Here is a 112,777-nt window from a genome sequence, read left to right as displayed (position 1 = left end):
TTCGCGCAGGTACGACAGGCGCGCTTCGAGTTCGCGCAGCTGGATGTCGTCCAGCCCGCCGGTCACTTCCTTGCGGTAGCGCGCGATGAACGGCACCGTGGCGCCGCCATCGAGCAGCTCCACCGCTGCGCGCACCTGGGATTCACTGACTTTGATTTCTGCGGCCAACTGCCGGACGATCTGCTGCATGGGTGGGCGAACTCTCTGAGACTCAATCAAACAAAACGCGAAGCGCGCGAGTTTGCCACAGGGACTATGGGTGACAGGCGCCAGCAAACTTCTCCGGGCTACCAGGCGCCCCGCGCGTTACCGGAGGGCCCACGTCCCCCACCCCACAGCGCATGGAAACGTGAAAACAATGCACCGAGAATTCTGTGAGCACACTCGACCCGCGCCCCTGCTCCCGAAGGGGATGAAGGCTGCATTTGCTCCTGCCGCCATGTGGCTGGCATACCGTCTGACCGGGAGGCGGTGCCGTCCTACAGGGAAGATTTGAGAAAGTTCCGTTAAATCCTGTTCGCCAGCGAAAAATTAGGCAACAATTGTCAATTGGTAACAAACAGCAACCACGCCGAAGGCGTTTTCGGAGGCACTATGGGATTTCAATACCTGGTACGGGCATTTCTGGATCTCCTGCACCGACGCTTCAGCGCGGTTGCATTCATCTTGCTGTGCGTGGCTGCCCCGCAGGCCTCCGCGCTGATCATCGGAGAGTTCCGGGTCCGCGGCCCCAACGGTGCCAACGATGAATTCATCAAGCTCTACAACGAAACCGCCTCGCCGCTGACCGTGGCGGGCGGCGGCACGGGCTTTGCCGTCGCGGCCTCGGATGGCGTGGCACGCTGCGTTGTTCCCAACGGCACGGTGATTCCTGGCTTTGGCTACTACCTGTGCGTGAATAGTGTCGGCTACTCGCTGGCTGCCTATCCAGCGGGCAATGGCACCACGGCCACCGGCGACGCCACATACACCACCGACATTCCCGACAATGCAGGTATCGCGCTGTTCAACACCAGCGTCGCTGTGGACTTCACCCTGCCAAACCGCCTTGACGCCGTGGGCTCCACGTCGGAAGCCAATACGCTGTACAAGGAAGGCGCAGGCTACCCGGCCCTCACGCCGTTCTCCATCGACTACGCCTGGACCCGCGATATCTGCGGAAAACAAGGCTCCATCACGTCCTTCAACGGGTGCCTGACCGCCGGGGTGGCGCTGGATACGAACAACAATGCCACCGATTTCTATTTTGTAGACACCAATGGGACCTCAGCTGGTGGTGGCCAGCGGCTGGGCGCGCCGTCGCCAGCCAATCTGTCCAGCCCCGTGATTGGCAGCATCGCAAGCCCAGCCCTGCTGGATCCTTGCGTGGCGCCCTCTTCACCCCCCAATACGGTGAGAGACTTCACCAGCGACCCTGCCAACAACTCCACCTTCGGAACCCTGGACATCCGACGTACCCTCACAAACACCAGCGGCAGCAACTTGACACGGTTGCGTTACAAGATCATTGACCTGACGACCTTCCCCGCGCCCTCCGGCATCGCAGACCTGCGCCCCCGCACATCCACGGCGGTCGTGGTCACTGTGGACCGCGCACCGTGCGGATCCGGCACCAGCAACGTCACGGTCCAAGGCACGACGCTGGAGCAGCCTCCTTCCCAGCCGAACGGCGGTGGCTTCAATTCGACGCTGTCGTCTGGCACCGTGACCCTTGGCACACCCTTGGCCGCGGGTGCGACCCTTGATCTGCGCTTCCTGATGGGCATTCAGCAGACGGGTGCCTACAAGCTGGGTGTCATCATCGAAGGCCTGCCAGAAGGCGGCACCATGTTTGAAATAGCAGGCTGCACGGACTCCAACTGTGCGGTAAACGTGCAATCCATTGCGCGGGCTGATCCCGATCCCACCACGGCGGCATCCGTCAACTACACCGTCACTTTCAACCAGTCGGTCACCGGGGTGGATGCTTCGGATTTCGTGTTGACGTCGACTGGAACCATTGCAGGCGCTTCAGTGACGGGCGTCAGCGGCTCAGGAGCCGTTTACACCGTCACTGTCAATACAGGAACCGGCAGTGGCACCTTGAGACTGGATGTCGCGGACAACGATTCCATCGTCGGTCCGGCACCCGCAAGCTTGCTCCTCGGTGGCGCGGGTGCTGGCAATGGAAACTTCACTACCGGCGAGTCTTACACCCTCACCCGTGGCGGCGCGGTGGTCAGCAACATCCCCACCCTGAGCGAGTACGGAATGATGCTGCTGGGCCTGGCCCTGATGGGCGGGGTGTGGCTACAGCGCAAGCGGGGCAACCTTCGCTGACCCGGGTCTCTCTCACGAGAGGCTGATGCATCGACATTGAACAGACCGGCGCGCCCTCGAGGCGCGCCGGTCGTTTCTGGCAACGGTGCGCAAGCGCTGGAGCGGTAGCGTCCCCCGGGCGCGCAGGCGCGGCAGGGCACGGCCATCACCGAAAGCGGACACCGGCAAAGGGCGAGGCTCCACCCGGTGCGGGCACAGCAACGGCCCGAAGAAGTACCACGCCGCGAACGCCCGCACCGCCGCTCTTAGAATGTGCCGGGCCACCAAGCCACCCCAAGCACACGCATGGACGCCGCCCCTCTTGCCTTCCCCATCCGCACCGAATGCCCTCCCGGCACCTGCGTGTGCGGCCGGGATGCACTGCTGGAGGCGCCGGGCGGGGATGTCCGCATCCTGCGCCTCACGCGCAATGAGGAAAAAAAACTGCTTGAGCGGCTGGAAAACCTCACCAGCCTGAGCGACCTGCGCCGCCTGCTGGGCCGCATGGAAGACCAGCTGGGCGTGCGCCTTTCCATCACCCCCAGCCCCCATGAGGTGCGCAGCCTGCGGGGCATTGCGATCCTGGTGCTGGAGCAGCCCGGCCTGTGCCGCAAGACCCGCCAGGCGATTCCCGCCGCGATCCGCAAGAGCATGGACCAGCACCCGGAAATCACCTACGAACTGCTGAACGAAGGTGGACTGTTCGCGGGCCTGTGACCTCCTCTGCGGCACCCCATTCCGGCTCGCGCCCGCCACACCATCCGCGTCCCTCACATGCAAGACGACCTTTTCGGCGGCCCGCCGGTGCCGCCCCCTCCCACCGACAAGGCCGCCGCCGCTGGCTTCGCGGCCGATGCAGATGAGCCCGCGGCGGCCAGGCCGCGCCGCACCGGGGTGCATCCGGCCCCCGGGCACGATGGTCTGCGCGCCCTGGCCGCCGCCCTCCCCCGCCAGCTGCGGCTGGGCACGTCGTCATGGACGTACCCCGGATGGAAGGGACTGGTGTGGGAAGGCGAGCATTCCGAGTCCATGCTCTCCAAGCAGGGGCTGGCGGTCTACGCCCAGCACCCGCTGCTGCGCACGGTGAGCATCGACCGCAGCTTCTACCGGCCGCTCACGGTGAGCCAGTACGAGCGCTATGCCGCGCAGGTGCCCGATGACTTCCGCTTCGTGGTGAAGGCGCCCAGCCTGGTGACCGACGCCCTCGTGCGCAGCGAGGACGGGCGGGGGCGCCAGCCCAATCCGGCTTTCCTCAGCCCCGAACTCGCCCTCAGTGAATTCGTGGAACCCGCGCTGCAGGGCCTGGGGCACAAGCTGGGGGCGCTGGTGTTCCAGATCAGCCCCCTGCCCCTGGCGCAGCTGGACCGCATGCACGAGCTGCTGGAGCGCCTGCGCGCCATGCTGTGTGCGCAGCCTGCGTTGCACCCCACCGCGCCGGACGGCGTGATGGCCGTGGAGGTGCGCGATCCCCAATGGCTCACCCCGCGCTTCGCGGCGGTGCTGCGCGAGGCCGGGGCCACCTACTGCCTGGGCCTGCACGCAAAGATGCCGCCGCTGCAGGAACAGCTGCCCATGCTGCGCGCGCTCTGGCCCGGTCCGCTGGTGTGCCGCTGGAATCTCCACCCCATCCACGGCCCCTATGGCTATGAAGACGCGGAAAAGAACTATGCGCCCTATGACCGGCTCCACCACCCCGACCCTGGCACGCGGGCCGCGCTGGCAAGCCTGATCGCGGGCGTCACCGGGCGGGGGCACAACGCCTTCGTGGCCATCAGCAACCATGCGGAAGGCTGCGCGCCGCGCACCGTGCAGGCGCTGGCCGAATGCGTGGCGGCCCAGCTTGGCGGCCCGGCGCCCGCCGCAGCGCCCAGCCCCGTGGTGTAGGACGCGGAGCACCCGCGCCAAAACCGTGCGCTGACACCGGGCGGCCTTACCCTGCGCGACGATGGCGGCATGCTGTCAACGTCAGGGCCCGTCACATGAACCTTCTTCAAAAACTCCGCGGCGTGCGCCAATGGGACGCCGAACGTGCCGGTTTTCCAGGCGAGCACTGGCTGGTGCTGGGTGCGGGCCTGCTGGTGCTGCGCGGCGCCAGCCGCAGCCGTGGCCTGGTGCGCCGCGCAGCGGGCCGGGCCCTGGGCAGCGCCCTCATCGCGCGCGCCGCATCGGGGCGCGACGGGGTGGCCGGCAAGCTGGCACGGGCGGCGGAAAAGGCCCCGGCGGCTGGCGCCGTGGGCAGGGCCCGCCTTCGCGCCCCTCGGTAGCCCGAGGCCATGGAAACACGCTGGCCCGCGCGGCTGTGGGTTGTGCGGCATGGACAAAGCGCCGGCAATGTCGCGCGCGACGCGGCCGAGGCGGCGGGGCTTCAGACCATCGACCTCGCATGGCGGGACATCGATGTGCCGCTGTCGGACCTGGGAACCGCGCAATCGGTGGCGCTGGGGGAATGGTTTGGACGCCAGCCCGTGGATGGGCAGCCGCAGGTCATCCTGTGCTCGCCCTACGTGCGCGCGCTGCAGACCGCCCGCCTGGTGGCGCGGCACAGCCGTCTGGAGCATGTCACCCTGCGGCTGGACGAGCGGCTGCGGGAAAAGGAGTTCGGCATCCTGGACCGGCTTACCAAGTTCGGCATCCAGCAGCAGCACGCCCAGCTGCATGAGCAACGCACCCACGTAGGCAAGTTCTACTTCAGGCCGCCCGGCGGTGAAAGCTGGTGCGACGTGATCCTGCGGCTGCGCAGCCTGCAGGAGATGGTCACGCGCGAATACGCGGGGCAGCGGGTGCTGGTGGTCGCGCACCAGGTCATCGTCAACTGCATGCGCTACCTCATCGAGCAGATGGACGAGCAGCAGATCCTGGAGATCGACCGCCAGGGCGACGTGCCCAACTGCGCGGTGACGATCTACCGCGCCCATGGGGCGCACGAGGGGCGCACCGACGAGGCCATGCAGCTGGTCCAGGCCAACTTCCTTGCCCCGCTGCGCGACGCGCGGACCCCTGTGACGCGGGAGCCCGACGCCGCCACCGCCCCCAAGCCCTGACAGCACGCCATGCCCCACAACCCTACCTGGCCCCGGCCCAGAGCCCTGACCGAGGCACTGCTTCGGCGCTGGCCTCTGCCCCATCCTGGCGACGATGCGGACAAGGAAGCGCGCGGGCACGTGCTGGTGGTCGCGGGCAGCCATGAAATGCCCGGCGCGGCGCTCCTGGCGGCCATCGCCGCGCTGCGTGCGGGGGCCGGCAAACTCACCGTGGCCGCACCGGAGCGCGTGGCGCAGGGCCTGGCACTGGCCATCCCCGAGGCGCGCGTGATGGGGCTTGCCGAGACCCGGGCCGGGGGTTTTGCCGCGCGCGACTGCGACCGGCTCGGGCCCCTGTCCGACCAGGTGAGCGCCGTGGTGCTGGGCCCCGGCATGCTAGACGAAGCCCGCAGCGTGGCCTTCGTGCGCACGATGCTGCCGCTGTTTCGCCGCAGCACGGTGGTGCTGGACGCCTACGCCATGTCGGCCGCAGTCGGCGCAGCGTTCGACCAGCCCGTCGTCATGACGCCCCACGCCGGCGAGATGGCCCACCTGACCGGTGCGTCCAAGGACGCCGTGCTGGCCGACCCGCTGGCCGCCGCCCGGGCGGGCGCGCAACGCTGGGGCGCCTGCGTGGCGCTCAAGGGCAGCACCACCTGCATCGCGCAGCCCGACGGCTGTTCGTTGCGGTTTGCGGGCGGTACCCCGGGGCTGGCCACGTCGGGCTCGGGCGATACGCTGGCGGGCCTCATCGGCGGCCTGGCCGCGCGCGGCGCGCCGCCGCTGCATGCCACGGCCTGGGGCGTGCTCCTGCATGCACGCGCGGGCAGCGCGCTGGCGCGGGACCAGGGCACGCTGGGCTACCTGGCGCGCGAACTGTCGGCGCAGGTACCTGCGCTGATCCATGCCCTGGGCCCGCGCGCCACTCCACGGCGCCATGCCGGACCGAAGTGATCCACAGGGCTCGCCCGCATCACGCGGTTTGAACGAAAAAGGCCGCCTGCGCTGGATGCACAAGCGCAGAAAGCTATCAATTCAATAGCAATCGAGCTACGGCGCGTTGCCCTTGGCCAGCGGCCGTGCCGCGCGCTCGCCGCCCAGCGTGACCCAGGTCAGCACCAGGCCCAGGAGCGCGCCGCTGGCCATGCCCACCACCATGGGCAGCGGCTTGCCATTGGCGAACACACCGACCACGCCCATGGCGGCAGCGCCGATCAGCATCTGCAGCGTGCCCAGCAGCGCCGAGGCGGTGCCCGCGATGGCGCCGTGCTCCTCCAGGGCGAGCACCGAGGTGGTGGGAATCACCAGGCCCATCAGGCCGCTGGCGACGAAATACAGGCCCAGCAGCACTTCCAGCCGGTCGCCGCCAGCCAGGTAGTAAGCCAGCATGGCCACCATCACGGCGCCCGCACCGGTGACCGCCACCTTGACAGTGGGCACCAGTCCAAAGCGGCGCCCCAGCCGAGCGGTGAACTGCGCGGCGGCAAAGAATGCGGCGGCATTCACCGAGAACGCCAGGCTGTACTGCACGGGCGTGAGGCCGTAGTGGTTGATCAGCACGAAGGGCGAGCCCGCAAGGTAGACAAAGAACCCCGCCATCGAGCAGCCCCCGATGAACACGAGGCCGAGGTAGTGCCCGTCGCGCAGGAGGAGCCAGTAGCCCGAGAGCGCGCCCGCCAGGCTGCTTTCGAGGCGCTCGGCTGCCGGCCGCGTTTCGCGCAGCCCCCGGGATACCAGCAGGAGGCCGGCGACCGCCGCCACCGCCACGGCCCAGAACACCCCGCGCCACCCCGTCAGCGCAATGACGCCACTGCCCGCCAACGGCGCCAGCAGCGGGGAAATGCTGAACACCAGCATCAGCAGCGACATGAGGCGCGCGGCCTCGGTGCCGGTGTGCAGGTCGCGCACCACGGCGCGGGGAATCGCCATGCCGGCAGCGGCGCCCAGCCCCTGCACGAAACGCAGGACCACCAGGGTCTGGATGTCTGTGGCGAGCGCACAGCCCACGCTCGCCAGCGTGAAAAGCAGCAGACCCACGTACAGCGGTGGCTTGCGGCCCACCATGTCCGACACCGGACCATAGAACAGCTGGCCAACGCCCAGCGAAATGAAGAACGCCGTCAGGCTCCACTGCACGGCGCCCACCTCCGCGCCCAGGCTCGCGCCGATCTCGGGCAGCGCCGGCAGGTACATGTCGATGGCAAAGGGGCCGATGGCCGACAGCAGGCCCAGGATCAGGGCCATCTTGAAGAAACGGGAAGCATGCATAGCAGGCCATTGTCACCAGTTTGGTGCAAGCCTGCGGGTTAACCCTGCAAAAACCCGCAACAGCGCGGCCGCCCCCCGGTTGCGACGCAAGGCGCCGGGCCCGCGCGCGCTGCCTGTCAGCCCGCCCCGTCGGCCAGTTCGATCCGGTTGCGCCCGCCCTGCTTGGCGCGGTACATGGCGCGGTCGGCCAGGCGCACCAGCATCTCGGGCAACTCGTCGCGCTGCGGCTGCACGCTGGCCACCCCGAAGCTCACGGTGACGATGCCCAGCGGCGCCCCTTCGTGCGGCAGCGCCAGCTGGTGGATCGCCTCCTGGATGTGGCGCGCCACGTCGGCCGCGGCCTGCAGGTCGGAGCCGGGCAGCAGCACCACGAACTCCTCGCCGCCAAAACGCGCGGCCAGCTCGCCCTCGCGCCGCGCGCCCGTCTGCGCGAGCGTGAGGGCCAGCGCCTGCAGGCAGGCATCGCCCGCGAGGTGGCCATAGTGGTCGTTGAAGTGCTTGAACACATCCACGTCCAGCATGATGAGCGCCAGCGGCGTGCGGGCCCGCTGCGCGCGCGCCCATTCACGCGCCAGGGCATCGTCGAAGTGCCGGCGGTTGGCGATGCCCGTGAGACCGTCGGTATTGCTCAGCAGCTCCAGGCGCTGATTGGCCTGCGCCAGGGCCTGGGTGCGCTCCTGCACCAGCGCCTCGAGTTCGCGGTTGCGCTGGCGCAGCTCCTCGATGGGGTACACCTCGCTGCCACGGGCCTTGCCGAACGGGATGGAGACGCTCACGTGCGCGATCTTCCAGTCGCCTCCCGCCTCCTGGCCGCCCTCGCGCCGGAACAGCACCACCTTGCGCGCGGTCTCGCGGGCAAACAGCGCGTCGGGAATGGGCAGGTGGATGTGGAAGAAGGCGGTGGCGGCAAGCAGGTCGGCCCCCAGGTCCTGCACGAAAAGCTCGACCATCTCGATGCCGATGCGCGCTGGAACCTGCGCGAAATCCTGCTGCGTCACCTCGATCCATCCGGCACGGGTCTTGATCAGCTGGTCGCTGCTGCCCGCGAAGCCGCTGAAATTCTCGCTGAAACGCGCCAGCAGCCGGGCATCGCGCGCGGCATACATCTCGATGTACTCATCGAAGAGCATGCGGGTCAGTCGCTCGCGTTCCGGTGACATGCGGTGGGTCCTTGTCGGGTGCTGGGGGGATGCGCCGCCGCGCGCGGCCCGCGCCAGCAGGCATGTTTTGAATGTAACACCCGCCCTGTCCCCGCGAAAACACGGAACTACCCTGCATCCTCCACGCCCCGCTTCAGCCGTGGAACCACTTCGCGGGCCAGGTCACCAGCCAGGGAAAGACCACCATGAGGAACATGATGGCGAACTCCGCGACCATGAACGGGACGACCCCCTTGGTCACATCGTCCATCGACATCCTGCCCACCCCCGCCACCACGTTGAGCACCGTGCCCACGGGCGGGGTGACGAGGCCGATGGAGTTGTTGATGATGAACATCACGCCGAAGTAGACCGGGTCGATCCCTGCCGCGTTGACCACCGGCATCAGCACGGGCGTGAGGATCAGGATGGTGGGCGTCATGTCCATGGCGGTACCCACCGCCATCACCAGCACCATGATGGCCGCCATGAGCAGGATCTTGTTGTCCATGAAGGGCTGCAGCAACCCCACCACCTTGGACGGCAGGTCCGCCACGGTGATGAGCCAGGCGCTGACCATGGCGGCGGCGATCAGGAACATCACGATGGCGCTGGTCTTGGCGGCGGCGCCGAAGATGCCGTAGAGGTCGCGCCAGGTGATCTCGCGGTAGATCACTGCCGAGACGAAGAGCGCGTACACCGCCGCCACGACAGCCGCCTCGGTGGGCGTAAACACCCCCATGCGCAGGCCCACGAGGATGATCACCGGCAGCATCAGCGCCCAGAGGGCCTTGCGCAGGGCCGTGAGGATCTCGCCAGCGGACTTGCGCGGCGGCGGCACGATCTTCTCGCGCCGCACCAGGAAGGCCCAGGTGAGCCACAGCGCGGCGCCGATCAGGATGCCCGGCACGATGGCCGCGAGGAACAGCTTGGAGATCGACACATTGGCCGCCACCCCGAAGATCACGAGACCGATGCTGGGCGGGATCACCGGGCCGATGACGCCGGTGGCCGCGATCAGCCCGCCGGCACGCGACTTGTCGTGCCCGGCCTTGACCATCATGGGCAGCAGCAGCGCCGTGAGCGCCGCCGCATCGGCCACGGCCGAGCCCGACAGGGCCGACAGCAGGCAGCCGGCCATGATGGTCACATAGCCCAGCCCGCCCTTCACATGGCCCACCATCGCCAGGGCGAAGTCCACGATGCGGCGCGACAGGCCGCCCACGTTCATGATCTCGCCCGCCAGCATGAAGAAGGGCACGGCCAGCAGCGGAAAGCTGTCGGCCCCGCCGATCAGGTTCTGCGCCAGGATCTGCGCGTCGAACAGGTCCAGGTGCCACATCAGCGCCACGCCGCTGGCCAGCAGCGAGAACGCGATCGGGATGCCCATGGCCATGGCCAGCAGCAGCGATCCGACAAAGACGAAGATGGTCATCGCGCGGCCTCCTTGCCGCGCGGCGCATCGGTGGTGCCTGCCGAGCCCAGGATCTGCTGCAGCTGCACCGCCTCTTCGGACTCCTGCACCATCACCAGGTCCTCCTCGGCGATCTGGCCGCTGAGCAGCTTGTACAGGTCGATGGCCAGGATCAGCGCCGCGCAGACGGCGAACACCAGGCCCGCGCCGTAGACGATGGCCATGGACGCGCCCGTGGTCGGCGCCGTCACGTCCCAGTTGATGCGCGCCTGCGCCAGGCTGCCCTGGAACAGCAGCCAGACGATGTAGAGCATCACCCCATGGCCCAGGGCCAGGCAGATCTTCTTGCCCAGCGCGGGCAGGCGCTGCACCACCATGTCCACCCCCAGGTGGCCATGCTCGCGCAGCGCGACGATGGCACCGAGGAAGGTCATCCAGATGAAGAGCCAGCGCGACACTTCTTCCGACACGGTGATGCCGGAATTGAAGCCGTAGCGCAGCACCACGTTGCCGAACACCAGCACCACCATCAGCGCCAGCAGGGCGGCGATCACCGCCTCCAGGCCGCGGCAGGCGCGGTCCATCCATCTATTCATGTTGTATGTCCTAAAAACACCCCCTGAGGCGCTTCGCGCCTTCCCCCTCTCTCGTCTCGCTGCGCGAGTCGGGAGGGGGACGCCCCCAGTGCGGCGGGGCGGCCCTTGCACGGGGGCCCTGGCTTGGGCTGCGCCAGCTTTGTGCGTTGCGCGCAACGCGCAGCGCAGTGAATCCTGGCGGAACGGCGCTCAGGCGGGCTGGGAGGCTTCGCGCAGGCTTTCCACCAGCGAGCGCAGCGCGGCCAGGTAGGAATGCGGACCGAAGCCCTGCACCGTGGCCTTGACGGCCGGCGAGATGATGGAGTGCGCGCGCCAGGCCTCGCGCGCGGCAATGTTGGACATGTGCACCTCGATCACCGGGAAGGGCATGGCCTTGATCGCGTCGTGCAGCGGCACGCCGTGCTGCGTGAGGCCGGCAGGGTTCACCAGCGCGCCCTGCGCCGCGTCGATGTGCTCGTGCAGGAAGTCGATCAGCGCGCCTTCGTGGTTGGACTGCAGGATGCCGAGTTCCACGCCGAGCTCGGCGGCGAGCTTCTGCAGGCGCTCGTTGATCTGCGCCAGCGTGGTGGTGCCGTAGATATGGGGTTCGCGGCGCCCGAACAGGTTGAGGTTGGGGCCGTGGAGGACGAGGATTTTCATGGGGTGTTCAGGGTTGGGAGCGGCTGACAAAGCTCAGCGAAGCGGTTCTGGCTAGGCGCTGCGTCGAAGGCAGTGCGAATAGCACGACAAGACACAGCAACGACGCCAGAAGAGTTTTGCCAGGCGCTCTTACTTGCGGATGCGGGCGAGTTCGCTGTTGTAGAGCTTCACGATGGCCGGGTCATAGGTGGCCGCGAACTTCTCGATCACCGGCTTGGCGATCTGCTGCATGCGCGCCAGCTCGGCCGGCGCGATCTCGTTGTAGGCCATGCCCTTGGCCTGCAGGTCGCCCACCGAGCGCTGCGCTGCGGCGCGGCTCACCTGACGCTGGTAGCCGCGCGCCTCGTTGGCGGCGTCGTTCATCATCTTCTGCTCGGCGGGCGAAAGCTGGTCCCAGAACTTCTTGCTCACGAGCACGATGTTGGCGGCATACACATGGTTGGTGGCGCTCACGTACTTCTGCACCTCGAACATCTTGTTCGACAGGATCACCGCGTACGGGTTCTCCTGGCCGTCCACCGCCTTGGCTTCCAGCGCGCCGTACAGCTCGGCGAACGGCATGGGCACGGGGTTGGCCTTGAAGGCCTTGAAAGTCTCGAGGAACACCGGGTTCGGGATCACGCGCAGCTTGAGGCCGTCGAAGTCATCGGCCTTGGTGATGGCGCGCTTGCTGTTGGTCACGTTGCGGAAACCCAGGTCCCAGTAGCCCAGGGCCACCAGGCCCTTTTCAGGCAACTTGGCGATCAGCGCCTGGCCCAGCGGGCCGTCGAGCAGGGCATCGGCCTGGGCGAAGTTGGCCACGGCGAACGGAAAGTCCACCAGCCCGAATTCCTTGACGATGCCGGCTAGCGAGGTGGTGGCCGGGGCCGACATCTGCTGCACGCCGCCTTGCAGGGCCGACTGCTGCTGCATCTCGTTGCCCAGCTGCGAGGCAGGGTACTCCTGCACCTTGAGCTTGCCGCCGCTCTTGGCCGCCAGCAGTTCGGCAAAGCGCTTGACGCCAAAGCTCACCGGATGGTCCGCATTGTTCAGATGGCCGAAGCGGATCACGCGCTCTTGCTGCGCAGCGGCAGGCAGGGCCAGCAAAAAGGACAGGCCGGCGGTGGCCAGCAGGCAGGCAGTTTTCTTCACGGGGGATCTCCATCAAAAAAGGGACCAAGGCTTGCCAGGGCGCAACCGAAGTCGCCGCCGCAGCACTTGGGACGCATCGTAGAAAAAAGTGGAAAGTGTTTCCATAGTAGAAACCCTTTAACAATTTTTGGTACATTGCTGCCGAACCGGTGCCGACGCTCCCAGCGTGCGTCCGCACAAATCTTCGAAAGCCATTGCCCATGAGCAGCATCCTCGAGCGCAGCTTCAAAGTCCTGGAACACCTCGCGCCCCACCCTGAAGGCAAGGCGCTGTCGAACCTCGCGTCCGAACTGGACATGCCGCTGAGCGCCACGCACCGGCTGCTGGCCGAGCTGGTCCGCTGCGGTTATGTGCGCCAGGAACACAACCAGGGCAACTACATGCTGACGATCAAGCTGGTGTCGCTGGGCCTCGGGTTCCTGAGCGCCAGCGGCATCGTGGACATTGCGCAGCCGCTGCTGGACCGGCTGGCCGCCGAATCGGGCGAGCTGGTGCGCCTCGCGGTGGTGGATGGCGACGAACTGACCTTCGTGGCCAAGGCGCAGGGGGCGATGCGCGGTCTGCGCTACGACCCGGACATGGGCCTGTCGGTGAACCTGTCGTGCAGCTCGGCCGGTCACGCGTGGCTGTCCACGATGACCGACGAGGAAGCCCTGGCGCTGGTCGCCAGGCGTGGATTTGGCAAGCCCGAGGACTACGGCCCCAACGCGCCCACCACCGTGAAGGCGCTGCTGGCCTACCTGCAGGCCGCGCGCGAGCGCGGCTTCAGCATGATCGTGGAAGTGTTCGCCCCCGCCATGACCGCCATGGCCGCGCCCGTCCGCAGCAGCCACAACGGCGCGGTGATCGGCGTGGTCACCATCGCGGGGCCTCTGGTGCGCCTGACCGAGGAGCGCATGCTGGCCCTGGGCCCCGCTCTGCTGGCCACCACGCAAGAACTCGCCATGGCCAGCAGCGGCTCGGCCCTGCTCAGAAAACGCGGGTAGGCCCTGAGGCCGGCATCAGTCCCGTGGCGCGAAGAGCGCCAGGGTCTCATGGGCAAACGCGCCCTCGATCTCCAGCATGCGCATCTTGGTGGCGGCCCCCCCACCGGCCGAGAAGCCGCCGGTCTTGCCGCCCGCCGCGAGGATGCGGTGGCAGGGCACCACGGGCGCGAAGGGGTTGTGGCCCAGCGCCTGCCCCACGGCGCGCGCGGCGCCGGGCTCGCCCAGGGCGGCGGCCATTTCGCCATAGGTCATGGTCTTGCCGGGCGGTATGCGCCGGGCCAGCTCGTAGACACGGGCATTGAAGGGCGGCACGCCCTCGGTGGCCAAGGGCACGTCGAGCAGGTCGTCGTGCGCGCCCGCGAGCAAGGCCACCACGCGGGCCGCCCAGGCGGCCACTTCGGGTGGCATGGGCGATTCAGGCGCACCCGGAAAGCGCCGCTGCATGCGCGCACGCGTGTGCGCCTCGCCCTCGTCCTCGGGCAACTGCACACCGACCAGCAAGGGGCCATTCCAGGCCAGGCCACAGTGCCCCACCGCCGTCGAAAACAACGCGAAGCCCTGGGCTGCTGCAGGCCCGCGTTTTTCAGTCAGCACGCAGGGCGGCCTTGAGCTGGGCGCCGATCTCGGGCTTGCCCGCGAAGGGGTCGGTGGGGTTGCGGCCCTGCAGCACGTCCTCCATGCGCGTCTGTACGGAAGCCAGCGCCTTGGGGTGGCTGTAGATGTAGAACTGGCCCTGCGAGGCCGCGTCGAACACTTTCTGCGCCACCTCGGCCGCCGTCACCTTGCCGCTGCCCACGGCCTTGTCGCTCATGGCCTGGCCGATGAGCTGGCTGCGCGTGGGCTTGCCGGCCTGCAGCTCGCCTGGGCGGTTGCGGTGGCTCTGGGCGATGCCGGTGGGCACGAAGTACGGGCACAACACGCTGGCGCAGATCTGGTCGGTGACGAGGGCCAGGTCCTGGTACAGCGTTTCGGACAGGCTCACCACCGCGTGCTTGCTGACGTTGTAGATGCCCATGTTGGGGGCATCGACCAGGCCGGCCATGCTGGCCGTGTTGACGATGTGGCCGCGCCAGGCCGGGTCTTTCTTCGCGGCGGCGAGCATCATGGGGGTGAACAGGCGCACGCCGTGGATCACGCCCCAGAGGTTCACGCCCAGCACCCACTCCCAGTCCTTGGCGGTGTTTTCCCACACCAGGCCGCCCGCGCCCACGCCGGCGTTGTTGAACACCAGGTGCGGCGCGCCAAAGCGCTGCTCCACGTCCGCCGCCAGCTGCTCCATCTGCGTTGCGTCGGACACGTCCACCTTGCGCGCCAGCACCTGGACACCGGCGGCCTGCGCCTCGGCGGCGGCCGCGTCGAGCGCGTCCTGCTGCACATCCACCAACACCAGGTTCATGTGGAGGCGCGCGCCGATGCGCGCGCATTCCAGGCCGAAGCCCGAACCCGCGCCGGTGAGAACGGCTGTCTTGCCTTTGAAATCGTCGATCATTTGGTGGCTTCGGCCTTTCGCAATGTGTAGCCAATCCGGGGAAAGTGCACGTGCACCGTGCCCGCACGCGGGTCGGTGCGGCGCAGGGTGTAGCGCGTGCGCGTGGCGGCGATCAGTTCGCCCTCCGTGGGTTCGGTGCCGAAGCTCTCGGCGGCGATCGTCACCGGGCTGCCGAGCGGGATGCCGTGCTCGTCCTGGAACACGTCGTCCGCCAGGGGCAGCGGGTCCAGCCCCGCCGCCACGGTGATGGCGTCCTCAGCGCTCAGCTTTTCCATACGGCCATGGCCCAGGGCCGCCACGCGGTCCATCCATTCGAGCAACGCGGGCGTGGCGGCAAAGATGTCGGCCATCACCGGCACGCACTGGCGCGTGAACCACAGCGGATGGTAGGCGGCAAAGTCGGCCAGGCAGGGCTCGGCGCCGAACAGGAAGTCATGCTCCTCGGCCATGTGCGCGATGCGGCGCAGGTAGGAGCGGTAGGCCGCCGTGGCATCGGCCGGGCGCAGGCGCTGCATGCCGGCGCTCATCTCGCGGCGGTCTTCGCCAAAGGCCTGGGCCGCGGCCGGCGGCAGGTTGGCGAACATGGCCGATGCGCCCTTGGGCTGCAGGTTGTAGGCCATGGCGGCCCAGAACAGCGTGGTGTCGGCCCACTGGGCGAAAACCCGCGCCACGCCCTTGAGGTGTGGCGGGTAGAGCACGGGCTCGGGCTGCACGTGCTCGAGCACGTCGCAGACCAGGGCCGAGTCGCAGTAGATGTCGGCACCGATCTGCAGGAACGGCGTCTTGCGGTAACCGCCCGTGAGGGCCACCACGTCGGGCTTGGGCGCGATGCTGGGGATGATCACCGACTTCCAGGCCAGTTGCTTGTAGCCCAGCGCCAGCCGGATCTTTTCCGAGAAAGGGGACGAGGGGTAGTGGTGCAGGATCAGGGAGGTGGTCATCGGGGGCTCTCCGGCAAGAGTGTGGTGGTGGGGGTGCCGCTCATGCAGGCAGCGCGCGGTCCAGCAGGGCGTCGAAATCCACGCCCGCGCCCAGCGTGCCGAAACTGTAGCCCCAGTCGCCACCCAGGCGCGCATCGCAGAAGGCGCCGAACACGCGGGCCGGCGCGCTCCTGTACAGCAGCGCCGCCTGCACGGCCAAGGCCACGTCCTGCGCCAGGCGCCGGGCCTCGGCCTCGGTGGTCATCGCGTCCACGCGCAGCGGCAGTGCGCTGGCCATGCGGTCGAGTGCCGGGTGGGCGCCGCGCGCCGGGGCCAGCTCGTCCGCCAGGGCCGCCGCCGTGTCGGCGCGGCGCACGGCGCGCAGCAGATCGAGCGCCATGATGTTGCCCGCGCCTTCCCAGATGGAGTTGAGCGGCATCTCGCGGTAGATGCGGGCCATGGTGCCTTCGCCGCCCTCCTCCACATAGCCGTTGCCGCCCAGGCACTCCATGGCCTCCTGGGCGAACGCGCTGCCGCGCTTGCACACCCAGAACTTGGCCACGGGCGTGAGCAGGCGGGCCATCACGGCCTCGTGCCCACTGCTGTCTTTTTGATCAAAAGCGCTGGCAAGCCTTATGGATAGTGCGGTAGCCGCTTCACTTTCAAGAGCAAGATCGGCCAGCACATTGCGCATGAGCGGCTGGTCGATGAGCTTCTTGCCAAAGGCCGAGCGCTGGCGCGTGTGGTGCAGCGCGATGCTCAGCGCCTGGCGCATGAGGCCGCTGGTGCCCAGGGCGCAGTCCAGGCGCGTCATGGTGCCCATCTCCAGGATCTGGGCCACGCCACGCCCCTCCTCGCCCACGCGCCAGGCCAGCGCATCGATGAACTCGACCTCGGAACTCGCGTTGGCGTGGTTGCCCAGCTTGTCCTTCAGGCGCTGGATGCGGATGGTGTTGACGGACCCCTCCCCTTCACCGGGCAGCACGCGCGGCAGGAAGAAGCAGGTGAGCCCGCCGGGCGCCTGCGCCAGGATCAGGAAGGCATCACACATGGGCGCCGAGAAGAACCATTTGTGCCCGGTGATGCGGTAGCGCGGGCCCCAGGCGTCCTCGCCGTCAGGCACCGCCTGCGTGGTGTTGGCGCGCACGTCCGAGCCGCCCTGCTTCTCGGTCATGCCCATGCCCATGGTGAGCGCGGTTTTTTGCGAGAACAGGGCCAGGCGCGGGTCGTACCGCGTGCTGGCCAGGCCCGCGCTCCAGTCGGCCCACACGGCGGGGTTGCCGCGCAGCGCGGGCGTGACGGCGTAGCTCATGGAGACCGGGCACAGCACCGAGGGCTCGGCCTCGGTGAACAGCATGAAGCCCGCCGCGCGCTCGATGTGGGCATGCGGCACCGGCGCGCCCGCGGCATCCTTGCGCGACCAGGGCGTGGCGTGCAGCCCGTGGCGCAGCGCCGCGCCGATGAGCGCGTGGTAGCTGGGGTGGAACTCCACCACATCGGTGCGGTGGCCGAAACGGTCGTGCGTGCGCAGCTGGGGCTGGCAGGTGTTGGCCAGGCGCGCATGGGCCTGCATCTCGGCGGAGCCCATCTCGGCGCCCAGCGCGGTCAGGCCTTCCAGCGGCAGCGCCGGGCTGTGCAGGCGCAGCGCATCCTGCAAGGGACGGTTGGTGGTGAAGAGATTGACGTCGGCCCAGGGGGTGCTCTGGTTGAACACCTCATGGGTGCTGGCGGGGCGGGCAGCGGCAGTGGTCATGATGGGCTCCACAACATTTCGATATGGGGGATATCGTCTTCGAGGTATTCGTCCGACACGGCCGCGAAGCCCAGGCTGCCGTAAAAGCGGTGCAGGTGGGCCTGCGCACTGATGCGGATGGACTGGCCGGGCCACGCACCGCTGCAACGGGCGATGCCTTCCAGCATCAGCGCCCGGCCCGTGCCGTTGCCGCGCGCCTCCCGGGCCGTGACCACGCGGCCGATGGACGGCTCGGGGTAGTTCACGCCCGGGTCCACCACGCGCAGGCAGGCCTGCAGCGCACCGGCCTCGTCATAGCCCAGCAGGTGCCACGATTGCTTGTCCGCGCCGTCCGGGTCCTGGTACGGGCCCTGCTCCAGGATGAAGACCCTGCAGCGCAGGGCCAGGGCGTCATGCAGCGCGTGCACGCCCAGGTCATCGAAGCGGGCCCAGACCCAACGGAGCGTCATCAGATCAGCTTCACCAGTTGCTTGCCGAAGTTCTTGCCCTTGAGCAGGCCCAGGAAGGCCTCGGGCGCGGCGGCAATGCCCTGCGCCACCGTCTCGCGCGGGCGCAGCTTGCCGGTGCCCACCAGGGTGCCCAGCTCCTTGAGCGCCTCGGGCCACACTTCCATGTGTTCGCTCACGATGAAGCCCTCGATCTTCATGCGATTGATGAGCATGAGCGCAGGGTTGGCCATGGGCAGGGGCTGGCCGTCATAGCCGGCGATCATGCCGCACAGCGCCACGCGGCTGAAGGCGTTCATGCGCAGCATCACGGCGTCCATGATCCAGCCACCCACGTTCTCGAAGTAGCCGTCGATGCCGTTCGGGCAGGCTTCCTTCAAGGCCTTGGACAGGGCCTTCACATCGCTGTGTTCCTTGTAGTCGATGCAGGCGTCGAAGCCCAGTTCCTCGACCGCATAGCGGCACTTGTCGGCACCGCCGGCAATGCCCACCGCGCGGCAGCCGCGCGCCTTGGCCAGCGCGGCGAAGGCGCTGCCCACGGCGCCGGTGGCGGCGCTCACCACCACGGTGTCGCCTTCCTTGGGGGCGATGATCTTCACCAGGCCGTACCACGCCGTCACGCCGGGCATGCCCACGGCGCCCAGGTAGTGCGACAGCGGCACATGGGTGGTGTCCACCTTGCGCAGCGCGCCCACGGCATTGCCGTCCACCACGCTGTACTCCTGCCAGCCGCCCATGCCCACCACCTTGTCGCCCACGGCGTACTTGGGGTGGCGGCTCTCGGCCACCTCGCCCACGGTGCCGCCGATCATGACCTCGCCCAGGCCCTGGGACGCCGCATAGCTCTTGCTCTCGTTCATGCGGCCGCGCATGTAGGGGTCCAAACTCAGGTAGTGGTGGCGCACCAGCACCTGGCCGTCCTGCAGCGCAGGCGTGTCCACCGCCACCAGCTTGAAGTTGCTGGCCACGGCCTCGCCCTGGGGGCGGTTGTCGAGAACGATCTGTTGGTTGCGTGGCATGGGAAACTCCTTGAAAATTTGCTACTATTTTGATAGCTGCCAGCGCTTATCCATCAAGCGCCAGCGGCCATTTTTACCCAAATTCCGAGCGGACTCAGTCGGTGGAAATCACCTTGAGGCCATTCGCGGTGCGGCTGTCCACCGGCAGGCGCTTCACGTACTTGAAGGTGCCGGTGGCGTGGCTGCACACCTTGCCTTGCGCGTCGTACACCGTGCCTTCGGTGAACGCCATGGTGGCGGTGCGGTGGATGAGCCGCCCCTTGGCCACCAGCGGGCCGCGGGCGGGCTGCATGAAGCTGGTCTTCATCTCGATGGTGACCACGCCCATGTCGGGCGTCTCGCTGCGCGCGGCCGTGGCCATGGTCACGTCCAGCAGCGTCATCGACGCGCCGCCGTGGGTCACGTCGAAGGAGTTCAGGTGCTCGGGCCTGGCTTCGTAGCGCAGTTCGGATTCGCCCTTTTCCATGCGGTGCAGGGTGAAGCCAAGGTGGCTGACAAAGGGAATTTCGACACCAAAACTTTTCACGGCATTTCCTCAGTACACAAACTCAAAAACTGGCGCGGCCCCAGCCAGCGACCGCCGCGCAAGGGCCGCCCCGCCGCGCTGGCGGTGTTCCCCTTCCCGGCGAAGCCGAGAGAAGGGGGAAGGCGCGAAGCGCCTCGGGGGGTTGTACTCCAACTAGCCGCCCGTGACGATGCTCACGCCGCCATCGACCGCAAGCCACTGGCCCGTGATGTGCTTGCCGGCATCGGACGCATACAGCGCACACAGGCCCTTCAAATCCTCATCGTCGCCCAGGCGGCCCAGGGGAGCATGCGCCGCCAGTGCTTCCTCGCCCATGGCCTTCAGGGTACCCACCGTCATCTTGCTCGGGAAGAAGCCTGGGCAGATGGCATTGACACGGATGTTGTAGGCGCCCCATTCTGCCGCCAGCGCACGGGTGAAGTTGATCACCGCGCCCTTGGAGGTGTTATAGGCAATGGTATTCATGCCCTTGGGGTTGCCGCCCAGGCCGGCGATGGATGCCACATTGATGATGCTGCCGCCGCGGCGGCCGATCATGCTGTGCTTGGCGATGTGCTGGGAGAGGATGAAATAGCCGCGCACGTTGAGGTTCATCACCTTGTCCCAGGCCTCCACGGGATGGTCCTCGGCCGGTGCGCCCCAGGCGGCGCCCGCGTTGTTCACGAGGATGTCCACGTGGCCCAGGCGCTCCAGCGTCTCGTCGGCCAGGCGGCGGATGTCGGCCTCGTTGGCGCAGTCGGCGGCGATCCAGCGGGCGTCGATGCCGGCGGCCTGCAGGTCGGCGGCGGCTTCTTCCAGGTCGGACGCCTTGCGCGAACTCAGCACGATCTTGGCGCCGGCCTCGCCCAGCGCATGGGCCAGCTGCAGGCCCAGGCCGCGCGAGCCGCCGGTGACGAGCGCGGTCTTGCCAGTCAGGTCAAACAATTGTTGGATGGTGCGGGTCATGGGTTGTCTCCTTGGGTTGCTCTGGATGGGTCGTCTGCCCGGAACGGAGGCGCCACGCGCCGCGCTGCTCCGGCAGGGGAAATCAGTCAATGATTGTGCGGCGCAACGCGGGGCCATTGTGTCGCCACCGCGTCGGCCGGCGGGGTCAGCCCGCCTTCAGGCGCGCGCGCACCGCGATCAGCGCCACGCCCACCACGGCCACCAGGGCGCCGCCCACCACCAGGCTCCAGCCCAGCGCACCATCGGTGCGCCCCGTGGCGATGCCCAGCACCAGCGTGAGCAGGCCGCCGTAGATGAGTGTCCAGATGAGCTTGTGCAGGCGTTGCAGCGTTCGGGGTGCCACCATCAGAACGCCTCTTCGGGAAAGGCGGCGCAGGTCGCATCGCGCGCGCTCACCACCTGCAGCCAGGCACCGATCTTGGGCAGCTCGTAGTGGAAGAAAAAGCGCATCGCGCCCATGCGGCCCACGCTGGCCGGCCGGGCCAGCTGTGCATCGGCGGCCAGCGTGACCAGCGCCACGTCCAGCCACACCCAGGCCAGCACCATGTGGCCAAAGGCCTGCATGTAGGGCACGGCATTGGCCAGCGCGTCGGCGGGCTGGCCCGTGGCCCATGCGGCCTTGGTGGCGGCGCCCACCTGCTGCAGCGCCGCGCCCAGCGCGTTGGCATGCGCGGCCAGCGCGGGCACCTGGATCGCGCGTTCGATGGTGGCATTGATGCGCCCGGCCAGCAGTTGCAGGCCACGTCCGCCCTCCATCAGCACCTTGCGGCCCAGCAGGTCCATGGCCTGGATGCCGTGCGTGCCCTCGTGGATCATGTTCAGGCGGTTGTCGCGCCAGTACTGCTCCACCGGGAAATCGCGCGTATAGCCATAGCCGCCGTGGATCTGGATGGCCAGGCTGTTGGCCTCCAGGCACCACTCGCTGGGCCAGCTCTTGGCGATGGGAGTCAGCACCTCCAGCAGCAGGCGCGCCTCGTCGGCGGCGGCCGAATCGCCCGTGGCCTGCTCGTCCACCAGGCGCGCGCAGAACAGGTTGAGCGCCAGCGCGCCCTCGCCGTACGATTTTTGCGCCAGCAGCATGCGCTTGACGTCGGCGTGCTCGATGATGCGCACCTGCGGCTGGGCCACGTCCTTCACCACGGCAGCGGCGCCATCCTTGGGTCCCTGCACCGGACGGCCCTGGGGGCGGTTCTTCGCGTAGTCGAGGCTCGCGTAGTAGCCCGCCAGGCCCAGCATGGTAGCGGCCATGCCGATGCCGATGCGCGCCTCGTTCATCATGTGGAACATGCAGTGCAGGCCCTTGCCGGGCTGGCCTACCAGGTAGCCCACGGCGCCGGCCTCGCCATCGACCGGGTACTTGCCCTCGCCGAAGTTGAGCAGCGTGTTGGTCGTGCCGCGCCAGCCGAGCTTGTGGTTCAGGCCCGCCAGCGCCACGTCGTTGCGCACGCCGGTGAGCTTGCCGTCGGTGTCCACCAGTTTCTTGGGCACGATGAAGAGCGAAATGCCCTTGGTACCGGGCACGAGCTTGCCGTCGGGCCCGGGGATCTTGGCCAGCACCAGATGGATGATGTTCTCGGTGAGCTCGTGCTCGCCGGCCGAGATCCACATCTTGTTGCCCTTCAAGCGGTAGCGCGGGCCCAGCGGGTCGCTCTCGAAGCCCTCGCCATCGGGCACGGCGCGCGTGGCCACGTCGCTGAGCGACGAACCCGCCTGCGGCTCCGACAGGCACATGGTGCCCGAGAAGCGGCCCGAGAATTCGTTGAGCGCGAACACGGTTTTCTGCGCCTCGGTGCCATGCACCATCAACAGGTTGGCATTGCCCACCGTGAGCAGGCCCGAGCCCATGCTGATCGACGCCACGGCGAAGAAGCTGTTGGCCGCGGCCTCCACCGTGTAGGGCAGCTGCATGCCGCCAATGTCGTAGTCCTGCGCGGCACTGAGCATGCCCGAGGCCGCGTAGGCCTTCTGCGCATCGTGCGTGCACTGGGGCAGCGTGACCTTCTCGCCGTCGAAATGAGGCTCCTCGATGTCCACCGTGCGGTTGAAGGGCGCGTACTTCTCGCGCGCGATGCGCTCGCAGGTGTCGAGCACCGCGTCGAAGGTGTCGCGCGAATGGTCGGAAAAACGCGTGCGGGCCGTCAGGGCCTTGGCATCAAGCCAGTCGTACAGCAGGAAGTCGAGGGTGGAACGCAGGGTCATAAGGTCTCCTTGTCACTGCGTGCAATGCCCGGTCCAGCCCCTGCGTTCAGGGGCTCAGCGTGCGGGCAGCACAATATTCTTGAAACACCAGTAGTCCATGTCCGAATCGGGCCTGGGCTGGCAACTGGCCTCGCCCAGCTGCAGGCGCGATGCACCCGCGGGGAGCGGCGGGAAGGTGATCTTGAGGATCTTGGTGCGGCCGGGCTTCACCACATCCATCTTCACATTGCAGAACGTCAGGCCGCTGATCGCCTGCTGCTGCAGCACGGCGCCGCTGCCCAGGTCCTTGAGCGTGAACGCATCGGCCGAGCCGGTGGGCTGCGCGCAGGCCTCAAACGCCTCGTCGGTGGTGTTTTTCACCAGCAGCGTCACACGCGTCTGCCGCGCGTCGAGCACGATGTCCTGCAGCACCACGTCAGGATCGGACTCCAGCGGCAGCTGGAGCTTGAAGCTCTGGGCGTGGGCGCCACATGCCATGGCCAGGGCCGACAGGGCGACAAGAAGGGGGGCGGAAGGAAGCAGGCAACGCATGGAAGGTACCGGGTTGGGGTGGAGGACGGAGGCCAGGGCCACCAGCACACCGGTGGCCGCGGGGATTCTGCCCGTGCGGCCGGCACCGGACCTCCACGTCACGCCCCGACAAAGAAACAATTTGTAGTCCGCCCCTTCATCCCGTCAGTCTTCGCCCGCCGCGGCCCCTTCGCCCGGCACGCCCTGCCCCGCCGCAGCGGGCAATGCCGCAATCGTGCCCTGCGCCACGGCGCAGAGCTTTTCCTGCCCGCCTCGGACCGCAAATACCTCGCAGCGGCATACAGCCTGGCTCTTGCCATGGTGCACCGCCTCGGCACGGGCCAGCAGGCGTTCGCCCACCGCGGGCCGCAGGTAGTTGATCTTGAACTCGGACGTGACCACCGGCACCTGCATGGCCGTTCCGCCGGCATAGGTGAGCGCGTTGTCCGCGAGATAGCTCACCACCCCGCCGTGCGCAAAACCATGCTGCTGGAGCAGCTGCGGCGTGAGCGCCAGGGACAGCTCGCACCGACCCGGCTCCAGCGCCGCCAGCTCCGCCCCCAGCAGCACGCTGAAGGGCTGGTTGGCCAGCACCTGCCGGCCCAGCGCCAGGAAGGCCTCGGGCGAGGCCATCCCGGACCGCATGTCGGTGGGGCGGTCCGAGGCCATGCCTCAGAACACCTCGAACACGCCTGCGGCACCCATGCCGCCGCCAATGCACATCGTCACGCACACGCGCTTGGCGGCGCGGCGCTTGCCTTCGATGAGCGCATGGCCCGTGAGGCGCTGGCCCGACACGCCGTAGGGATGGCCCACGGCAATGGCCCCCCCGTTCACGTTCAGGCGGTCCGCCGGAATGCCCAGCTTGTCGCGGCAATAGATCACCTGCACCGCGAAGGCTTCGTTGAGCTCCCACAGGTCGATGTCGTTGACCGTGAGACCCAGCTTCTTGAGCACCTTGGGCACGGCGAAGACCGGGCCGATGCCCATCTCGTCGGGTTCGCAGCCCGCCACCGCGAAGCCCAGGAAGCGGCCCAGGGGTTTCAGGCCCTTCTTGCTGGCGTACTCCTCGCTGGTCACCACGCAGGCGCCCGCGCCGTCGGAAAACTGGCTGGCATTGCCGGCCGAGATCAGGCCGCCGGGCAGCGCCGAGCGCAGGCCCTGGATCGCCTCGACCGTGGTGCCTTCACGCGTGCCTTCGTCCTTGCTCACCGTGACCTGCCTGGTGATCAGGCCCAGTGTCTTGTCGGCCACGCCGGCAGTGACGGTGATGGGGGCGATCTCGGCGTCGAAGAGGCCGGCGGCCTGCGCCGCGCAGGCCTTTTGCTGGCTGGCGGCACCGTATTCGTCCATGGCTTCACGGCCGATGTTGTAGCGCTTGGCCACCTGCTCGGCGGTCTGCAGCATGCTCCAGTAGATCTCGGGCTTCTGCTTGGCCAGGGCCAGGTCCTGGATCATGTGCAGGTTCATCTCCTGCTGCACGCAGGAGATGCTCTCCACGCCGCCGGCCACGAACACGTCGGCTTCGCCCGCGATGATGCGCTGGGCGGCCAGGGCGATGGTCTGCAGCCCGGAGGAGCAGAAACGGTTCACCGTCACGCCCGAGCTCGTGATGGGCAGGCCGGCCTTGAGCGCGATCTGGCGGGCGATGTTGCTGCCGGTGGCGCCTTCGGGCGTGGCGCAGCCCATGATGACGTCATCGACATCGGCGCCATCGATGCCGGCGCGCGCCACGGCGTGCTGCACGGCATGGCCGCCCAGCGTGGCGCCGTGGGTCATGTTGAAGGAACCCTTCCAGCTCTTGGCGAGCGGGGTGCGGGCGGTGGAAACAATCACTGCGGAGGTCATGGGGAAATCCTTTCAGGGGGTGGAACGCACCCGTGGCGGCCTGCGGCCTGCGCACGCGGTGCGGCTTCGCATCGATGTCAGTTGAACGCCTTGCCTTCTGCGGCGAGTTTGGCCAGCAGCGGGGCGGGCTTCCAGAACGCCGCATCGTCGTTGGGGTTCTTGGCAAAGCGGTCCATAGCCTGCACCACGTTGAACAGGCCCACTTCGCTGGCGTAGTGCATGGGGCCGCCGCGGTGAATGGGGAAGCCGTAGCCCGTGAGGTACACCATGTCGATGTCGCCCGACTTGCTGGCGATGCCGTCTTCCAGGATGTGCGCGCCTTCGTTGACCAGGGCGAACACCAGGCGCTGGACGATCTCTTCGTCCGAAATCTTGCGCGGCGTGATGCCCAGTTCCTTGCGGTGGTCTTCGATCATCTTGTTGACCAGGTCGCTCGGGATCGCATCGCGCTTGCCGGCCTGGTAGTCGTACCAGCCCGCGCCTGTCTTCTGGCCGAAGCGGCCCAGCTCGCACAGTTTGTCGGCGGTCCGGCTGTACTTCATGTCGGCGCGCTCCACGGCGCGGCGCTTGCGGATGGCCCAGCCGATGTCGTTGCCGGCCAGGTCGCCCATGCGGAACGGACCCATGGCAAAGCCGAACTTCTCGACCGCCTTGTCCACCTGCTGGGGAGTGCAGCCTTCGTCCAGCAGAAATCCTGCCTGGCGGCTGTACTGCTCGATCATGCGGTTGCCGATGAAACCATCGCACACGCCCGAGACCACGGAAGTCTTCTTGATCTTCTTGCCGATGGCCATCACGGTGGCCAGCACGTCCTTGGCGGTGTGCTTGCCGCGCACCACTTCCAGCAGCTTCATCACGTTGGCGGGGCTGAAGAAGTGCATGCCCACCACGTCCTGCGGACGCTGGGTGAAGGCGGCGATCTTGTCCACGTCGAGCGTGGAGGTGTTGGAGGCCAGGATGGCACCGGGCTTGGCCACGGCGTCGAGCTGCTTGAACACGGCTTCCTTGACGCCCATCTCCTCGAACACGGCTTCGATGATGAGGTCGCAGTCCTTGAGATCGTCGTAGCTCAGCGTGGTGCTAAGCAGGGCCATGCGCTGCTCGTACTTGTCCTGCTTGAGCTTGCCCTTCTTGACCTGGGCTTCGTAGTTCTTCTTGATCGTGGCCACGCCACGGTCCAGGGCTTCCTGCTTCATCTCCAGGATCTTGACGGGGACGCCCGCGTTCAGGAAATTCATGGAGATGCCGCCGCCCATGGTGCCGGCGCCGATCACGCCCACCAGCTTGATGTCGCGCTTGGGGGTGTCGGACGGCACGTCGGGAATCTTGCTGGCCGCACGCTCGGCCATGAACAGGTGGCGCAGCGCGCGCGACTCGGCCGTCCACATCAGGTTGATGAAGATCTCGCGCTCGACCAGCATGCCTTCGGCAAACTTCTTCTTCGTGGCGGCTTCGACCGCGTCCACGCACTTGGCGGGCGCCGGGAAGTTCTTGGCCATGCCCTTGACCATGTTGCGCGCGAACTGGAAGTACGCGTCGCCTTCGGGATGCTTGCAGGGGAAATTGCGCACCAGGGGCAGCGGACGGGCGTCAGCCACGCTCTGGGCGAAGGCCAGGGCTTCCTGCGCCAGGGACTCGGCGGACGCGGCCATCTTGTCAAACAGCTTCTGGCCTGGCACGCCACCAATCATTTCGCTCTTGACGGGCTCGCCGCTCACGATCATGTTGAGCGCCGCCTCCACGCCGATCACGCGCGGCAGGCGCTGCGTGCCACCCGCGCCGGGGATCAGGCCCAGCTTGACTTCCGGCAGCGCGATGGCGCAGCCAGGCGCGGCAATGCGGTAGTGGCAACCCAGAGCCAGCTCCAGGCCACCGCCCATGGCGACCGTGTGCATGGCGGCGACGACGGGCTTGGCCGAGTTCTCGATGGCGGCGATCACCGACAGCAGGTTGGGCTCCTGCAGGGACTTGTCGGTGCCGAACTCCTTGATGTCGGCCCCCCCGGAGAAGGCCCCGCCAGCGCCGGTGATGACGATGGAAGTGACCGCTGCATCGGCATTGGCACGGCCGAGGCCGTCCACGATGCCCTGGCGGGTCGCCAGACCGAGTCCGTTGACGGGGGGATTGGCCATGGTGATCACGGCAACGGAGCCGTGGACTTTGTATTCAGCGGTCATGGTGCTGTTGTTCCTTGGAGAGTGAAAAAGAACGATCGTGCGTTTTTATTGTAGAGACTTCGCGCGGCGCTGGCGTGTCAATTTGTCCCGGTGGGGACATGGCTCCTGGCCGCCAACCCGTCTCTTCGGGCAAAAAAAGAGGCGCCAGGTCAGTCCAGGCGCCTCTCTGGGCCAATCACAGGCTGTAGCAGGGCTCATGGCCTTTGAATCGGACGCGGCCAAGGCCAGCGCTCCCGCGCAAGGGCCGCCCCGCCGCGCTGGGAGCGCCCCCCCCGTGGGGGGATGGCGCGAAGCGACTCAGGAGGGCCTTCATACCTCCAGCCATTCCTTGCGGATGTAGTTGTCGGCCCGCAGGCTGTCCGGCGTGCCCTGGAAGACGATGGAGCCATGCCCCATCACCAGCGCGCGGTCCGAGATCTTCATGGCGATGGTCAGCTTCTGCTCGATCAGCAGCACCGAGATGCCGCGCGCCTTGATGGTCTGCAGGTACTGGCCCACCAGTTCGACGATCTTGGGCGCCAGGCCCTCGGTCGGCTCGTCGATGATGATCAGGTCCGGGTCGCCCATGAGCGTGCGGCACAGCGTGAGCATCTGCTGCTCGCCGCCGGACATCACCCCCGCCTCGGTGTGCTGGCGCTCCTTGAGGCGCGGGAACATCTCGTACATGTCGTCGAACGACCAGCGGCTGCCCTTGCCGTTGCCCTTCTGGCCGAGCAGCAGGTTCTGGTGCACGGTGAGGTTGGGGAACACGTCCCGGCTCTCGGGCACGTAGCCCAGGCCCAGGTGGGCGATCTCATAGGCCTTCTTGCCATTGAGGTCCTGGCCCTTGAACTGCAGCGTGCCCTCCCAGTCCACCAGGCCCATGATGGCCTTGGCGGTGGTGGAGCGGCCCGAGCCGTTGCGCCCGAGCAGCGCCACGATCTCGCCGGGCTGCACGTCGAAGCTCACGCCATGCAGCACATGGCTCTTGCCGTAGTAGGCGTGGAGATTGTCTATTTTCAGCATAAGTCAGTGTCCCGCGCCCTGCTCGTCGGCCACGGCCGATCCCAGGTAGGCCTCCTGCACGCGCGCATTCGCGCGCACCTTCTCGGGTGTATCGAAAGCGATCACCTCGCCATACACCACCACGGCGATCTTGTCGGCCAGGCCGAAGACCACGCCCATGTCGTGCTCCACCGTGAGCAGGGTGCGGCCCTCGGTCACCTCCTTGATCAGGTGGATGAAGCGCGTGGTCTCGCTCTTGCTCATGCCGGCCGTGGGTTCGTCCAGCAGGATCACGTTGGCGCCGCCCGCGATGGTGATGCCGATCTCGAGAGCGCGCTGCTCGGCATACGTGAGGTTCATGGCCAGCGTGTCGCGTTTCTTGTCGAGCTTGATCATCTCCATGAGCTGCTTGGCGCGCTCGTTGGCGTCGTGCAGGTTCGACAGGAAACGCAGGAAGGTGTAGCGGTAGCCCATGCTCCACAGCACGCCGCAGCGCAGGTTCTCGAACACCGAGAGCTTGGGAAAGATGTTCGTGATCTGGAAGCTGCGCGACAGCCCCTTGCGGTTGATCTCGTACGGTGCCAGGCCGTTGATGCGCTGGCCGTTGAGGATCACGTCCCCACTGGTGGGTGCGAAGCGCCCGCTGATGAGGTTGAACAGCGTGGACTTGCCCGCGCCGTTGGGGCCGATGATGGCCACGCGTTCGCCCGGAGCGACCGCCAGGTTCGCGCCACGGATGATTTCCGTCTTGCCAAAGCTCTTGCGCAGGTCGCGCAGTTCGAGCGCATAGGTATTGGTTGCGTTGTCAGCCGCCATGTTTACAGCGCCTCCCCACGCTTGATTTCATGTTCGATCTCTTCCTGGATCGTGCTCCACTGGCGCACGAACTGGCGACGGCAGAGTTCAAAGAGTCCAAAGCCCGTGACCATCACGAAAATGGCGCCGAACCAGCTCGTGAAGCCCTTGGCATTGAGTGTCGCGCCCAGGAACGTCAGCTCAGGCCCCAGCGCTGCGTTGAGCTGCAGGTGGTAGGTCATCTCGATCATGCAGGCCGCACCCATCACGCCCACCAGCGCCGTGCCGGCCAGGGCCAGGTAGGAGCTCCAGAGCGGGCGCAGCTTGCCGTACTTGGCCAGCCGCAGGTTCATCATGATCAGGCTGGCGATGCCGCCGGGCGCATACATCACCATGAACAGGAACACGAGGCCCAGGTACAGCAGCCAGGCCTTGGACAGCTCGGACAGCAGCACCGACGCCAGCACCAGCAGCACCGCGCCGATGATGGGCCCGAAGAAGAAGGTGGCACCGCCCAGGAACGTGAACAGCAGGTAGCCGCCGGATCGGATCACGCTCAGGCTGTCGGCGCCCGTGATGATCTCGAAGTTGATGGTGGCCAGCCCCCCGCCAATGCCCGCGAAGAAGCCCGCGATGATGAACGCGAAGTAGCGCACGCGCTGCGTGTTGTAGCCGATGAACTCCACGCGCTCGGGGTTGTCGCGCACGGCGTTCAGGATGCGGCCCAGCGGCGTGCCGGTGAACGCGAACATGGCGGCGGTGCAGACGAAGCAATAGGCTGCGATCAGGTAGTACACCTGCATGCCCGAGCCGAAGTTCAGGCCGAAGAAGGCCTTGCCATACACGCGGTCGGTGGTAATGCCGCCCTCCCCGCCAAAGAACTCAGGGAACATCAGCGCCATGGAGGCGACCAGTTCGCCAATGCCCAGCGTGATCATGGCGAAGGTGGTGCCCGACTTCTTGGTCGTCACGAAACCGAGCAGGATGGCGAAGAACGCTCCGGCCAGGCCGCCGACCAGCGGGATGAACACCAGGGGAATGTTGACCGAGCCCTTGGTCGCCATGTTCATCGCGTGGATGGCGATGAACGAACCCAGCCCGGTGTACACCGCGTGGCCGAAACTCAGCATCCCCCCCTGCCCCAGCAGGATGTTGTAGGACAGGCAGATGATGATCAGGTAGCCGATCTGCGAGAGCATGGTCAGCGCCAGGCTGCTGCGAAACAGCATGGGCGCGACGATGAGCATGACCGCGAACAGGGTCCAGATCATGAACCGGCCCACGTTCCACGGCTTGAACCGGTAGTAGGAGGTGGCGCTGGAAACAGCGGGGGTGGTTGTCGTAGTGGAATTCATGGCATCAGTCCTCCCGCGTGCCCAGAAGGCCCTTGGGGCGGAAGATCAGGATCAGCACGAGGAACAGATAGGGCAGGATGGGCGCCACCTGGGAAATCGTGAGCTTGAGCAAGGGATAGCCGAAGGTCTGGTCGGTCACCGCCACGCCCACGGCCTGGAAGACATGGATCAGCGAATAGTCGAGCGCCACGGCGAAGGTCTGCACCAGGCCGATGAGCAGCGACGCGAGGAAGGCCCCCGCCAGCGAGCCCATGCCGCCGACCACCACCACCACGAAGATGATGGAGCCCACCGATGCCGCCATCGCGGGCTCGGTCACGTAGGTGTTGCCGCCGATCACGCCGGCCAGGCCGGCCAGCGCGGCGCCGCCGCCGAACACCAGCATGAAGACGCGCGGCACGTTGTGGCCCAGCGCTTCCACCATCTCGGGGTACTTGAGTGCCGCCTGGATCACCAGGCCGATGCGTGTGCGCGTGAGCAGCAGCCACACCGACACCAGCATCAGCAACGCCACCAGCATCACGAAAGAGCGCGACTTGGGAAACTGCGTGCCATACAGGGAGAACAGGGGTCCCTGCAGTTGCTCCGGAAGACCATAGGGCACGGTGGAGCGTCCCCACACCAGCTGCACCACTTCAAGAATCAGGTACGAAAGGCCGAAGGTGACCAGCAGTTCGGGCACGTGCCCGAATTTGTGCACCCGGCGCAGGCAGTAGCGCTCGAAGGCGGCGCCCAGCGCGAACACGACGAGCGGGGCCAGCACCAGCGCCGGCCAGAAGCCCACTACCCCGGAGATGGTGAACGCAAAATAAGCCCCCAGCATGTAGAAGCTGGTGTGCGCAAAGTTGAGCACCCCCATCATGCTGAAGATCAGCGTGAGGCCCGAGCTCAGCATGAAGAGCAGGAGCCCGTAGCTCACGCCGTTCAGCAGGGAAATCACGAAAAACTCAGGATTCATTGGAATTTTTCATTGCAAGGTAAAAAAAAGGCCCGAGTAGGTCGGGCCTCGAAGCGATGGAACCGGATTTACGGGCGCTTCATCTGGCACGACGTGGGCGTGCTGGCCACATAGGGCTCGTAGTACTTCACAGGGACGAAGGTGTAGCCGGTGTTCTCCGAGTCGATCGGGAACTTGGCGCCCGCCTTTTCCCACTTGGAGATGAACAGGCCCTGCTGCAGCTGGTGATCGGTCTTGCGCATCTCGACCTCGCCGTTGAAGCTCTTGAACTTCATGCCTTCGAACACGGCGGCCACCTTGACCGGGTCGGTGGACTTGGCCTTGGCGAAGCCTTCGGACAGCATGGTGAACGCGTGGTACACGGCACCGGTGTACATGTCGTCGTTGAACTTCTTCTTGTAGTCCACCACGATCTTGTTGAGCTCGCCCGGCAGGTTCATGTGCGCATAGGCCACCATGTACACGCGGCCCGCCGCGGCGGCGCCCATGGCCGTGGGGCTGCCGGTGACGGAACCGTAGTAGGTGTAGAAGTTGACGTTGTTCAGGCCCGCGTCGTTGGCCGCCTTGATCAGCAGCGCCAGATCAGAACCCCAGTTGCCGGTGATCACGCTGTCGGCACCCGACTGCTTGATCTTGGCGATGTAGGGCGAGAAGTCGCGCACCTGGGCCAGGGGGTGCAGGTCGTCGCCGACGAACTGCACGTCGGGGCGCTTGCGCTGCATCATTTCCTTGGCGAACTTCGCCACCTGGTGGCCGTGCGAGTAGTTCTGGTTGATCAGGTAGACCTTCTTGACTTCAGGCAAGTCCTTCATGTAGGTCGTCAGCGCTTCCATCTTCATGGAGGTGTCTGCATCGAGACGGAAGTGCCAGTAGCTGCACTTGCTGTTCGTCAGGTCGGGGTCCACGGCCGCGTAGTTCAGGAACAGCACTTCCTTGCCGGGATTGCGCGCGTTGTGCTTTTCCAGCGCGTCCATGATGGCAAGGGCCGGACCGGAGCCGTTGCCCTGCACGACGTAGCGTGCGCCCTGGTCCATGGCCGAACGCAGGGCGCTCGTGGTCTCCTGGGGGCTGAGCTTGTTGTCGATGCCGATGATCTCGAATTTGACGCCCGCCGGGTTCTTCTTGTTGAACTCTTCAGCGATGAACTGGAAGCTCTTGAGCTGGTTCGTTCCCACTGCCGCCATCAGGCCGGAGAGCGGGTCGAGCCAAGCGATCTTCACCGTCTCGCCCTTTTGAGCGAATGCCCCGCCAGCGCTTGCCAACAGTACCGAGGCTGCTACAGCCTTAATAGCAAATTTCATGGTCTTGTCTCCTTGTAAATCAACACAACGCAGCGTACCGCGTTGCAACAAAGCGATGCTCAGGGATTGCCCCTACCAGCGTCGCACACGTGACTGGAATCGGTGTCACCCCCTGTGGCGCTGCGCGCCTTCACCCTCTCTCGCTGCGCGGGAGGGGGACGCACCCGGTGGCCCGGCAAAGCCGGTTCCACGGGTGCACTGGCCTGGCCTGGTCTGGTCTGGTCTGCGCCAGATTCGACGGCCACGACGACGGCGATGCATTGAGGCCACCGCCGTCAAGCTTTCTTCAAAGGCCCGGAAGCTTGTAGTCCTTCAATTGCTCGCGCAATTTGGTCTTGAGCATCTTGCCGGTGGCGCCCAGTGGAATGGCCTCGACGAACACCACGTCGTCGGGGATCTGCCACTTGGCGGTCTTGCCTTCGTAGAAGGCCAGCAGCTCCTCGCGCGTGACCTCGGTGCCGGGGCGCTTGACCACGGCCACGATGGGGCGCTCATCCCACTTGGGATGCGGCATGCCCACGCAGGCCGCCATCGCAATCGCGGGGTGCGCCATGGCGATGTTCTCGATGTCGATGGAGCTGATCCATTCGCCGCCGGACTTGATCACGTCCTTGCTGCGGTCGGTGATCTGCATGAAGCCGTCGGCATCGATGGTGGCCACGTCGCCGGTGGGAAACCATCCCCGGCGCTGGGCATCCTGGATGAGCGGATGGCCGCCCTCGCCCTTGAAGTAGCTGTCCACGATCCACGGCCCCTTGACCAGCAGGTCGCCGTAGGTCTTGCCGTCCCAGGGCAGCTCGCTGCCGTCGCTGCCCACGATCTTCATGTCCACGCCGTAGATCGCGCGGCCCTGCTTCTGCAGGATCTTCATCTGGTCGTCCTTGGACATGGCCAGGTGCTTGTTCTTGAGCGTGCACAGCGTGCCCAGCGGGCTCATCTCGGTCATGCCCCAGGCGTGCAGGACTTCCACGCCGAAGTCTTCCTTGAACGCATGGATCATCGCGGGCGGGCAGGCCGAGCCGCCGATGACGGTGCGCCGGAGCGTGGAGAACTTCAGGCCGGCCGGCTTCATGTGGCCCAGCATCATCTGCCACACGGTGGGCACGCCGGCCGCGTAGGTGACCTTCTCGGATTCGATGAGTTCGTAGATCGACTTGCCATCCATGGCCGGGCCGGGGAACACCAGCTTGCAGCCCGTGAGCGCCGCCGAGTACGGGATGCCCCAGGCATTGACGTGGAACATGGGCACCACGGGCAGCACCGAGTCGCGTGCCGACAGGCACATCACGTCCGGCAGCGCGGCGGCATAGGCGTGCAGCGTGGTCGAGCGGTGGCTGTAGAGCGCGGCCTTGGGGTTGCCCGTGGTGCCGCTGGTGTAGCACATGCTCGATGCCGAGTTCTCGTCGAACGCGGGCCAGGCGTAGTCCGGCGACTGCGCGTCGATCCAGGCTTCGTAGCTCGTGAGGCCGGGGATGCCGGAATCCGCGGGCAGCTTGTCCGCATCGCAAAGGGCCACCCATTTCTTCACCGTGGGGCACCGGGCATGCACGGCCTGCACCAGGGGCAGGAACGTCACGTCAAAGCACAGCACCTGGTCTTCGGCATGGTTCATGATCCAGGCGATCTGGTCGGGGTGCAGGCGCGGGTTCACGGTGTGCAGCACCCTGCCAGAGCCGCTCACGCCGAAATACATCTCCATGTGGCGGTAGCCATTCCAGGCCAGGGTGGCCACGCGGTCGCTGAACGCGAGCTTGAGCTCGTCCAGCGCATTGGCCAACCGGCGTGCACGCGCGCCCAGATCGCGGTACGTGTAGCGGTGGATGTCGCCCTCGACCCGCCGCGACACGATTTCGGCATCGCCATGGTGGCGCTCTGCGAACTCGATCAACGACGAAATCAGCAACGGTTGGCTCTGCATCAGGCCCAGCATGTGTGCTCCTTGGATGTTGTGGTGAATGGAATGGTCATCGTAGCGCGGCGTGTCTCATTGCGGTGTCGCCCAGGGCAAGCGGACTGGCCGGCCGGCGCACATGCAACAGGGCCGCAGTGTGCGCGCGGCGGCCGCGCCTGCCAACACCTGTCGTCCCATTGACAAAGGCCAAGGGAATACCCTGAACGCCTGGCGTGGGCGGTGACAATCACGCCCATGCTCAGTTCCGCCCCCTCCGCCCCACGGTTCATCGCGGCCCAGCCCTGGTTTGCCAGCGTGCCCGCAGCCCTGCAGGAGCGCCTGCGCGCCGAGGTATTCGCCACGCACGGCGACAAGGGCGCAGTGATGATGCCGGCCGGCAGTGCCGTGCAAGGCTGGCACGCGGTGCTGTCCGGCCTGGTGATGCTCCAAAGCCCCACCAGCCAGGGGCGCTCCTCGGCCTTCATCGGCGTGCCCGATGGCGAATGGTTCGGCGAAGGATCGGCCATGAAGCCCGAGCCCCGCCGGTACCACGTGGTCGCCCTGCGCCCCACCACGCTGCTGTGCCTGCCGCTGCCGCTGTTCGCAACGCTGCGCGAGAGCAGCCTGGCGTTCAACCAGTTTCTGGTGCTGCACCTGAACATGCGGCTGGGCCAGGCCATGACGATCATCGAGGCCGGACGGACCCAGTCCACCGAGCACCGCGTCGCGCTGTACCTGAGCCGCCTGTTCTGGCGCAGCACGCGGCGGCTGAACCTCACGCAGGACGAGCTGGGCCAGCTGGTGGGCCTGTCGCGCCAGACGGTGAACAAGGTGCTGCGCGCGCTGGAAGGCATGGGCATCGTGTCGCTGGACTTCGGACGTGTGGCCATCGTGGACGACGAGGCGCTGAACGCGTACCTCGCCGCCACCGCGGCGCGCTGACACCCTGCAGATCGCACTGGCACCCTCACCTTATTGCACACTCAGGCGCACGGCCTTCTGGTCGGCGTCGAACAGGAGCCGGCTGGGCCACGGCTTCCAGTTCTGGTTCACCGTCGCGTTGTTCGGATCTCCCGTGTGCACGAACGCGCGCACGCTGTCCATCATGGCCTTGGAGAGCGCCAGGCGCCCTGGCTGGTTGGCCGCGCTGTTGGTGGCCCTGGCAAAGACCGAAGGCCCGAAGTTGCCAAACAGGAACGGCAGGTCGAACGCATGCGCCGCGCCGTACACGTCGTTCCAGGGCGCGGGCTGCTGCGCCCAGTTGAACTGGTAGCTCCATACCGCGGATTGCTGGCTGCGCAGGGTGTTGAGCAGGTTGTCGCGGCTCGGGTCGATGAACACGCTGCCCAGCAGGCGGGTGCGCGCGTTGTAGCCCGTGCCGGGCGCCGTCACGGGCAGATAGGAGGCATCCAGGATGTCGCCGGCCGTGAGCGTGGTGGGCGCGTCGGGGTTGAACTTCTGCATCATCGCGAAGCGGTCCGCGTCGGAAATCTTCATCCCCGGCTTGCCCCCCAGCAATGCCAGGAACGGCGCGAACAGCTTGCCCTCGTCCGCCGTGTAGCCGGACAGGACAGGCACCTTGTGATAGCGCCCGGCTCCCAGTTCGGCGATCGGATCGGCGGGCACCACCACGCCGTCGGGGATGGGGCCGGACCCGGTGAGCCCGTTCTTGAGCAGCGTCTGCAGGATCACGCTCGCATCCTTGCCGCGCAGGTAGCCGGCCACCTGGGAGGCGGGCCAGCCCGCGACCAGTGCCTGGGCGGCGGGCAACGCGGGCGCCAGGCCGTCGGCCAGCGCCAGATGCGCCAGCAGCATGCCGGACTGGGTGGCATACCGGGATGCAGGATTGAGCGTGGGAATGGAGCCGGGCGGCAAATTCGCCGCCAGCGAAATCCCCCCGCTCACCGGCAGGAGCTTGTGGAACAGCCCAGCAGCCTGGGGCGCCGTCAGCAGCGCCAGCGCATTGATGGCGCCCGCCGACTGCCCCATCAGCGTGACATTGCCCGCGTTGCCGCCAAAACCGGCGATGTTGTTCTGGATGAAGCGCAGTGCCTGCACGTTGTCGAGCAGGGCGTAGTTGCCCGTATAGGGCTGGCCGCCGCCGTGCAGCTGGGGCAGCTGCATGAACCCCAGCACGTCCAGGCGGTAGTTGGCGGTCACCACCACGGCATTGGCCGCGCGGGCCAGCGCCGCGCCGTCGTACACGGGATCGGCGGTGTAACCCGAGATGGCGCTGCCGCCATGCAGGAACAGCAGCACGGGGAGGTTGTCCTGCGACGTGGCCGGGCGCCAGATGTTGAGCGTCAGGCAATCCTCGTTCCCCACGGGCGTGTTGAGCGTCTGGCCGATGGTGTCGTCGAACCGGTTGTTGGCGCCGGGACCGTAGATGCGGCCCATCTGCAGGCAGGCATTGCCGAACTGGCTGGCATTGCGTTCGCCCGACCATGCCACGGGCTCCACCGGCGGCTGCCAGCGCAGCTCGCCCACCGGCGGCCTCGCGAAGGGAATGCCCTTCCAGGCATAGGTGCCGGTGGCGGCGCTGTCGTCCACGCCACGCACCATGCCGTAGCGGGTTTCCCGCAGCTCGGGGGGCTTGCCGTCCGAACCGCCACACGCCGTTGTCGCCAACACCGACAGCACGGCGGCACTCCACCGCAGACACCACTGAAAATCGGGCATGTTTTGTCTCCTTTGGGGTTTTCAGGAATGGGGCGGGCCTCTCCGAAGCGTCACACTTGCGGCAGGGCCCGTCCTCAGCGACGATTGTGTGAATGCTTCGCCTTCGGCCCACTATCGCAACCTCGCCAAAACAGTGACTTCAGAACACCACCCTAGCGTTAACCCTGAGGGGAAAAACCACCCATGACCCCACGCACCAGTTCGGCCGCCTGGGTGCGGGGCATCGCGGACATGTTCGCGGCCGAGGGCCTGCCGGCCGCACAGCTGTGCACCGAGGCGGGCATCGACCTGGCCGCGCTGCACCTGCCCCAGACCCGCGTCGACGTAGACCGCGTGAGCCGCCTGTGGGAGCTGGCCGCGGCGCAGTACGGCAAGCCGGGGCTGGGGCTCGACCGCAACCTGACCGGGCGCTACGGCAACGTGGATCTGGTGGGCTATGCGCTGGCGTCGGGCCCCAATCTCCTTGCTGGGTTTCAGCACCTGCAGCGGCACATGGCGGTGATCTCGGACGCCACCACCTTCGAGATGGAGCGCGGGCCGCGCGGGTACTGGCTCGTCCTGAGCCACATCGGCGCCACCCGGCCCATTCCGCGCCAGCGGGTCGAGTTCGCCGTGCTGACCCTGCTGACCCTGTGCGGCTGGCTGACGCGCCGCGAGCTCACGCCGCTGGCGGTCGAACTCATCACCCCGCCGCCCGCGGACGAGGCGCGCTACCGCTCCGCCTTCGGCCTGCTGCCGCACTTCAGCCAGCCCGCCAACCGCTTCCTGCTGGCCGAGGCCGACCTTCTGGCCCCCATTCCCACCCACAACCCCAGCCTGTGGGCCCTGCACGAAAGACTGGTCGAGACCGAACTGGACCACCTGGGCCAGACGCTGGCCAGCACGCGCGTGCGCACCGAGGTGGCCCGCATCCTGCACCTGGGCGAACCCCGCCGCGAAGACGTGGCGGCGCGCCTGCACCTGACCGACCGCACGCTGCAGCGGCGCCTGCAGGCCGAATCCGTGAGCTACCAGCAACTGCTGGACGACACGCGGCGCGAGCTGGCCGGCCAGTACCTGAGCGATGAGCGCCGCAGCCTGGCTGAGGTGGCCGATCTGCTGGGGTTCGCCGACCAGAGCAACCTGTTTCGGGCGTGCAAGCGCTGGTTCGGCATGCCGCCCGGCCAGTACCGGGCCCACGTACTGCACGCGGAGCCCGAAAGCACGGCATCCGAACAGGGCGCCTGAGAACACCCGGCGAACCCACGCGGGCCGCGCGGCGGCCTGCGCGCGGCGCAACGGGTTCCACCCTCCCCCACCCATGGCCCTGCCGGGGCCGGGGCATCACCGGTGCGAGACAATCGACCCCATGAACCTGCCCGCCGACAGCGACACCACCGCCGACATCGGCCTGGCCTGGAACCATGGTTTCGCGGCCCTGGGACCGGACTTTTTCACCGAACTGCGCCCGACCCCGCTGCCCGCGCCGCACTGGGTGGGAACCAGCGCCGCCGTGGCGCGGCTGATCGGCCTGGACCCTGCATGGCTGGAGAGCGACGAAGCCCTGCAGGCCTTCACGGGCAACGTGCTGCTCGCTGGCTCGCGGCCCCTTGCAAGCGTCTACAGCGGGCACCAGTTCGGCGTCTGGGCCGGCCAGCTGGGCGACGGCCGGGCCATCCTGCTGGGGGAAACCGCCGGCGGGTTGGAAATCCAGCTCAAGGGCGCGGGGCGCACGCCCTACTCCCGCATGGGCGACGGGCGGGCCGTGCTGCGCTCCAGCATCCGCGAATTCCTGTGCAGCGAGGCCATGCATGGCCTGGGCATTCCGACATCGCGCGCGCTGTGCATCACCGGCTCGCCCGCGCCCGTGCGCCGCGAAGAGATCGAAACAGCCTCCGTGGTCACGCGCGTGGCCCCCAGTTTCGTGCGCTTTGGCCATTTCGAGCACTTCGCCGCCAACGACCTGCAGCCACAGCTTCGGGCCCTGGCCGACTATGTCATCGACCGCTACTACCCCGAATGCCGGGGCACCACCGAGGTCGGCGGCAATGCCTACGCCGCGCTGCTGCAGGCCGTGAGCGAGCGCACGGCCAGGCTGATGGCGCAGTGGCAGGCCGTGGGGTTTTGCCACGGGGTGATGAACACCGACAACATGAGCATCCTGGGCCTGACCATCGACTACGGCCCTTTCCAGTTTCTGGATGCCTTCGTGCCCGGCCACGTGTGCAACCACAGCGATACCCAGGGCCGCTATGCCTACAACCGCCAGCCCAACGTGGCGTACTGGAACCTGTTTTGCCTGGCGCAGGCGCTGCTGCCCCTGATCGGCGACCAGGAACTGGCCAAGCAGGCCCTGGAGTCCTACAAGAGCGTGTTCCCCCAGGAATTCATGGCCCGCATGCGCGCCAAGCTGGGGCTTGCGGGCGCCAGCGAAGGCGATGGGCAACTGATCGACGGCATCCTGCTGCTGCTCGCCCGCAACGGTGTGGACTACACGATCTTCTGGCGCCGCCTGTCGCATGCAGTGGCCGGGCGCGATTTCGAGCCGGTGCGGGACCTGTTTGCCGACCGCGCCGCCCTGGACCAGTGGTTGCTATCCTATTCAGAGCTGCTGGCGCTTGATGGGCAAGCGCCAGCGGCCGATTTGATGCTAAAAACGAATCCCAAGTTCGTCTTGCGCAACCACCTGGGCGAGCAAGCCATCCGTGCGGCGAAACTTGGCGACTTCAGTGAACTCCAAACCCTTCAGCGGCTGCTGGAGCACCCCTTCGACGAGCACCCCGGGCACGACGCCTACGCAGCCTTCCCGCCCGACTGGGCGTCTTCCATCGAGATCAGCTGTTCATCATGACCTACCCCGTCCAGAAGACCGAAGCCGAGTGGCAAGCCATCCTGCAGGGCAAGGGCGCCGAACCCGCCGCCCTGCAGGTGACGCGCCATGCCGCCACCGAACGCCCCTTCACCGGCAAATACGAGGCCCACTGGGCCGATGGCAGCTACCACTGCATCTGCTGCGGCGCGAAATTGTTCGATTCGGTGACCAAGTTCGATGCCGGCTGCGGCTGGCCCAGTTTCTCCGAGGCCATCCCCGGGGCGATCACCGAGATCGTGGACCGCAGCCATGGCATGGTCCGCACCGAGACAGTGTGTGCACAATGCGGGGCCCACCTGGGCCATGTCTTCGAAGATGGCCCCACCCCCACCGGCCTGCGCTACTGCATGAACTCGGCCTCGCTGGATTTCGAATCCGGCAAGGACTGAGCCCCGAGACCCGCCCCTGACCCCATGAAAATCCTGATCGACTTCTTCCCCATCCTGCTGTTCTTCGGGGCCTACAAGCTGTACGGCATCTATGTGGGCACCGCGGTGCTCATGGGCGCCACCGTCGCGCAGATGGCCCTGATCTACGCCATCGACCGGCGCCTGCAGACCATGCACAAGGTGACCCTGGTGCTGATCCTGCTGTTCGGCACGCTCACGCTGGTGCTGCAGGACGACCGCTTCATCAAGTGGAAGCCCACCGTGCTGTACGGCGCCATGTCCGTCGCGCTCGCGGTGGCGGTGTGGATCATGAAGAAGAACTTCCTCAAGATGCTGCTGGGCAGCCAGCTGACCCTGCCAGAGGGTGTGTGGCACCGGCTGAACGTCGCCTGGATCGTGTACTGCGCGTTCATGTCGGCCATCAACGCGTATGTCGTCGTCAACTTCAGCACCGAGGCCTGGGTGGACTTCAAGCTCTGGGGGTATGCCTTCCCGCTGGTCTTCCTGGTGGGCCAGGGCATCTATGTGGCGCCCCACCTCAAGGGCGACGAAGGCGATGAGCCCGCAGCCTGAAGGACGACCTGCCATGACCACACTCGCGCAGCAGATGCACCAGGCCCTGGCGGACCGGCTCACGCCCACGGCCCTGGAAGTGCTCGACGAAAGCGCCGCCCATGCGGGACATGCGGGGGCCAACGGCACTGGTTTCGGCACCCATTTCCGGGTCCGCATTTCGTCACCTTTGTTTACAGGCAAGGCCCGGGTCGCGCAGCACCGCCTTGTGTATGATGCGCTGCAAGAATTTATTGACCAAGGGGTTCACGCCCTTGCCATTGAAGTTCTCTGAACCGGCCCCCATGTCCCCAGTTGCCGGAACTCAGCTGGCAAACAACCTCTCATTTTTTGGATTCCGCATGAAGAAACAGCTCCTGTCCGGCCTCGTGGCCGCCGCCGTGCTGGGCACGATGGCCCTGCCCGTTTCCGCCCAGAATGTCGCCATCGTCAACGGCAAGGCCGTGCCGAAAGAGCGCGTCGAGGCACTCAAGCAGCAAGTGGAGCGCTCGGGCCGCCCCGTGACACCGGACATCGAAGGCCAGATCAAGGAAGAAGTCATCACCCGCGAAATCTTCATGCAGGAAGCGCAAAAGCGCGGCCTGGAAGGCTCGGCGGACTACAAGGCGCAAATGGATCTGGCCCGCCAGACCATCCTGATCCGCGAACTGTTCGCCGACTACCAGAAGAAGAACCCGGTGACCGATGCCGAGATCCAGGCTGAGTACGACAAGTTCGTCGCGGCCAACAGCGGCAAGGAATACAAGGCCAGCCACATCCTGGTGGAAAAGGAATCGGATGCCAAGGCCATCATCGCTTCCATCAAGAAGGGCGCCAAGTTTGAAGACATCGCCAAGAAGCAATCCAAGGACCCAGGGTCCGGTGCCAAGGGCGGCGACCTGGATTGGGCCAACCCTTCCAGCTATGTGAGTGAATTCACCGAAGCCCTGGTCAAGCTCGAAAAGGGCAAGATGACCGACGCCCCCGTGAAGAGCCAGTTCGGCTGGCACGTCATCCGCCTGGATGATGTGCGCCAGGCAGAACTGCCCAAGCTGGAAGAAGTGAAGCCCCAGGTGGCACAGCAGCTGCAACAGCAAAAGCTGGCGAAGTTCCAGGAAGACCTGCGCGCGAAGGCCAAGGTCGAGTAACGGGTCCCGCCGCATCGCATTGCTGCGATGCCCCCCGAAACGAACGCGGCCCAGGCCGCGTTTTTTCATGGTGGCACAGCGGCGTTTCTGTCGATGCCGCATGCAGCGCATGCATCAGCGCCCCCCTGCTCCCCGCGCGCCAGCTAGCCCTTCGTCGTCATCCAGGCCACGGCCATCAGCAGTCCGATCATCACGGGCTGGTGCAGCATGTAGTAGCTCAGGCTCCACCGGCCCAGCAGTGCCAGGGGCTGAAAAGCCCCCGGAAGCCGCGCAAACGGCGCCCCCCCGGCCCGCGCCCCCGCCGCCATGGCCCATTGGCCAGCGGCCAGCCCCCACCAGAGCACGCCCAGCCAGGGCAGCACCGGCACGTAGTCCTCCGTGAACGGCTTGCGAGAAACCAGGCCCAGCCAGTTGAGGGCACGTCCGTTGAACCACGGCGCGGCCTCGGACCATGCGCTGGTCAGAAGCTGCTGCGCCAGCGGCGGAAGCGCCACCGCCACCAGCCCTGCCAGCCACAGCCACCGCCCCCAGCCCGCCGTGCCTCGGGCGATGAGCAGCATCACCGCCATGCCGTGGAGCACGCCAAAATAGATAAAGCTGCGCGGGAACATCACGAACGACCCCGCGGACACCAGCAGCGCGCAACCGGCGATCTGCAGCCATCGCCGCCCAAACCGTCGCCACCCCTGCCCCTGCTGCAGTGCAATGGCCTGCCCCAGGCCGGCACAGAACAGGAACAGGCTCACGATCGCCGTGCGCTGCAGGGTCCAGACCGGATCGCCCCGGAAATCCTGGGGCCAGAAACCCAGATGGCTCAGGTCAAAGCAAAAATGAAACACCGTCATCCACACCATCGCCAGGCCGCGCAGGGCATCCACGCTGTCATAGCGCGGCGACGAATGGGAAAACGAAGCAGGTAAAGGGGAAGGCACGCGGTTCATTGCATTGCAGGCGAAGGGGCGGCGAGCGGTGACGGGGGTGCGGATGGCAGCTCGCCACGGCGAGCCCCGATGGTACGGAAATCCGACGCCGCCGCGGCAGCCGCGTGGAACCGCAACCAGGAACCGGGAAAACCAGCAGGCAAGAAAAAAGGCCCTGCAGCATGTGCTGCAAGGCCTTCAAACATTGGTCGGAGCGGCGGGATTCGAACTCGCGACCCTCTGCTCCCAAAGCAGATGCGCTACCAGGCTGCGCTACGCTCCGACAGCTCGTATTCTAACCCGGGAATTTGCCTGTTTTTGGCTCGATGCCCGCTTTTTGTGATTTTTCTGAAAGCAATTCATGGGGACCGGCACCGACAGGTATCACACCCCGTGCGAAGCAGCGCGCGGTCACGGGAACAGCAAGAAAACCAGCGGACCTCAAGCCCAGGGGATCAGCGGTTGCTGGAAGGGCCAGGGCCACGGCCGGCCAGATGGCGGAAGGTGATGCGCCCCTTGGTCAGGTCATAGGGCGACATTTCCAGGGATACCTTGTCACCCGCCAGGATGCGGATGTGGTGCTTGCGCATCTTTCCGCCGGTGTATGCGATCAGTTGGTGACCGTTGTCCAGCGTGACGCGAAAGCGCGAGTCGGGCAAGACTTCCGTCACGGAGCCTTGCATTTCAATGAGTTCTTCTTTGGCCATGTTCTATCTCTTCAAAACAAATATTCTGTGATCGGCGCCTGATTCGTGCATCCGCCACGGCAGCTACCGCGTGGGACGGTGCTCGACACACGGTGCATTGCGGGCGGTGGGAGTCGCTGCACCCGGGGCGCAGATCAGGCAGAGGGCCGGGGGAGACGGCGTCAATGGACAGGCAGAGCGCTGTGCAAAGCCTGTCGATTGTACCGCGATGTGCAGCAATCTGCCTACGGCCTTGCCTGGGCGGCCGGGGCCGCCTGCGCACGAGGCGCCCGGGGCGGCGCAGACATGCCATCTTCGGCGCGCCCCTGCACGGCCACGGCGAGGGTCCGCACCAGATCGGTCTGGGTGATGACGCCCGCCAGGCGGTCTTCTTCGTCCACGATGGGGATGTGGTGATGGCCCCCCTGCGAAAACAGGGGAACGAGGTCCATGGCGTGCTGCCCGGTCCGGGCCACCTGAACCGGGTGGGACATGATCTGGTCCACCGCAGTGGGCTGGCCGCTGCGGCCCATGACCAGCGCACGCAGGCGCTGGCCCAGGCCTTCATGCAGGTCCAGGTTGGCGAGCCGCATGAAATCCGCCACGGTCACGATCCCGATGACCTGCCGCTGCATATCGACCACGGGCAGCGCCTTGATCTGCTCGCTGCGCATCAACGTCCATGCCTCCTTGAGCGAGACACCCGCCTCCACCGCGAACGGAGGCTTGGACATGATGTCCGCACAGCGCACATCTCCCAGCGTGCGCTGGAACGCGGCACGCCCCGCCAGATGGAGCAGCCCCTCCAGGTCGGCCCGGCTGACATCGAGCACCTGGTTGTAGTGGGCCAGCGCCGCGTCCACGTCAGAGGCGGTGAACGCGCCTTTGGCGACGTGGGTTCTGGGCGCCACCCGCTGTGGATGAGGATACCGGCGCCCGGTGAGACCGTTGTAGACCATGGCCGCGATCAGCAGGATCACGACATTGAACAGGATGGGAAACACGGCCAGATGCAAGCCATCGCCCGCCGTCAGCACCACATACAGGGCCATGGCACCGCCAGGCGGGTGCAGGCAGCGCAGCGGCACCATGAGCGCGATGGCCAGTCCCACGGCCAGGGCGCCGGATATCACGGGGTCAGGCACCACCGCCGAGCACAGCGCCCCCACCAGCGCCGACAGCGTGCTGCCGCCCAGCACCGGCCACGGCTGCGCCAGGGGACTCGACGGCATGCCGAACACCAGCACGGCGCTGGCCCCCAGGGACGCCACCATCCAGGGGCCCGAGGCCGCATCGCCCGCCCACCACCGGCTGAGCAATGCCGTGATGAGAACCCCGATCACGGCACCGGCGATAAAACGCAGGCGTTCACGCCCGTCGATGCCCAGCGGCGCAGGCCAGAAATTGCGAAGCCAACGCAGGGTCCGGACATACGCAGATGCGTTTGCCCCCTCCATGGCAGCAGAAGAAGACACGGAATGATCGGAGTCAGATGGGGGCATGGAGCAGCAGCAGCGGTTCGCGGCAACGCAACCGCTTCAGGGCGAAGTCCCTCGCCGTCACGAGGGGCATGAGGCGCGGGCGTTCGAAAGGAGGTTCTGGACAACCCCTATTTTGCCGCCTTCATGCCAGGCGATCCCGGACATCCCACCAAGCCCCCATCGCTGTGTCCCCGGTACGGGTAAGCCATAGGTTTCCTGCAGGGGACGTTGGGGTAAATTGCTTTAAGCCTAAACAAAGGAGCTCCATTCCATGACCACCCGCCGCCTTGTCATCAGCCGCAGCGCCGCCCTCGTTGGCGCCGCATCCACGGGCCTGTTGCTGCCCTCCATCGTGCGTGCGCAAAGCGGCAAGGTACGGGTGGGTTTCATGCTGCCCTACACGGGCACCTTCGCCCAATTGGGGGTGGCCATCGAGAACGGCGTGCGCCTGGCCATCGACCAGCAAGGCGGCAAGCTCGGCGGGCGCGAGATTGAGTGGTTCAAGGTGGATGATGAGTCCGAGCCCAGCAAGGGCGTCGAAAACGCCAGCAAGCTGGTGCAGCGCGACAAGGTGGACGTGCTGATCGGCACCGTGCACTCGGGCGTGCAGATGGGCATCCAGAAGGTGGCGCGCGACACCGGCGTGCTCAACCTCATCCCCAACGCGGGCGTGCATGCCGCCACGCGCGCCCTGTGCGCCCCCAACGTGTTCCGAACCTCCTTCAGCAATTCCCAGCCCACGCTGGCCCTGGGCAAGGCCATGGTCGAGAAGGGCCACAAGAAGGCCGTCTGGATCACCTGGAAGTACGCGGCCGGCGACGAGGCCTTCGAAGGCTTCAAGCAAAGCTACACCGCCGCGGGCGGCACCATCGTCAAGGAGCTGGGCCTGCCCTTCCCCAATGTGGAGTTCCAGGCGTTGCTGACCGAGATCGCCGCGCTCAAGCCCGATGCCGTGGCCTGTTTCTTCGCCGGCGGGGGCGCCGCCAAGTTCATCCGGGACTACGCGGCGGCAGGCCTCAAGGACAAGATTCCGCTGTACGGGTCGGGCTTCCTGACCGAAGGCGTGCTGGACGCCGCGGGCCCTGCGGCCGACGGCATCATCACCACCATGCACTACAGCGATTCGTTGGACACGCCGCGCAACAAGCAGTTCCGCCTGGAATACGCCAAGGCGTTCCGCAGCCAGCCCGACGTCTACGCGGTGCAGGGCTACGACACGGGCCTGCTGCTGGTGCAGGGCGCCAATGCCGTGAAGGGTGATCTGTCTGCCAAGCCCGCCGTCATCAAGGCCATGGAAAACGCCACCATCGACAGCCCGCGCGGCAAGTGGACGATGAGCAAGTCGCACAACCCGGTGCAGGACATCTACCTGCGCCGCGTGGAGAACAAGGAAAACAAGGTGATCGGCGTGGCCGCCAAGGCCCTGGCCGACAGCGGCGCAGGATGCCGAATGGGCTGAAGCCCCCGCGCGCCGCGGACGGCCCGCCCAAGGCGCGCCCCGCCTTCCGTGGCGGCAACCCGCGACTTTGACACAATGCACCAAGGGGCTGCCCGGAGGCAGGCCCGTCTGCCGTGCGCCCGGACTTTGCGGCCACCTTCCTCGAACCTCTTTCCATGTCGCTCAGTACCTACCTGCTTTACCTCGCCGCAGTGGCCCTGCTGGTCCTGTCCCCCGGACCGACGATGCTCATGTGCATGACCAGTTCCCTGCAGCACGGCCCGCGCAAGGCCCTGGCCGCGGCGGCAGGCAGCGTGACAGCGGTTCTGGGCACGATGCTGCTGTCCGCCCTGGGGCTGGGGGCGCTGCTGGCGGCCTCCGAAACCGCATTCTGGGTGCTCAAGGCCGCGGGCGCGGCCTACCTGATCTGGCTTGGCATCAAGACGTTCCGCAGCCAGACCACGGTGTTCGACCACATGCCCGCGAAGGGCGACCAGTCCAAGGCCACGGCCTTTGCGCGCAAGCTCTACGTCCAGGGGTTGATCGTGGGCGGCAGCAACCCCAAGGCGTTGCTGTTCTTCACCGCGTTCTTTCCCCAGTTTCTGGATCCGGCAGCGGCGTGGGCGCCACAGTTCGCCGTGCTGGCAAGCACCTTTGTGGCCTTTGAATTCACGGTGCTCACGCTGTGCGCCCTGGGCGTGGCGCGCCTGGCACCGGTGCTGCGTTCAGGCACCCGCATGCGCTGGTTCAACCGCGTCTCGGGCGGCCTGTTCACGTTGATGGGCACGCTCCTGCTGGCCACGCGCCGCGCCGCCTGACCCTTGCGCCAGCACGCCATGGACTTCGCCACTTTCCTGATCCAGCTGCTCAACAGCGTGCAGTACGGGCTGCTGCTGTTCATGCTGGCGGCGGGCCTCACCTTGATCTTCGGGATCATGGGCGTGGTGAACCTCGCGCACGGAAGCTTCTACATGCTGGGGGCCTACCTGGGCTATTCGCTGTCGGGCTACTTCGGCAGCCTCACGCTCGCCATCCTTGGCGGCACGGTGCTGGCCGTGGTCTTTGGCCTGGCCCTGGAGTGGCTGCTGTTTCGCCACTTCTACCACCGCGACCACCTGGACCAGGTGCTGCTCACCTTCGGCCTCATCTACATCTTCGAGGAACTGCGCTCCATCCTCTGGGGCGACGACGTGCATGGCGTGGCGATTCCGCCGGTGCTGGAATGGTCCATCCCGCTCACCGACACCCTTTCCTACCCTGTGTACCGGCTCTTCATTTCCGGGGTCTGCATCGCGCTGGCGCTGGCCCTGTACCTGCTGATCTCCAGGACCCGGCTGGGCATGAAGATCCGCGCCGGCGCGTTCAACCGCGACATGGCCGAATCGCTGGGCGTGAACATCAAGCTCATCCATGCCATCGTGTTCGCCCTCGGCGTGGGGCTGGCCGCTGTCGCGGGCATGGTGGCCGCGCCGGTGTCCAGCGTCTATCCCAACATGGGCTCCTCGGTGCTCATCATGTGCTTCGTGGTGGTGGTGATCGGCGGCATCGGTTCCGTGCGCGGCGCACTCATCGCGGCGCTGCTGGTGGGCTTTGTCGATACGTTCGGCAAGGTGCTCTTGCCCTCCATGGCCGGGATGCTGGTCTATATGCTGATGGCGGCCGTGCTGCTGTGGAAACCTGAAGGTCTTTTCAAGCAATGATGCCCCCCACGTTCATCACTTCGTGTATTTCGCTGCCCGCCCCGGGGCGGCCCGGCGGCAGCGCATGAGCACGCCCCGCGCCAACATCGAGGTGCTGCCGCGCAGCGTGCAATTCGCCCTGGCACTGGGGCTGGCTGCGCTGCTGCTGTTCCCGGTCGTCGGCAGCGACTTCTACGTGCAGATGGTCACGCGCATGATGATCATGGCCATCTTCGCCATGAGCCTGGACCTGCTGCAGGGCGTGACCGGCCTGGTGTCGCTGGGCCATGCCGCCTACTTTGGCGTGGCGGGCTACGCGCTAGCGTTCCTCACGCCCGCCGACATGCCGGTGAGCCTGTGGTGGTCGCTGCCGCTGGCCGTGGCCGGCGCGGGGCTGGTGGCGCTGTTCATCGGCTTTTTCGTGGTGCGCACGCACGGCATCTACTTCATCATGGTCACCATGGCGTTCGCGCAGATGGTGTTCTATCTGTTCTTCGACAACAAGGTCCTGGGCGGCTCGGATGGCCTGTACATCAACTTCCGGCCCGACGCCTCCATCTTCGGCTGGCTGCCGTTCGACCTGGAAGGCCGCAAGACCTTCTACTACTTCACCCTCGCCCTGGTGGTCATCGTCTATGTGCTGCTGCGCCGCCTGCTCTGGAGTCCGCTGGGCCGCGCGCTTTCGGGCATCCGCATCAACGAGCACCGCATGCGCGCCATGGGCTTTGGCACGCGCGGCTACAAGCTCACCGCCTTCACCGTGGCGGGTGCGCTCGCGGGGCTGGCGGGCTACCTGTGGGGCGCGCAGACGGGCTATGTGAACCCGGAGCTGATGGGCTTTCACATGAGTGCCCACGCCATCATGATGATCATCCTGGGCGGCATGGGCAACTTCGCGGGCGCTATCGTGGGCGCCTTCGCGTTCGAGTACCTGCTGCACGTGTTCAAGGACATCACCAAGCACTGGCAGCTGCTGATGGGCAGCTTCATCGTGCTGGTGGTGGTGGCCGCGCCGCGCGGGCTGCTGGGCATGCTGGGGCAGCGCCGGGCCGCCAGGGCGCAGGAGGAGGGTCCGCACCATGGCCGATGAAACCCTGCTCTCGGCCCGCCAGCTCACCAAGCGGTTCGGCGGCCTGGCCGCCGTCAACGGAGTGTCGCTGGACCTGTGGCGTGGCCGCATCCATGCCGTGATCGGCCCCAACGGCGCGGGCAAGTCCACGCTGACCAACCTGCTCTCGGGCGATCTGGCGCCCACCTCCGGGATGGTGCAGATTGGCGGCACCGAGGTGACCGGGTGGGCCCCCGAGCGCATCTCGCGCCAGGGCCTGGGCCGCAGCTACCAGAAGACCAACATCTTCTTGCCGCTCACGGTGCACGAAAATGTGCGCCTGGCCGCCCAGTCGCGCGATGCGCAGCAGCCCTGGAATCCGCTGCGCTGGTGGCAGGACACGCGCGCCAACACTATCAAAAACAGAGCTACCCACGCCCGCCTGGAAAGCGCCATCGAGCTTTCTGGCTTGAAGGACAGGCGCATGGCGATTGCAGGCGCCATGAGCCACGGCGAGCAGCGCCAGCTCGAAATCGCAATGACCCTGGCCACCGAGCCGCGGGTGCTGCTGCTCGACGAGCCCCTGGCCGGCATGGGCGTGGCCGAGGCCGAACGCATGGTCGAGCTGCTGCAGCGCCTCAAGCCCGCCCACGCCATCATGCTGGTGGAGCACGACATGGATGCCGTGTTCGCGCTGGCCGACCACCTTACCGTGATGGTCAACGGCGAAGTCATCGCCCACGGAACGCCCCCCGAGGTGCGTGCCGATGCCACGGTGCAAGCCGCATACCTGGGGGAGGATCACTGACATGGCGACTCCCTGGATTGATGCGCGCGGCATCCACACCTTCTATGGTCCCAGCCACATCCTGCACGGCGTGGACTTCGCCGTCGGCCAGGGCGAGACCATCGGCCTCATGGGCCGCAACGGCATGGGCAAGAGCACGCTGCTCAAGTCGCTGATGGGCCTGGTCAAGCCCCGCTCCGGCTCGGTGACCGTCGCGGGCCGCGACATGACCGGCCGCCCGCCCTTCGAAGTGTCGCGCCTGGGCGTGGCCTACGTGCCCGAGGGGCGCGGCATCTTCGGCAACCTCAGCGTGGTCGAGAACCTGCAGATGGCCGCGCGCGCGGGAACCCGGGGCCAGCGGGACTGGACTTACGAACGCGTGCTGGAGACCTTCCCCCGCCTGAAGGAGCGCCTGGGCCACGGCGGCCAGCAGCTCAGCGGCGGCGAGCAGCAGATGCTGACCATCGGCCGGGCGCTCATGACCAACCCCGACGTGCTCATTCTCGACGAGGCCACGGAAGGCCTGGCGCCGCTCATCGCGCGCGAGATCTGGCGCATCTGCAGCCTCATCAAGGACAGCGGCATCAGCAGCGTGATCGTGGACAAGAACTGGAAACACGTCACGCAGATCACCGACCGCAACGTCATCCTGGTCAAGGGCCAGGTGGTGTTCGAGGGCAGCTCCGACGCCCTGCATGCGCAGCCGCAGCTGCTGGAGCAGTACCTGGGGGTATGAAGCCCCGGTGGCGGCAGCCCGCGCCGATAGAATCATCCGCTTTCCTCCTGAAGGGGCCCCACCCGTGTCTGATCGCCTGGCAGTCCTGCCGCAATACCTCATGCCCAAGCAGGCCCTGACCACCCTGGCCGGCAAATTTGCGTCGGCCCGGCTGGGTGGCCTCACGACCTCGGTGATCCGCCGCTTCGTGGCCCGCTACAACGTCAACATGGCCGAGGCGGCCAACCCTGACATCGCCAGCTACGCATCGTTCAACGACTTCTTCACGCGTGCGTTGAAGCCTGGTGCCCGCCCGCTGGCGCAGGCCGATCTGGTCTGCCCCGTGGACGGCGCCATCAGCCAGTTCGGCCCCATCGCCAAGGACCAGATCTTCCAGGCCAAGGGCCACACCTACTCCACCACCGCGCTGGTGGGCGGCGATGCCGCCGCCGCGGCGCGGTTTGACAACGGCCACTTCGCCACGCTGTACCTGAGCCCGCGCGACTACCACCGCATCCACATGCCCTGCGCGGGCGAGCTCACGCGCATGGTGCATGTGCCTGGCGACCTGTTTTCGGTGAACCCCACCACGGCGCGCGGCGTGCCCGGGCTGTTTGCCCGCAACGAGCGTGTGGTGTGCTTCTTTGAATCGGCGCAGGGGCCGTTCGTGCTGGTGCTGGTGGGGGCCACCATCGTCGGCAGCATGGCCACGGTATGGCATGGGCAGGTGAATCCACCGCGTCCGGGCACGCCGCGCCAATGGGACTATGCCCAGGGACAGGTGAGCCTGCGGCAGGGCGAGGAAATGGGGCGCTTCCTGCTGGGTTCGACCGTGGTGATGCTGTTTCCCCAGGGCCCGCTGCAGTTCAACCCGCAGTGGGCGCCCGCCCGGCCCATCCAGCTGGGCGAGGCGATGGCGCAGTTCGGCGCACGCTGAGGTTCGTCAGCCCGCGGTGGCGGCGCGCCGGGCGCCGCGTCAGAACCGGTCGGGAACGCGCGTGAGGTGGAAGGCCGTGGGCTCCACCCGAAGGGCATCGGGGTGCACCGGCGCATCGTGCCCCACCAGGTAGATCATCATCGCGTTGCGGCGCACCACCACGTGGCTGACCGTCTCGCGCTGCTGTCCCCATTGCACGGAGGCTCCGGGCTTGAAAAGGGGCATGTAGTAGTAGGCCGCTGGATCCATGAGGGGGTGCGGCTCCTTCCGCATTGGCTGACCGGGCACAGGGTGGTGAAAACAGGGGGCGCCCGCCGGGCGATTCCGAACCATCGCTGCAGCCATACTAGCACCGAACCCCCGCCACCCTGGCCCATGCCGCTACAAGAATTCGAGCAGAGGGGCACACCGCCGCACCGTTGGGGCCCCTGCGGACCCGTGGATCAGCGCGGAGCCTGGCGCGCGTGCGCGAATGCCAGCGCGGCCCGCAGCATGCGTTCGAGGTGCGGCTGCACGCGCTGCGCCACGTCGGGCAGGTAGTCGAACGGCAAGGATTCCTGCATGTAGCTGCACTGCGTCATCTCCAGCTGCACGGCATGCACGCCCTGCCCCGGCTGGCCATAGTGGCGCGTGATGTGCCCCCCCTTGAAGCGGCCGTTGAGCACCGCCGTGTAGCCGCCCGCGGCCTCCGCGATGGCCAGCAGCTCCCGGGCCAGTGCGGGATCGCAGCTTTCGCCGTTGGCCGTGCCCAGGTTCAGGTCCGGCAGCTTGCCTTCGAAGAAGCGCGGGAGCACCGAGCGGATCGAATGCGCGTCCCACAGCACGGCCACGCCATGCCGGGCGTGGATGCGATCGAGCTCGGCGCGCAGTTGCGCGTGGTACGGCGCCCAGACGGCATCGCGGCGCGCGGCGACTTCGGCTTCGCCCGGCACGTCGCCCTGGGCGTAGATGGGCGTGTCGTCAAAGGTATCGACCGGGCACAGGCCGGTGACGCTCTGGCCGGGGTAGAGGCTCGCACCGTCGGGCGGACGGTTCAGGTCCACCACGTAGCGCGAGTGCGTGGCCACCAGGATGGAAGCGCCCATGTCGCGCGCAAAACCGTACAGCCGGTCCATGTGCCAGTCGGTATCGGGCACCTGGCGGGCCTCTTCGGTAAACCGCGCGGCCAGCGCGGGCGGCACGTAGGTTCCCGCGTGGGGCATGGAGATCAGCAGCGGCTGGGTGCCTTGGTGAAAGACAAACGGAGATGGTGCGGTGTCGGTCATGGTGGGTTCAGAAATAAAACAAAGACAGCCTCAATCCGGCGCGATGGTGGCCGACCGGGCTGCCACAAAGGCCCGGGCCGCCGATTCATGGAGTACATGCCGGCCTCCGGACACGCGGCGCACGCCCGCCACCCAGAGGCTGCCGATGGCCGAGGTCCGGTGGCTGCCAAACACATGGGCCGAGAGCATGCTGTGCGCAGGCAGATCGCGCAGCGCCACATGCTGCGCGTCCAGCACCACCATGTCGGCCTGCTGGCCCACCGCGATGCCGCCAACGGCCCGCCCCGCAGCCTGCGCCCCGCCAGCCACGGCCTGCAAGGTCATGGCGGTTGCGACCTCGGGCTGCGCGGCGGAGGCCAGCACATTGCGCTGCCGGCGTGACAGGCGCTGGCTGTACTCCAGCATCAACAGCTCTTCGGCCGCATTCACACAGGCATGGCTGTCCGAGCCCACGCCCCAGCGCCCACCCTGCTGCAGCCACAGCGGCATGTCGAAGATGCCGTCGCCCAGGTTCGCTTCGGTGGTGGGGCAGATGCCAGCGACGGCGCCGCTGCGCGCGGCGCCGGCGTATTCATCGGGCGTCATGTGGGTGGCGTGCACCAGGCACCAGCGTTCGTCCACCGGGGCGTGGTCGAGCAGCCACCGCACGGGGCGCTGGCCGCTCCAGGCGATGCAGTCGTCCACCTCCTGCGTCTGCTCGGCGATGTGGATGTGGATGGGTGCGTGGGGATCGAGGGCGGCGAGGCCCTGCACGGCGGCGGTCAGGCTCTCGGGCGGCACGGCACGCAGCGAGTGCGGGGCCAGGCCCAGAACGGCCCCCTGCGCCCGTGCAGCGGGCGCCAGGCGCTCCAATAAAGAGAGCATATTGCCGGTGCTGCGGATGAACCGGGCCTGGTCGGCCCGTGGTGGCTTGGCGCCAAAGCCGCTGGTCTGGTAGAGCACCGGCAGCAGCGTGATGCCCATGCCCGCGTTGCGGGCGGCGCGCAGCAGGGCCAGCGACAGCGTGGCGTCGTCGGCATAGGGTGTGCCACCCTGGTCGTGGTGCACGTAGTGGAACTCGCACACCGAGGTGTAGCCCGCCTCCAGCATCTCCACATACAGCCAGGTGGCGATGGCCTCCAGCGATTCGGGCGTGATGCGGGCGGCAAAGCGGTACATGAGGTTGCGCCAGCTCCAGAAGCTGTCCTGGCTTTCTGCCCGGTACTCGGTGAGCCCGGCAAACGCGCGCTGGAAGGCGTGCGAATGCAGGTTGGGCATGCCGGGGATCACCGGGCCAGCAGCCACCGGCGTGCCTGCTGGCACCGCAGCATCGGAGGCCACGCCGGTGATGCGCCCTGCCCCATCCCACTGCACCAGCACATTGCGCGCCCAGCCGGTGGGCAGCAGCGCATCGGCCGCAAAAAGGCTGTGTGAAGCGTCAAGCGCCATGGCGGGCCCCCTGCTGTGTTTGGATGCCCATGCCATCGGCCACCACCTGCCCCTGCCGCACGACGGTGCAAGCGGGCTTGTGGCCGTACCAATAGGCCAGCTCGGCCGCATCGCCCAGCGGCCACAGCACAAAATTGGCGGGCCTGCCTGATGCGATCAGGCCGTGGGAATCTTGCAAGCCCAGCGCGCGCGCGGCGTGTGTGGTGATGCCGGCCAGGGCCTCGGGCACCGTCAGGCGGAACAGCGTGCACGCCATGTTGGCCATGAGCAGCAGGCTGAGCGCGGGCGAGGTGCCGGGGTTGTGGTCGGTGGACACCGCCATGGGCACGCCGGCCTCGCGCAGCTGCGCAATGGGCGGCAGGTGCGTGTCGCGCAGCGTGTAGTAGGCACCCGGCAGCAGCACGGCCACGGTGCCCGCGGCCTTCATGGCGGCGATGCCGTCCTGCGACAGGTGTTCGATGTGGTCGCACGACAGCGCGCCGTAGCGCGCGGCCAGGGCCGCGCCGCCCATGTCCGAGAGCTGCTCGGCATGCAGCTTGACCGGGATGCCCAGTTTTTGCGCGGCCTGGAACACCTGCTCGGTCTCGGCCAGCGTGAAGGCGATGCGTTCGCAGAACACATCCACCGCATCCACCAGGCCTTCTGCCGCCAGCGCGGGCAGCATCTCGTTGCAGACGAGGTCGGTGTAGTCCTGGCTGCGCCCTGCGTATTCGGGCGGCAGCGCGTGCGCGCCCAGAAAGGTGGTGCGCACCGTCACGCCGAATGCCTCGCCCAGGCGGCGGGCCACGCGCAGCTGCTTGCGCTCGTGCGCGAGGGCCAGCCCATAGCCGGACTTGATCTCGATGGCGCACACGCCCTCGTCCAGCAGGGCCGAGAGGCGCGGAGCGGCCAGGGCAAAGAGCTCGTCTTCCGACGCCCCGCGCGTGGCCTTCACCGACGACACGATGCCGCCACCCGCCCTGGCCACTTCTTCGTACGTGGCACCCGCCAGCCGCATCGCGAACTCGTTGGCGCGCTGGCCGCCGTAGACCAGGTGGGTGTGGCAGTCTACGAGACCGGGCGTGGCCAGCGCGCCCTGCCCATCCCAGCGGCGCAGGGGATGGAAGGCCGGCGGCAGGTGCGCCTCGGGCCCGATCCAGGCCATGCGGCCGTCCTGCACCACCACGCAGGTGGGTTCGCCCTCGGGCACGGGCACATCGGCCGCCACGAGTCCGGCCACGGGCTTCAGATTCACCCACACGCCCTCGGCGCTCTCGCCGGCCGGGCCACCGGGCCGCGCCTGCTGCATCTGCTTGTCTGCCGGAAGGTTCATGGTATCAATTGCTATGCAAACAATAGCTTCCAGCGCTTATTCAGCAAGCGCCAGAGGCCATTTTTATCAAAATTCTGTGCTGGAACCACGCTCCAGCGCGATCCAGGCCAGCGCCGGCGCATCCGCCGCACTGCCGCCATGGGCGGGCTCCAGGCGCCCCTGCAAGGCAACACCCTCCTGCACCCACCAGAAGCCCTGCCCTGCGTGCAGCACGCGGGGCTCGCCGCCCTGCTCTCCCGGCACCCATCGCCAGCCACCCTGCAGCACCATGCACAGGCCGGCGTGCACGCCCGCAGGCGCCCGCGCCTCGCCTGCCACCTGCAGGGCACCGTGCCAGGCGCCCCGGCGCAGCATGAGATTGAAGTCCTTCGAGGTGCCGCCCAGCATGGCGCCGTCCACGGCGTCGTCCCCTGGGAAGGCGAACGGCTGCCAGCGCTGGTCCAGCCCGTGCTCCCAGCCCGGGCCGCGCAGGTGCAGGCCGTCGCCTCCCAGCAGCATGATCTGGCGGTCGATGCCCGGAAAGACCGAGAACGGGCCGGGCCGGTCGACCGTGGCCAGGCTGACCCGCCACTCGAAGGCGTTCATGTCCGCTCCCGGCGGCCAGCAGGCGAGTTCCTGCGTGCTGCCGCCGCCATTCTTCCAGGGCGTGGCGGGGGTGGCGGCAAGGTCAAAGAAGACTGGCATCCCCATCGGTGCCCCGCTCATCGCGCACCCTCCCCGGCTTGCACCGCTTCGGCCACCAGCAGCGGAAACAGCGGGTGGTCCATCTCGGCTCCGGCGGGCAGCACGTCGGTCAGGCCCGCAAACTCGGGCGAGGTCTTCCAGGGCCGGGGGGCGTGGCGGATGTCGTCGCCCAGAAAGCGCACCGAAAACACGCGCCGGCGGTTCACGCCCTCCACCCCGCCCGCGGCGTGCAGGGTGAGCATGTGAAAGCACACCACATCGCCGGGCTCGATCTCCCAGCCGACGATGGGGAAAGCCTCGCGGCGGGCCTCGACATCGGGCAGGTCCTGCAGGCTGCCTTCAGGGAACCACTTGGCCTGGTTGTCCATGAAGGTGCGCGGCATGAGCCAGGGCCCCTTGTGCGAACCGGCCACGAATTCAAGCGTGGCCGCGCGCGACACCGGATCGACCGGAATCCACATGCTGATGTTCTGCAGGCCTTCAATGTTGTAGTACGGCTGGTCCTGGTGCCACGGAGTGCGCTGGCGCGTGCCGGGCTCCTTCACCAGCACATGGTCGTGGTACAGCCGCACGGTGCGCGACTGCATGAGGCGCTGCGCGGCCAGAGCCAGCGGCGTCTCGCGCACGAAGCGGCCGAACTGCGGGATGTCCTGCCAGTTGCAGAAGTCCTCGAAGAAACGGCCCGGGTCATCGGGGCGGCTGGCCACCTTGGCGCGCGGGCTGGGCGCGGCCAGGTTGGCGTCGATGCCTTCGCGCAGCAACGCCACCTCCCCGGGCGTGAGCAGCTGCTTGATGCACAGCGCGCCGTCGCGGTCGAAGCGGGCAATGTCGTCCTGGGTCAGGCGCTCTTGCAGGCGCTGCTGCATCACGGGTGAAAGCGGGGACATCGGGGGTTTCCTCCTCTGGGGTTGACGGCAACCGTGCACAGCGCCGCGCAGCGCCTCAGGCGCGGGTGAGCACGGCCTGCAGGAAGGAGCGCGTGCGCTCCTGCGTGGGGTTGGTGAAGATGGTGGCGGGGGCGCCGGCCTCGATGATGCCACCGCCGTCCATGACGACGACCACGTCGCCCACCTCGCGCGCGAAGTCCATCTCGTGGGTGACGACCATCATGGTCATGCCTTCGCTGGCCAGCAGCTTCATGACCTGCAGCACCTCGCCCACCAGCTCCGGATCGAGCGCCGAGGTGGGTTCGTCGAACAGCATCACGCGCGGCTCCATGGCCAGTGCACGGGCAATGGCCACACGCTGCTTTTGCCCGCCGGACAGGCTGGCGGGCATGGCCGACGCCTTGTGCGCCAGCCCCACCTTGGCCAGCAGGGCCTGGGCACGCTCGTCGGCCTCCTTGCGCGAGAGGCCGCGCAGCTTGCGTGGGCCCAGCGTCACGTTGTCGAGCACCGACAGGTGCGGGAACAGGTTGAACGACTGGAACACCATGCCGACCTCCTCGCGCAGCGCGTTGAGGTCATGGTCGGGCAGCATGCGGCCTTCCTGCACCAGCGTGCGGCCGCAGATCTCGACCGTGCCGCCCTCGGGCTGCTCCAGGCCGTTGCAGCAGCGCAGGAAGGTGCTCTTGCCCGAGCCGCTGGGCCCGATGACCACCACCACCTGCGATGGGAACACGTCGAAGTCGATGCCACTGAGCACCACATGGCTGCCAAACGACTTGCGCAGGCTGCGAATGCGCACGATGGGCTCGGAAGCCGGGTTCGCGCCGGTCACTGCAGACGTTGTCTTCATTGCACCATCCCTCCGGCGCGCAGGCGCAGTTCCATGCGGCGCAGCACCAGCGTGGTGGCCCCGGTCAGAATGAAATACACCACCGCGATCGCCAGGTACACCTCCAGCGAACGGTACGACACGCTGATGATCTTCTGCCCCTCGTGCATCAGGTCGTGGATGGTGAGCAGCGACACCAGCGCCGAGTTCTTGATCAGCGCGATGAACTCATTGCCCAGTGGCGGAATCATGCGCACCACGGCCTGTGGCAGCACCACGGTGCGCATGGCCAGGCCCGACGACATGCCAATGGAACGCGCCGCCTCCATCTGCCCCTTGTCAATGGACTGGATGGCGCCGCGCACCACCTCGGACACATAGGCGCCCGAGTAGATGCCCAGGCCGATCACGCCGCACACAAAAGCGGGCAGCAGGATGCCGAACTGAGGCAGGCCAAAGAACAGGATGAACAGCTGCACCAGCAGCGGCGTGCCGCGTATCGCGGCCACGTAGGCGGTGCACAGGGCGTAGACCACGCGGCGCTTGGGGTTCAGGCGGCCAATGCCCACCAGCAGGCCCATGACGCAGCCCAGCAGCAGCGAGGCAGCCGTGATTTCCACAGTGACCAGCGCACCCGCCAGCAACTGGGGCAACCCGGCCCAGACAGGAGAAAAATCGAGTTCCATGGCTCAGTTCGGCAACGTGTGGCTGCGGTTTACTTGGCAGCGCTGTTGCTGAACCACTTCTTGACAATGGCAGCATAGGTGCCATCGGCCTTGAGCTTGGTGATGGCACCGTTGACGGCCTTCGTCAGCTCGGGCGTGTCCTTGCGCAGGGCCATACCGTACTCTTCCGTGGTGAGCTGCTCGTCGAGCACGCGCAGGCCCGGGCGGGTGCGCACATACTGGAACGCGGCGGGCTTGCCGGTCACGGCAGCATCAGCGCGGCCGATGTCCACCAGGTTGAACATCTCCTGGTTCTTCTCGACCTCAACGCGCTGCACCTTGGGGAATTTCTCGGTCAGGTACGCCACCGACTTGGTGCCCACCTGCACGCTGACCTTCTTGCCGTCCAGGTCGGCCAGCTTGTGGATGGTCTTGTTGTCGGCCTTCACCATCACCACCAGGCCGCCGGCGTAGTAGGAGTCGGTGAAGTCCACCACCTTCTTGCGCTCGTCGGTGATGTAGATGGCCGATACCGCCATGTCGAAGCGCTTGGAGATCAGGCCGGGGATCAGGCCCTTGAAGTCGATGTCCACCCATTCGACCTGCTTGCCCATGGCCTTAGCGATCGCTTCCACCAGCTCGACGTCAAAGCCCGTGCGTTTGCCGTTCTCGACGAACTCCATGGGCGGGAACGTGGCATCGGTGCCCACACGCAGGACGTTGTCCTGGGCCTGCGCACCCGTGGTGCAAAAGGCGGCGGCGGCCAGGCTGGCCAGAAGAAGGTTGCGACGAAGGTTCATGGGGAAAGCTCCTGGGGAGGGGTGAGGGAAATCAGGGAGAAGTGAGCTGGCGGGAGATGCGCGCGGCGGCGATGACGGCCATGCCGGTGAGCGCGGCCTCCTGCCCCTGGGCTCGCAAGATCGGGGCCATCAGGGTGATGGCCCCCGCGGCCTGCCGGGGAGAGCCGAACACGGGCACGCTGACGCCCCAGACACCGGCATCCACCTCGCCGGAGCTGACGGCGTAGCCCGCCTTGGCAATGCCTTCCAGCTCGGCCAGCGCCGCCTGGCGCTCGGTGGTGCCCGCGCCGTAGTGCAGGTCCAGAATGGCATTGCGCGTGGCCGGGGCCACATGGGCCAGCAGGCACTTGGCGGAGGCGCCGGCGCGCAGCGGTACGCTGCGCCCCTTTTCGAACGAGCAGCGCAGGGCCTGCGTGCTGTCCACCATGTCCAGGCATACCACGCTGTCGTTGACGGCCACCACCAGCCCCACGCTTTCGTGGGACTGCCGGGCCAGGGCCTGCATGTCCGGCCGCGCGTGGTGCACCAGGTGCGACGCCATGTCAAAGCCCAGGGCCAGTTGCAGGCTCAGCGGCCCGGGCGCGTAGTGCCCGCTGCTCTCCAGTACGAAGCCCCACAGCTTGAGCCGCGCGAGTTGCCGGTACAGCGTGCTGCGCGCCAGGCCCGTGGCCTCCATCAGCTCGGCGGCCGACATGGGCTGGCCATGCTGCGCCAGCACCGCCAGCACGTGCAGAACACGGTCGGCGGCGGCAACGGAGGTCGGTCCACGGGTGGGCATGGACTCAGTATCAAAGGATTGCAGCGGCATTCAAACCCAGCATTCCCACCGAATGGGAATGCCGTTCCCTTTTTTCACATCCCTGTCACACCTCCTTGCCGACGCTGTTTCACTTCACCATGGGCAGGTTCAGGCCCTGCTTCTTCGCCGTTTCCACGGCCAGTTCGTAGCCTGCGTCGGCATGGCGCATCACGCCGCTGCCGCAGTCATTGACCAGCACGCGCGCCAGGCGCTCGGCCGCCGCATCGGTGCCATCGGCCACGATGACCATGCCCGAGTGCTGCGAATAGCCCATGCCCACGCCGCCGCCGTGGTGCAGGCTGACCCAGGTGGCACCGCCCGAGGTGTTGAGCAGTGCGTTGAGCAGCGGCCAGTCGCTCACGGCGTCGGTGCCATCCTTCATGCCTTCGGTCTCGCGGTTGGGACTGGCCACGCTGCCGGTATCGAGGTGGTCGCGGCCGATCACGATGGGCGCCTTCAGCTCACCGCTCTTCACCATCTCGTTGAAGGCCAGGCCCGCGATGTGGCGCTCGCCCAGGCCCAGCCAGCAGATGCGCGCGGGCAGGCCCTGGAAGGCGATGCGCTCGCCCGCCATGTCGAGCCAGCGGTGCACATGCTTGTTCTCCGGGAACAGCTCTTTGATCTTGGCGTCGGTCTTGCGGATGTCTTCCGGGTCACCCGACAGCGCCACCCAGCGGAACGGGCCCTTGCCTTCGCAGAACAGGGGGCGGATATAGGCGGGCACAAAGCCGGGAAAGTCGAAGGCGTTTTTCACGCCCTCGTCGAACGCCACCTGGCGGATGTTGTTGCCGTAGTCCACCGTGGGAATGCCCATGGCCTGGAAGTCGAGCATGGCCTGCACGTGCACCGCGCAGGAGCGGGCTGCGGCCTTCTTCAGGACTTCGTGCTGCGCCACATCCTGCTGCGCCGCGCGCCATTGCTCCACCGTCCAGCCGCTGGGCAGGTAGCCGTTGACGAGGTCGTGGGCGGAGGTCTGGTCGGTGACGAGGTCGGGCTTCAACCCACCCGCCTGGGCGCGCTTCACCAGTTCAGGCAGCACGTCGGCCGCATTGCCCAGCAGAGCGATGGAGATGGCCTCCCTGGCCGCCGTGTGCTGCTGAATAAGTTCGATCGCATGGTCGATGTCGCGCGCCTGCTTGTCCACATAGCGCGTGCGCAGGCGAAAGTCGATGCTGCTTTGCTGGCATTCGATGTTGAGCGACACCGCGCCCGCGAAGGTGGCGGCCAGCGGCTGCGCGCCGCCCATGCCGCCCAGGCCCGCGGTCAGGATCCACCTGCCCTCGAGCGAGCCGCCATAGTGCTTGCGGCCGGCTTCGGCAAAGGTCTCGTACGTGCCCTGCACGATGCCTTGCGTGCCGATGTAGATCCAGCTGCCGGCGGTCATCTGGCCGTACATGAACAGGCCCTTCTGGTCCAGCTCGCTGAAGTGCTCCCAGTTGGCCCACTTGGGGACCAGGTTGGAGTTGGCCAGCAGCACGCGGGGTGCGTTGGCATGGGTCTTGAACACGCCCACCGGCTTGCCGGACTGGATGAGCAGGGTTTCGTCGTCGTTCAGGTCCTTGAGCGAGGCGAGGATCTGGTCATAGCACTCCCAGTTGCGCGCGGCGCGGCCGATGCCGCCGTACACCACCAGGTCCTGCGGGCGCTCGGCGACTTCGGCGTCCAGGTTGTTCTGGATCATGCGGTAGGCGGCTTCGGTGAGCCAGCTCTTGCAGGTGAGCTGGCTGCCGCGCGGCGCACGGATCACGCGGCTGGCGTCGTGGCGGGGATCGGTGTTGGAAGCGGCTGCAATGATGGCGTCGTTGGCGTTCATGGTGGGCTCCTGTGAATGGGTGGCGTGGCAAAGAGAGAAAGAAAGGAAAAAATCAGGAATGGCTGGGCAGGCACTGCAGCAGCGGCGCGGGCCATGGCGTCTCCGAGGCCCATTCGCGCATGGATTCGATGTCGGTGGCCAGGAAGCGGTCTTGCTCCAGGTAGGCCACGCGCTGGCGGATGGCAGCGAACTGGTCTTCGATGAGCACAGAAGATTTCAGGCTGCGGTCGAACTCCATGCCCTGCGCGGCGGCCATGGCCTCGATGCCCACCATCACCGCCGCATTGCGCACCATGTCGCCCAGGCGGCGTGCGCCGTAGGTGGCCATGGAAACGTGGTCTTCCTGGTTGGCCGACGTGGGCAGGCTGGTCACGCTGCTGGGGTTGGCCAGGCACTGGTTCTCGGCCGCCAGCGCGGCGGCGGTGACCTGGGCGATCATGAAGCCCGAGTTCACGCCGCTGTCGCGGATCAGGAAGGCCGGCAGGCCCGACAGGCCGGGGTCGAGCAGCAGCGACAGTCGGCGCTCGGAGATGGCCCCGATCTCGGCCACGGCCAGCGCGATGATGTCCGCCACGAAGGCCACGGGCTCGGCGTGGAAGTTGCCGCCCGAGATCACGTCACCGTTGTCGAATACCAGGGGGTTGTCGGACGCGGCGTTCGCCTCGATGGCCAGCACGCGCGCGGCGTGGTGCAGGTTATCGAGGCACGCGCCCATCACCTGCGGCACGCAGCGGATGGAGTACGGGTCCTGCACGCGGCCGCAGTGGGGATGCGAAGGGTCGATGGCGCTGCCATCCAGCAATGCGCGCACGGCGGCCGCCACGGCGATCTGCCCCGCCTGGCCGCGCGCCTCGTGGATGCGTGCGTCAAACGGCTTGACCGAGCCCTTGATGGCCTCGAGCGACAGGCAGCCTGCGACCAGCGCGGCGGCGAAAACGCTCTCCGCGCCGAACAGCCCCGCCAGCGCGAGCGAGGTGGATACCTGCGTGCCGTTGAGCAGCGCCAGCCCTTCCTTGGGGCCCAGCACGAACGGCGCAAGGCCGATGGAGCGCATGGCCTCGGCCCCAGACACCACCGTGCCATCGACCTTGGCCTGCCCTTCGCCGATCAACACGCAGGCCAGGTGGGCCAGCGGCGCCAGGTCGCCCGACGCGCCCACCGAACCCTTGGCCGGAATCACGGGCAGCACGTTGGCGTTGGCCATGGCCAGCAGCGCATCCACGATCTCGGGACGGATGCCCGAATGCCCACGCGCCAGGCTGATGGCCTTGGTGGCCAGGATGAGGCGCACCACGGGATCGGGCAGCGCATCGCCCGTGCCCACGCTGTGCGACAGCACCAGGTTGCGCTGCAGCTCGGCGAGGCGCTCGTGGGCGATCTTGGTGCTGGCGAGCTTGCCGAAGCCGGTGTTGATGCCGTAGACCACCTGGTCTTCATCCACGATGCGCTGCACCGTGGCCAGCGACGCCTGCATGAGGGCACGCGCGGACGGGTCCAGCGACAGCTGCACGGGCGCGGCGTGGATGCTGCGCAATTCAGCCAGCGTAACCCGGCCGGGGTGCAAGATCAGGGAGGAAGCGGTGGTTTTTGTCATGGCGTTGATCCTGTATATACAAGTAGGTACAAGCGGAAAAAATCGTGCTCTTCAGGCAAGCGTTCAACCAGCGACCGGGTTGCCGTCGGCTCTAAAGCGGCTGCCCAGGCGGTAGCGGGTAGCGGGGTGCAAACAACGCACCACGGTGATGGGAATCCCGCGCGACCAGGTGCGGCGGGTGAGCAGCAGGCAGGGCTCCTGCGGCGACATCTCCAGCAGCGTGGCCTGCTCGGCGGTGGGCATGACGGCATCGACCACGTGCTCGATCTGGTCGAACGGCACGTTGCGCACCAGGTATTCGGAGGGCTGCAGCAGCGTGAAGTCCTGCGCGGCGAACTGGGGCACCTGGCGCGGATTCACGTGGCGGTCTTCCAGCTGCACGGGCAGGCCGTCCTCGCGGTGGACGCACAGCGAGTGGAACACCGACTCCCCCGTGCGCAGGTCCAGCGCTGCCGCCACTTCGAGCGTGGCCGAGATGCGCTCCACGGCCAGCACGTCGCAGCGGTAGTCGTGCCCCCGCTGGCGGATTTCGCTCGCGAGGTTGGCGATCTGCAGCAACGTGGACTGTGGCTTGTCTTCCGCCACGAAGCTGCCCACGCCGGCCACGCGCACGATGCGGCCCTGCTCCACCAGTTCGCGCAGCGCGCGGTTCACCGTCATGCGCGAGATGCCGAACTGGGTGACCAGCTCGTTCTCGGACGGCAGTCGGTCGCCCGCGCGCCAGATGCCTTCCTGGATCTTGCGCGAGATATGGTCCTTGATCTGCTCGTACAGCGCCATCGCCTGCGCGGGCGCCGCCACGGCCGCCACCGCCCTGGCTGGAGCGGCAAGCGGCGCGCTGCGCGGGGCAGCTGCTGCGGGACGGCGGGAAGGACGGGCGCTCATGGGACCAAGGCGTTCAGTGCAGGTCGGCCGCCATGGATTCGGCGCGGATCTCTTCCGTCAGGCGCGCCTTGAGGTCCATGAACTCGGGGCTGGTCTTGATCGTGTAATGGCGCGGGTGCGGCAGGTCCACCGCCAGCTCGGTCTTGATGCGGCCGGGCCGCGCGCTGAACACGGCCACGCGGTTGGCCATGAAGATGGCCTCGTCGATGTCGTGGGTGACGAAAAGCACGGTCTTGCGCTCGGCCTCCCAGATGCTCAGCAGCAGCTCCTGCATGAGCACGCGGGTCTGGTTGTCGAGCGCGCCGAAGGGCTCGTCCATCAGCAGGATCTTGGGGTCGTTGGCCAGCGCACGCGCAATCGCGGTGCGCTGCTGCATGCCGCCCGACAGCTGCTTGGGAAAGTGCTGCTCGAAGCCGCGCAGGCCCACCTTGGCGATGAAGTACGCGGCGCGTTCCTTCTGCTGGGCTTCGGGCATGCCGCGCTCGCGCAGGCCGAAGCGGATGTTCTGCTCGATGGTGAGCCAGGGGAACAGCGTGTAGCTCTGGAACACCATGCCGCGCTCGGCGCCCGGGCCTTCCACGGGCGCGCCGTCGAGCAGCACGCGGCCGCTGGTGGCGTGGTCCAGCCCCGCCACGATGCGCAGCAGCGTGGACTTGCCGCAGCCCGAGGGGCCGAGGATGGTGACGAAATCGTTGTCCTGCACTTCGAAGTCGACCGGCTGCAGCGCCTGCGTGCGCTGGCCCTTGGCGGTCTCGAAGACGCGCGAAACGGCTTGGATGGATACGCGGCTCATCGCACAAAACTCCAGGCAAACAGACGGTGGTTGAGCGCCTTGAAGGCGAAGTCGGACACCAGTCCGATGAGGCCGATGATGATGATGCCGAAGATGATCTGGCCGGTATTGAGCAGCGACTGGCTGTCGGTGATCATGTGGCCGATACCGCTCGAAGAACCGATCAGCTCGGCCACGATCACGTAGGTCCAGGCCCAGCCCAGCACCAGGCGCAGGGTCTCGGCGATCTCGGGCGCAGCGCCCGGGATGAGCACGCGCGTCACGATGCCCTTGTGGCCGGCGCCCAGCGTGTAGGCGGCCTCCACGAGGTCGCGCCGGGCGCCCCCCACGGTCACGGCCACCATCAGCGTGATCTGGAAGACCGAGCCGATGAAGATGACCAGGATTTTCTGCGTCTCGCCAATGCCGGCCCACAGGATGAGCAGCGGAATGAAGGCCGACGCGGGCAGGTAGCGGCAGAACGAGACGAAGGGCTCGAAGAACGCCTCGATGCCCTTGTAGGCGCCCATGGCAATGCCCAGGGGCACGGCGATCACTGAGGCCAGCACAAAGCCACCGACCACGCGCCAGATGGTCATGCCGATGTCCTTGATGAAGCCGTATTCGGTGAACAGCAGCCAGCCTTCCTTGGCCATGGTGATGGGGCTGGCCAGGAAGGTGGGCGACACGAAGCCGCCCAGCGTGAAGAACGCCCACACCGCCACGAACACGACGAAGAAGGCCAGCCCCAGCATCCAGCGGGCACGGCTGCTCACGGGCTCCAGGGGAGCCAGCGAGCGCCGGCGCACGGGAGCGTGGGACTCGGTAACGGACAGGGGTTGCACTGCAGACATGGCGCGCTCTTCTTTGGCTCGGGAAAACTCAGTTGTTACTTGATGAAGCTCGCGTCGAAGGTGGCGGCCAGATCTTCAGGCGCCTTGCGGATGATGCCGGCCTCCAGCAGGATGCCGGTGGCATCCTTCATGAACGTGGTCAGCTCGCCCGCGAAGAACTTCTGGTTGGCGGCCTTGTCCTGCCAGCGCAGGAAGGACGACGACTTGGCGAACTGCTCGCCCGTCTGCTTGACGGCCGCGCCCATGATCTCGTTGGACTTGGTGGGGTCGGCCTTGATCATGTCGAGCGCCTGGAAGTACGAATTGGCCAGGGCCTGCGCGGCCTTGCCGTTGGCCTTGAGCCAGGTGGGGTCGCAGCCGACGGTGTCCATCACCATGGGGTAGTCGAGCGTGGTGGCCAGGATCTTGCCGGCGGCAGGGTTGTCGCGCACGGTGGAAAGATAGGGCTCGTACGTCATGGCGGCATCGTTCTGGCCGGCCACGAAGGCCTGCGCGGCCGCCTGGGGCGACAGCGTGGTGGTCTTCACGTCCTTGAGGCTCATGCCGTTCTTGCTGAGCATCCAGGCCAGGCCGAAGTACGGGGCGGTGCCGGGAGCATCCACGCCGATGGTCTTGCCCTTCAAGTCGGCAAAGCCCTTGATGTCGCCCCGCACCGCGATGCCGTCGGCGCCGTAGGACTTGTCCATCTGGAAGATCTGCACGATGGGCACGCCGTTGGCGTTCCAGGCCACATGCGTCTCGACGGTGGTGGCGGCGCACTGGATGGACTTGGAGGCCAGGGCCAGGTGGCGGTCCTTCTGCGGGATCATCTTGATCTCCACATCCAGGCCGTTCTTCTTGAAGATGCCCGCCTTGTCGGCCAGGGTGAGCGGCGCGAAACCCGTCCAGCCGGACATGCCCAGCACAATCTTGGTTTCCTGCGCCTGGGCCGGGGCGGCCAGGGCCATCACGCATGCCGTTGCCGCTGCCAGCGACGTCCATTTCACAACCGATCGAGTCATCATCTGCTCCTGTTTGAAGAAAGTACCTTAGCCCATCCCGGCCGGGTCGCACCCGCATTCCAGCCGCCATGATGACAGCCGCAGCATACCTGTATATACAGGGTAAACGCTAAAGAGTCCCCAAAAGGGGCCGGTAGCCAGTCTGAGCAAGAATGAGGCCAACGTAAGTACCCCACGCCGGCGACCGCTGGTGAAAATCAGAAATTGATAGCAAACGATCCATGGCAGGTATATGCCCACGCCGGTCTGGCATCCATTTTGCGCTTCGCGAAATCGTACGAAGAAAAACACCGCGCCACGCCAACGCACCATCGCGGTGCAGTGCGGCGCCCTCGGCAGGCCGGGGGGCCGCGGGGGCACCCAGCTCAGGCGACGATCGGCAGGCGCACCGTGACCGAAAGGCCGGGCCCGGCGTTGCGCATCTGCAGCGTGCCGCCGTGCGCCTGTGCCACCAGCCGGCACAGGTACAGGCCCAGGCCCACGCCGCCGGTGGTGCGCTGCCGCGCCGTGTCGGGCCGGTAGAACGCCTGCGCCAGGTGCGGCAGGTGCTCTGGGGGAACACCCGGTCCGTGGTCGCGCACCTCCAGTTCGAGCGTCTGCGCCGCGAGGCGCAGATGCAACTCGGGCGGCGGCGCGGCCGGATCGCTGCTGTGGCGCAGGCTGTTGTCCAGCAGGTTGCGCAGCAGCAGGCGCATGCGGGAGCGGTCAAGCGACAGCGGCGGCATGCCCTGCTGTGCATGGAGGGTGATCCCCGCCGCGCCGGCATGGCGGCCGCCGAGCTCGGCCACCACCTCCCGCGCCAGCGCAGCCAGGTCCACGGGCTCGCGGTGCAGGGCGGCGTGGCGTCCAGCCAGGCGCTCGCTTTCGAGCAGGTCGGTGATGAGTCCGGCCATTTCACTCAGGTCGCGCATCAGGGCCTGCCGCTGGGCCTGCACGTCGGCGGTCTCGGGCAGCAGCTCGGTGTTCAGGCGGGCGCGGGTCAGGGGGCTGCGCAATTCATGGCTCATGGCCAGCAGCAGGGCCCGCTTGGCCTCCAGCATCTGGTGGATGTCATCCCCCATGGTATTGATGGTGGCCGCCAGTTGCCCCAGCTCGTCGGGCCGGTGGGCATGCCGCACGGGGATCGCCTGGGCGAAATTGCCTTCGCCAAACCGCTGCGCGCCCCGGCGGATGTCGTCGAGCGGGCGCAGCAGATGCCGCACGTACACATAGGCCAGCGCGGTGAGCAGCAACAGCACCGTGAGCGTGCCCCACGCAATGCGCGGGCGCTTTTCCCAGGACAGCGCATTGAGCCCGAACTCGATGCTGTGTCCGTCCGCCGTGGTGCGCTGCAGGAGCCGGCGGCCCTGGTCGTCGCTGCCATGGCCGTTCCAGTGCTCCTCGCGCTGGAACTTGTCGCTCATCCAGTCGCTGCGCGGCTGATCGGGGTGGGATTCCCAGTGGACCACCGGCCCGTCAATGCGCAGCGTGACCGGCAACCGGCTGGCGATGGCCTTCGCCCGCTCGATGCTGGGCGGGCTGCCGATCTCGTCCGCGAGGCGGTCCACGTAGTCCATCAGCAGGGGCCTGGCCGCCTCGCGCCAGCCCACGGACACCGCCTTTTGCACTCCGCCCATGAAGGTGACGGCCACCGTCACCGCGAGCGCCATGAACACCAGCACCAGCCGGATGCGCAGCGAATACCCGACCGCGCGCCGCGCGCGGCGGTGCCAGGGGCAATCGTGCCCGTCTTCGGCCCCCTCGCCAGGGCGCGAACGCCGCCAGAACCTCATGGCGCCGCCCGCCGCAGGGCCAGCGAGTAGCCCGCGTTGCGCAAGGTCTTGATGCAGTCGAGCGGTTCCAGCTTCTTGCGCAGGCGGCTCACCACGATATCGACGGCGCGGGTGTACAGCTCGGCCTCGTGCCCGCGCAACTGGTTCAGGATGTCATCGCGGCTGAACACCTTGCCCGGTTCGCGTGCCAGCAGATGCAGCAGGTCGAATTCGGTGCCGGTCAGCTCGACGATGCCCCCTTGTCGCAGCACGCTGCGGCGCGCGGCATCAATGCTGAGGCCTTCAAACTCCAGCGCCCCCGAATCGCCGCCCTGCCCCGGCGCGCGGCTGCGGCGCAGCACGGTCTGCAGCCGGGCCACCAGCTCGCGCGGCTCGAAAGGCTTGGGCAGGTAGTCGTCGGCACCCAGCTCCAGGCCCACCACGCGGTCCATCACCTCACCCCTGGCCGTGAGCATCACGATGGGCAGGTCCCCCTGCTTGCGGATGGTGCGGCACAGTTCAAAGCCGTCCATCTCGGGCAGCATGACATCAAGGATGGCGGCATCAAAGCCGCCCGCCCCGAGCCGGGCCAGGCCTTCGCTGGGCTTGAGCGCATGGACCAGTTCCAGCTCGAAACGCTGGAAATAGATGGCAAGCGGCGGACCCAGTTGGGCGTCGTCGTCAATGAGCAGGATGCGGTGCATGCGCGATTCTTACATTGGCAGGCCACTGCCGGCCACCGGCGGAGCAAGCAATGCGCGGTGCCGCCGGATGAGCTCCCGCAGGCGGTGCTGCGCAGGCAGGTGCAGCGCATCGAAGGCGTCCGCGGCCGCGAGCAGCGCAGGCAGGGCGGGCGCGGCGGCGGCGGGCTGGCGCGCCACGAGCCCGAGCGCATGCTCCCTGTCAAAGCGCGGCCCCCATACCAGCGACATCAACTCGTCATGGGGCTCGGGCATGCCTGCCAGCAGCACAGGGCCGTGCATGCGCACTTCCTGCGTCAAGTGGTGGATGGGATCCAGCATCGGTGACATGGAAAATGCTCCTGCCTCAGCCGCGCGCCATCCAGCCCCTGCGCCGCTGCATCAGCTCGCGCACCTTCTGCTGCTGGTCCGGATTCAGGCTGTCGTAGAAGTCCGCCAGCGCATTGATCACTTCAGGGCTGTTCGCCTGTACCGCGCGGGTCTTCTCCTCCAGCAGGCTCTGCGCGCGTGCACGGTCGAACTTGTCGCCCGCGACGATGGCCTGCACTTCCGCGCGCGGATCGGCTGTCTTGCCCAGGAAGGCCGTGCGCTGTGCCTCCATCCTGTCCGCCAGCACATTGAGCTTTTGCTTCTGCGCATCGTTCAGGTCCAGCTTGCCGCTGACCCGGTCGACCACCTTGGCGCGCACCTCCGCCATTTTCTCCGGGCTCATGGGCCCGTGGCGGTGGGCTCCACTGGAACAGGCCGTCAGACCACCCACCATGATGGATGCGCCAAAGATTCCTACCAGCGTTCTCTTGATCCAGGGTTTCATGATCAGTCCTTTCGGGACGGTGTTGAACATGGCCCTGATGGTGCCGGCAGGTGCTTCGGGAGTGGTCTCGACGCAGTTTCGGTTTATTTCATTTTGTTTCGCGGGAGAAGGCGCTGGCAAAGGCCCAGGTCCTTTGGAGCGCTTCAAGCCGCGCCCGCAGGTGGGGTGCAGCAGCCAGATCGAGACAGGCGGAATCTCAGCGCAGGACGACGGACAGCACCACCAGCCGGTTCGACAGCTCCACGGCGTCGGTGCGCATCTGGATGAGTGGAACCGTGCCCACGCTGCCCCCGCCATACCAGATGTTGAAGGCCGTCACGCCGGGGAACCCGTCGGCGTGGCCATAGGCCTCGATGGCCTCGTCAATTTCGGCATGCAGGGTGGGAGTGCCGACCAGGACCTTTCCGTCAAACACTCGGGCCAGGTATTGCGCGGCGCCCTCGGGCCGAATGTGCAGTGTCAACACCCGCATGGTTTCTCGCTGCACGCACTCGGGGCGCACCCGTTCCCGTCGTCAACCCATCGCCTGGGGTTCGCGGTATTCCAGGTCTGCAAACTGCAACTCCCGCTCCATGCCATGGCTGTCTCCCCGCCAAGGCGCGAGATCGTCGGTTTGCTGGCGCTGGAAAACCCGCTCCATCGGCTGCCCCATTTGCAAGGCAGGCGCTTCTGGCCACGCTTCCAGATGATGGGATGGGGGATCGAAAGAAAACATGCTGAACTCCTCGCACGGGCACCGCACTGGCCCCGTGGTGATTGAGGCACGGGCCTGAACACACGCATGTCGGAACCACGTGAAGACAGGTGTAGGACAACACTGACGTGAATGCGGGCGCCGTCCCGCCGGCAGGATCGCAAAGCCCTGGGCGCCGTCAGGCGGCCTTTGCGAGCAGCGGGGATTCCCCGATCCCCAGGGCATCGCCCTCGCCCGCCAGAAGGCCGATGCAGTCCAGGGCCGTCGGCGGATCGCAGGGCTCGGCATAGACGCGCAAGGCTATGTCTTGGGCGGCGGGAGAGAAATAGAGCCAGAGATTGTCCTTTTCCTTGTCATAGCAGGAAAAGAGCGCCCTGCCGGACCCCGGGGGGCACATCAGGAACTTCGACATGAACATCTGCTGGATGCGCAGCGTGGGCTCAAAGGCCTGATCATCATTGCCGAGTGCCAATTTGTACCAACTGCTCATATGCGCCTTTCACCTGGCCGTGCCAGTAAATACGGATGGCCCATCGTATTTACGCAGCGCGGCCGCGGCACTTCTGGTGCGGCGCATCAATTTGTAGGACAGTGACTCCGAGCGGGGTTTACGGGCATGAGGCCGGATACGTGGCACGGCCCATCAGTCGTATGAAGCCTCCAGATCGGTGTGCGCCTCCGGGCGGGGCGCCCTCACGCGGGATCGATAGGCTCTGAGCGTCGCGCAACCCAGGCCGGTGATGTACAGCACCTGCGCCTTCTGCTGTGGCGAATCGACGGGCGGGAGCTGCACTTCCACCATACCGGCCGCACGCAACACGCGCAGCTTGTCGATGTTGACCACGTCCGATTCAATCAGGGGAAGCGCATCGCGCTCCAGCTCCCTTAGATACTCCATTGGCATGGCGGCCTCCGGCGTGAATGAAGGAATATTGTGCGGCGCGAGCCCCCCGGGTTCAAGGATTGATACACGAAGCTACAACCTTGCGGGCCCGGCAGCCAGGGGCCCCAAATGAAGCACCAGCGCGGCTGGGCGCCCCGCTGGCAGCCGCGTAAACCCCTGCCGATATTGTTGCCATTCGGATTTTTGTAACAAATCCCGCACCATCCATACCGGTCTTACCGTAGGAAACCGCCTACGCGGTCCTTCGCTGTTGTCGCACCCCGGCCTGGAGTACGCACACCTAGCATCCTTGCTTCATCAAAGGGGATGGCCATGCCAATCGTCGTGATTTTCTTCGGGATCCAGCTGATCGCCGTGGCGCTGGCCGCCGCGATCGTGGGCATCTGAGCCCCACCCGCGCCTGCCAGTGGCTCCATCACCGCTGCCCCCGAGCCTTCGAGGCTCTGACCCTGGCAAGGTCGCTGCCCCATCCAAACCGGACTTATTTCACGGTTGCGCCGCACACGGGCGGGTGGGCGGCCAGAATCGGACCTAGGATGTACCTACCGTCAAATCCCTGGCGGTTTCGCCCCTCCCTGTGCGAGTGATGCAATGATTTAGCCCGCCCCGTGCGGGCTATTTTTTTCAGCCCGCTTCCAGCTCCTGCAGCTGCCTCCACATCACCTTGCCGCTGCCGCTCTTGGGCAGTGCATTCACGAACTGCACGATGCGCGGCACCTTGTACACCGCCATGTTCTCGCGGCACCAGTCGATGATCTGCTGTTCGGTGGTGTCCTTGTGCGATGCGCGCAGCACCACCACGGCCTTCACGGTCTCGCCCCGGTAGCTGTCCTTGGCGGAGATGATGCAGGCCTCCTGGATGGCGGGGTGGCGGAACATCAGCGCCTCGACCTCCGCCGGCCAGACCTTGAAGCCGCTCGCGTTGATCATGCGCTTCAAGCGGTCGGTCAGGAAGAAGTAGCCGTCCTCGTCCATGCGGCCCAGGTCGCCCGAGCGGAAGAAGCGCTTGCCCTCGAACTCGATGAAGGCCGAGGCGGTGGCATCCGGGCGCTTCCAGTAGCCCTCGAACACCTCGGGGCCATGGACGATGATCTCGCCCTGTTCGCCGACGGGCACTTCCTGCAGCGTGTCGGGATCGACCACCCGCGCATCGGTGCTCATGAACGGGATGCCCAGGCACTGCTGCTTGGGGTGGTCGGGCGGGTTCGAGTGCGAGGGCGCGGCCGTTTCGGTGAGGCCGTAGCCCTCCGAGTAGCGCAGTCCGTACTGTTCGAGCAAACGCTGCGCCACGGCCTGCGGCATGGCCGCGCCGCCGCCGCCGATGTAGACCAGGCTGGAGAGGTCGTAGCTTGCGAAGTTCGGGCTGCCCAGCAGGTCGATGACCATGGTGGGGATGTTGGTCCAGTTGGTGACCTGGTAGCGCGAGATGAGGCGTCCGGCCAGGTCGCGCTCCCAGCGGGGCATGATGACCAGGGTGGCGGCGCAGTAGATGGCGGTGTGCATCACGCTCACCATGCCGGTGATGTGGAACATGGGCACCACGGCCAGCGTCACGTTGTCCACCGAACCCGTGCCCCACAGGGCGCCAGCCGCCGCGTTGTGCATGATGCTGCGGTGCAGGTGCATGCAGCCCTTGGGCAGGCCCGTGGTGCCGCTGGTGTAGGGCAGCAGCGCCAGGTCGCCTGGCCCGACCACCAGCTCCGGGGGGGCCTCCGCGCAGGCCAGGGCGTCCGTCCAGGCATGGGCCTGGCCGCCCTCCAGCGCAGGCAGCGGGTGGCGCGTGCCCAGCCACTCCCGCCAGGCCTCGGGCGGCGCATCTGTGCCCGTCACCTGCGCATCGAACGCATCCGTGAATTGCGTCACCACCAGGTGTGCCAGGCGTTCGCCCGCTGGCAGCGCGTTGCTTGCCTTGGCCATCTCCGCAGCCAGGTCGCCCGTGGTGAAGGCCACCCGGGTGTCGGGATCGGTGATGTAGTGCTTGAGTTCTTCCGCCCGGTTCATCGGGTTGACCGGCACCACCACCGCATTGGCACGCAGGATGGCGAAGTGCGCCATCACCAGTTGCGGGCAGTTCTGCATGCACAGCACCACGCGGTCGCCACGCTGCACCCCCAGGGCCACCAGTTTCGCCGCCAGGCGCTCGGCGCCTTCGAGCAGGGCGCGGTAGCTCAGCGAAGCACCAAAGAACACCAGGGCCGTCTTGTCCGGATACCGGCGGGCACTGATGGCCAGGTTGTCCCACAGCGAGGTGGACGGCAGGGTGATGGAGCGGGGCAGACGCTGGGGCCAGAACTTGTAGTGAGGGCGCATGGGTGATTCGGTTCCTTTGAACCCGCAGCCTAGAGGCCCTGCACCCGCGTGGCATTGGGGATGCCACTGATGCCGGGTCGCGCATGTGACGCCGAGGCGCCGCGCCGCACCGCACCGGCAGCGGACACGCAGCGGGGCAGCTGAGGCAGCCGGGGAATGAGGATGTCTCGGATACCATCCTTGCGAAGCCGCATTGTTTCCCTTCCAGCAACGACGAGTTGACGCATGCTCACCGCCACTTACTACGCCCTGATGCTCCTGGTCGGATACGCCTGGTACAGGTATGGACAGAAACTGCTCGACAAGGGCCTGCGCGACGAGAACGATGAGTTCACCAAGCCGCCTGTCGGGCCCGTCGGTTTTTTGCTCATCGGCGGTGTGGCGTGTTATCTGTTGTTCGAGGCCCTGCGCGCCCTGGTGCTGGGCAAGATTCCGTGCGTCGGGAAAGGCTGCGCAGGCCAGATCTACACCTTGGCAGAGCATTCCGACCAGTACTGGGCCAACCTGTTTTTTGTGGTGTGGATGGTGCTGGCCCTGGGCTACACGATGTACGTGGCCCTCAAGATCTGGTTCAGGGCATGAGGCCCTGCTCTCGCACCTGAAATGGCGGCAGGTGCCCGCCGGAACCGGCTCCACCGGCCCCGGCCGTCAGCTATTGACCTGCGCCCACAGCTTGTCCAGCCGCTTCACGCTCACCGGCTGGGGCGTGCGCAGCTCCTGCGCAAAGAAGCTCACGCGCAGTTCTTCGAGCAGCCAGCGCAGCTCTTGCATGCGCGCATCCACGGCGCCCTTACGGTCGGCCACCAGGCGCCAGTAGCGCTGCTCTTGCGGGCGCAGTTCGGCCAGCTTTGCAGCGTCGCGGGCGGGGTCGGCACGGTATTTTTCCAGGCGCAGCGTGATGGCCTTGAGGTAGCGGGCATAGTGCGCCAGCTGTGTCCACGGGGCGGCCGCAATGAAGTTCTTGGGCACCAGGCGCTGCAGCTGCTGCTGCGCGTCCTGCGTGGCCTCGGGGGCGTTCTTGGTGTCCTTGATCTTGCGGGCGGCCGCCGCGTATTCGGTGAGGATGGTGGCGGCCAGGCGCGCCACTTCGTTGGCGATCAGCGTGAGGCGGCCCCGGCCCTCCTCCACGCGGCGCTTGAAGGCGAACTCGTCGGTGGGCAGCGGGTCGAGCAGAAAGGCCCGGTCCAGCGCCACGTCGATGATCTGGGTGCGCAGCTCTTCCTGCGTACCCAGCGGCATGTAGGCCACCGCCATCTTCTGCAGGTCGGGAATGTTCTTTTCCAGGTACTTGAGCGCGTCCTTGATCTGCAGAGCGAACAGACGGCGCAGGCCCGCGCGGTGTTTGGCCGCTGCCACCTCGGGCTCGTCAAACACTTCGATGGTCACGGCGTCACCGCCATCGATGAGCGCTGGGAAGCCGATCAGCGTCTGGCCCGCCTTCTTGATCTCCATCAGCTCGGGCAGCTCGCCGAACGTCCAGGTGGCGTAGCGCTGGCCTGCGGGGGCAGACGGCGTGGCGCTGGCGGGTTTCGCAGGCTGGGCGGGCCGCGCAGCACCTCTTACTCCTGATTCAATAGCTGCTTGCGCTTTACCATCAAGCGCTGGAGGCATATTTGAATCAGATTTCGCACCCTCTGCCGCCGCGCCGCCGAGCTTGAGTCCCGCCAGCGCCTGGAATGCCCCGCGCGCCTTGGCGCCCCACTCCGCTTTCAGCGCACCCAGGTTGCGGCCGTGGCCCAGCTGGCGCCCGTGCTCGTCCACCACGCGGAAGTTCATGAACAGGTGCGGACTGAGCATGTCGAGCTTGAAGTCGGCGCGCTTCACATCGAGCGAGGTCTCGTCGCGCACCTGCTTGAGCAGCACATCGGTCAGGCTGCCGGTGCCAAAACGTTCGGGCGTGCCCAGCAGCTCGGCCAGGCGGGTAGCGGACTCGGGCAGTGGCACGAAGCGGCTGCGTGGGCGCTGCGGCAGGCTTTTGAGCAGCGCCTGGATCTTGTCCTTGAGCATGCCGGGCACCAGCCACTCGCAGCGCTCGTCGCTCACCTGGTTGAGCACAAACAGCGGGATGGTCACGGTGATGCCGTCGCGCGGGTCACCGGGCTCGTGCAGGTAGGTGGCGGCGCAATCCACGCCGCCCAGGCGCACGGTCTTGGGAAACGCGTTGCTGGTGATGCCCGCCGCCTCGTGGCGCATCAGCTCCTCGCGGGTGAGCTTGAGCAGGTCGGGTTGCTTTTTGGACTCCTCGCGGTACCAGGCCTCGAAGCCGTGGCCATTGCAGACATCCGGCGGCAACTGCTGGTCGTAGAAGGCGTAGATGAGTTCATCATCCACCAGCACGTCCTGGCGGCGGGACTTGTGCTCGATCTCTTCGACCTTGGCGATGAGCTTCTGGTTGGCGGCCAAGAACGGCAGCTTGGTCTCCCAGTTGCCGCCCACCAGCGCCTCGCGGATGAAAATCTCGCGCGCAGCGTGCGGGTCGATCTTGCCGAAGTTGATGCGCCGTCCGCTGTAGACCACGATGCCGTAGAGCGTCGCACGCTCCAGTGCCGTCACCTCGGCCGACTTCTTCTCCCAGTGCGGGTCGAGCAGCTGCTTTTTGAGCAGATGGCCACCCACTTGTTCGATCCACTGGGGCTCGATGGCAGCGATGCCGCGGCCGAACAGGCGCGTGGTCTCCACCAGCTCGGCCGCCACGATCCAGCGGCCGGGCTTCTTGGCCAGGTGGGCGCCCGGGTGTTTGTAGAACTTGATGCCGCGCGCGCCCAGGTACCAGTCTTCCTCTTCGCTGCGCGCGCCGATGTTGCCCAGCAGCCCGGCCAGCATCGACAGGTGCAGCTGCTCGTAGCTGGCAGGCTGGGTGTTGATGGGCCACTTGTGCTCGGCGACCACGGTGAGCAGCTGGGTGTGGATGTCGCGCCACTCGCGCAGGCGGCGGATGCTGATGAAGTTCTGGCGCAGCAGCTGCTCGTACTGGCGGTTGCTCAGCTTGTGGGTGGGCGCCGGCGCGGTGGCACTGGCCACGGCGGGCGCGGGTGCTGCCGCGGCCACCAGCCGCTGGGCCACGGGCAGGTGGGCCTGCGACGGTGCACGCTGGTTCGCCATCGCCTTTTGCGCACGGGCTGAGGGCAGCGTGGGCGCGCCGCCCCGGGCCTCGTTGATCCACTTCCACAGCTTGAGGTAGCCGCTGAATTCGCTCTTCTCGTCGTCGAACTTGGCATGCGCCTGGTCGGCCTGCTGCTGCGCCTCCATGGGCCGGTCGCGCACGTCCTGCACGCTCAGGGCGCTGGCAATCACCAGCACTTCATCGAGCGCCTTGCGGTCGCGCGCCTCCAGAATCATGCGGCCCACGCGCGGGTCCAGCGGCAGGCGCGACAGCTCCACGCCCATGGGCGTGAGTTCGTTGGCCTCGTCCACCGCACCCAGTTCGGCCAGCAACTGGTAGCCGTCGGCAATCGCGCGGCCGGAAGGGGCCTCGATGAACGGGAACTGCACCACGTCGCCCAGGTGCAGCGACTTCATGCGCAGGATGACGCCGGCGAGCGATGACCGCAGGATTTCCGGGTCGGTAAAACGCGGGCGGGCGTTGAAGTCCGCCTCGTCGTACAGGCGGATGCAGATGCCGTTGGCCACGCGGCCGCAGCGCCCGGCGCGCTGGTTGGCCGCCGCCTGGCTGATGGGCTCGACCAGCAGCTGCTCTACCTTGCTGCGAAAGCTGTAGCGCTTGACGCGGGCCGTGCCCGCATCGATCACGTAGCGGATGCCCGGCACCGTGAGCGAGGTCTCGGCCACGTTGGTGGCCAGCACCAGCCGGCGGCCGGTGTGGCCGTCGAAGATGCGGTCCTGCTCGGCCTGCGACAGGCGCGCGAACAGCGGCAACACCTCGGCATTGCGCATCACCGGCTGGTGGGCCAGGTGCTTGCGCAGGTGGTCCGCGGCCTCGCGGATCTCGCGCTCGCCGGGCAAGAAGATGAGGATGTCGCCACCAGCGTTGCCTTGCCAGAGCTCGTCCACTCCATCGGCAATCGCTTCGTTCAGGCCGTAGTCGCGCGTGTCCTCGAACGGGCGCCAGCGCTGCTCCACCGGAAAGGTGCGGCCGGAGACATAAATGATCGGCGCCGGCCCCTTGGCCGACTCGAAGTGCTTGGCAAACCGGTCGGCATCAATGGTCGCCGAGGTCACCACCACCTTGAGGTCGGGCCGGCGCGGCAGGATCTGGCGGATGTAGCCCAGCAGGAAGTCGATGTTCAGGCTGCGCTCGTGCGCCTCGTCGATGATGATGGTGTCGTAGGCCTTGAGCAGCGGGTCGGTCTGCGTTTCGGCCAGCAGGATGCCGTCGGTCATGAGCTTGACCGAGGCGTCGCGCGAGAGCCGGTCCTGGAAGCGCACCTTGAAGCCCACCACGTCGCCCAGCGGCGTTTGCAGCTCTTCGGCGATGCGCTTGGCCACGCTGCTGGCCGCGATGCGGCGCGGCTGGGTGTGGCCGATCAGCTGGCCCTTCTGGCCTGCGGGCGCATTGCACTTGCCCCGGCCCAGGGCCAGCGCGATCTTGGGTAGCTGCGTGGTCTTGCCCGAGCCGGTTTCGCCGCAGACGATGACGACCTGGTGCTTCTCGATGGCCTCCATGATCTCGTCGCGCTTGCCAGATACGGGCAACGATTCGGGAAAGGTGATGCGCAGCGGCGCGGTTCGCGGGGCGGATCGGGGGGGAGTGGGAGGCGCGGATTCGGTCATGAAGCCACGCATTATCCGAGGCGGGCGTTGGCCCCGTGCAACACAGGCCATGCGCGCGGCCAAACGGAGCACCCCGCGCTTCCTCCCTTGCGCGGTCTTTTGTCAAACGCCACTTTTTGGTGCCGGGGATTTCAGTATGTAATACCCCGGTTCCGCCCCGAAGATGTCTGCGTGGCGGGTGCCCTCCGGAATGACCGCATGCTCCCGCAGACATCTGCCCCGAATTTTTCCGACCGCGACAGCGCCACCCCACCGCCACCCTCGCGCCGCGACTGGCTCGCATGGGCCGGCACCGCAGCCCTGGCCCCCCTGCTGCCGGCCTGCGGGGGCACCGGCAACCCCGGCCCCGCGATGTCGGCCACCATGGCCTGGGGCCGCAACGAAATACGCCAGGCCATGCTGCGCAGCGATGCGCGGGCCGCCTCCGTCGCGCTGCTGCACGGCGACCGCCTCGTCTGGCAAGAGGCGTTCGGGGTGCTGGACGACACGTCCGCCACCCCGGCAACGCCCGACACGCGCTTCAATGTCGGCTCCGTCAGCAAGGTGCTCGCGGCGCTGGCCGTCATGGTGCTGGTGGACCGCCAACTCGTGCAGCTCGACGCCCCCGTGGTGCGCTATCTGCCCCGGTTCACGATGCTGTCGGAAGACTACCGCGACATCACCGTCCGCCACCTGCTGAGCCATGCCTCCGGGCTGCCGGGCACCCACGCGCACAACATGTTTTCCTTTGCGCCGCTGTCAGGCTATGCGGCGGGGCTGGAGGCGGCGCTGGCCAGCGTCCACCTCAAACATGCGCCCGGGGCGCTGGCGACCTACTGCAACGACGGCTTCACGCTGGTCGAGCGCATCGTGCTCGCGGTCACAGGGCAAAGCTACCCGGCATTCGTGCAATCGGTCCTCTTCAACCCGCTGGCGATGGCCCGCTCGGGCTACACGCTGCTGCCCCTGCCCGAAGGCAGCTTCGCCCATGGGTACATCCACAAGGTGCGCCAGGGCCAGGAGTTCGTGATGGGCTACGCCACCGGCGGGCTGTGCACCACGCCGGGCGACATGATGAAGCTCGCCGCGATGCTCCTGCAGGGCGGTGAATACGACGGCCGGCGCATCGTCTCGAAAGCCGCCGTGCTGGAAATGGGCCGCGACCAGGGCCAGGGCACGCACCTTCACCTCACGCCCGACTGGCACGCCGGCCTGGGGTGGGACAGCACGCGGCATCAGGGCCTGGGCGCCGCGGGCGTCCTCGCATGGCAAAAGAGCGGCAGCACGATGTTCTACGCCAGCGACTTCCACGTGCTGCCGCAGGCGGGCCTGGCCCTGCTGCTCACGGGCAGCGCCTCCAGCTTCAAGCCCGGGCCCATCGCCGAAGGCATTCTGCTGCGCGCGCTGCAGGAAACCGGCCAGCTCCCTGCGCTGCCGCCCAAGGTGTCCACCGCCGCCCCCGCGCTGGCCACCTCGTCGTCCAGCGCGGTCGATGCGGTGCTCGGCATCTATGGCCGTTCCTCGAAACCCCTGAAAGTCCTCTCGCCCGACAGCCAGCAGATCGACTTGTGGATCTGGTCCGCGCCGGCGAAGGACTGGGCACCGCTGTGCACGGGGCTTCGCCCGCGCAGCGACGGGTGGTGGTGGTCGGATGCCCAGCCCCGCACCCACTACCGCTGGGAGATGGCCGACGGCCGCCGCTACCTGCTTTCGCGCGAGCCCGCCACGGCGGGACACTACTGGGTCACCATGCCCGTGGGCCAGCAGATGCCGCGCGCCGCCGCCGCGCTCCCTGCGCAGTGGATATCGCGGCTGGACAGCACCTGGCTGCTCGCGAACGAAGCGTCCGAATCCATTCCGCTGGCCCTGGGTGTGGGGGCGGCCGCCCTGCGCGAGCTGCCCGAGCTTCCCGGCTACCTCTTCTGGGACGACAGCCAGTTCCTGCTGCCCCTGTCGCCGGACCGCGCCGGCATGGCGGTGCAGGTGCCGCTCAACGACGGCCGCGATCTGGTGGAGCTGGTCGTGGAAACCCGCGACAAGGAGGAATGGATGCACGCCGCCGGCTGGGCCTACCGCCGGCAGGGCTGAGCGCCGGCCCGCCCGCCCCGCAACCACCGCAGCACACAGTCGCAGGGCACGGGCCGCCCGGTACTGTTCCTTTCACACGACAAATGCAGCCGTTCGCGGCCCCCTGCGCTTGCCAAGCCCCCGGGGCCTCGCCACAATTCGCGCTTCTTTCTTTCAGGCATGTGCCCGCCGCCACGGCAGCCCCTGAAAACACTGGAGGTCACCGCTATGTTTGTTCCCTTGTCCGCTCCCGCCTGACCACCGTCCACCGCCCCGGCTGGACTGTGTGCGCACGCACTGTCCAGCCTTGGCCCCCGGCGCCCCCACGCGCTCCGCAAGCCCTGGCTCCATTGCCGGGGTTTTTTGTTTGTGGAGTGCACATGAGTGCCAAAAAATTGTCCCGGGCCTATGCCCAGGGTGAGATCAAGAAGCTGCGCCGCATGAAGCAGCCCCTGGTCGTAGTTCTCGAGTCCTCGGGCCCGCCCCGAAATCCCGTGGCCACCGCACTGGCCCGGCGCAGCCTGTCGAGCGCGGCAGGCAAGCACATCCGAGCCCGCGGGGCCCAGCGCCGCGCGGACAACGTCGCCCTGCGCAAGGCGATCCAGACATCCCGCTTCACCGAAAGCGACTGATGCGACACAACGATTGAAAACCATGGACCTTTCCACCCTTTCCGAAGACACGCCGCACAAGCGGCCCGCTTCGCCCATCGCGCAGCGGGAGCTGCTGGCCCAGCGCCAGCAGGCGCTGGCGCTGGCCGCAGCGCAGCTCAAGGCCGAGCTGTTTGGCATCGACGACGTGATCGACCGCGTGGTCGACGCCATCCGCGCCTGGTACGTGCTGCCCCAGCTCATCACCCGGCCCGTGATCGTGTGCCTGTGGGGCCTGACCGGCACGGGCAAGACGCAGCTCACGCGGCGCCTGGCGCAGCTGCTGGGCTTCTACGACCGCTTCGTGGAGGTGCAGATGGACGGCTTCAGCCACGGCGCGAGCTACCGCAGCTCGTCCATCTCGGGCATGCTCGCGGACTCCGGCATCCACGAGGGCGCGCCGGGCATGCTGGTGCTGGACGAGTTCCAGCGCTTTCGCACGGTGGACACCAAAGGCGCCGACGTGAAGGTGGAGCGCTACCAGGACGTGTGGACGCTGCTGTCCGACGGGCGCCTGCCGCCCGCGCTGAGCGCCCTCACCAACATCGAACGCAAGCTGGCCGACGCGCATTACGAAGCCGAACGCGCCGACGACAACGAGGACGAGCGCGCCGGCAAGAAGCCCTACCGCTTCCAGCTCGACGCCTGGGATGCCCAGGAGCTCAAGCGCATGCTCAAGCTCTCGGAGCCCCTGGCCGAGATCATGCAGTGGCCGCCCGCGCAGGTGCAGGCGCTGTTCACGCGGTTCCAGCAGTCGCTGTCGTCCTGGGAGACCGACTACAGCAAGCTGCTGGTGTTCGTCTGCGGCAACCTCGACGAGATGTACCACGAGACCGCGCAGCGCGTGGAAGACTGCGACACCGACGCCGACATCTTCCACCGCCTCACGCGCAAGCTCTCGCTCATCGACGTGAAGAAGGCCCTGAGCGAACGCTTCAAGCCCGAGCAGATCGCCCGGCTGGGCAACGAGCACGTGATCTACCCCTCGTTCAACAAGGCCACCTACGAGCAGCTCATCCGCAACCTGTGCGCGCGGTACTGCGACGACATCGCCGCACAGTGCGGCGTGCGCTTTGCCATCGGGCAGGACGTGCTGGACGAGCTGTATGCCAACGCGGTGTTTCCGGCGCAGGGCACGCGGCCGCTGTTCTCGTCGGTGCACGCGATCCTGAGCGCCAACCTGGTCAACGCCGCGCTGTGGGCGCTGGAGCAGCAGCTGCCCCTGGCACAGGACGTCGCCATCACGCTGGCGGCCGACAAGCGCCACCTGGTGGTGCGCGGCCTCGGCGGCCAGGGCGAGGCGCGGCAGGCGCAGTTTGCGGTGGCGCTGGAGCTCAACCGCCTCAAGCAGCGCGCCAATGCCGACTTCCGCGCCCTGCTGGCGGTGCACGAAGCCGGCCACGGACTGGTGTACTGCCTGCTGTTCGGCCAGGCCCCGCAGGAGGTGAAGATCAACATCGCCTCGTTCGAGGGCGGCTACAACAGCTTCGCGGGCCTGAAGGTCACCACGCGGCAGAACGCGCTCGACATGATGTGCGTGGGCCTGGCGGGCCGGGTGGCCGAGGAGCTGGTGTTTGGCGAAATGGCCTGCACGACCGGCGCCGAGCAGGACTACAAGCAGGTCACGGCCGAAGCGGCGCGGTTCATCCGCCACCACGGCTTTGGCACGCGCCTGTCCCGCACCGACGTGACGGTGGAGCTGGACAACCACCTCAACACCGACGTGGAACCCAGCAATGCGGCCATCGAGCAACTGCTGCAGTCCCAGTACCAGCGCGCCAGCGCCCTGCTGCGCCAGCACCGGGAGGCCCTCACCCGCCTGGTGGAGGCCCTGCTGGACCACGGCATGATCGCCCAGCCCGAGATGCAGACGCTGATGGCCCGAAGTGGCGTCGCCATTGCGGTGGCAGCCCACACAGGGCCCGACGAAGCCCTGATCCTGGAGCCCTTCGCGGCCCGGCTGGCCGCGTTTCGGCAACAAACCGGGAGCCAACCCGCACCTGCCCCGGACAGCGAAAGCCCTGCATGCTTATGATGCGCGACTTGGCGGCCGCACGCGGCCGCCCGCCGTTGCCGGTTTTCCCCTCGCTCCAAGGCCACCCCACCGCCCTCCACCGCCCATGTCCGCCGTTTTCAACTTCACCTTCGTCCCCTGGTTCCGCTCGGTGGCGCCCTACATCCACAAGTTCCGCAACCAGACCTTCGTGATCGGGCTCACGGGCGAAGGCATCGCGGCGGGCAAGCTGCACAACATCGCGCAGGATCTGGCGCTGATCCAGGCCATGGGCGTGCGCATCGTGCTGGTGCACGGGTTTCGCCCGCAGGTGAACGAGCAGCTCGCGGCCAAGGGCCATGCGGCGAAATACTCGCACGGCATCCGCATCACGGATTCGGTGGCGCTCGACTGCGCGCAGGAAGCCGCGGGCCAGCTGCGCTACGAGATCGAGGCCGCGTTCAGCCAGGGCCTGCCCAACACGCCCATGGCGGGCGCCACGGTGCGGGTGATCTCGGGCAACTTCCTCACGGCGCGGCCCGTGGGCATCGTGGACGGCGTGGACTTCCAGCACTCGGGCCTGGTGCGCAAGGTGGACGTGGCCGGCATCCAGCGCACGCTGGACATGGGCGCGCTGGTGCTGCTCTCGCCGTTCGGCTTCTCGCCCACGGGCGAGGCCTTCAACCTGAGCATGGAAGAAGTGGCCACCAGCGTGGCCATCGAGCTGCGCGCCGACAAGCTGATCTTCCTGACCGAGGTGCCGGGCATCCGCATGCTGCCCGGCGAACCCGAGAGCGAGGACAACCCCATCGACACCGAGCTGCCCCTGGCCGCCGCGCAGGCCCTGCTGGCCACGCTGCCCACCGCGCAGACGCCCACCGACACGGGCTTCTATCTGCAGCACTGCGTGAAGGCCTGCAAGGCCGGGGTGGAGCGCAGCCACATCCTGCCATTCGCGGTGGATGGCTCGCTGCTGCTGGAGGTGTACGTGCACGACGGCATCGGCACCATGGTGATCGACGAGAAGCTCGAAGAGCTGCGCGAAGCCACCATCGACGACGTGGGCGGCATCCTGCAGCTGATCGAGCCGTTCGAGAAGGACGGTACCCTCGTCAAGCGCGACCGCACCGAGATCGAGCGCGACATCGCCAGCTACACCATCATCGAGCACGACGGCGTGATCTTCGGCTGCGCGGCGCTCTACCCCTACCCCGAGGCCAAGACGGCCGAGATGGCCGCGGTGACCGTGTCCCCGCAAAGCCAGGGCACGGGCGACGGCGAGAAGCTGCTCAAGCGCATCGAGCAGCGCGCGCGCCTGCAGGGGCTGGACAGCATCTTCGTGCTGACCACCCGCACCATGCACTGGTTCATCAAGCGCGGCTTCCAGCCCGTGGACCCGGACTGGCTGCCCGACGCGCGCAAGCGCAAGTACAACTGGGACCGCCGCAGCCAGGTGCTGGTCAAGAGGCTCTGAGTGTTTCGCGCGCCGCCGCCACGGCGCGCGCCACCTGCGCAATGGCCGCGTCGCGCTGCTGCGGCGCGGCGGCGGACCGCGTGAGGTAGCAGGTCACCAGTACCGGCGCGCCGCCGCCCGGGGGCCACAACACGCCGATGTCGTTGGCCGTGCCGCTGTCGCCGGCCGTGCCCGTCTTGTCGCCCACCTTCCAGCCCGGCACGCCGGCGCGCAGGCGCTGGTCGCCGGTGCTCGTCTCCACCAGCCAGCGCTGCAGCCAGGCGCGCGACGCCGGTGTGAGCACATCGCCCAGCACCAGTTTCTGCAGGGTCTGCAGCATGGCCAGCGGCGTGGTGGTGTCGCGCGGGTCACCCACCTTGGCTTCGTTCAGCGTGGGCTCGGTGCGGTCCAGGCGCGTGGTGGTGTCGCCCAGCGAGCGCACGAAGGCGGTGAACCCGGCCGGCCCGCCATGGCGCGCCAGCAGCACGTTGGCGGCGGTGTTGTCGCTCAGGCTCACGGTGGCGGCGCAGAGTTCGCCCACCGTGAGGCCCCCGCCGTCGCCCGCGCGCGGGCCGCTCGCGGGCGAATGCGCGATGACGGCCTCGCGGCCGTAGTGCAGGCGATGGTCCAGCCGCTCCTTGCCCTGGTCCACCAGCGCCAGCATCCAGCCCGCCAGCACCGCCTTGAAGGTGCTGGCCATGGCAAAACGCTCGTCCTGGCGCCAGCCCAGCGCCAGGCCCGAGCCGGTGTCCAGCATGGCCACGCCCAGGCGGCCCTGGGCGGCGCGTTCGATGCCGGCCAGCGTGTCATTCCACTGGCGGGCCGTGGTGCCGCGGTCCGCCGCGGTGCCGGCGGCGGCGCAGCCCCAGATAGGCAGGGCGGTGGCAGCCATCAAACCCAAGGAAAACTGTCGTCTTTGCATAAGAGATGGAGGGTGAGTTGAAGCAAGGACCGAACGATACGGTGATACAGCCCCCAGCACCATCGACAATAATTGCCGCCAGCCCCCAGAAAAACTTATGCATCTTCCGCTCAATGCCCTGCGCGCGTTCGAAGCCTCGGCGCGCCACCTGAACCTCACGCGGGCGGCCGAGGAACTGCACGTCACCCAGACCGCCGTGAGCCAGCACATCCGCAAGCTCGAAGACCGCCTGGGCAAGCCGCTGTTCCGCCGCCTGCCGCGCGGCCTGGCGCTGACGGACGAAGGGCAGGCGCTGCTGCCGGTGGTGGTGGAATCGTTCGCCAGCCTGGAACGTGCGCTGGAAAAGCTGGGCGACACCCGCCCGCGCGAGGTGCTGACCGTGGGCGCCGTGGGCACCTTTGCCGTGGGCTGGCTGCTGCCCCGGCTGCGCGACTTCCAGCAGGCCTGCCCCTTTGTAGACCTGCGCCTGCTCACGCACAACAACCGGGTGGACATGGCGGGCGAAGGGCTGGACTGCGCGATCCGCTTTGGCGACGGCGCCTGGCATGGCACGCATGCCGAACGCATCATGGACGCGCCCATGTCCGTGATGTGTTCGCCCGCGCTGGCCCACGGCCTGCGCACGGCGGCCGACCTGGCACGGCAGTCGCTGCTGCGCAGTTACCGCACCGATGAATGGGCGGCGTGGTTCGAGGCCGCGGGCGCCCCCTGCCCCGTGGTGCGCGGCGCGGTGTTCGACTCGTCCCTCACCCTGGCGGAAGCAGCGGCACAGGGCGCGGGCATGGCGCTGCTGCCGGTGCGCATGTTCACGCGCGAACTGCAGCAGGGCCGCCTGGTGCGGCCCTTTGTCCAAGAACTGCACCGGGGCGCCTACTGGCTCACGCGGCTGCAGTCGCGCCCGGCCACGGACGCCCTGCTGGCGTTCAGCGACTGGCTCCGGGCCCAGGCCCGCATGGCGGCGGAAGAAATATGAAGGGAATTGGCTTCCAGCGCTTGTTCATAAAGCGCTAGCAGCTATCACAACAATAGCAGATGTATCCCGTCAGGCAACACGCCTGCGGGGCCCCACGGCCACCATCAGCGCCGCCGCCAGCACCAGCGCGCCGCTCAGGATGTACAGGCTCAGGCTGAAGCTCCCCGTGGCCGACTTGATGGCACCCACCATCACCGGCGCCACCACGCCCGCCGTGCCGCCCAGCGTGGTGATGAGCGCAATGCCCATCGCCGCGGCGTCCTTGGCCAGCAGGCTGGCGGGCACCGCCCACAGCACCGCGAAGGCGCTGGACACCCCCATGGCCGACAGCGACAGGCAGGCCACGGCCGCCCAGGGGCTGTGCATGAACAGGGTCGTCAGCGACAGCCCCACGGCCCCGAGCACCGCGCCCACGGCAAAGTGCCAGCGCCGCTCCTGGGTGCGATCCGAATGCCGCGCCACCACCAGCGTGGCAGCGATGCCCAGCGCCGCCGGGACCACCGAGTAGAACCCGATCTGCAGCACCGACAGCCCCATGGACTGCAGCAGGGTGGGCTGCCAGAACGACATGGCGTAGATGCCCAGGATCACCAGGAACGAGATGAACCCCAGCAGCCACACCCGCGGGTTGCGCAATGCGCTGCCAAAGGACTGCGGCGCGCCGCCACCGATGGCTTGCTCCTGCGCCAGATCGCGCCGCACCTGGGCTTTTTCTTGCGGTGTGAGCCAGGCAGCCTCCTCGGGGCGGTTGTCGAGCCAGCGATAGGCCAGCACGCCCAGCAACACGCACGGCAAGCCCTCCACCACGAAGAGCCACTGCCAGCCGCGCAGGGACAGGGCGCCATCCAGGTACGTCATGGTCAGTCCCGCCAGCGGGCCCGCCGCGATGGGTGCCGCCCCGTAGGCCATGAAGAACAGCGCCGTGGCCCGCGCACGCTGCTGCGCCGGGAACCACAGCGTGAGGTAGAACAGCACGCCGGGCGCAAAGCCTGCCTCGAAAACCCCCACCAGGAACCGCAGCACATAGAACTGCGTGGGCGTGGTGACGAACAAGGTGGCCGCCGATGCCAGACCCCACAGCGCCATGATGCGCAGCAGCGTGGCCCGCATGCCCACGCGCGCCAGCATCACATTGCTGGGGATCTCGAACAGTGCGTAGCCGATGAAGAACACCCCGGCCCCGAGGCCGAAGACCGCATCGCCGAAGCCCAGGTCGGCCTTCATCTGCAGCTGCGCGTAGCCGATGTTGGTGCGGTCCAGGTAGTTGAAGATGTAGCAGACGAACAGCAGCGGTATGAGCCGCCAGCTGATCTTGCGGTAGAGCGCGTGGGTGCTGGTGTCCTCGGTGGCAGCGGATGCCGCCGCAGCCGCGCCATAGGTGGCCGTGTTCATGGGTTGTCTCCTGGGTTTGTTCTTGTCGCGTGGTGCACCGGCGGTGCGCAGGCGTCACACGCGCTGCAGCTGTCCCGACTCGGTCGTGCCCCAGAGGTGGCCCGTGGGCGCGCCCGGGAACAGCCAGTGCGGCGAACATTCGCTCGACGGCACCACGTTGCTGAAGCCGTGCGACGCCGAGGTGCCCGCGATGGTCTTCTCCAGCACCATCGAGAGGTACTGGTCGTTGCTGTTTTCCTGCGTGTTGCCGTTCAGGACCACCTCGGCCCCGGTCGCCTTGGCGAAGCGGCGGATGGCGTTGTGGCGCGAGACCTCGGGCGCCCAGCTGTCGGCCGAGACGCCGTTTTCGCTGCTCACGCGCAGGCCGTCCGGCACGCGGTACACCAGCGAATGGTTGCCCTCGGTATGCCCCGGCGTGTGCACCAGCGCCACGCCCCGGCCCAGCTGCACGCTGCCGTCGAATGGCACGATGCGGTCGCCGGCCACGCCGCGCAGGCCATCGGGGCAGTACCAGTCGGCCTGGGTGGGCAAGAGGCCCGCCACGCTCGCCAGCTCCTGCCGATGCACCAGCAGGCGCGCGTTGGGCAGCAGGCCGGGCCCGCCGTCCGTGCCCAGCCAGCGCCGCAGGTTCTGCGTGTGCAGGTGGTCGTAGGTGATGTAGTCGATCCGCTCGGGCGCCACGCCCACGCTGGCCAGGGCATCCAGCACGGTGCCGTGGATGGGCGCGATGGTGCCGTGCAGGAAGGCCGGTGTCTGCTCGCTCAGGCGGCGGAAGTACGGCGTGTCGCGCCCCGTCTCGTGGTCTGCCGGCGTGAACAGCAGGTGGCGCAGCTGCCCCCCGAAGTCCTCGAACTGGATGAGCACCGTGCGCGCCAGCAGATGCACCATGTGCGGCTTGAGCAGCTGCTGCGAATACACGCCGCTGAACGCATACCAGGCCGGATAGGGAATGCGCAGCAGGTCGAAGCTGCGGGCGTAGCGCACGGCCGGCTCGTCGAGGAACCACTCGCGGAACTGCGCGCCGCTGCGGCGCAGCGCACGCAGGCGGTCCTGTGGCGACGCCGCGCTGCGGGCGCCGTCGAAGTCCGTGACCGCCGCCAGGGCGGAAGGGGCGTTGTCTCTTTTCATGGAGTTCTCCTGGAGAAATGGGCAGATCAGTAGAGCGAACGCCCGCCCGAGATGTCGAACACCGCGCCGGTGCTGAACGAGCAGTCGGCCGAGGCCAGCCAGGCCGCCATCGCGGCCACTTCATCGGGCAACACGAAGCGGCCCATGGGCACGCGCGCGAGCAGGCTCTGGCGCAGCGCGGCCTGGTGCTCGGCCGGTACGGCGTCGAACACCGCCGTGTCGGCCGCCGAGGGCGTGATGGCATTGACCAGGATGCCCGGCCCCGCCAGCTCCTTGCCCAGCGACTTGGTGAGTGCGATGAGCCCGGCCTTGGACGCGGAGTACGCCGCGTTCAGGCCGTTGCCCTCCTTGCCCGCCACCGAGGCGATGTTGACGATGCGCCGCCCCAGGCCGGGCGGCTGCTCACCTGCCAGGCCCCGCAGCATGCGCGGCACCACGGCCCGGCAGCACAGAAAGGCGCCCGTGAGATTCACCTCCATCACCTGGCGCCACTGCGCCGGGGTGTGTTCCCACAACGGGGCCAGCGGCCCCAGCACCCCGGCGTTGTTCACCAGCACGGTGATGGGCCCGAGCGCCGCCTCGCTGGCCTGCGCGGCCGACTCGACATCGGCCTCCTGGGCCACATCCACCCGGGCCGTGTGGATGCGGCCGGCGGCATCCAGCGCGGCACTGGCGGCCTGGAGCGCACGGGCGTCGCGGTCCCACAGGGACACACGGGCGCCATCGGCCAGGAAGCGCCGGGCAATGGCCAGGCCGATGCCCTGGGCACCCCCCGTGATGACGGCATGGTGCCCCGCCAGCCCGGCGCTCATGCGGCCGCCGCGGCGGCGGGTTCGGCCTGGCGCGGGGCGGCCGCGGGCGCGCTGGTGGGCCCGGCCGCCAGCAGCGAACCCACAATGGCCGGCAGCTGCGCAGGCGGCACGCCGGCCAGCAACTGGCGCAGCATGGTCATCGAGTCGAAGTACACGCGCTCGCAGACCAGGCGCTCGCCCTCGAAGATGAAGAGCGCGATCATGCGGCAGCGGAAGCTGTTGCCCGTGGGCGGCAGGTTGCCCAGCGGCCCCTGGTGGGTGCCCAGCAGCCAGAACTCCACGATCACCGCGTCGTCGGTGTGGCGCAGCTGGATGATCTCGTGCCGCTGGTCCGGGAAGGCCTTGCGCGAAGCCAGGTAGTAGGCACGCACCGCATCGTTGCCGTCGTGCACCTCACCGGTGGGAATCAGTTCGTAGTGCGGGTGCGGAAAGGTGTCCAGCACCGCGTCGAAGTCCTGGCGGGTCTCGTCGGCAAAATGGTCCAGCACGGTTTTCTCGCGCAGGGCCTGCAGGGCGGTGCGTGGGGTGGCGGGGATGCTGGAGGTGGAGGGGGTGGAGGTCATCGCGGATCGTCTTTCAGATAGAGGGTTCGGGTCAGGGCGCTGCGCTTGTTTTCTTGCGCCCTGCGCTGCTCAGCCACCGACTATCCGCAGCCGGCGTTGTGCAGACTGTCCGTTGTTGGCAATTGCGGCCCCGGACAAACCCGCACAGGCCTTCCACCCGGGCGCCGCATGCGGTACACCGTGCCACCCGCCCCGCCCGCCTCCTTCCTGCTCGCGCTCCACCCGTACGCACGCGCCCTACCGCCCGCCATCGCCCCATGCCCCCCCTGCGCACGCCCCCGCCCCGCTCCCCCACCGTGTCCCCCGACACACCCCATGCGCTGACCGCGCCCGACGCCGCCGACCGCCTGCGCCTGCCGGACGATGTGCAGCAGCAACTGCTGCGGGTGGCGCACCACAAGCAGCTGCAGCGCGGCGATTCGCTGTTCCTCAAGGGCTCGGCGCCCGATGCGCTGTTCGGCGTGGTCAGCGGCTCGCTGCGCGTGAGCGTGGTGGCCCCGGGCGGGCGCGAGGCCGTGATCGCCGTGCTGGAGCCCGGCCACTGGTTCGGCGAGGTCTCCCTTTTCGTGGGCCGTGAGCGCGTGTACGACACCTGCGCGGCCGATACCACCGAGATCGCGGTGGTCTATGCCGACGACTTCCACCACCTGGTGAACACGCAGCCTCAGGTGCACATGGCGTTGACCAGGCTGGTGTGCATGCGGCTGCGCCAGGCGCTGGCGTGGATCGACGACGCCATCCTGCAGCCGCTGCCCGTGCGGCTGGCGCACCGGCTGCTGACGCTGGACGCGCGGCCCGAGGCTTCAGCCGGGGTGACCACGCTGGCGGTGTCGCAGGAAGACCTGGCCTTCATGCTGGGGGTGTCACGGCAGAGCGTGAACCGGCAGTTGAAGCTGTGGGAAGACGAGGGAATCCTGCGGGTGGGGTACCGGGTGGTGGAGGTGATGGATCGGGGGAGGCTGGAGGGGTGTGTGCGGGATGGGGGGTGATTTGATCCATATGGGCCGCCAGCGCCCATTCAGCATGCGCTGGTAGCTATTAAAAAATAGCTACCAGCGCAGCTAAACAAACCCCAGCGCTGCAATATCCACCCCGTCCACCTGCCCCGCATCTAGAAACTCCTGCCCATACCGCAGATACACCCCCTCGCGCACGAACACCTCGAACAGGTCTGGGTCGATGTGCCCGTTGTCCCGCATCCGGCACATGATGGCCAGCGCCTCTGACAAAGTCATCCCGCTCTTGTACGGCCGGTCCGCCGCCGTCAGGGCCTCGAAGATGTCGGCGATGCCCATCATGCGGGCCTGCAGCGACATCTGCTCGCGCGTGAGGCCGCGCGGGTAGCCCTTGCCGTCCATGCGCTCGTGGTGGCCGCCCGCGTACTCGGGCACGTTCTTGAGGTGGCGCGGCCAGGGCAGCGTCTCCAGCATCTTGATGGTGGCGACGATGTGGTAGTTGATGGTGTCGCGCTCGGCCTGGGTCAGCGTGCCCGCGCGGATGGTGAGGTTCTCCACCTCCTCGGCCGTCAAGAAGCTCGTCTGCACGCCCTGCGGGTTGCGCCAGTGGCGCATGGCGGCGATGTCGCGCACGCGCTGCTGGTCCTCGGGCCGCATGGCCTCGGTGCCGGTGTTGCAGCGGCGCAGGAAGTCGCGGTCTTCTTCCAGCGCCTGGATCTCGTGCTGCAGGGCCTGCAGCTCCTGGCCCTCGGCCCGCGCATCTACCACGGGGCGCAGCGCCAGCTGGCGGCGCAGCGCGGCCAGTTCCGCATCGCGCTTGAGCACCTCGAAGCGCGTGTCTACCAGGCCGATGCGGTCGTAGATCGTCTGCAGCTTGGTGGCCTTGTCCACCACGTGCACGGGCGTGGTGATCTTGCCGCAGTCGTGCAGCAGGCCGGCCATCTTGAGCTCGTAGCGGTCGCGCTCGCTCATGCGAAAGCTCGCCAGCGGCCCCTGCCGTGTGGCGTTGACCGCATCGGCCAGCATCAGCGTGAGGGCCGGCACGCGCTGGCAGTGGCCGCCGGTGTAGGGCGATTTTTCGTCGATGGCCAGGTTGATGAGGTTCACGAACGACTCGAACAGGCGTTCGAGCTGCGAGATGAGCAGCCGGTTCGTGAGCGCGATCGCGGCCTGCGAGGCCAGCGACTCGGCCAGGCCCTGGTCGGCCTCGGAAAAGGTCGTGACCGCGCCCGTCTCCTGGTCGCGGGGGTTGATGAGCTGCAGCACGCCGATGAGCTCATGGTCGTGGTTCTTCATCGGCACGGTGAGGAACGACTGCGAGTGATAGCCCGTGCGCGCATCGAAGGCGCGCGTGCCCGAGAAGTCGAAGCCCTGGGCACTGTAGGCATCGGCGATGTTCACGGTGCGGTCGTGGATGGCGGCGTGCGCCGCCACGAGCGAATCATTGGGCGAGCCATCGGCGTTGCGCAGCGGCAGGTGCGGAAAATCGATGGGCTTGCCCGTGGTGCCGCCCAGGCGGATGCCCAGCGAATCCGTGCGCAGGATCTCGAACTTGAGCGCCGACTGGTCCTCGGTCACGCTGTAGAGCGTGCCGCCATCGGCGCCGGTGATGGCCTTGGCCGCCTCCAGGATGTTCTCCAGCAGCCGGTCGATGTCCCGCTCGCGCGAGAGCGCGGCGCCGATGCCGTTGAGCTGCTCCAGCCGGCGAAACAGGTTGACTGTGGATTCCTTGCCCATAAAACCACCTTGGGTGCAGCGTTGGCGACCGCTCATCGTAACGAAAAGTGACGGCTATCATCGACCTTCTGTTTCCCGCTTTCCCATTTCTTGTGCACTCGGTCACACCCCGCTTTCTCACCGTCGCCCTCTACCAGTTTGTCGATCTGCCCGACTGCGCCGCGCTGCGCGCGCCGCTGCAGGCCCTGTGCGACGAGCGTGGCGTGCGCGGCATGCTGCTGCTGGCGCCCGAGGGCATCAACGGCACCATCGCGGGCGAGCCAGCCGATGTGCTGGCCGTGCTGGCCTGGCTGCGCAGCGATCCGCGCTTTGCAGCACTGCAGCACAAGGAGGCGCACGCGCAGCGCATGCCGTTCTACCGCATGCGCGTGCGGCTCAAGCGCGAGATCGTCACCCTGGGCGTACCGGGCCTGAACCCGGCCCGCAACGCGGGCACGTACGTGAAACCCGAGGACTGGAACGCGCTCATCGACGACCCCGGCGTGGTGGTGGTGGACACACGCAACGACTACGAGGTGGGCATCGGCACGTTCGAGCGCGCCGTCAACCCGCACACCAGGAGCTTTGCGGAGTTTCCGGCCTGGGTGGCCGCGCAATCGGGGCCCGGCGGCGTGCTGGCGGGCAAACCCCGCGTGGCCATGTTCTGCACGGGCGGCATCCGCTGCGAAAAATCCACCGCGTTCCTCAAATCCCAGGGGTTCGAGGAGGTCTTCCACCTCGAAGGCGGCATCCTCAAGTACCTGGAGACCGTGCCCGAGGAAACCAGCCGCTGGCACGGCGACTGTTTTGTGTTCGACGAGCGCGTGTCGGTGGGCCACGGCCTGGTGCCCGGGCACCACCAGCTGTGCCGCTCGTGCCGCATGCCCCTGGGCGAGGCGGAGCTGCAGTCGCCGCACTACGTGGCGGGCGTGAGCTGCCCCTATTGCCACGGCACCCGCACGGCCGAGCAGGAACGCGCCCTGGCCGAGCGCGAGCGGCAGATGCAGCTGGCCGCCCGGCGCGGCCAGGAACACATCGGCGCGCGCCAGCCCGGCACGCCAGTGCGCGTGCACGGCGGAGCCCCGGAAGGCGCCCCCCAAAAGGACGACACCGCGTGAGCACCGCCACCGCCCTGCCCGTTCTGTATTCGTTCCGCCGCTGTCCCTATGCGATGCGCGCCCGGCTGGCCCTGGCCGTGAGCGGCCAGGCCTGCGAACTGCGCGAGGTGGTGCTCAAGAACAAGCCCCGGGGCCTGCTGCAGGCCTCGCCCAAGGGCACCGTGCCGGTGCTCGTCCTGCCCGATGGCCGCGTGCTGGAGCAGAGCCTGGACATCATGCTGTGGGCGCTGCAGCAGCACGACCCCGAAGGCTGGCTCGCGCCCGCCGGGGGCACGGTGCCAGAGATGCTGGCGCTGATTGCCGAATGCGACGGCCCCTTCAAGCAGGCCCTGGACCGCTGCAAGTACCCCAGCCGCCACCCGGGTGCGGACATCGGGGCCGAACGCGCGGCGGCCACCGCCTGGCTGGGCACGCTGGATGCGCGCCTGTCTGCCCAGCCCCACCTGTTCGGCGCCCATGCAGCGCTGGCCGACATGGCGATCGCCCCGTTCGTGCGCCAGTTCGCGGGCATCGACGTGGGCTGGTGGGCGGCCCAGCCCTGGCCGCATTTACAGGCCTGGCTGGCTGATTGGCAGTCATCACCACTGCTGGCCAGCGTGATGCCGAAGCTGCCGGCGTGGATGGATGGCACGGAGGGTGTGGCGTTTCCGTTTGCCGAAGCAGATTTCGCCTGAGCCCGGGCGGGCCCACGCGGTCTAGCCACAAAAAAGGCGCCCCGAGGGGCGCCTTTGCCTTGAAACGAAGCCTGGAAAACTCAGGCCATGGACAGCCCGCCGCCACGGCGGCCACCGCGCATGCCGCGCACCAGCAGCGCCAGCAGTACCACCGCGAAACCCACGAAGCAGACAAACGACCAGTTGGCGATCGAGCCCCCCAGGAAGGTCCAGTCCACCGCCGCGCAGTCGCCCGAGCCCCGGAAGATCATGGGAATGGCGCGGCTGATGGGGTAGTTCTCGATCATTCCGTAGAAGTCGCGGCCGCAGGTGGCGACCTCGGGCGGGTACCACTGCAGCCAGCTCTGGCGGGCCGCCACGAAGGCGCCAAAGCCCGAGGCCACCAGGGCCAGCACGCCCCAGCCCATCCACCAGCCTTTAGCGTCCCTGGCGCTTGCCAGACCTGCGAAGATTGCTACACCAATGAGAGCATAACGCTGCACGATGCACATGGGGCAAGGCTCCAGGCCCACCACATGCTGCAGGTACATGCCGAAGGCGAGCATCGCCACACACGCCACGCTGATCAGCGCCAGCACACGGCGCGGGGCCGCAGTCAACCAGTTCATTTCTTATCCCTCATCAATAGCCGTTGCAAACGGTGCCGCCGGCGAAACGGGCGTGCCCCGCACCAGTGCACCCGTGGATCTGGCCCCGCCAGTCCACCGGGTACGTCCGCCCAGGGGGAAGACGCGCAGCGGCTCGGGGGAATCAGATCCCGGCGGCGTGGTCCAGAAAAACACGGGCGCGGCGCGGCGTCACCACCAGCGTTTCGCCCTCCTTGAACCCCATATCCTTGAACTGCTGCGCAGGTATCTGCGCTTCGATCAAGTGTTCCGGGGACGCATTGTCCGCTGGTTTGTGATCCTGGGATGGAATAAGTTCCAGGCGCGCGATCGGGCCCACCACGATGGCACGGCTCAGCTGCGCCACGATGCCGCGCGGGCGGCCCTGGGCGTCGAGCCCGGCGCCCGGGGAGTAGCGCTCCACATCCAGGTCGTGGGGGCGCACATAGGCAAAAGCCTTGGCGTTCTGCGCGCCCTGGTGCTCGGGCGAGTCGATCTGCATGCCCTCCAGGTGCACCAGGCCCTCGTGCGCCCGGCCGTGGAACAGGTTCACGTCGCCCAGGAAGCCGTAGACGAACGGGCTCGCGGGCTGGTCCCACACCTGCTGGGGCGAGCCGCTTTGCTCGATGCGGCCCTGGTTGATCACGACCACCCGGTCGGCCACCTCCAGTGCCTCTTCCTGGTCGTGCGTGACGAAGATGCTGGTCACGTGCAGCTCGTCGTGCAGGCGGCGCAGCCAGCGGCGCAGTTCCTTGCGCACCTTGGCGTCCAGCGCGCCGAAGGGCTCGTCCAGCAGCAGCACCTTGGGCTCCACCGCCAGGGCGCGGGCCAGCGCGATGCGCTGGCGCTGGCCGCCCGAGAGCTGCGAGGGGTAGCGGTCGGCCAGCCAGTCGAGCTGCACGAGCTTGAGCAGGTCGGTCACCTTCTGCTTGATCTGCGCCTCGCTCGGGCGCTCGCCACGGGGCTTCACGCGCAGGCCGAAGGCCACGTTCTCGAACACGGTCATGTGGCGGAACAGCGCGTAGTGCTGGAACACGAAGCCCACGTTGCGCTCGCGCACGTGCACGTCGGTGGTGTCCTCGCCGCTGAAGTGGATGGTGCCCACATCGGCCGTCTCCAGGCCGGCGATGATGCGCAAGAGCGTGGTCTTGCCGCAGCCCGAGGGGCCGAGCAGCGCGATGAGTTCGCCCGATGCGATGTCCAGGCTCACGTCGCGCAGCGCCTGGAAGTCGCCGAACTGCTTGCTGACGTTACGGATTTCAATGCTCATGGTCTTCTTCCTTCAGCGGGCGGCTGGCGCGGGTGCGGGCCGCTCGGGGGGCAAATCGGCGGCGGCTTTCAAGGCCTGCTCGTTGCGGTGTTCGGCAATGGTCTTGATGACCAGCGTGACCAGGGCCAGCAAGGCCAGCAGCGATGCAGCGGCGAACGCGGCCACGGACTGGTACTCGTTGTAGAGAATTTCGACGTGCAGCGGAATGGTGTTGGTCTGCCCACGGATGTGGCCGGACACGACGGACACCGCGCCGAACTCGCCCATGGCCCGCGCATTGCACAGGATCACGCCGTACAGCAGGCCCCACTTGATGTTGGGCAGCGTCACGTACCAGAAGGTCTGCCAGCCGGTGGCGCCCAGCACGATGGCGGCCTGCTCTTCGTCGTTGCCCTGCGCCTGCATCAGCGGGATCAGCTCACGCGCGATGAACGGGAAGGTCACAAAGACCGTTGCCAGCACGATGCCCGGCACGGCGAAGATGATCTTGATGTCATGCGCCTGCAGCCAGGGGCCGAACCAGCCCTGCGCGCCGAACATCAGCACGTAGATCAGGCCCGCCACCACGGGAGAGACGGAAAACGGCAGGTCCACCAGCGTGGTCAGGAACGCCTTGCCCCTGAACTCGTACTTGGCGATGCACCAGGCGGCCGCGACGCCGAACACGAGGTTCAGCGGCACGGCAATGACAGCGGTGATCAGCGTGAGCTTGATGGCCGCCCAGGCATCGGGCTCGCGCAGGCCTTCGAGGTAGGCCCCGAAGCCCTTGCGCAACGCCTCGGCGAACACGGCGGCCAGCGGCAGCACCAGGAACAGCAGCATGAAGGCCAGCGCGATGGTGATCAGCGTGTAGCGGACCCAGGGCGCTTCAGTCGTGCCCGCCTGTGCGCGGCGGATAGTCCGGGAGTTGTTGCCGCTCATGCTGGAGCCCCCGCGTGGCGTCGCTGCCATGCCTGTAGTGCGTTGATGATGAGCAGCAGGATGAACGAGATGACCAGCATGACCACGGCCACGGCGGTGGCGCCGGCGTAGTCGTACTGCTCGAGCTTGCCGATGATGATCAGCGGCGTGATTTCAGACACCATGGGCATGTTGCCGGCAATGAAGATCACCGAGCCGTACTCCCCCACCGCCCGCGCGAACGCCATGGCAAAGCCGGTGAGCAGCGCGGGAGTGATGGAAGGCAGGATGACCTTGGTGAAGGTCTGCAGACGCGTGGCGCCCAGGCAGGTGGCGGCTTCTTCCAGCTCTTTTTCGGCGTCTTCCAGCACGGGCTGCACGGTGCGCACCACGAACGGCAGGCCGATGAAGATGAGCGCGATCACGATGCCCGCGGGCTTGAACGCCAGCTGAATGCCCAGGGGTTCCAGGATGCTGCCGACCCAGCCGTTGCCGGCCAGCAAGGCGGTCAACGAGATGCCGGCCACCGCCGTGGGCAGGGCGAACGGCAGGTCCACCAGTGCATCGACGATCTTCTTGCCCGGAAACTTGTAGCGCACCAGCACCCAGGCGATCAGCAGGCCGAACACCAGGTTGACCAGCGCCGCGAGGAACGAGGCCCCGAAGGTCAACCGGTACGAGGCCATCACGCGCGGCGCGCTGATGGCCGCCCAGAACTGCTCCCAGGTCAGCGTGAAGGTCTTGAAGATCAGTGCCGACAGCGGGATCAGCACGATGATGCTCAGATAGAAAAGCGTGTAGCCCAGGGTCAGCCCAAAGCCGGGCAATACCCTCCTAGCGCTTCTTGGTGCGCTTTTTTTACCGTTCATATGTTGTTATCCATTGCGCATCGTCGGTAGGAACCGGCGCGACCCAAGCCAGCAGACGCCGCGCAAGGGCCGCCCCGCGGCGCTGGCGTCGTCCCCCTTCCCGGCGATAGCCCAGAGAAGGGGGAAGCCGCACAGCGGCTCAGGGGGTTGTCCACTACTACTTGGCGCCGGGCGTGTAGAGCTTGTCGAACTGGCCGCCGTCGTTGAAGTGCACCTTCTGCGCTTCGGTCAGCGAACCGAAGTACTTGGCCACCGTGAACTGCTTGAGCGGCTTGAAGGTATCAGCGTACTTCTTGAGCACGGCCTCCGAACGTGGGCGGATCGCGTGTTTGGCGGCGATTTCCTGGGCTTCCTCGGAGTACAGGTAGTCCAGGTACGCCTTGGCCAGCTGGGCGGTGCCCTTCTTGGCCACGGTGCGCTCCACCACTGCCACGGGGTTCTCGGCCACCACGCTCACCGACGGGTAGATCGCATCGACCTTGCCGGCGCCGAATTCGCGGTCGATGGAGACCACTTCGGATTCGAAGGTGATCAGCACGTCGCCCTGGTTGCGCTGCAGGAAGGTGGCGGTGGCATCGCGGCCACCCTTGGCCAGGATGGGCACGTTCTTGTAGAGCTTGCCCACGAATTCGGCGGCCTGCGCCTCGGTGCCACCCTTTTCGCGCACGGCGCCCCAGGCGGCCAGGTAGGCATAGCGGCCGTTGCCGCCGGTCTTGGGGTTCACCACGATCACCTGCACACCGGGCTTGATCAGGTCTTCCCAGTCCTTGATGCCCTTGGGGTTGCCGTTGCGCACCAGGAACAGCATGGTCGAGGTGGTGGGCGATGCGTCGTGCGGGAATTTCTTGGCCCAGTCCTTGGCGACCACGCCGCTGTCGGCGAGGAACTGCACGTCGGTCGTCGTATTCATGGTCACCACGTCGGCCGCCAGGCCGTCGTTCACGGCGCGCGCCTGGGCGCTGGAGCCGGCGTGCGACTGGTCGATCTTCACGTCCTGGCCGGTGGTCTTCTTGTAGTGGGCAGCGAAGGCGGCGTTGTAGTCCTTGTAGAACTCTCGGGCCACGTCGTACGACACGTTGAGCAGCGAATTCTGTGCAGCGGCCATGCCGCTGGCAGCCAGGGCCACGGTGGCCAGAAGGGTCTTGAGTTTCAAAGAGGTCATGGTGCCTTCGCCCGAAAAGTACTGGAGATGCTCCATTGTGCGGAGCCGTGCTTAAAACTCAAAAGAATATATTCTTGTTAAATAATCAGCTATTGGAATATAGATTTTCAATGGCGGGCCGGCCGGTGATTGCCAGCGGGCCTGGCAAGCGCCCTGGCGACGGATTTCAAGAAAAAATGGCCCGCAGCGCTTGATGATCAAGCGCAGGAAGCTATTAAAAATATAGCAATCAGAATGCCGCCGACGTGGCGTGTGGATGGGCGGCGGATGGCGGCAGGGCGCCGTGTTCGCCCTCCAGCGACTGCAGCAGCGCCCAGCCCAGGGGCCACTCTCCATGGCCGGACTCGATGTTGATGTGCCCGGCGTTCTGCATGCGCACGAACTCGCTGCCCCAGGCACGGGCATAGGCGCCCGCCAGGCGAATGGGGCAATACGGATCGTTGCTGCTGGCCACCACGATGCTGCGGTACGGCAGCGCGGCATAGGGCACCGGCGCGAAGTCGCTCAGCACGGCCCGGCGCTCGGGGTCGGCCGGGGCCACCAGCAGCGCGCCGCACACACGGGCAGCCGCTTCGGGGCCGATGTGGGCCGTGGCGATGCAGCCCAGGCTGTGCGCCACGATCACCACCGGGCCGGGCGCCGCGAGCACGGTCTTTTCAAGCTGGCCCACCCAGGCAGACCGCGTGGGCGTGATCCAGTCGTCTTGCACCACGCGGCGGGCGTGCGGGATGCGCTCGGCCCACAGGCTTTGCCAGTGGCCGGGACCGGAGTCGCGCCAGCCGGGAACGATGATGATGGAGGTGGAGGTGCTCACGGAAATCAGAGGGCCCGCCACAGCCTCGCGCCGCGGCCCTGCCCTGTTGTGTCTTGCTTCTTCTGCTTACTTGTTGGGCTGGGGCGTGATGCGCAGGTAGGGGCGCACCGCCTTGAAGCCCTTGGGAAAGCGCAGCGCGATCTCGGCCGGGTCCTGCAGGCTGGGCACGATGATCACGTCGTCGCCGTCCCTCCAGTTGGCGGGAGTGGCCACCTTGTGGCTGTCCGTCAATTGCAGCGAGTCGATGACGCGCAGGATCTCGTCGAAATTGCGCCCCGTGCTGGCGGGGTAGGTGAAGGTGGTGCGGATGACCTTCTTGGGATCGATGATGAACACGCTGCGCACCGTGACCGTGGTCGATGCGTTGGGGTGGATCATGTCGTAGAGGTCGGCCACCTTCTTGTCCGCATCGGCCAGGATGGGGAAGTTGACGGTGGTGTTCTGCGTGTCGTTGATGTCGCCCACCCAGCGGTTGTGCGAATCGACAGGGTCCACGCTCACGGCGATGGGCTTGACGTTGCGCTTTGCAAATTCGCCGCCCAGGGCAGCCGTTTTGCCCAGTTCGGTGGTGCAGACGGGCGTGAAATCGGCGGGGTGCGAGAACAGCACGACCCACGAATCACCGGCCCATTCGTGGAAACGGATGGTGCCGGCGGTGGATTCCTGGGTGAAGTCGGGGGCGGTGTCGCCGAGTCGCAAGGTGGCCATGTGGAACGCTCCTTCAATGTCTGAGGGGGCATTCTGCGATCCGGCCTTTAAAACCCAAACGAATATATTGCTCTTACTTAATCGCCAAAACGTCTATAAACGGAGCAATCCGTCACCCTTCCAATAGGCGTTTCAGCCGATCCGGGTAGTTGTTGAGGAAATCGTGCGTCACCACGTAGTGCTCGGTCTCCTCGAAAGCGACTTCGGTCAAACCGCCACCGTCGAACTGGATGATCTTGGCGTTCGGGTAAGACAGCAGGATGGGCGAGTGCGTAGCGATGATGAACTGCGACTTGTCCTCTACCAACTGGTGGATGGCCGACAGCGCAGCGAGTTGCCGATTGGGGGACAGCGCGGATTCGGGTTCGTCCAGTAGGTACAGCCCCTTGCCCTGGAATTTGTGCGTGAGCAGGGCCATGAACGCTTCGCCATGCGAGCGGGCATGGAGCGATTTGCCGCCATAGGAGTCCAGATAGCCCACCTCGTCCATGTAGGTGGCCACGTTGAAGAAGCTCTCGGCCCGCAGAAAGTAGCCATCGCGCGGTGAGCGGTAGCTGCGCGCCAGCCGCAGCACCTCATGCAGGGACGATTCCGAACCGGCCGTGGCTAACTGGAAATTGCGGGTGCCACCCTCGGGGCTGTAGCCCAGGGCCAGGGCGATGCCCTCCAGCAGCGTCGATTTTCCAGAGCCGTTTTCGCCCACGAAGAACGTCACGTCCGGGTGAAACTCCAGCCTGCCCAACTCGCGGATGGCGGGGATGCTGTACGGGTAGGTGTCGTAGTCGATCTCCGCATCTGGGCGGATGCAGGCGCTCTGGAGGTAGGGTTTGGCAGACAGCATGTCGCCATGCTAACGGGCGGCAAGGCTCTGAGGGCGATCGCCTAAGCGGCTCTGGCGGCGGTTTATCCGGTGGCACGGCAGGTATCGACCCTCAATCCCGCGGCAGCGCCGAATCCGGAGGTAATAGAAAAATATTTCCCATTATTTTTCTGTTCTTCAACCCCATTCCCCCGCCCCGTTCGTTTCACCCAGCACCAACAACACTTTGATGGAGCTGCCATGAAACCCGGTTTATTCCCCCTTCCCGCACTCACCGCGCTGGCCGCCTTGCTGGCAGTGGCCAGCCTGCCGGCCCAGGCCATTGGCCGCCTGGCCGATGTCACCATCGTGGACCGCGACACGGGCACCACGCTGCCGGTGCACTACGCCAAGGGCGAATACTGGGTGGCTGGCCGCCCTGGCGCGCGCTACGCCATCACGGTGCGCAACCGCTCGGGTGAACGGGTGCTGGCCGTGCCCTCGGTGGATGGCGTCAATGTGCTCAGCGGTGAAACCGCCGCCTGGGACCAGCGCGGCTATGTGTTTTCGCCCTACGAGCGCTACCAGATCACCGGCTGGCGCAAGAGCGACAGCCAGGTCGCGGCCTTCGAGTTCTCCAGCATTGCTAACTCCTACGCCAGCCGCACGGGCCGCCCGGCCCACGTGGGCGTGATCGGTGTCGCGCTGTTCCGCGAACAGGCGCCCGTGCCCTCGCCCGCCGTCACCCCCGAGCCCTACAGCCAGAGCCAGAGCCAGCGCCGCGACAACAGCGGCGGCAACGGCAACAGCCTGGGACGCCTGCGCGAGGAGCCTGTCCCCCATCTGCCCTCGCCATCGGCAGCACCCGCCGCTGCGGCACCCGCCCCCTCCTCGGAAGCCGAGTCTTCCGCACGGTCGATGGCTGCGGACAGTGTGGCCAAGGCGGCGCCCATGCCGTCTCCCAAGCTGGGAACGGCCCATGGCCAGCGCGAGACCTCGGTCGTCTCGCACACCACCTTCACGCGCCTGCAGGACCAGCCCAATGAAGTGATCAGCATCCGGTATGACAGCCGCGAAAACCTGGTCGCCAGCGGCGTGATCCGCGAGCCACTGGCGCAGCCGCATGTGCCCCGCGCATTTCCGCAGTCGGACAACCTGTCCTATGTGCCCGACCCGAGGTAGGCCTTGAGGGCTTCCGCCCCGCACAGGCCCGCCGGTGCATGAGGGCCTCGCATAATGCGCGGGTGCCGACCGCCCCCTCCCCCGCCCCCACGGACGAAACCGACGAGATGCTCATGCTGCGTTATGCCGGGGGAGACATGGGCGCATTCGACGCGCTGTATGGCCGGCACGAACTGGCGGTGTGGCGGTTCGTGTTTCGCAGCGTCAAGGTCCAGGCCGTGGCCGACGACCTGCTGCAGGATGTCTGGTTTGCCGTGGCGCGCCATGCCGGCAGCTACGAGGTGAAGGCGAAATTCCGCACCTGGCTGTTCACCCTGGCGCACAACCGGCTGGTCGACCATCTGCGCACCGCCAAGAACCACGCCAGCCTGGACGCGAGCGACGACGATGACGCGCGCAGCCTGGCGGACACGCTGGTGGCCGACTCCGGCTTCGGGCCGGTACGGCAGTTGCAGTCCCGCGAGCAGGCGGCGGCGCTGATCGCCGCCGTGGAGCAACTGCCCCTCGAACAGCGGGAGGCCTTTCTGCTGCAGGCCGAAGGTGACCTCAGCGTGCAGGAGATTGCACAGGCCACGGGCGTGAATTTTGAAACCGCCAAGAGCCGCCTGCGTTATGCGCGGGCCAGCCTTCGCCAGCACCTCAAGGAGTTTGCAGCATGAGCGCGCCAGACGACGAACTGGTCCGGCGATACCGCGAAGCCAGCGCGCAGGAAGATGCCCGCCCCGGCGCGCAGGTGCGCGATGCTGTGCGCGCGCATGCGCAGATGCTGGCGGCAGCAGCCGCCACGGCCCCATCGCCCACGGCGGCCCCACTCACCCGTGCCGCCGCCAACCAGTCGCGCTGGAAAATCTCGGCCCTGGCCACCGTGGCCGTGGTGGGGCTGACTGGCTTGCTGATGCTGCAATTCGAGCGCGGGTCGCCCGAAGAAAAAGAAGTCGCCTATGGCCAGCGCCGGGCCGAAGCGCCAGCTCCCGCAGCATTGCCAGCTCCCCCACCTGCACCTTCCACGGCCCCAGCGGCAGAAACAAACTCAGCGGCGCCATCGGCCGCTGCGGGTTTGCCAGACCGTGCCCGCGACACGGCGATCCCACCGGCCAGGTCCACGGCACAAAAACCTGCGTCTGCGGCGCCAGGCCAGGCCAGGCCACTGGCCAAGACCGCACCGGCACCGGCCCCCGCAATCGCGGCCCCCGAGGCCGAGTCCTCACCGGGCCGCAGCGCAGCCGGGGCCGTTTCAGGCTTTCCCGCATCGCCGCCCATGACGGCCGAGAAGGCCATCACGCCCCGTCCCGCACCGCCCCCCGCGCCCTCCGCTGCGCCAGCCCCCCGCGCCGAGATGCGCGAGCGCTCCGTTGCGCAAGATGGTGCCGCTTCGAGGGAAGTGGTGCCACAGCCCCAGGCCATGCCATCCGCTGCGGCACCTGCCGCCGCTGCTGCGGCCCGCAGCCTACAAGGGGGCAATGCTGCGAACGGCAAACTTGCTGCCACCGCACCCAGCGCCGATGCGGGTTCCAGCGCCTTGTTGTCGCAGCAGTTGTGGGAAGCCTCCCGTACAGGCGACCCCCTCCAGGTGGAAAGCCTCGTTCGCCAGGGCGCGCCCATCGACGCCCGCGGCAGCGCTGGCAGGACGGCACTGATGCTCGCGGCCATCCACGGCCAGGCCACCGCCGTCCAGAAACTCCTGGCCCTGGGCGCCAACCGAACCCTGGTGGACCGTGAAGGACTGAACGCGGCGCAGCAAGCCCGGCAACGGGGACATGCGCGCATTGCGGACCTCATCGAGGCTGAACAACGCTAGCCGCGGAACCTCCAGCGCAGGGAATGTCCAGGCTCAGAACCGCACGGCCTCGAAAGCCGGGTGCAGCGCGTCGATCCAGTGGTCCAGCTCATCCTGCGTCACATGCAGATGCTGCATGCAGGCCTGGCCATGCTGCAGCCATTCGCGCGTGGGGGCCAGGCTGTCGTGGTGGTTCACCAGGTACTCGGCCAGCAGGCCCAGCGCCACGAGGTGCCGAACCGTGGGGTTGAAGCGCTCATCGCCCAGGCACGCAAAGTCGTGGTGCAGCCAGATGGCCTGCGCCACATCCCCCGGCAGGTGCCAGGTGCGGGCCACGATGGCGCCCATCACCGCGTGGTCGGTGCGGTGGCTGGCGTTTTCGGTCTGGGTGAAGGTGCGGTCCTTGCGGGCCAGGGCCTCGGTCACGGTGCCGGCATAACCCCGCACGGCCTTCACCAGCACGGGCATGCCCACATGGCAGAACAGCCCGAAGCTGTAGCCCAGGCCCGGGTCAAAGCTGTAGAGCTGGTGGCCGATGTGCTCGCACGCGATGGCGCGGCGCTGCGAGCTTTCCCAGAAATGCTCCAGCAGCGGAGACCGCACCTGCAGGGCATTGCGCGTGATGAAGGCCGACAGCAGCTCCACCGCCGGCTGCAGGCCCAGCACCGTGAGCGCCATGCCCACGGTCTGCACCGGCTGGGCCAGGCCATACAGCGGGCTGTTGGCCAGCCGCATCACGGCGGCGGCCAGGGCCACGTCCGAGGAGGCCAGTTGCTCCAGGGCGGCAGAGTCCAGCTCGGGCGCGGCCACGATCTGCTGCAGGCGCAGCAGCGACTCGGGGCACGGCGGGACCACGATGGCCCGCACCGCAGGGTGCACGCGGGCTTGCCGGATATCTTGATCGATGGGGTGTGGAGCGGTCACGAAGAATCACCGGGCCGCCCCGGTACGGTACACACAGGGGTTGCCCGCACAGTTGCAATTCGTTGCATTGTGGCGCCAAAAGGCGGGGCGCAGGCGCGGCACGGGTGGGGCACCGTCTTTTCCACGGCCGGCGATGCCGCACGCCGGGCGCGCCGCGCCGCAGCCACGGCTCAGATATCCGCCCCGTCCACCCCCATCAGGGCCTGGCGGGTGCTCAGGCTGCTGCGTCCGGGCATGGCCTCGCCCAGATAGTCCAGAAAACGCCGCACCGCCGGGGACAGGCCCCGGCGCGATGGAAACACCGCATGCACGATGGCGGGCAGGGGAGCCCAGTCCGGCAGCACCCGCACCAGCCGGCGCGCCCGTATTTCCTCGGAGCACATGTAGTCCGGCATCCAGCAGATGCCGGTGCCCGCCATCGCCGCGATCTTGAGGGTCAGCAGGTCATCGGCCACGTAGCGGGGGGCGTGGTGCACCACCTGGTGCACACCGCCGGGCCCGATGAGGTTCCAGGTGGACCGGCCATCGGGCGCCGACATGGCGATGCTGTCGAGCCGCCCCAGGTCCTCCAGTGTCTCGGGGGTGCCCTGGCGGATCAGCAGGTCCGGGCTGGCCACCAGGATCTGGGTTGCATGGTCAAGGCGCTTGACGACCATGCTGCCGCTGTCCTCCACCGAGGGCCGCACGCGCAGCGCCACGTCGATGCCTTCCTCCACCAGGTTCACGGCGCGGTTGCTCACCAGCATCTCCACCCGCACCTCGGGGTAGGTGGAAAGAAACTGCGGCATCAGCTCGGCCAGCACGGTCTGCGCCAGCGTCACCGGACAGCTCACGCGGATGGTGCCCCGCGGTGCCGTCTGCACCTGGGCCACGGTGTCGGCAGCCGCCTGGGCGGATTCCCGCATGGCCTGGCAATGGCGCAGATAGGCTTCTCCCACCTCGGTGAGCGAGAGCTTGCGCGTGGTGCGCTGCAACAGCCGCACGCCCAGCTGCGTTTCCAGATCCGACACGCGCCGAGAGAGGCGCGACTTGGGGATCCCCAGCGCCCGCCCGGCGGCGGCGAAGCCGCCCCGCTCCACCACTTCGGCGAAATACAGCATGTCGTTGAGGTCTTGCATGGTGAGAGCGTGTTGTGAGCGTGTTGTGCACGTTGACGTGCCCGCGAAAGCCGGGAACACAAGGCCTGTGCCCGCGCCCAGCGATCACCGGCATGGAGGTCCCACGGTAAGGCAAGGCGCATCAGACGCCCTGATCGTTCTATGGATAGAACAATCTATCGCAAGTTCACTACCTTATCAACATTTTGATGGATCCCCACAATTCATCCCATGGCCACACGCCGTGGTCCCACCGCTGACACACCCCCAAGGAGTTCTCTCATGCAACTGCTTCACATCGATTCCGCCATCACCGGCGAACAATCCGTCTCCCGCGAACTCACCGCCCGCATCGTGGGCGCATGGCAGGCCAGCCACCCCGGCACCAGCGTGCAGTACCTCGACCTCGCCGCCCAGGCTCCTTCGCACCTGTCATCCGACTCCCTGGGCTTTCGCACCGGCCAGGCCGCGGCGACGGAACTCCAGCGCCAGGAAAACGCCGTGTCCGAAGCGCTGGTGAGCCAGTTCCTGGCCGCCGACGTGATCGTGGTCGGCGCTCCGCTGTACAACTTCTCGATACCCAGCCAGCTCAAGGCCTGGATCGACCGCATCGCGCAGACGGGCCGCACCTTCAAGTACACCGACAAGGGCCCCGTGGGCCTGGCCGGGGGCAAGACGGTGATCGTGGCGTCCAGCCGCGGCGGCGTGTATTCCACCAGCGAAGGCGGCCAGGCCCTGGAGCACCAGGAAAGCTACCTGAAGGTCGTGTTCGGTTTCTTCGGCATCACCGACGTGCGCTTCGTGCGCGCCGAAGGCGTGGGCATGGGCCCGGACGCCAAGGCAGCGGCCCTGGCCAATGCCGACCGTGACCTGCAGGCCCACACCACCGTCGCGGCCAACCAGGCCCGGGTGGCACAGGCAGCCTGAGCGGCATCCGCAGCCGGGCTGGACCGCCGCCAGCCGGCTGCACCGCAACTGCTGCCGCCGGCGGCCCCCCGCATCAGGGCAGCCGTGATCGCAGACCCTCTGAGCTTCTTCGAGCGGCATCTGCGCCCCTGCGCGCGCTGACGCCAAAGGTGCAGATGGCGCGGCCGCTCAGGCCGCGTGCGCCTTCACCCAGGCCACGTATTTGTCCACCCAGCCTTGCAGAAACTTCCTGCTGCCTTCGCCCACGTTGCCATCGGCATCGAAAAGACCGTCCTTGGCATGGATGAATGCTTCGGGCTGGCCCAGGGTGGGCATGTCAAGGTAGGCCAGCACGTTGCGCAGGTGCTGCTGCGACAGGGCCGTGCCGATGGCCCCCACCGACGCGCCGATCACGCCCGCGGGCTTGCCCGCCCATGCACTTTGGCCATAGGGCCGCGACGCATGGTCGATGGCGTTCTTGAGCACGCCGGGGATGGACCGGTTGTACTCCGCCGTCACGAAAAGCACGCCCTGCGCGGCCTGGATCTCGCGCTTGAGGCGCAACACTGGCGCGGCCTGCTGGCCATCGTCGTCCTGGTTGTACAAAGGCAGGTCGTCAATGCGCAACTGCGTGAACTGGAAATCCGCCGGTGCCAGCCGCGCGATGGCGGTGGCCAGCTGGCGATTGAAGGAATCCTTGCGGAGGCTGCCGACGATGACGGCGATCTGGACATTGCTCATGAAAACTCCTTGTGAATGGACGACAACGGAGAAAAAAAGCACCGCATGGCATCGACCGGAACGTACCGGGCCATGCTGTACACAGCGCTTGCCATGATAGCCACAGCCCCGTGAAAACGCAGGGCGGCGGGCCCGGCGCAATTGCTGCATTTTGTATAGCGTATTGCGCCGCCATGAAGGCCCGCCCGGTCGGCCGCTAGCCCGCGCGCCGCTGCCCGGCCAGGCGCTGCACCACGGCCACCAGGCGGTCGATCTCTTCGAAGGTGTTGTAGAACGCCAGCGAAGGCCGCACCGTAGTCTCCACGCCGAAGCGGCGCAGGATGGGCTGGGCACAGTGGTGGCCTGTGCGCACGGCGATGCCCTCCTCGTTGAGCGCCTTGCCCACCTCTTCCGTGGTGTAGCCCGCGAGCACGAAGGACATCACGCTGGCCTTGTCGTCGGCCGTGCCGATGAGCCGCACGCCGCGGATGGCACCCAGGTGGCGCATGCCGTAGGCCAGCAGTTCGTGCTCGTAGCGCGCGATGTTCTCTAGCCCCAAGCGGTTCACGTAGTCGATGGCGGCGCCCAGGCCCACGGCGTCGGCGATGTTGCCGGTGCCGGCCTCGAACTTGTTCGGGATGGGCTGGAACACCGTCTTCTCGAAGGTCACGTCGGCAATCATGTTGCCGCCGCCTTGCCAGGGCGGCATGTCTTCGAGCACCGCACGCTTGCCCCAGACCACGCCGATGCCGGTGGGCCCGAAGACCTTGTGGCCCGAGAACACGAAGAAATCGGCCCCCAGGTCCTGCACGTCCACCCGCATGTGCGAGACCGACTGCGCGCCGTCGACCAGGGTCGTGGCGCCCGCCCGCCTGGCCAGGGCCACGATCTCCTTGACCGGCACCACGGTGCCCAGGGCGTTGGAGACCTGGGTGACTGCGACGATCCTGGTGCGGTCGTTGAGCAGCTTCTGGTATTCGTCGAGCAGCACCTGGCCCGAGTCGTCCACCGGGATCACGCGCAGGCGCGCGCCCTTGGCAGCCGCCAGCTGCTGCCAGGGCACGATGTTGGCATGGTGCTCCAGGTGGCTGACGATGATCTCGTCGCCCTCGCCCACATGCTGCGCGCCCCAGCTCTTGGCCACCAGGTTGATGGCCTCGGTGGTGCCGCGCACGAAGATCACCTCGTTCACGTCGGGCGCATTGATGAAGCGCTGCACGCGCTGGCGTGCGCCCTCGTAGGCGTCCGTGGCGCGTGCTGCCAGTTCATGCGCCGCACGGTGGATGTTGGAGTTCTCGTGCGCGTAGAAATGGCTGATGCGGTCGATGACCGACTGCGGCTTGTGCGTGGTGGCCGCATTGTCGAACCAGACGAGCTGGCGGCCATTGACGCGCTCCTGCAGCACCGGGAAGTCGCGGCGCACCGCATGCACGTCGAAGGCCGGGTGGGCGCTGCGGTCGGCCTGGGGGACGCTGCCGGCAGCCGGGGCACGGCCGGGCGTGGTGTAGCCGCCGGGCAGCACCACGGCATCGGCGAAGTAAAAGCGCGGTTCGGTCGATGGCACCGTGCTGGGCACGCTGGTGCCGGCCGTGGGCGAGCCCACGCGCGGCACTTCGGGTGCGGCAAAAGGCAGGCGCGCCAGGGCATCGAGCCCGCCGGGAACGGCGCCATGCCCGTCGGGCGGGGTCACCTGGGGCAGGCGGTCTGCCGCCAGCGGGTGGCCGTGGCGCTCGCCGAGGAAATAGTACGGCGATGTGCCCTGCGCCACCGCAGGCGCGGCCTGGGCGGGCGCGGCCTCGAGAACACCCAGCACGCCGCTGCCAAAGCGCGGCTCGTAGGCCGGCAAGGTGCTGATCACCGAGTCGGGTACGCCGTTGCCAGCCACCGCATGAGGCAGCAGGGCCGGCGCACGGTGCGCCAGCGAGGCCAGCGGCGTGGGCGAGGCCGGCACCAGGTTGGCACCCGGCACCAGCCCTTGCGGGATGGGGGTGCCGGGCACGCCGGGGCCAAAGCCCGCGGGGCTGACCAGCGGCGAGCCGGCCGGTGCGATGTTGACGGGCGCCTGCACGCCAGGCGGCCAGGGCGTGCCCTGCCCCGCACCAGGCAGCGAGCCCGGTGGCGTGGAGGGCCGGCCTGCGGCCGGCCCGGCAAAGCGCGGCTCTTCGCCAGGCCGGGCCGCGAACAGGGCCGTCGCCAGCCCGGCCAGCAGCGCCGGGTCGATCGGCGGCTGCAGCGTGGCGGGCACGCTGGCAGGAAGGGAGGATGGAGTGGTCACCACGCGGCCGCTTTACTTGTAGGTGTCGGGGTAGTCGTGGTACTTGTTGATCTCCACGTCGTCCAGCACGGCCAGCGCATCGGGCGTGAGCACGGCCAGCGAGCAGTACAGCGAGATCAGGTAGGACGCGATGGCATGGTTGTTGATGCCCATGAAGCGCACCGACAGGCCGGGGCTCTGCTCGCCCGGCAGGCCGGGCTGGAACAGGCCGACCACGCCCTGGCGCTTGTCGCCCACGCGCAGCAGCAGGATCTTGCTTTTGCCGTCGGCCACGGGCACCTTGTCCGAAGGGATCAGCGGAATGCCGCGCCAGGTGATGAACTGCGAGCCGAACAGGCTCACCGTGGGCGGCGGCGTGCCACGGCGCGTGGCTTCGCGGCCGAAGGCGGCAATCGCCAGCGGGTGGGCCAGGAAGAAGGCGGGCTCCTTCCAGACCTTGGTGAGCAGTTCGTCCAGGTCGTCCGGCGTGGGCGCGCCGGTGAGCGGAAACACGCGCTGCTCATCCGTCACCTGGGCCAGCAGGCCGTAGTCGGGGTTGTTGATGAGCTCGCTTTCCTGGTTTTCCTTGATCGTCTCGATCGTCAGGCGCAGCTGTTCCTTGATCTGGTCGTGCGGGCTGCTGTACAGGTCGGAGATGCGGGTGTGCACGTCGAGCACGGTGCTCACGGCATTCAGGAAGAACTCGCGCGGGTTCTCTTCGTAGTCCACGAAGGTGCGCGGCAACTGGTTCTCTTCCTCGCGGGCCGTGCAGGTGACCTTGATCAGCTCGGGGTTCTTGACCTGATTGAGGCGGTAGATGCCCGCTTCGACCGGCACCCACTGCAGCAGGTGCGTGAGCCAGCGCGGCGAGATGGTCGAGAGTTGTGCGGTGGTCTTGGTCGCGTTGGCAAGTTGCCGTGCTGCGTTGTCGCCCAGGGCGGTCGTGCCGCCCACTGTTGCCGTCATGTGAGGCTCCGTATCAGA

Annotated in this window: 110 protein-coding genes and 1 tRNA gene (1 of these 111 running past the window's edge); 34 read left to right on the top strand and 77 right to left on the bottom strand. The window is 67.3% G+C overall.

The window, feature by feature from the left end:
- A protein-coding gene (locus tag KW843_RS08980) for a Tex family protein (protein WP_218294792.1) crosses the window boundary here: on the bottom strand, nt 1–189 show its beginning. It extends 2,181 nt beyond the left edge of the window; only the first 189 of its 2,370 coding nucleotides appear in the window; its start codon is at nt 187–189; its stop codon lies off the left edge, out of view.
- A gap of 405 nt (nt 190–594) precedes the next feature.
- Between KW843_RS08980 and KW843_RS08975 the strand changes: the two genes are divergently transcribed.
- From KW843_RS08975 to KW843_RS08950, 6 genes are all read left to right on the top strand, one after another.
- The gene (locus KW843_RS08975; RefSeq protein ID WP_218294791.1) at nt 595–2,319 is read left to right on the top strand and encodes an IPTL-CTERM sorting domain-containing protein; all 1,725 of its coding nucleotides are present in this window, start codon (nt 595–597) and stop codon (nt 2,317–2,319) included.
- A gap of 285 nt (nt 2,320–2,604) precedes the next feature.
- On the top strand, nt 2,605–3,015 hold the full coding sequence (locus KW843_RS08970; protein ID WP_218294790.1) for a hypothetical protein: 411 nt from the start codon (nt 2,605–2,607) through the stop codon (nt 3,013–3,015).
- A gap of 57 nt (nt 3,016–3,072) precedes the next feature.
- Entirely contained in the window at nt 3,073–4,182 is a 1,110-nt protein-coding gene (locus tag KW843_RS08965) for a DUF72 domain-containing protein (RefSeq protein WP_218294789.1), read from the top strand.
- Nucleotides 4,183–4,277: 95 nt separating this feature from the next.
- Entirely contained in the window at nt 4,278–4,562 is a 285-nt protein-coding gene (locus KW843_RS08960; RefSeq protein ID WP_218294788.1) for a hypothetical protein, read from the top strand.
- 9 nt (nt 4,563–4,571) lie between these two features.
- Nucleotides 4,572–5,339, top strand: a complete 768-nt coding sequence (locus tag KW843_RS08955; RefSeq protein ID WP_218294787.1) for a histidine phosphatase family protein — start codon at nt 4,572–4,574, stop codon at nt 5,337–5,339.
- Between the two features lie 9 nt (nt 5,340–5,348).
- Entirely contained in the window at nt 5,349–6,272 is a 924-nt protein-coding gene (locus KW843_RS08950; protein ID WP_255594648.1) for an NAD(P)H-hydrate dehydratase, read from the top strand.
- A gap of 96 nt (nt 6,273–6,368) precedes the next feature.
- Here the strand turns inward: KW843_RS08950 and KW843_RS08945 are convergent, their stop codons facing one another.
- The 6 genes from KW843_RS08945 to KW843_RS08920 form a co-directional block, all read right to left on the bottom strand.
- Nucleotides 6,369–7,586: a multidrug effflux MFS transporter gene (locus tag KW843_RS08945; protein ID WP_218294786.1), complete on the bottom strand. Its 1,218-nt coding sequence runs from the start codon at nt 7,584–7,586 to the stop codon at nt 6,369–6,371.
- Between the two features lie 116 nt (nt 7,587–7,702).
- On the bottom strand, nt 7,703–8,746 hold the full coding sequence (locus tag KW843_RS08940) for a diguanylate cyclase (protein ID WP_218294785.1): 1,044 nt from the start codon (nt 8,744–8,746) through the stop codon (nt 7,703–7,705).
- Nucleotides 8,747–8,879: 133 nt separating this feature from the next.
- Nucleotides 8,880–10,160, bottom strand: coding sequence for a TRAP transporter large permease (locus KW843_RS08935; RefSeq protein ID WP_218294784.1), 1,281 nt, complete (start codon nt 10,158–10,160; stop codon nt 8,880–8,882).
- Nucleotides 10,157–10,735: a TRAP transporter small permease gene (locus KW843_RS08930; protein WP_218294783.1), complete on the bottom strand. Its 579-nt coding sequence runs from the start codon at nt 10,733–10,735 to the stop codon at nt 10,157–10,159. Before KW843_RS08930 ends, KW843_RS08935 begins: the two co-directional genes overlap by 4 nt.
- A gap of 189 nt (nt 10,736–10,924) precedes the next feature.
- The gene (locus KW843_RS08925) at nt 10,925–11,374 is read right to left on the bottom strand and encodes a type II 3-dehydroquinate dehydratase (protein ID WP_218294782.1); all 450 of its coding nucleotides are present in this window, start codon (nt 11,372–11,374) and stop codon (nt 10,925–10,927) included.
- Nucleotides 11,375–11,503: 129 nt separating this feature from the next.
- Nucleotides 11,504–12,505 carry a TRAP transporter substrate-binding protein gene (locus KW843_RS08920; protein WP_218294781.1) on the bottom strand — a complete coding sequence of 334 codons (1,002 nt, stop codon included), beginning with the start codon at nt 12,503–12,505 and terminating at the stop codon, nt 11,504–11,506.
- A 200-nt stretch (nt 12,506–12,705) separates the two neighbouring features.
- Here KW843_RS08920 and KW843_RS08915 point away from each other — a divergent pair, with 200 nt between their 5' ends.
- Complete coding sequence (locus KW843_RS08915) at nt 12,706–13,491, top strand: IclR family transcriptional regulator (protein WP_218294780.1); 786 nt, start codon at nt 12,706–12,708, stop codon at nt 13,489–13,491.
- 15 nt (nt 13,492–13,506) lie between these two features.
- On the opposite strand, the gene KW843_RS08910 is transcribed toward KW843_RS08915, so the two are convergent.
- The 20 genes from KW843_RS08910 to KW843_RS08815 all read right to left on the bottom strand — a co-directional run bounded on the left by KW843_RS08910 (nt 13,507) and on the right by KW843_RS08815 (nt 34,646).
- Nucleotides 13,507–14,085, bottom strand: a complete 579-nt coding sequence (locus KW843_RS08910; RefSeq protein WP_218294779.1) for a methylated-DNA--[protein]-cysteine S-methyltransferase — start codon at nt 14,083–14,085, stop codon at nt 13,507–13,509.
- The gene (locus KW843_RS08905) at nt 14,075–14,980 is read right to left on the bottom strand and encodes an SDR family oxidoreductase (protein ID WP_218294778.1); all 906 of its coding nucleotides are present in this window, start codon (nt 14,978–14,980) and stop codon (nt 14,075–14,077) included. The genes KW843_RS08910 and KW843_RS08905 overlap by 11 nt, the downstream gene beginning before the upstream one ends.
- Entirely contained in the window at nt 14,977–15,921 is a 945-nt protein-coding gene (locus tag KW843_RS08900; RefSeq protein ID WP_218294777.1) for a glutathione S-transferase family protein, read from the bottom strand. Before KW843_RS08900 ends, KW843_RS08905 begins: the two co-directional genes overlap by 4 nt.
- 40 nt (nt 15,922–15,961) lie before the next feature.
- A complete protein-coding gene (locus KW843_RS08895; RefSeq protein WP_218294776.1) occupies nt 15,962–17,653 on the bottom strand; it encodes an isovaleryl-CoA dehydrogenase in 1,692 nt (563 codons plus the stop codon).
- Nucleotides 17,650–18,102: a GNAT family N-acetyltransferase gene (locus KW843_RS08890; RefSeq protein ID WP_218294775.1), complete on the bottom strand. Its 453-nt coding sequence runs from the start codon at nt 18,100–18,102 to the stop codon at nt 17,650–17,652. Before KW843_RS08890 ends, KW843_RS08895 begins: the two co-directional genes overlap by 4 nt.
- Nucleotides 18,102–19,118, bottom strand: coding sequence for an NADP-dependent oxidoreductase (locus tag KW843_RS08885; protein WP_218294774.1), 1,017 nt, complete (start codon nt 19,116–19,118; stop codon nt 18,102–18,104). Before KW843_RS08885 ends, KW843_RS08890 begins: the two co-directional genes overlap by 1 nt.
- Before the next feature lie 94 nt (nt 19,119–19,212).
- On the bottom strand, nt 19,213–19,644 hold the full coding sequence (locus KW843_RS08880) for a PaaI family thioesterase (RefSeq protein ID WP_218294773.1): 432 nt from the start codon (nt 19,642–19,644) through the stop codon (nt 19,213–19,215).
- A 153-nt stretch (nt 19,645–19,797) separates the two neighbouring features.
- Nucleotides 19,798–20,589, bottom strand: coding sequence for an SDR family oxidoreductase (locus KW843_RS08875; protein ID WP_218294772.1), 792 nt, complete (start codon nt 20,587–20,589; stop codon nt 19,798–19,800).
- A 145-nt stretch (nt 20,590–20,734) separates the two neighbouring features.
- On the bottom strand, nt 20,735–20,935 hold the full coding sequence (locus tag KW843_RS08870; RefSeq protein ID WP_218294771.1) for a hypothetical protein: 201 nt from the start codon (nt 20,933–20,935) through the stop codon (nt 20,735–20,737).
- A complete protein-coding gene (locus KW843_RS08865) occupies nt 20,935–22,788 on the bottom strand; it encodes an acyl-CoA dehydrogenase (protein ID WP_218294770.1) in 1,854 nt (617 codons plus the stop codon). Before KW843_RS08865 ends, KW843_RS08870 begins: the two co-directional genes overlap by 1 nt.
- Before the next feature lie 54 nt (nt 22,789–22,842).
- Nucleotides 22,843–23,319, bottom strand: a complete 477-nt coding sequence (locus tag KW843_RS08860; RefSeq protein WP_218294769.1) for a hypothetical protein — start codon at nt 23,317–23,319, stop codon at nt 22,843–22,845.
- A 144-nt stretch (nt 23,320–23,463) separates the two neighbouring features.
- Nucleotides 23,464–23,967, bottom strand: coding sequence for a PaaI family thioesterase (locus KW843_RS08855; RefSeq protein WP_255594647.1), 504 nt, complete (start codon nt 23,965–23,967; stop codon nt 23,464–23,466).
- 3 nt (nt 23,968–23,970) lie between these two features.
- Entirely contained in the window at nt 23,971–25,146 is a 1,176-nt protein-coding gene (locus KW843_RS08850) for an acetyl-CoA C-acyltransferase (RefSeq protein WP_218294768.1), read from the bottom strand.
- A 77-nt stretch (nt 25,147–25,223) separates the two neighbouring features.
- Nucleotides 25,224–27,323, bottom strand: coding sequence for a 3-hydroxyacyl-CoA dehydrogenase NAD-binding domain-containing protein (locus KW843_RS08845; RefSeq protein ID WP_218294767.1), 2,100 nt, complete (start codon nt 27,321–27,323; stop codon nt 25,224–25,226).
- A 309-nt stretch (nt 27,324–27,632) separates the two neighbouring features.
- The gene (locus KW843_RS08840; RefSeq protein WP_218294766.1) at nt 27,633–28,328 is read right to left on the bottom strand and encodes an ABC transporter ATP-binding protein; all 696 of its coding nucleotides are present in this window, start codon (nt 28,326–28,328) and stop codon (nt 27,633–27,635) included.
- A 3-nt stretch (nt 28,329–28,331) separates the two neighbouring features.
- Entirely contained in the window at nt 28,332–29,123 is a 792-nt protein-coding gene (locus KW843_RS08835) for an ABC transporter ATP-binding protein (protein WP_218294765.1), read from the bottom strand.
- Nucleotides 29,124–29,125: 2 nt separating this feature from the next.
- Complete coding sequence (locus KW843_RS08830; protein ID WP_218294764.1) at nt 29,126–30,457, bottom strand: branched-chain amino acid ABC transporter permease; 1,332 nt, start codon at nt 30,455–30,457, stop codon at nt 29,126–29,128.
- 4 nt (nt 30,458–30,461) lie between these two features.
- Entirely contained in the window at nt 30,462–31,415 is a 954-nt protein-coding gene (locus KW843_RS08825) for a branched-chain amino acid ABC transporter permease (RefSeq protein WP_218294763.1), read from the bottom strand.
- 68 nt (nt 31,416–31,483) lie between these two features.
- Nucleotides 31,484–32,716: a branched-chain amino acid ABC transporter substrate-binding protein gene (locus KW843_RS08820; protein ID WP_218294762.1), complete on the bottom strand. Its 1,233-nt coding sequence runs from the start codon at nt 32,714–32,716 to the stop codon at nt 31,484–31,486.
- A gap of 286 nt (nt 32,717–33,002) precedes the next feature.
- Nucleotides 33,003–34,646, bottom strand: coding sequence for a 3-(methylthio)propionyl-CoA ligase (locus KW843_RS08815; protein ID WP_218294761.1), 1,644 nt, complete (start codon nt 34,644–34,646; stop codon nt 33,003–33,005).
- A 216-nt stretch (nt 34,647–34,862) separates the two neighbouring features.
- Between KW843_RS08815 and KW843_RS08810 the strand changes: the two genes are divergently transcribed.
- Nucleotides 34,863–35,549 carry a Crp/Fnr family transcriptional regulator gene (locus tag KW843_RS08810; protein WP_218294760.1) on the top strand — a complete coding sequence of 229 codons (687 nt, stop codon included), beginning with the start codon at nt 34,863–34,865 and terminating at the stop codon, nt 35,547–35,549.
- A 30-nt stretch (nt 35,550–35,579) separates the two neighbouring features.
- Here KW843_RS08810 and KW843_RS08805 read toward each other — a convergent pair whose 3' ends face one another.
- Nucleotides 35,580–37,286 (bottom strand): carboxylesterase/lipase family protein, encoded by a 1,707-nt coding sequence (locus tag KW843_RS08805; RefSeq protein ID WP_218294759.1) that lies wholly within the window; start codon nt 37,284–37,286, stop codon nt 35,580–35,582.
- Nucleotides 37,287–37,469: 183 nt separating this feature from the next.
- Between KW843_RS08805 and KW843_RS08800 the strand changes: the two genes are divergently transcribed.
- The 6 genes from KW843_RS08800 to KW843_RS08775 all read left to right on the top strand — a co-directional run bounded on the left by KW843_RS08800 (nt 37,470) and on the right by KW843_RS08775 (nt 42,226).
- The gene (locus KW843_RS08800) at nt 37,470–38,513 is read left to right on the top strand and encodes an AraC family transcriptional regulator (protein ID WP_218294758.1); all 1,044 of its coding nucleotides are present in this window, start codon (nt 37,470–37,472) and stop codon (nt 38,511–38,513) included.
- 121 nt (nt 38,514–38,634) lie between these two features.
- Nucleotides 38,635–40,116, top strand: coding sequence for a YdiU family protein (locus KW843_RS08795; protein ID WP_218294757.1), 1,482 nt, complete (start codon nt 38,635–38,637; stop codon nt 40,114–40,116).
- Nucleotides 40,113–40,526, top strand: a complete 414-nt coding sequence (gene msrB / locus KW843_RS08790) for a peptide-methionine (R)-S-oxide reductase MsrB (protein WP_218294756.1) — start codon at nt 40,113–40,115, stop codon at nt 40,524–40,526. Before KW843_RS08795 ends, msrB begins: the two co-directional genes overlap by 4 nt.
- A gap of 24 nt (nt 40,527–40,550) precedes the next feature.
- Nucleotides 40,551–41,099: a septation protein A gene (locus KW843_RS08785; protein WP_218294755.1), complete on the top strand. Its 549-nt coding sequence runs from the start codon at nt 40,551–40,553 to the stop codon at nt 41,097–41,099.
- A 13-nt stretch (nt 41,100–41,112) separates the two neighbouring features.
- Entirely contained in the window at nt 41,113–41,373 is a 261-nt protein-coding gene (locus KW843_RS08780) for a BolA family transcriptional regulator (RefSeq protein WP_218294754.1), read from the top strand.
- Between the two features lie 67 nt (nt 41,374–41,440).
- A complete protein-coding gene (locus KW843_RS08775; RefSeq protein WP_218294753.1) occupies nt 41,441–42,226 on the top strand; it encodes a peptidylprolyl isomerase in 786 nt (261 codons plus the stop codon).
- Nucleotides 42,227–42,369: 143 nt separating this feature from the next.
- On the opposite strand, the gene KW843_RS08770 is transcribed toward KW843_RS08775, so the two are convergent.
- The 4 genes from KW843_RS08770 to KW843_RS08755 form a co-directional block, all read right to left on the bottom strand.
- Nucleotides 42,370–43,167 (bottom strand): DUF1624 domain-containing protein, encoded by a 798-nt coding sequence (locus tag KW843_RS08770; RefSeq protein ID WP_218294752.1) that lies wholly within the window; start codon nt 43,165–43,167, stop codon nt 42,370–42,372.
- A gap of 185 nt (nt 43,168–43,352) precedes the next feature.
- Nucleotides 43,353–43,429 (bottom strand) — tRNA-Pro (locus tag KW843_RS08765).
- A gap of 172 nt (nt 43,430–43,601) precedes the next feature.
- The gene (gene infA / locus KW843_RS08760) at nt 43,602–43,853 is read right to left on the bottom strand and encodes a translation initiation factor IF-1 (RefSeq protein ID WP_218294751.1); all 252 of its coding nucleotides are present in this window, start codon (nt 43,851–43,853) and stop codon (nt 43,602–43,604) included.
- A 224-nt stretch (nt 43,854–44,077) separates the two neighbouring features.
- Nucleotides 44,078–45,289 carry an HPP family protein gene (locus KW843_RS08755; protein WP_255594691.1) on the bottom strand — a complete coding sequence of 404 codons (1,212 nt, stop codon included), beginning with the start codon at nt 45,287–45,289 and terminating at the stop codon, nt 44,078–44,080.
- A 295-nt stretch (nt 45,290–45,584) separates the two neighbouring features.
- Here KW843_RS08755 and KW843_RS08750 point away from each other — a divergent pair, with 295 nt between their 5' ends.
- From KW843_RS08750 to asd, 7 genes are all read left to right on the top strand, one after another.
- Nucleotides 45,585–46,772, top strand: coding sequence for an ABC transporter substrate-binding protein (locus KW843_RS08750; protein ID WP_218294749.1), 1,188 nt, complete (start codon nt 45,585–45,587; stop codon nt 46,770–46,772).
- A gap of 155 nt (nt 46,773–46,927) precedes the next feature.
- Nucleotides 46,928–47,569, top strand: coding sequence for a LysE family translocator (locus KW843_RS08745; protein ID WP_218294748.1), 642 nt, complete (start codon nt 46,928–46,930; stop codon nt 47,567–47,569).
- Between the two features lie 18 nt (nt 47,570–47,587).
- Nucleotides 47,588–48,451: a branched-chain amino acid ABC transporter permease gene (locus tag KW843_RS08740; protein ID WP_218294747.1), complete on the top strand. Its 864-nt coding sequence runs from the start codon at nt 47,588–47,590 to the stop codon at nt 48,449–48,451.
- A gap of 64 nt (nt 48,452–48,515) precedes the next feature.
- Nucleotides 48,516–49,520, top strand: coding sequence for a branched-chain amino acid ABC transporter permease (locus KW843_RS08735; RefSeq protein WP_218294746.1), 1,005 nt, complete (start codon nt 48,516–48,518; stop codon nt 49,518–49,520).
- A complete protein-coding gene (locus KW843_RS08730) occupies nt 49,510–50,286 on the top strand; it encodes an ABC transporter ATP-binding protein (RefSeq protein ID WP_218294745.1) in 777 nt (258 codons plus the stop codon). Before KW843_RS08735 ends, KW843_RS08730 begins: the two co-directional genes overlap by 11 nt.
- Before the next feature lies 1 nt (nt 50,287).
- Complete coding sequence (locus KW843_RS08725; protein WP_218294744.1) at nt 50,288–51,001, top strand: ABC transporter ATP-binding protein; 714 nt, start codon at nt 50,288–50,290, stop codon at nt 50,999–51,001.
- 64 nt (nt 51,002–51,065) lie between these two features.
- A complete protein-coding gene (gene asd / locus KW843_RS08720; RefSeq protein WP_218294743.1) occupies nt 51,066–51,917 on the top strand; it encodes an archaetidylserine decarboxylase in 852 nt (283 codons plus the stop codon).
- Nucleotides 51,918–51,956: 39 nt separating this feature from the next.
- Here asd and KW843_RS08715 read toward each other — a convergent pair whose 3' ends face one another.
- From KW843_RS08715 to KW843_RS08595, 25 genes are all read right to left on the bottom strand, one after another.
- The gene (locus KW843_RS08715; RefSeq protein ID WP_218294742.1) at nt 51,957–52,166 is read right to left on the bottom strand and encodes a hypothetical protein; all 210 of its coding nucleotides are present in this window, start codon (nt 52,164–52,166) and stop codon (nt 51,957–51,959) included.
- A 194-nt stretch (nt 52,167–52,360) separates the two neighbouring features.
- Nucleotides 52,361–53,182 (bottom strand): N-formylglutamate deformylase, encoded by an 822-nt coding sequence (hutG, locus tag KW843_RS08710; protein ID WP_218294741.1) that lies wholly within the window; start codon nt 53,180–53,182, stop codon nt 52,361–52,363.
- 30 nt (nt 53,183–53,212) lie between these two features.
- The gene (locus KW843_RS08705) at nt 53,213–54,610 is read right to left on the bottom strand and encodes a formimidoylglutamate deiminase (RefSeq protein WP_218294740.1); all 1,398 of its coding nucleotides are present in this window, start codon (nt 54,608–54,610) and stop codon (nt 53,213–53,215) included.
- A complete protein-coding gene (gene hutI / locus KW843_RS08700) occupies nt 54,600–55,898 on the bottom strand; it encodes an imidazolonepropionase (RefSeq protein WP_218295300.1) in 1,299 nt (432 codons plus the stop codon). Before hutI ends, KW843_RS08705 begins: the two co-directional genes overlap by 11 nt.
- A gap of 90 nt (nt 55,899–55,988) precedes the next feature.
- On the bottom strand, nt 55,989–56,606 hold the full coding sequence (locus KW843_RS08695; RefSeq protein WP_218294739.1) for a HutD family protein: 618 nt from the start codon (nt 56,604–56,606) through the stop codon (nt 55,989–55,991).
- A gap of 17 nt (nt 56,607–56,623) precedes the next feature.
- Nucleotides 56,624–57,493, bottom strand: coding sequence for a phytanoyl-CoA dioxygenase family protein (locus tag KW843_RS08690; RefSeq protein ID WP_218294738.1), 870 nt, complete (start codon nt 57,491–57,493; stop codon nt 56,624–56,626).
- A gap of 55 nt (nt 57,494–57,548) precedes the next feature.
- Nucleotides 57,549–58,343: an amino acid ABC transporter ATP-binding protein gene (locus KW843_RS08685; RefSeq protein ID WP_255594646.1), complete on the bottom strand. Its 795-nt coding sequence runs from the start codon at nt 58,341–58,343 to the stop codon at nt 57,549–57,551.
- Nucleotides 58,340–59,008 carry an amino acid ABC transporter permease gene (locus tag KW843_RS08680; protein WP_218294737.1) on the bottom strand — a complete coding sequence of 223 codons (669 nt, stop codon included), beginning with the start codon at nt 59,006–59,008 and terminating at the stop codon, nt 58,340–58,342. The genes KW843_RS08685 and KW843_RS08680 overlap by 4 nt, the downstream gene beginning before the upstream one ends.
- A 29-nt stretch (nt 59,009–59,037) precedes the next feature.
- Nucleotides 59,038–59,787, bottom strand: coding sequence for a transporter substrate-binding domain-containing protein (locus KW843_RS08675; protein ID WP_218294736.1), 750 nt, complete (start codon nt 59,785–59,787; stop codon nt 59,038–59,040).
- A gap of 31 nt (nt 59,788–59,818) precedes the next feature.
- Nucleotides 59,819–60,565 carry an IclR family transcriptional regulator gene (locus KW843_RS08670; RefSeq protein WP_255594645.1) on the bottom strand — a complete coding sequence of 249 codons (747 nt, stop codon included), beginning with the start codon at nt 60,563–60,565 and terminating at the stop codon, nt 59,819–59,821.
- Between the two features lie 109 nt (nt 60,566–60,674).
- A complete protein-coding gene (gene hutU / locus KW843_RS08665; protein WP_218294734.1) occupies nt 60,675–62,399 on the bottom strand; it encodes a urocanate hydratase in 1,725 nt (574 codons plus the stop codon).
- 52 nt (nt 62,400–62,451) lie between these two features.
- Nucleotides 62,452–63,993 carry a histidine ammonia-lyase gene (gene hutH, locus KW843_RS08660; RefSeq protein ID WP_218294733.1) on the bottom strand — a complete coding sequence of 514 codons (1,542 nt, stop codon included), beginning with the start codon at nt 63,991–63,993 and terminating at the stop codon, nt 62,452–62,454.
- A 63-nt stretch (nt 63,994–64,056) separates the two neighbouring features.
- Complete coding sequence (gene hutC / locus KW843_RS08655) at nt 64,057–64,878, bottom strand: histidine utilization repressor (protein WP_218294732.1); 822 nt, start codon at nt 64,876–64,878, stop codon at nt 64,057–64,059.
- Between the two features lie 13 nt (nt 64,879–64,891).
- Entirely contained in the window at nt 64,892–65,671 is a 780-nt protein-coding gene (locus tag KW843_RS08650) for an ABC transporter ATP-binding protein (RefSeq protein ID WP_218294731.1), read from the bottom strand.
- Nucleotides 65,668–66,504 carry an ABC transporter permease gene (locus KW843_RS08645; protein WP_218294730.1) on the bottom strand — a complete coding sequence of 279 codons (837 nt, stop codon included), beginning with the start codon at nt 66,502–66,504 and terminating at the stop codon, nt 65,668–65,670. The genes KW843_RS08650 and KW843_RS08645 overlap by 4 nt, the downstream gene beginning before the upstream one ends.
- Before the next feature lie 35 nt (nt 66,505–66,539).
- Entirely contained in the window at nt 66,540–67,505 is a 966-nt protein-coding gene (locus KW843_RS08640) for an ABC transporter substrate-binding protein (protein WP_218294729.1), read from the bottom strand.
- Between the two features lie 365 nt (nt 67,506–67,870).
- Nucleotides 67,871–69,277: a HAMP domain-containing sensor histidine kinase gene (locus KW843_RS08635; protein ID WP_218294728.1), complete on the bottom strand. Its 1,407-nt coding sequence runs from the start codon at nt 69,275–69,277 to the stop codon at nt 67,871–67,873.
- A complete protein-coding gene (locus KW843_RS08630; protein ID WP_218294727.1) occupies nt 69,274–69,960 on the bottom strand; it encodes a response regulator transcription factor in 687 nt (228 codons plus the stop codon). The genes KW843_RS08635 and KW843_RS08630 overlap by 4 nt, the downstream gene beginning before the upstream one ends.
- Before the next feature lie 9 nt (nt 69,961–69,969).
- Nucleotides 69,970–70,287, bottom strand: coding sequence for a hypothetical protein (locus KW843_RS08625; RefSeq protein ID WP_218294726.1), 318 nt, complete (start codon nt 70,285–70,287; stop codon nt 69,970–69,972).
- A 16-nt stretch (nt 70,288–70,303) separates the two neighbouring features.
- A complete protein-coding gene (locus tag KW843_RS08620) occupies nt 70,304–70,771 on the bottom strand; it encodes a Spy/CpxP family protein refolding chaperone (protein ID WP_218294725.1) in 468 nt (155 codons plus the stop codon).
- Between the two features lie 196 nt (nt 70,772–70,967).
- Complete coding sequence (locus KW843_RS08615; RefSeq protein WP_218294724.1) at nt 70,968–71,243, bottom strand: hypothetical protein; 276 nt, start codon at nt 71,241–71,243, stop codon at nt 70,968–70,970.
- 42 nt (nt 71,244–71,285) lie between these two features.
- Nucleotides 71,286–71,486: a hypothetical protein gene (locus KW843_RS08610; RefSeq protein WP_218294723.1), complete on the bottom strand. Its 201-nt coding sequence runs from the start codon at nt 71,484–71,486 to the stop codon at nt 71,286–71,288.
- Between the two features lie 157 nt (nt 71,487–71,643).
- Complete coding sequence (locus KW843_RS08605; protein ID WP_218294722.1) at nt 71,644–71,955, bottom strand: hypothetical protein; 312 nt, start codon at nt 71,953–71,955, stop codon at nt 71,644–71,646.
- Nucleotides 71,956–72,108: 153 nt separating this feature from the next.
- Nucleotides 72,109–72,369, bottom strand: coding sequence for a hypothetical protein (locus KW843_RS08600; protein WP_218294721.1), 261 nt, complete (start codon nt 72,367–72,369; stop codon nt 72,109–72,111).
- A 624-nt stretch (nt 72,370–72,993) separates the two neighbouring features.
- Nucleotides 72,994–74,679, bottom strand: a complete 1,686-nt coding sequence (locus KW843_RS08595) for a long-chain fatty acid--CoA ligase (protein WP_218294720.1) — start codon at nt 74,677–74,679, stop codon at nt 72,994–72,996.
- 225 nt (nt 74,680–74,904) lie between these two features.
- Here KW843_RS08595 and KW843_RS08590 point away from each other — a divergent pair, with 225 nt between their 5' ends.
- Complete coding sequence (locus KW843_RS08590; protein ID WP_218294719.1) at nt 74,905–75,261, top strand: hypothetical protein; 357 nt, start codon at nt 74,905–74,907, stop codon at nt 75,259–75,261.
- A 66-nt stretch (nt 75,262–75,327) separates the two neighbouring features.
- On the opposite strand, the gene hrpA is transcribed toward KW843_RS08590, so the two are convergent.
- Nucleotides 75,328–79,410: an ATP-dependent RNA helicase HrpA gene (hrpA, locus tag KW843_RS08585; RefSeq protein ID WP_218294718.1), complete on the bottom strand. Its 4,083-nt coding sequence runs from the start codon at nt 79,408–79,410 to the stop codon at nt 75,328–75,330.
- Nucleotides 79,411–79,608: 198 nt separating this feature from the next.
- Between hrpA and KW843_RS08580 the strand changes: the two genes are divergently transcribed.
- The 4 genes from KW843_RS08580 (at nt 79,609) to argA (ending at nt 85,573) form a co-directional block, all read left to right on the top strand.
- Nucleotides 79,609–81,477, top strand: coding sequence for a serine hydrolase (locus KW843_RS08580; RefSeq protein WP_218294717.1), 1,869 nt, complete (start codon nt 79,609–79,611; stop codon nt 81,475–81,477).
- Nucleotides 81,478–81,836: 359 nt separating this feature from the next.
- Complete coding sequence (locus KW843_RS08575; RefSeq protein ID WP_218294716.1) at nt 81,837–82,088, top strand: hypothetical protein; 252 nt, start codon at nt 81,837–81,839, stop codon at nt 82,086–82,088.
- A gap of 22 nt (nt 82,089–82,110) precedes the next feature.
- Nucleotides 82,111–84,141 (top strand): AAA family ATPase, encoded by a 2,031-nt coding sequence (locus tag KW843_RS08570; RefSeq protein WP_255594644.1) that lies wholly within the window; start codon nt 82,111–82,113, stop codon nt 84,139–84,141.
- Between the two features lie 85 nt (nt 84,142–84,226).
- A complete protein-coding gene (gene argA / locus KW843_RS08565) occupies nt 84,227–85,573 on the top strand; it encodes an amino-acid N-acetyltransferase (RefSeq protein ID WP_218294715.1) in 1,347 nt (448 codons plus the stop codon).
- Here argA and bla read toward each other — a convergent pair.
- Nucleotides 85,560–86,474 (bottom strand): class A beta-lactamase, encoded by a 915-nt coding sequence (gene bla, locus KW843_RS08560; protein WP_370628465.1) that lies wholly within the window; start codon nt 86,472–86,474, stop codon nt 85,560–85,562. The two genes, argA and bla, sit on opposite strands and share 14 nt — an antisense overlap.
- A gap of 97 nt (nt 86,475–86,571) precedes the next feature.
- On the opposite strand from bla, the gene KW843_RS08555 reads away from it, so the two are divergent.
- On the top strand, nt 86,572–87,447 hold the full coding sequence (locus KW843_RS08555; RefSeq protein WP_218294713.1) for a LysR family transcriptional regulator: 876 nt from the start codon (nt 86,572–86,574) through the stop codon (nt 87,445–87,447).
- 69 nt (nt 87,448–87,516) lie between these two features.
- On the opposite strand, the gene KW843_RS08550 is transcribed toward KW843_RS08555, so the two are convergent.
- Genes KW843_RS08550 through KW843_RS08535 form a run of 4 tightly spaced genes read right to left on the bottom strand, consistent with a single transcriptional unit; the run spans nt 87,517 to nt 91,342 of the window.
- Nucleotides 87,517–88,839, bottom strand: coding sequence for an MFS transporter (locus KW843_RS08550; RefSeq protein ID WP_218294712.1), 1,323 nt, complete (start codon nt 88,837–88,839; stop codon nt 87,517–87,519).
- Nucleotides 88,840–88,893: 54 nt separating this feature from the next.
- Nucleotides 88,894–89,967 carry a hypothetical protein gene (locus tag KW843_RS08545; protein WP_218294711.1) on the bottom strand — a complete coding sequence of 358 codons (1,074 nt, stop codon included), beginning with the start codon at nt 89,965–89,967 and terminating at the stop codon, nt 88,894–88,896.
- A gap of 26 nt (nt 89,968–89,993) precedes the next feature.
- Nucleotides 89,994–90,779, bottom strand: coding sequence for an SDR family NAD(P)-dependent oxidoreductase (locus tag KW843_RS08540; RefSeq protein WP_218294710.1), 786 nt, complete (start codon nt 90,777–90,779; stop codon nt 89,994–89,996).
- The gene (locus KW843_RS08535; protein WP_218294709.1) at nt 90,776–91,342 is read right to left on the bottom strand and encodes an ester cyclase; all 567 of its coding nucleotides are present in this window, start codon (nt 91,340–91,342) and stop codon (nt 90,776–90,778) included. Before KW843_RS08535 ends, KW843_RS08540 begins: the two co-directional genes overlap by 4 nt.
- A 257-nt stretch (nt 91,343–91,599) precedes the next feature.
- On the opposite strand from KW843_RS08535, the gene KW843_RS08530 reads away from it, so the two are divergent.
- Entirely contained in the window at nt 91,600–92,331 is a 732-nt protein-coding gene (locus tag KW843_RS08530; RefSeq protein WP_218294708.1) for a Crp/Fnr family transcriptional regulator, read from the top strand.
- A gap of 72 nt (nt 92,332–92,403) precedes the next feature.
- On the opposite strand, the gene KW843_RS08525 is transcribed toward KW843_RS08530, so the two are convergent.
- Nucleotides 92,404–94,035: an HD family phosphohydrolase gene (locus KW843_RS08525; protein WP_218294707.1), complete on the bottom strand. Its 1,632-nt coding sequence runs from the start codon at nt 94,033–94,035 to the stop codon at nt 92,404–92,406.
- Nucleotides 94,036–94,127: 92 nt separating this feature from the next.
- On the opposite strand from KW843_RS08525, the gene KW843_RS08520 reads away from it, so the two are divergent.
- On the top strand, nt 94,128–95,132 hold the full coding sequence (locus KW843_RS08520; protein WP_218294706.1) for a rhodanese-related sulfurtransferase: 1,005 nt from the start codon (nt 94,128–94,130) through the stop codon (nt 95,130–95,132).
- Nucleotides 95,133–95,185: 53 nt separating this feature from the next.
- A complete protein-coding gene (locus KW843_RS08515) occupies nt 95,186–95,806 on the top strand; it encodes a glutathione S-transferase (RefSeq protein ID WP_218295298.1) in 621 nt (206 codons plus the stop codon).
- A gap of 80 nt (nt 95,807–95,886) precedes the next feature.
- On the opposite strand, the gene KW843_RS08510 is transcribed toward KW843_RS08515, so the two are convergent.
- The 8 genes from KW843_RS08510 to KW843_RS08475 form a co-directional block, all read right to left on the bottom strand.
- Nucleotides 95,887–96,414, bottom strand: coding sequence for a disulfide bond formation protein B (locus KW843_RS08510; RefSeq protein WP_218294705.1), 528 nt, complete (start codon nt 96,412–96,414; stop codon nt 95,887–95,889).
- Between the two features lie 142 nt (nt 96,415–96,556).
- Nucleotides 96,557–97,681, bottom strand: coding sequence for a sulfate/molybdate ABC transporter ATP-binding protein (locus tag KW843_RS08505; RefSeq protein ID WP_218294704.1), 1,125 nt, complete (start codon nt 97,679–97,681; stop codon nt 96,557–96,559).
- A gap of 12 nt (nt 97,682–97,693) precedes the next feature.
- Nucleotides 97,694–98,602 carry a sulfate ABC transporter permease subunit CysW gene (cysW, locus tag KW843_RS08500; protein WP_218295297.1) on the bottom strand — a complete coding sequence of 303 codons (909 nt, stop codon included), beginning with the start codon at nt 98,600–98,602 and terminating at the stop codon, nt 97,694–97,696.
- The gene (gene cysT / locus KW843_RS08495; protein ID WP_218294703.1) at nt 98,599–99,450 is read right to left on the bottom strand and encodes a sulfate ABC transporter permease subunit CysT; all 852 of its coding nucleotides are present in this window, start codon (nt 99,448–99,450) and stop codon (nt 98,599–98,601) included. Before cysT ends, cysW begins: the two co-directional genes overlap by 4 nt.
- Nucleotides 99,451–99,607: 157 nt before the next feature.
- A complete protein-coding gene (locus KW843_RS08490) occupies nt 99,608–100,612 on the bottom strand; it encodes a sulfate ABC transporter substrate-binding protein (RefSeq protein WP_218294702.1) in 1,005 nt (334 codons plus the stop codon).
- Nucleotides 100,613–100,841: 229 nt separating this feature from the next.
- Nucleotides 100,842–101,426: an alpha/beta hydrolase gene (locus KW843_RS08485; RefSeq protein WP_218294701.1), complete on the bottom strand. Its 585-nt coding sequence runs from the start codon at nt 101,424–101,426 to the stop codon at nt 100,842–100,844.
- A gap of 66 nt (nt 101,427–101,492) precedes the next feature.
- On the bottom strand, nt 101,493–102,134 hold the full coding sequence (locus tag KW843_RS08480; protein ID WP_218294700.1) for a peroxiredoxin: 642 nt from the start codon (nt 102,132–102,134) through the stop codon (nt 101,493–101,495).
- 112 nt (nt 102,135–102,246) lie between these two features.
- Complete coding sequence (locus KW843_RS08475; RefSeq protein ID WP_218294699.1) at nt 102,247–102,975, bottom strand: AAA family ATPase; 729 nt, start codon at nt 102,973–102,975, stop codon at nt 102,247–102,249.
- A gap of 219 nt (nt 102,976–103,194) precedes the next feature.
- Here KW843_RS08475 and KW843_RS08470 point away from each other — a divergent pair, with 219 nt between their 5' ends.
- From KW843_RS08470 to KW843_RS08460, 3 genes are all read left to right on the top strand, one after another.
- Complete coding sequence (locus KW843_RS08470) at nt 103,195–104,115, top strand: hypothetical protein (protein WP_218294698.1); 921 nt, start codon at nt 103,195–103,197, stop codon at nt 104,113–104,115.
- 113 nt (nt 104,116–104,228) lie between these two features.
- Entirely contained in the window at nt 104,229–104,774 is a 546-nt protein-coding gene (locus KW843_RS08465) for a sigma-70 family RNA polymerase sigma factor (RefSeq protein WP_218295296.1), read from the top strand.
- Nucleotides 104,771–105,913 carry an ankyrin repeat domain-containing protein gene (locus KW843_RS08460; RefSeq protein ID WP_218294697.1) on the top strand — a complete coding sequence of 381 codons (1,143 nt, stop codon included), beginning with the start codon at nt 104,771–104,773 and terminating at the stop codon, nt 105,911–105,913. The genes KW843_RS08465 and KW843_RS08460 overlap by 4 nt, the downstream gene beginning before the upstream one ends.
- A gap of 33 nt (nt 105,914–105,946) precedes the next feature.
- Here the strand turns inward: KW843_RS08460 and KW843_RS08455 are convergent, their stop codons facing one another.
- Both KW843_RS08455 and KW843_RS08450 read right to left on the bottom strand, forming a co-directional pair.
- On the bottom strand, nt 105,947–106,816 hold the full coding sequence (locus KW843_RS08455) for an HDOD domain-containing protein (RefSeq protein WP_218294696.1): 870 nt from the start codon (nt 106,814–106,816) through the stop codon (nt 105,947–105,949).
- A gap of 170 nt (nt 106,817–106,986) precedes the next feature.
- Nucleotides 106,987–107,934: a LysR family transcriptional regulator gene (locus KW843_RS08450; protein ID WP_218294695.1), complete on the bottom strand. Its 948-nt coding sequence runs from the start codon at nt 107,932–107,934 to the stop codon at nt 106,987–106,989.
- A 261-nt stretch (nt 107,935–108,195) separates the two neighbouring features.
- Here KW843_RS08450 and KW843_RS08445 point away from each other — a divergent pair, with 261 nt between their 5' ends.
- Nucleotides 108,196–108,840, top strand: a complete 645-nt coding sequence (locus KW843_RS08445; RefSeq protein WP_218294694.1) for an FMN-dependent NADH-azoreductase — start codon at nt 108,196–108,198, stop codon at nt 108,838–108,840.
- 168 nt (nt 108,841–109,008) lie between these two features.
- Here KW843_RS08445 and KW843_RS08440 read toward each other — a convergent pair whose 3' ends face one another.
- From KW843_RS08440 to KW843_RS08430, 3 genes are all read right to left on the bottom strand, one after another.
- Nucleotides 109,009–109,560, bottom strand: coding sequence for an NADPH-dependent FMN reductase (locus KW843_RS08440; protein ID WP_218294693.1), 552 nt, complete (start codon nt 109,558–109,560; stop codon nt 109,009–109,011).
- A gap of 196 nt (nt 109,561–109,756) precedes the next feature.
- A complete protein-coding gene (locus KW843_RS08435; protein ID WP_218294692.1) occupies nt 109,757–111,817 on the bottom strand; it encodes a family 2A encapsulin nanocompartment cargo protein cysteine desulfurase in 2,061 nt (686 codons plus the stop codon).
- A 9-nt stretch (nt 111,818–111,826) separates the two neighbouring features.
- Nucleotides 111,827–112,759: a family 2A encapsulin nanocompartment shell protein gene (locus KW843_RS08430; RefSeq protein WP_007857268.1), complete on the bottom strand. Its 933-nt coding sequence runs from the start codon at nt 112,757–112,759 to the stop codon at nt 111,827–111,829.
- Nucleotides 112,760–112,777 lie beyond the last annotated feature (18 nt).

The organism is Acidovorax sp. sif1233 (assembly GCF_019218755.1).
Classification (GTDB): Bacteria; Pseudomonadota; Gammaproteobacteria; order Burkholderiales; family Burkholderiaceae_C; genus Acidovorax.
This window is presented reverse-complemented; position numbering and strand designations above follow the sequence as displayed.

Coding starts and splice junctions, on each gene's coding strand:
- KW843_RS08810 (WP_218294760.1), top strand. CDS start 34,863: ATGCTCAGTTCCGCCCCCTCCGCCCCACGGTTCATCGCGGCCCAGCCC.
- KW843_RS08470 (WP_218294698.1), top strand. CDS start 103,195: ATGAAACCCGGTTTATTCCCCCTTCCCGCACTCACCGCGCTGGCCGCC.
- infA (WP_218294751.1), bottom strand. CDS start 43,853: ATGGCCAAAGAAGAACTCATTGAAATGCAAGGCTCCGTGACGGAAGTC.
- KW843_RS08950 (WP_255594648.1), top strand. CDS start 5,349: ATGCCCCACAACCCTACCTGGCCCCGGCCCAGAGCCCTGACCGAGGCA.
- KW843_RS08690 (WP_218294738.1), bottom strand. CDS start 57,493: ATGTCCCCGCTTTCACCCGTGATGCAGCAGCGCCTGCAAGAGCGCCTG.
- KW843_RS08875 (WP_218294772.1), bottom strand. CDS start 20,589: ATGACCCGCACCATCCAACAATTGTTTGACCTGACTGGCAAGACCGCG.
- KW843_RS08825 (WP_218294763.1), bottom strand. CDS start 31,415: ATGAATCCTGAGTTTTTCGTGATTTCCCTGCTGAACGGCGTGAGCTAC.
- KW843_RS08735 (WP_218294746.1), top strand. CDS start 48,516: ATGAGCACGCCCCGCGCCAACATCGAGGTGCTGCCGCGCAGCGTGCAA.
- KW843_RS08605 (WP_218294722.1), bottom strand. CDS start 71,955: ATGAGCAGTTGGTACAAATTGGCACTCGGCAATGATGATCAGGCCTTT.
- KW843_RS08550 (WP_218294712.1), bottom strand. CDS start 88,839: ATGAACACGGCCACCTATGGCGCGGCTGCGGCGGCATCCGCTGCCACC.
- KW843_RS08730 (WP_218294745.1), top strand. CDS start 49,510: ATGGCCGATGAAACCCTGCTCTCGGCCCGCCAGCTCACCAAGCGGTTC.
- KW843_RS08515 (WP_218295298.1), top strand. CDS start 95,186: ATGCGCGCCCGGCTGGCCCTGGCCGTGAGCGGCCAGGCCTGCGAACTG.
- KW843_RS08580 (WP_218294717.1), top strand. CDS start 79,609: ATGCTCCCGCAGACATCTGCCCCGAATTTTTCCGACCGCGACAGCGCC.
- KW843_RS08930 (WP_218294783.1), bottom strand. CDS start 10,735: ATGAATAGATGGATGGACCGCGCCTGCCGCGGCCTGGAGGCGGTGATC.
- KW843_RS08900 (WP_218294777.1), bottom strand. CDS start 15,921: ATGACCACCTCCCTGATCCTGCACCACTACCCCTCGTCCCCTTTCTCG.
- KW843_RS08780 (WP_218294754.1), top strand. CDS start 41,113: ATGACCACACTCGCGCAGCAGATGCACCAGGCCCTGGCGGACCGGCTC.
- KW843_RS08590 (WP_218294719.1), top strand. CDS start 74,905: ATGCTCACCGCCACTTACTACGCCCTGATGCTCCTGGTCGGATACGCC.
- hutI (WP_218295300.1), bottom strand. CDS start 55,898: ATGCAGCAGGCGCGGCCCGGTGGCCCGGCCGGCGAGAGCGCCGAGGGC.
- KW843_RS08855 (WP_255594647.1), bottom strand. CDS start 23,967: ATGGCCTCGGACCGCCCCACCGACATGCGGTCCGGGATGGCCTCGCCC.
- KW843_RS08620 (WP_218294725.1), bottom strand. CDS start 70,771: ATGAAACCCTGGATCAAGAGAACGCTGGTAGGAATCTTTGGCGCATCC.
- KW843_RS08545 (WP_218294711.1), bottom strand. CDS start 89,967: ATGAAAAGAGACAACGCCCCTTCCGCCCTGGCGGCGGTCACGGACTTC.
- KW843_RS08805 (WP_218294759.1), bottom strand. CDS start 37,286: ATGCCCGATTTTCAGTGGTGTCTGCGGTGGAGTGCCGCCGTGCTGTCG.
- KW843_RS08960 (WP_218294788.1), top strand. CDS start 4,278: ATGAACCTTCTTCAAAAACTCCGCGGCGTGCGCCAATGGGACGCCGAA.
- KW843_RS08905 (WP_218294778.1), bottom strand. CDS start 14,980: ATGATCGACGATTTCAAAGGCAAGACAGCCGTTCTCACCGGCGCGGGT.
- KW843_RS08460 (WP_218294697.1), top strand. CDS start 104,771: ATGAGCGCGCCAGACGACGAACTGGTCCGGCGATACCGCGAAGCCAGC.
- KW843_RS08970 (WP_218294790.1), top strand. CDS start 2,605: ATGGACGCCGCCCCTCTTGCCTTCCCCATCCGCACCGAATGCCCTCCC.
- KW843_RS08640 (WP_218294729.1), bottom strand. CDS start 67,505: ATGACTCGATCGGTTGTGAAATGGACGTCGCTGGCAGCGGCAACGGCA.
- KW843_RS08615 (WP_218294724.1), bottom strand. CDS start 71,243: ATGCGGGTGTTGACACTGCACATTCGGCCCGAGGGCGCCGCGCAATAC.
- KW843_RS08530 (WP_218294708.1), top strand. CDS start 91,600: ATGCCCCCCCTGCGCACGCCCCCGCCCCGCTCCCCCACCGTGTCCCCC.
- KW843_RS08635 (WP_218294728.1), bottom strand. CDS start 69,277: ATGAGGTTCTGGCGGCGTTCGCGCCCTGGCGAGGGGGCCGAAGACGGG.
- KW843_RS08850 (WP_218294768.1), bottom strand. CDS start 25,146: ATGACCTCCGCAGTGATTGTTTCCACCGCCCGCACCCCGCTCGCCAAG.
- KW843_RS08820 (WP_218294762.1), bottom strand. CDS start 32,716: ATGAAATTTGCTATTAAGGCTGTAGCAGCCTCGGTACTGTTGGCAAGC.
- KW843_RS08770 (WP_218294752.1), bottom strand. CDS start 43,167: ATGAACCGCGTGCCTTCCCCTTTACCTGCTTCGTTTTCCCATTCGTCG.
- KW843_RS08505 (WP_218294704.1), bottom strand. CDS start 97,681: ATGAGCATTGAAATCCGTAACGTCAGCAAGCAGTTCGGCGACTTCCAG.
- KW843_RS08630 (WP_218294727.1), bottom strand. CDS start 69,960: ATGCACCGCATCCTGCTCATTGACGACGACGCCCAACTGGGTCCGCCG.
- KW843_RS08865 (WP_218294770.1), bottom strand. CDS start 22,788: ATGACCCTGCGTTCCACCCTCGACTTCCTGCTGTACGACTGGCTTGAT.
- KW843_RS08490 (WP_218294702.1), bottom strand. CDS start 100,612: ATGACCTCTTTGAAACTCAAGACCCTTCTGGCCACCGTGGCCCTGGCT.
- hutG (WP_218294741.1), bottom strand. CDS start 53,182: ATGACCGACACCGCACCATCTCCGTTTGTCTTTCACCAAGGCACCCAG.
- KW843_RS08540 (WP_218294710.1), bottom strand. CDS start 90,779: ATGAGCGCCGGGCTGGCGGGGCACCATGCCGTCATCACGGGGGGTGCC.
- KW843_RS08650 (WP_218294731.1), bottom strand. CDS start 65,671: ATGAGCCGCGTATCCATCCAAGCCGTTTCGCGCGTCTTCGAGACCGCC.
- KW843_RS08465 (WP_218295296.1), top strand. CDS start 104,229: ATGCTGCGTTATGCCGGGGGAGACATGGGCGCATTCGACGCGCTGTAT.
- KW843_RS08610 (WP_218294723.1), bottom strand. CDS start 71,486: ATGTTTTCTTTCGATCCCCCATCCCATCATCTGGAAGCGTGGCCAGAA.
- KW843_RS08845 (WP_218294767.1), bottom strand. CDS start 27,323: ATGACCGCTGAATACAAAGTCCACGGCTCCGTTGCCGTGATCACCATG.
- KW843_RS08675 (WP_218294736.1), bottom strand. CDS start 59,787: ATGAACCTTCGTCGCAACCTTCTTCTGGCCAGCCTGGCCGCCGCCGCC.
- KW843_RS08595 (WP_218294720.1), bottom strand. CDS start 74,679: ATGCGCCCTCACTACAAGTTCTGGCCCCAGCGTCTGCCCCGCTCCATC.
- KW843_RS08895 (WP_218294776.1), bottom strand. CDS start 17,653: ATGACCACTGCCGCTGCCCGCCCCGCCAGCACCCATGAGGTGTTCAAC.
- KW843_RS08830 (WP_218294764.1), bottom strand. CDS start 30,457: ATGAATTCCACTACGACAACCACCCCCGCTGTTTCCAGCGCCACCTCC.
- KW843_RS08715 (WP_218294742.1), bottom strand. CDS start 52,166: ATGGATCCAGCGGCCTACTACTACATGCCCCTTTTCAAGCCCGGAGCC.
- hutH (WP_218294733.1), bottom strand. CDS start 63,993: ATGACAAAAACCACCGCTTCCTCCCTGATCTTGCACCCCGGCCGGGTT.
- KW843_RS08525 (WP_218294707.1), bottom strand. CDS start 94,035: ATGGGCAAGGAATCCACAGTCAACCTGTTTCGCCGGCTGGAGCAGCTC.
- KW843_RS08725 (WP_218294744.1), top strand. CDS start 50,288: ATGGCGACTCCCTGGATTGATGCGCGCGGCATCCACACCTTCTATGGT.
- KW843_RS08940 (WP_218294785.1), bottom strand. CDS start 8,746: ATGTCACCGGAACGCGAGCGACTGACCCGCATGCTCTTCGATGAGTAC.
- KW843_RS08755 (WP_255594691.1), bottom strand. CDS start 45,289: ATGGAGGGGGCAAACGCATCTGCGTATGTCCGGACCCTGCGTTGGCTT.
- KW843_RS08445 (WP_218294694.1), top strand. CDS start 108,196: ATGCAACTGCTTCACATCGATTCCGCCATCACCGGCGAACAATCCGTC.
- KW843_RS08480 (WP_218294700.1), bottom strand. CDS start 102,134: ATGGCCACCTTGCGACTCGGCGACACCGCCCCCGACTTCACCCAGGAA.
- KW843_RS08800 (WP_218294758.1), top strand. CDS start 37,470: ATGACCCCACGCACCAGTTCGGCCGCCTGGGTGCGGGGCATCGCGGAC.
- KW843_RS08955 (WP_218294787.1), top strand. CDS start 4,572: ATGGAAACACGCTGGCCCGCGCGGCTGTGGGTTGTGCGGCATGGACAA.
- KW843_RS08815 (WP_218294761.1), bottom strand. CDS start 34,646: ATGCTGGGCCTGATGCAGAGCCAACCGTTGCTGATTTCGTCGTTGATC.
- bla (WP_370628465.1), bottom strand. CDS start 86,474: ATGCAAAGACGACAGTTTTCCTTGGGTTTGATGGCTGCCACCGCCCTG.
- KW843_RS08835 (WP_218294765.1), bottom strand. CDS start 29,123: ATGGCGGCTGACAACGCAACCAATACCTATGCGCTCGAACTGCGCGAC.
- KW843_RS08775 (WP_218294753.1), top strand. CDS start 41,441: ATGAAGAAACAGCTCCTGTCCGGCCTCGTGGCCGCCGCCGTGCTGGGC.
- hrpA (WP_218294718.1), bottom strand. CDS start 79,410: ATGACCGAATCCGCGCCTCCCACTCCCCCCCGATCCGCCCCGCGAACC.
- KW843_RS08750 (WP_218294749.1), top strand. CDS start 45,585: ATGACCACCCGCCGCCTTGTCATCAGCCGCAGCGCCGCCCTCGTTGGC.
- argA (WP_218294715.1), top strand. CDS start 84,227: ATGTCCGCCGTTTTCAACTTCACCTTCGTCCCCTGGTTCCGCTCGGTG.
- KW843_RS08795 (WP_218294757.1), top strand. CDS start 38,635: ATGAACCTGCCCGCCGACAGCGACACCACCGCCGACATCGGCCTGGCC.
- KW843_RS08890 (WP_218294775.1), bottom strand. CDS start 18,102: ATGACGCTCCGTTGGGTCTGGGCCCGCTTCGATGACCTGGGCGTGCAC.
- KW843_RS08510 (WP_218294705.1), bottom strand. CDS start 96,414: ATGAACTGGTTGACTGCGGCCCCGCGCCGTGTGCTGGCGCTGATCAGC.
- cysT (WP_218294703.1), bottom strand. CDS start 99,450: ATGAACGGTAAAAAAAGCGCACCAAGAAGCGCTAGGAGGGTATTGCCC.
- msrB (WP_218294756.1), top strand. CDS start 40,113: ATGACCTACCCCGTCCAGAAGACCGAAGCCGAGTGGCAAGCCATCCTG.
- cysW (WP_218295297.1), bottom strand. CDS start 98,602: ATGAGCGGCAACAACTCCCGGACTATCCGCCGCGCACAGGCGGGCACG.
- KW843_RS08945 (WP_218294786.1), bottom strand. CDS start 7,586: ATGCATGCTTCCCGTTTCTTCAAGATGGCCCTGATCCTGGGCCTGCTG.
- KW843_RS08705 (WP_218294740.1), bottom strand. CDS start 54,610: ATGGCGCTTGACGCTTCACACAGCCTTTTTGCGGCCGATGCGCTGCTG.
- KW843_RS08925 (WP_218294782.1), bottom strand. CDS start 11,374: ATGAAAATCCTCGTCCTCCACGGCCCCAACCTCAACCTGTTCGGGCGC.
- KW843_RS08840 (WP_218294766.1), bottom strand. CDS start 28,328: ATGCTGAAAATAGACAATCTCCACGCCTACTACGGCAAGAGCCATGTG.
- KW843_RS08670 (WP_255594645.1), bottom strand. CDS start 60,565: ATGCCCACCCGTGGACCGACCTCCGTTGCCGCCGCCGACCGTGTTCTG.
- KW843_RS08740 (WP_218294747.1), top strand. CDS start 47,588: ATGGACTTCGCCACTTTCCTGATCCAGCTGCTCAACAGCGTGCAGTAC.
- KW843_RS08475 (WP_218294699.1), bottom strand. CDS start 102,975: ATGCTGTCTGCCAAACCCTACCTCCAGAGCGCCTGCATCCGCCCAGAT.
- KW843_RS08600 (WP_218294721.1), bottom strand. CDS start 72,369: ATGCCAATGGAGTATCTAAGGGAGCTGGAGCGCGATGCGCTTCCCCTG.
- KW843_RS08885 (WP_218294774.1), bottom strand. CDS start 19,118: ATGCCACGCAACCAACAGATCGTTCTCGACAACCGCCCCCAGGGCGAG.
- KW843_RS08965 (WP_218294789.1), top strand. CDS start 3,073: ATGCAAGACGACCTTTTCGGCGGCCCGCCGGTGCCGCCCCCTCCCACC.
- KW843_RS08570 (WP_255594644.1), top strand. CDS start 82,111: ATGGACCTTTCCACCCTTTCCGAAGACACGCCGCACAAGCGGCCCGCT.
- KW843_RS08535 (WP_218294709.1), bottom strand. CDS start 91,342: ATGACCTCCACCCCCTCCACCTCCAGCATCCCCGCCACCCCACGCACC.
- KW843_RS08695 (WP_218294739.1), bottom strand. CDS start 56,606: ATGCCAGTCTTCTTTGACCTTGCCGCCACCCCCGCCACGCCCTGGAAG.
- KW843_RS08680 (WP_218294737.1), bottom strand. CDS start 59,008: ATGGAACTCGATTTTTCTCCTGTCTGGGCCGGGTTGCCCCAGTTGCTG.
- KW843_RS08685 (WP_255594646.1), bottom strand. CDS start 58,343: ATGAAGACAACGTCTGCAGTGACCGGCGCGAACCCGGCTTCCGAGCCC.
- KW843_RS08870 (WP_218294771.1), bottom strand. CDS start 20,935: ATGGTGGCACCCCGAACGCTGCAACGCCTGCACAAGCTCATCTGGACA.
- KW843_RS08575 (WP_218294716.1), top strand. CDS start 81,837: ATGAGTGCCAAAAAATTGTCCCGGGCCTATGCCCAGGGTGAGATCAAG.
- KW843_RS08645 (WP_218294730.1), bottom strand. CDS start 66,504: ATGTCTGCAGTGCAACCCCTGTCCGTTACCGAGTCCCACGCTCCCGTG.
- KW843_RS08430 (WP_007857268.1), bottom strand. CDS start 112,759: ATGACGGCAACAGTGGGCGGCACGACCGCCCTGGGCGACAACGCAGCA.
- hutU (WP_218294734.1), bottom strand. CDS start 62,399: ATGAACGCCAACGACGCCATCATTGCAGCCGCTTCCAACACCGATCCC.
- KW843_RS08935 (WP_218294784.1), bottom strand. CDS start 10,160: ATGACCATCTTCGTCTTTGTCGGATCGCTGCTGCTGGCCATGGCCATG.
- KW843_RS08860 (WP_218294769.1), bottom strand. CDS start 23,319: ATGCGTTGCCTGCTTCCTTCCGCCCCCCTTCTTGTCGCCCTGTCGGCC.
- KW843_RS08975 (WP_218294791.1), top strand. CDS start 595: ATGGGATTTCAATACCTGGTACGGGCATTTCTGGATCTCCTGCACCGA.
- KW843_RS08555 (WP_218294713.1), top strand. CDS start 86,572: ATGCATCTTCCGCTCAATGCCCTGCGCGCGTTCGAAGCCTCGGCGCGC.
- KW843_RS08785 (WP_218294755.1), top strand. CDS start 40,551: ATGAAAATCCTGATCGACTTCTTCCCCATCCTGCTGTTCTTCGGGGCC.
- KW843_RS08745 (WP_218294748.1), top strand. CDS start 46,928: ATGTCGCTCAGTACCTACCTGCTTTACCTCGCCGCAGTGGCCCTGCTG.
- KW843_RS08440 (WP_218294693.1), bottom strand. CDS start 109,560: ATGAGCAATGTCCAGATCGCCGTCATCGTCGGCAGCCTCCGCAAGGAT.
- KW843_RS08450 (WP_218294695.1), bottom strand. CDS start 107,934: ATGCAAGACCTCAACGACATGCTGTATTTCGCCGAAGTGGTGGAGCGG.
- hutC (WP_218294732.1), bottom strand. CDS start 64,878: ATGAGCGCCCGTCCTTCCCGCCGTCCCGCAGCAGCTGCCCCGCGCAGC.
- KW843_RS08915 (WP_218294780.1), top strand. CDS start 12,706: ATGAGCAGCATCCTCGAGCGCAGCTTCAAAGTCCTGGAACACCTCGCG.
- KW843_RS08625 (WP_218294726.1), bottom strand. CDS start 70,287: ATGTCACCGATGCTGGATCCCATCCACCACTTGACGCAGGAAGTGCGC.